Annotated in this window: 110 protein-coding genes, 1 tRNA gene, 2 pseudogenes and 1 riboswitch (1 of these 114 cut by a window edge); of the genes and pseudogenes, 37 read left to right on the forward strand and 76 right to left on the reverse strand. The window is 67.8% G+C overall.

Annotated features, from left to right (window positions below):
* From N5K27_RS12730 to N5K27_RS12785, 12 genes are all read right to left on the reverse strand, one after another.
* The coding region (locus N5K27_RS12730) for a sulfite exporter TauE/SafE family protein (protein WP_279816847.1) at positions 1–282 on the reverse strand (282 nt) is incomplete at its 3' end.
* Positions 283–307: 25 nt separating this feature from the next.
* Positions 308–568: a hypothetical protein gene (locus N5K27_RS12735; RefSeq protein ID WP_130356125.1), complete on the reverse strand. Its 261-nt coding sequence runs from the start codon at positions 566–568 to the stop codon at positions 308–310.
* Entirely contained in the window at positions 565–747 is a 183-nt protein-coding gene (locus tag N5K27_RS12740; protein ID WP_279816854.1) for a FixH family protein, read from the reverse strand. The genes N5K27_RS12735 and N5K27_RS12740 overlap by 4 nt, the downstream gene beginning before the upstream one ends.
* Positions 748–768: 21 nt before the next feature.
* On the reverse strand, positions 769–2,202 hold the full coding sequence (ccoG, locus tag N5K27_RS12745) for a cytochrome c oxidase accessory protein CcoG (protein WP_279816857.1): 1,434 nt from the start codon (positions 2,200–2,202) through the stop codon (positions 769–771).
* Entirely contained in the window at positions 2,199–3,128 is a 930-nt protein-coding gene (ccoP, locus tag N5K27_RS12750) for a cytochrome-c oxidase, cbb3-type subunit III (protein WP_130356128.1), read from the reverse strand. Before ccoP ends, ccoG begins: the two co-directional genes overlap by 4 nt.
* Positions 3,125–3,301, reverse strand: coding sequence for a CcoQ/FixQ family Cbb3-type cytochrome c oxidase assembly chaperone (locus tag N5K27_RS12755; protein ID WP_087836548.1), 177 nt, complete (start codon positions 3,299–3,301; stop codon positions 3,125–3,127). Before N5K27_RS12755 ends, ccoP begins: the two co-directional genes overlap by 4 nt.
* A 5-nt stretch (positions 3,302–3,306) precedes the next feature.
* On the reverse strand, positions 3,307–3,942 hold the full coding sequence (ccoO, locus tag N5K27_RS12760; RefSeq protein WP_279816862.1) for a cytochrome-c oxidase, cbb3-type subunit II: 636 nt from the start codon (positions 3,940–3,942) through the stop codon (positions 3,307–3,309).
* Between the two features lie 13 nt (positions 3,943–3,955).
* Positions 3,956–5,425: a cytochrome-c oxidase, cbb3-type subunit I gene (ccoN, locus tag N5K27_RS12765; protein WP_279816863.1), complete on the reverse strand. Its 1,470-nt coding sequence runs from the start codon at positions 5,423–5,425 to the stop codon at positions 3,956–3,958.
* Between the two features lie 71 nt (positions 5,426–5,496).
* Positions 5,497–5,691, reverse strand: a complete 195-nt coding sequence (gene ccoS / locus N5K27_RS12770) for a cbb3-type cytochrome oxidase assembly protein CcoS (RefSeq protein WP_176400611.1) — start codon at positions 5,689–5,691, stop codon at positions 5,497–5,499.
* Positions 5,691–8,189: a heavy metal translocating P-type ATPase gene (locus N5K27_RS12775; RefSeq protein WP_279816868.1), complete on the reverse strand. Its 2,499-nt coding sequence runs from the start codon at positions 8,187–8,189 to the stop codon at positions 5,691–5,693. The genes ccoS and N5K27_RS12775 overlap by 1 nt, the downstream gene beginning before the upstream one ends.
* 50 nt (positions 8,190–8,239) lie before the next feature.
* Complete coding sequence (locus N5K27_RS12780; RefSeq protein ID WP_087836538.1) at positions 8,240–8,497, reverse strand: YkgJ family cysteine cluster protein; 258 nt, start codon at positions 8,495–8,497, stop codon at positions 8,240–8,242.
* A gap of 4 nt (positions 8,498–8,501) precedes the next feature.
* Positions 8,502–9,053 carry a hypothetical protein gene (locus N5K27_RS12785; protein ID WP_087836537.1) on the reverse strand — a complete coding sequence of 184 codons (552 nt, stop codon included), beginning with the start codon at positions 9,051–9,053 and terminating at the stop codon, positions 8,502–8,504.
* A 162-nt stretch (positions 9,054–9,215) separates the two neighbouring features.
* Here N5K27_RS12785 and N5K27_RS12790 point away from each other — a divergent pair, with 162 nt between their 5' ends.
* From N5K27_RS12790 to N5K27_RS12805, 4 genes are all read left to right on the forward strand, one after another.
* Complete coding sequence (locus N5K27_RS12790; protein ID WP_087836547.1) at positions 9,216–10,043, forward strand: alpha/beta hydrolase; 828 nt, start codon at positions 9,216–9,218, stop codon at positions 10,041–10,043.
* A gap of 273 nt (positions 10,044–10,316) precedes the next feature.
* Complete coding sequence (gene rnk / locus N5K27_RS12795) at positions 10,317–10,730, forward strand: nucleoside diphosphate kinase regulator (protein WP_087836536.1); 414 nt, start codon at positions 10,317–10,319, stop codon at positions 10,728–10,730.
* 70 nt (positions 10,731–10,800) lie between these two features.
* A riboswitch (cobalamin riboswitch) is annotated at positions 10,801–11,042 on the forward strand.
* Positions 11,043–11,121: 79 nt separating this feature from the next.
* On the forward strand, positions 11,122–12,972 hold the full coding sequence (locus tag N5K27_RS12800; protein ID WP_279816875.1) for a TonB-dependent receptor: 1,851 nt from the start codon (positions 11,122–11,124) through the stop codon (positions 12,970–12,972).
* 28 nt (positions 12,973–13,000) lie between these two features.
* A complete protein-coding gene (locus N5K27_RS12805) occupies positions 13,001–13,879 on the forward strand; it encodes a cobalamin-binding protein (protein ID WP_254914526.1) in 879 nt (292 codons plus the stop codon).
* A 59-nt stretch (positions 13,880–13,938) separates the two neighbouring features.
* Here the strand turns inward: N5K27_RS12805 and N5K27_RS12810 are convergent.
* A tRNA-Arg gene (locus tag N5K27_RS12810) sits at positions 13,939–14,014 on the reverse strand.
* Positions 14,015–14,266: 252 nt separating this feature from the next.
* On the opposite strand from N5K27_RS12810, the gene N5K27_RS12815 reads away from it, so the two are divergent.
* From N5K27_RS12815 to N5K27_RS12825, 3 genes and pseudogenes are all read left to right on the forward strand, one after another.
* Complete coding sequence (locus tag N5K27_RS12815; protein ID WP_279816880.1) at positions 14,267–15,172, forward strand: c-type cytochrome; 906 nt, start codon at positions 14,267–14,269, stop codon at positions 15,170–15,172.
* Positions 15,173–15,293: 121 nt separating this feature from the next.
* Positions 15,294–15,590 (forward strand): annotated as a pseudogene (locus N5K27_RS12820) (type II toxin-antitoxin system RelE/ParE family toxin); the annotation flags it as partial.
* Positions 15,591–15,788: pseudogene (locus N5K27_RS12825) on the forward strand (helix-turn-helix domain-containing protein); the annotation flags it as partial.
* A gap of 1 nt (position 15,789) precedes the next feature.
* Here the strand turns inward: N5K27_RS12825 and N5K27_RS12830 are convergent.
* Complete coding sequence (locus N5K27_RS12830; protein ID WP_087840305.1) at positions 15,790–17,019, reverse strand: CaiB/BaiF CoA-transferase family protein; 1,230 nt, start codon at positions 17,017–17,019, stop codon at positions 15,790–15,792.
* A 262-nt stretch (positions 17,020–17,281) separates the two neighbouring features.
* On the opposite strand from N5K27_RS12830, the gene N5K27_RS12835 reads away from it, so the two are divergent.
* A complete protein-coding gene (locus tag N5K27_RS12835) occupies positions 17,282–18,259 on the forward strand; it encodes a tripartite tricarboxylate transporter substrate binding protein (protein WP_279816882.1) in 978 nt (325 codons plus the stop codon).
* Positions 18,260–18,431: 172 nt separating this feature from the next.
* Positions 18,432–19,406 (forward strand): tripartite tricarboxylate transporter substrate binding protein, encoded by a 975-nt coding sequence (locus tag N5K27_RS12840; protein ID WP_279816884.1) that lies wholly within the window; start codon positions 18,432–18,434, stop codon positions 19,404–19,406.
* A 35-nt stretch (positions 19,407–19,441) separates the two neighbouring features.
* Here the strand turns inward: N5K27_RS12840 and N5K27_RS12845 are convergent, their stop codons facing one another.
* Positions 19,442–20,215: a GntR family transcriptional regulator gene (locus N5K27_RS12845; protein WP_087840309.1), complete on the reverse strand. Its 774-nt coding sequence runs from the start codon at positions 20,213–20,215 to the stop codon at positions 19,442–19,444.
* Positions 20,216–20,332: 117 nt separating this feature from the next.
* On the opposite strand from N5K27_RS12845, the gene N5K27_RS12850 reads away from it, so the two are divergent.
* Positions 20,333–20,800, forward strand: a complete 468-nt coding sequence (locus tag N5K27_RS12850; protein WP_087840310.1) for a YbaK/EbsC family protein — start codon at positions 20,333–20,335, stop codon at positions 20,798–20,800.
* Between the two features lie 25 nt (positions 20,801–20,825).
* Here the strand turns inward: N5K27_RS12850 and N5K27_RS12855 are convergent, their stop codons facing one another.
* From N5K27_RS12855 to N5K27_RS12915, 13 genes are all read right to left on the reverse strand, one after another.
* Positions 20,826–21,599, reverse strand: coding sequence for a GntR family transcriptional regulator (locus N5K27_RS12855; protein WP_165963235.1), 774 nt, complete (start codon positions 21,597–21,599; stop codon positions 20,826–20,828).
* 98 nt (positions 21,600–21,697) lie between these two features.
* Positions 21,698–22,093, reverse strand: coding sequence for a RidA family protein (locus N5K27_RS12860; RefSeq protein ID WP_279816889.1), 396 nt, complete (start codon positions 22,091–22,093; stop codon positions 21,698–21,700).
* The gene (locus N5K27_RS12865; RefSeq protein WP_087840313.1) at positions 22,086–22,949 is read right to left on the reverse strand and encodes an alpha/beta hydrolase; all 864 of its coding nucleotides are present in this window, start codon (positions 22,947–22,949) and stop codon (positions 22,086–22,088) included. The genes N5K27_RS12860 and N5K27_RS12865 overlap by 8 nt, the downstream gene beginning before the upstream one ends.
* A 54-nt stretch (positions 22,950–23,003) precedes the next feature.
* Complete coding sequence (locus N5K27_RS12870) at positions 23,004–24,143, reverse strand: hypothetical protein (protein WP_279816893.1); 1,140 nt, start codon at positions 24,141–24,143, stop codon at positions 23,004–23,006.
* On the reverse strand, positions 24,143–24,904 hold the full coding sequence (locus tag N5K27_RS12875) for a dienelactone hydrolase family protein (protein WP_279816895.1): 762 nt from the start codon (positions 24,902–24,904) through the stop codon (positions 24,143–24,145). Before N5K27_RS12875 ends, N5K27_RS12870 begins: the two co-directional genes overlap by 1 nt.
* An 11-nt stretch (positions 24,905–24,915) precedes the next feature.
* Positions 24,916–27,102: a hydantoinase B/oxoprolinase family protein gene (locus tag N5K27_RS12880; RefSeq protein WP_279816899.1), complete on the reverse strand. Its 2,187-nt coding sequence runs from the start codon at positions 27,100–27,102 to the stop codon at positions 24,916–24,918.
* Positions 27,103–27,118: 16 nt separating this feature from the next.
* Positions 27,119–29,212 carry a hydantoinase/oxoprolinase family protein gene (locus N5K27_RS12885; RefSeq protein WP_279816902.1) on the reverse strand — a complete coding sequence of 698 codons (2,094 nt, stop codon included), beginning with the start codon at positions 29,210–29,212 and terminating at the stop codon, positions 27,119–27,121.
* Between the two features lie 189 nt (positions 29,213–29,401).
* On the reverse strand, positions 29,402–31,426 hold the full coding sequence (locus N5K27_RS12890) for a UvrD-helicase domain-containing protein (protein ID WP_132980258.1): 2,025 nt from the start codon (positions 31,424–31,426) through the stop codon (positions 29,402–29,404).
* Positions 31,427–31,625: 199 nt separating this feature from the next.
* Positions 31,626–33,836 carry a primosomal protein N' gene (locus N5K27_RS12895; RefSeq protein ID WP_279817140.1) on the reverse strand — a complete coding sequence of 737 codons (2,211 nt, stop codon included), beginning with the start codon at positions 33,834–33,836 and terminating at the stop codon, positions 31,626–31,628.
* Positions 33,837–34,240: 404 nt separating this feature from the next.
* Entirely contained in the window at positions 34,241–35,314 is a 1,074-nt protein-coding gene (gene hemE, locus N5K27_RS12900; RefSeq protein WP_087840320.1) for a uroporphyrinogen decarboxylase, read from the reverse strand.
* A gap of 53 nt (positions 35,315–35,367) precedes the next feature.
* On the reverse strand, positions 35,368–35,700 hold the full coding sequence (mdtI, locus tag N5K27_RS12905; RefSeq protein ID WP_087840321.1) for a multidrug/spermidine efflux SMR transporter subunit MdtI: 333 nt from the start codon (positions 35,698–35,700) through the stop codon (positions 35,368–35,370).
* A 9-nt stretch (positions 35,701–35,709) separates the two neighbouring features.
* Positions 35,710–36,075 carry an SMR family transporter gene (locus N5K27_RS12910; protein ID WP_279816905.1) on the reverse strand — a complete coding sequence of 122 codons (366 nt, stop codon included), beginning with the start codon at positions 36,073–36,075 and terminating at the stop codon, positions 35,710–35,712.
* Positions 36,076–36,111: 36 nt separating this feature from the next.
* Positions 36,112–36,267 (reverse strand): hypothetical protein, encoded by a 156-nt coding sequence (locus N5K27_RS12915; RefSeq protein WP_165963236.1) that lies wholly within the window; start codon positions 36,265–36,267, stop codon positions 36,112–36,114.
* Positions 36,268–36,663: 396 nt separating this feature from the next.
* Here N5K27_RS12915 and N5K27_RS12920 point away from each other — a divergent pair, with 396 nt between their 5' ends.
* Positions 36,664–37,563 (forward strand): LysR family transcriptional regulator, encoded by a 900-nt coding sequence (locus N5K27_RS12920; RefSeq protein ID WP_279816910.1) that lies wholly within the window; start codon positions 36,664–36,666, stop codon positions 37,561–37,563.
* 19 nt (positions 37,564–37,582) lie between these two features.
* Here N5K27_RS12920 and N5K27_RS12925 read toward each other — a convergent pair whose 3' ends face one another.
* The 3 genes from N5K27_RS12925 to N5K27_RS12935 form a co-directional block, all read right to left on the reverse strand.
* Positions 37,583–38,563 (reverse strand): tripartite tricarboxylate transporter substrate binding protein, encoded by a 981-nt coding sequence (locus N5K27_RS12925; RefSeq protein ID WP_087840325.1) that lies wholly within the window; start codon positions 38,561–38,563, stop codon positions 37,583–37,585.
* Positions 38,564–38,729: 166 nt separating this feature from the next.
* A complete protein-coding gene (locus tag N5K27_RS12930; protein WP_087840327.1) occupies positions 38,730–39,473 on the reverse strand; it encodes an IclR family transcriptional regulator C-terminal domain-containing protein in 744 nt (247 codons plus the stop codon).
* A gap of 36 nt (positions 39,474–39,509) precedes the next feature.
* Positions 39,510–40,475, reverse strand: a complete 966-nt coding sequence (locus tag N5K27_RS12935) for a VOC family protein (RefSeq protein ID WP_087840328.1) — start codon at positions 40,473–40,475, stop codon at positions 39,510–39,512.
* 124 nt (positions 40,476–40,599) lie between these two features.
* Here N5K27_RS12935 and N5K27_RS12940 point away from each other — a divergent pair, with 124 nt between their 5' ends.
* Genes N5K27_RS12940 through N5K27_RS12975 form a run of 8 tightly spaced genes read left to right on the forward strand, consistent with a single transcriptional unit; the run spans position 40,600 to position 46,884 of the window.
* Entirely contained in the window at positions 40,600–41,445 is an 846-nt protein-coding gene (locus N5K27_RS12940; RefSeq protein WP_087840330.1) for an alpha/beta hydrolase, read from the forward strand.
* Positions 41,446–41,456: 11 nt separating this feature from the next.
* Positions 41,457–41,897, forward strand: coding sequence for a lipocalin-like domain-containing protein (locus tag N5K27_RS12945; protein WP_087840331.1), 441 nt, complete (start codon positions 41,457–41,459; stop codon positions 41,895–41,897).
* Between the two features lie 10 nt (positions 41,898–41,907).
* Positions 41,908–43,155, forward strand: coding sequence for an aromatic ring-hydroxylating dioxygenase subunit alpha (locus N5K27_RS12950; RefSeq protein ID WP_087840332.1), 1,248 nt, complete (start codon positions 41,908–41,910; stop codon positions 43,153–43,155).
* Between the two features lie 11 nt (positions 43,156–43,166).
* A complete protein-coding gene (locus tag N5K27_RS12955) occupies positions 43,167–43,673 on the forward strand; it encodes an aromatic-ring-hydroxylating dioxygenase subunit beta (RefSeq protein ID WP_087840334.1) in 507 nt (168 codons plus the stop codon).
* Positions 43,674–43,675: 2 nt separating this feature from the next.
* Positions 43,676–44,851 (forward strand): hypothetical protein, encoded by a 1,176-nt coding sequence (locus N5K27_RS12960; RefSeq protein WP_279816916.1) that lies wholly within the window; start codon positions 43,676–43,678, stop codon positions 44,849–44,851.
* A gap of 8 nt (positions 44,852–44,859) precedes the next feature.
* Entirely contained in the window at positions 44,860–45,243 is a 384-nt protein-coding gene (locus N5K27_RS12965) for an OB-fold domain-containing protein (protein ID WP_279816919.1), read from the forward strand.
* Positions 45,244–45,269: 26 nt separating this feature from the next.
* Entirely contained in the window at positions 45,270–46,517 is a 1,248-nt protein-coding gene (locus N5K27_RS12970; RefSeq protein ID WP_087840479.1) for a CoA transferase, read from the forward strand.
* A 22-nt stretch (positions 46,518–46,539) separates the two neighbouring features.
* Positions 46,540–46,884, forward strand: a complete 345-nt coding sequence (locus tag N5K27_RS12975) for a non-heme iron oxygenase ferredoxin subunit (RefSeq protein WP_165963237.1) — start codon at positions 46,540–46,542, stop codon at positions 46,882–46,884.
* Positions 46,885–46,891: 7 nt separating this feature from the next.
* Here N5K27_RS12975 and N5K27_RS12980 read toward each other — a convergent pair whose 3' ends face one another.
* From N5K27_RS12980 to N5K27_RS12995, 4 genes are all read right to left on the reverse strand, one after another.
* Positions 46,892–47,620: a hypothetical protein gene (locus tag N5K27_RS12980; RefSeq protein ID WP_132980130.1), complete on the reverse strand. Its 729-nt coding sequence runs from the start codon at positions 47,618–47,620 to the stop codon at positions 46,892–46,894.
* 128 nt (positions 47,621–47,748) lie between these two features.
* Positions 47,749–50,022 carry a penicillin acylase family protein gene (locus tag N5K27_RS12985; protein ID WP_279816926.1) on the reverse strand — a complete coding sequence of 758 codons (2,274 nt, stop codon included), beginning with the start codon at positions 50,020–50,022 and terminating at the stop codon, positions 47,749–47,751.
* Positions 50,019–50,399: a RidA family protein gene (locus N5K27_RS12990; protein ID WP_087840344.1), complete on the reverse strand. Its 381-nt coding sequence runs from the start codon at positions 50,397–50,399 to the stop codon at positions 50,019–50,021. The genes N5K27_RS12985 and N5K27_RS12990 overlap by 4 nt, the downstream gene beginning before the upstream one ends.
* Positions 50,400–50,429: 30 nt before the next feature.
* Positions 50,430–51,416 (reverse strand): tripartite tricarboxylate transporter substrate binding protein, encoded by a 987-nt coding sequence (locus N5K27_RS12995; RefSeq protein WP_279816929.1) that lies wholly within the window; start codon positions 51,414–51,416, stop codon positions 50,430–50,432.
* Between the two features lie 53 nt (positions 51,417–51,469).
* Between N5K27_RS12995 and N5K27_RS13000 the strand changes: the two genes are divergently transcribed.
* Both N5K27_RS13000 and N5K27_RS13005 read left to right on the forward strand, forming a co-directional pair.
* The gene (locus N5K27_RS13000) at positions 51,470–52,528 is read left to right on the forward strand and encodes an AraC family transcriptional regulator (protein ID WP_279816931.1); all 1,059 of its coding nucleotides are present in this window, start codon (positions 51,470–51,472) and stop codon (positions 52,526–52,528) included.
* Positions 52,529–52,634: 106 nt separating this feature from the next.
* Entirely contained in the window at positions 52,635–52,952 is a 318-nt protein-coding gene (locus tag N5K27_RS13005) for a hypothetical protein (protein ID WP_132980134.1), read from the forward strand.
* A 22-nt stretch (positions 52,953–52,974) separates the two neighbouring features.
* Here N5K27_RS13005 and N5K27_RS13010 read toward each other — a convergent pair whose 3' ends face one another.
* The 3 genes from N5K27_RS13010 to N5K27_RS13020 form a co-directional block, all read right to left on the reverse strand.
* Positions 52,975–53,955, reverse strand: coding sequence for a fumarylacetoacetate hydrolase family protein (locus tag N5K27_RS13010; RefSeq protein WP_087840349.1), 981 nt, complete (start codon positions 53,953–53,955; stop codon positions 52,975–52,977).
* Positions 53,956–54,016: 61 nt separating this feature from the next.
* A complete protein-coding gene (gene hmgA / locus N5K27_RS13015) occupies positions 54,017–55,321 on the reverse strand; it encodes a homogentisate 1,2-dioxygenase (protein WP_132980135.1) in 1,305 nt (434 codons plus the stop codon).
* A gap of 17 nt (positions 55,322–55,338) precedes the next feature.
* Positions 55,339–56,292 (reverse strand): tripartite tricarboxylate transporter substrate binding protein, encoded by a 954-nt coding sequence (locus tag N5K27_RS13020; RefSeq protein ID WP_279816937.1) that lies wholly within the window; start codon positions 56,290–56,292, stop codon positions 55,339–55,341.
* A gap of 127 nt (positions 56,293–56,419) precedes the next feature.
* On the opposite strand from N5K27_RS13020, the gene N5K27_RS13025 reads away from it, so the two are divergent.
* Positions 56,420–57,202, forward strand: coding sequence for an IclR family transcriptional regulator (locus tag N5K27_RS13025; RefSeq protein WP_087840353.1), 783 nt, complete (start codon positions 56,420–56,422; stop codon positions 57,200–57,202).
* 18 nt (positions 57,203–57,220) lie between these two features.
* Here N5K27_RS13025 and N5K27_RS13030 read toward each other — a convergent pair whose 3' ends face one another.
* Positions 57,221–58,321 carry a mechanosensitive ion channel domain-containing protein gene (locus N5K27_RS13030; protein WP_087840354.1) on the reverse strand — a complete coding sequence of 367 codons (1,101 nt, stop codon included), beginning with the start codon at positions 58,319–58,321 and terminating at the stop codon, positions 57,221–57,223.
* Positions 58,322–58,412: 91 nt separating this feature from the next.
* Positions 58,413–59,654 carry an MFS transporter gene (locus N5K27_RS13035; protein ID WP_087840355.1) on the reverse strand — a complete coding sequence of 414 codons (1,242 nt, stop codon included), beginning with the start codon at positions 59,652–59,654 and terminating at the stop codon, positions 58,413–58,415.
* Positions 59,655–59,742: 88 nt separating this feature from the next.
* Between N5K27_RS13035 and N5K27_RS13040 the strand changes: the two genes are divergently transcribed.
* The gene (locus N5K27_RS13040; RefSeq protein WP_132980137.1) at positions 59,743–60,339 is read left to right on the forward strand and encodes a TetR/AcrR family transcriptional regulator; all 597 of its coding nucleotides are present in this window, start codon (positions 59,743–59,745) and stop codon (positions 60,337–60,339) included.
* A 144-nt stretch (positions 60,340–60,483) separates the two neighbouring features.
* On the opposite strand, the gene N5K27_RS13045 is transcribed toward N5K27_RS13040, so the two are convergent.
* The 13 genes from N5K27_RS13045 to N5K27_RS13105 all read right to left on the reverse strand — a co-directional run bounded on the left by N5K27_RS13045 (position 60,484) and on the right by N5K27_RS13105 (position 71,756).
* Complete coding sequence (locus N5K27_RS13045; RefSeq protein WP_087840362.1) at positions 60,484–60,906, reverse strand: F0F1 ATP synthase subunit epsilon; 423 nt, start codon at positions 60,904–60,906, stop codon at positions 60,484–60,486.
* A gap of 143 nt (positions 60,907–61,049) precedes the next feature.
* Positions 61,050–62,468, reverse strand: coding sequence for a F0F1 ATP synthase subunit beta (gene atpD, locus N5K27_RS13050; RefSeq protein WP_087840363.1), 1,419 nt, complete (start codon positions 62,466–62,468; stop codon positions 61,050–61,052).
* A gap of 42 nt (positions 62,469–62,510) precedes the next feature.
* Positions 62,511–63,389 (reverse strand): F0F1 ATP synthase subunit gamma, encoded by an 879-nt coding sequence (gene atpG, locus N5K27_RS13055; protein WP_087840365.1) that lies wholly within the window; start codon positions 63,387–63,389, stop codon positions 62,511–62,513.
* Between the two features lie 59 nt (positions 63,390–63,448).
* A complete protein-coding gene (gene atpA / locus N5K27_RS13060) occupies positions 63,449–64,990 on the reverse strand; it encodes a F0F1 ATP synthase subunit alpha (protein WP_279816946.1) in 1,542 nt (513 codons plus the stop codon).
* A 53-nt stretch (positions 64,991–65,043) separates the two neighbouring features.
* Complete coding sequence (locus tag N5K27_RS13065) at positions 65,044–65,583, reverse strand: F0F1 ATP synthase subunit delta (RefSeq protein WP_087840369.1); 540 nt, start codon at positions 65,581–65,583, stop codon at positions 65,044–65,046.
* A 90-nt stretch (positions 65,584–65,673) separates the two neighbouring features.
* Positions 65,674–66,144: a F0F1 ATP synthase subunit B gene (locus N5K27_RS13070; RefSeq protein WP_087840371.1), complete on the reverse strand. Its 471-nt coding sequence runs from the start codon at positions 66,142–66,144 to the stop codon at positions 65,674–65,676.
* 82 nt (positions 66,145–66,226) lie between these two features.
* Complete coding sequence (atpE, locus tag N5K27_RS13075) at positions 66,227–66,469, reverse strand: F0F1 ATP synthase subunit C (RefSeq protein WP_087782618.1); 243 nt, start codon at positions 66,467–66,469, stop codon at positions 66,227–66,229.
* Positions 66,470–66,593: 124 nt separating this feature from the next.
* Positions 66,594–67,460: a F0F1 ATP synthase subunit A gene (atpB, locus tag N5K27_RS13080; protein ID WP_087840373.1), complete on the reverse strand. Its 867-nt coding sequence runs from the start codon at positions 67,458–67,460 to the stop codon at positions 66,594–66,596.
* A gap of 78 nt (positions 67,461–67,538) precedes the next feature.
* Positions 67,539–68,138, reverse strand: coding sequence for an ATP synthase subunit I (locus N5K27_RS13085; RefSeq protein WP_279816955.1), 600 nt, complete (start codon positions 68,136–68,138; stop codon positions 67,539–67,541).
* Positions 68,139–68,299: 161 nt separating this feature from the next.
* Positions 68,300–69,061 (reverse strand): class II aldolase/adducin family protein, encoded by a 762-nt coding sequence (locus N5K27_RS13090; protein ID WP_279816958.1) that lies wholly within the window; start codon positions 69,059–69,061, stop codon positions 68,300–68,302.
* A 43-nt stretch (positions 69,062–69,104) separates the two neighbouring features.
* Positions 69,105–70,079, reverse strand: a complete 975-nt coding sequence (locus tag N5K27_RS13095) for a tripartite tricarboxylate transporter substrate binding protein (RefSeq protein ID WP_279816960.1) — start codon at positions 70,077–70,079, stop codon at positions 69,105–69,107.
* A 44-nt stretch (positions 70,080–70,123) separates the two neighbouring features.
* The gene (locus N5K27_RS13100; protein WP_165963239.1) at positions 70,124–70,687 is read right to left on the reverse strand and encodes a cupin domain-containing protein; all 564 of its coding nucleotides are present in this window, start codon (positions 70,685–70,687) and stop codon (positions 70,124–70,126) included.
* Between the two features lie 121 nt (positions 70,688–70,808).
* Positions 70,809–71,756 carry a LysR family transcriptional regulator gene (locus N5K27_RS13105; RefSeq protein WP_279816964.1) on the reverse strand — a complete coding sequence of 316 codons (948 nt, stop codon included), beginning with the start codon at positions 71,754–71,756 and terminating at the stop codon, positions 70,809–70,811.
* Between N5K27_RS13105 and N5K27_RS13110 the strand changes: the two genes are divergently transcribed.
* From N5K27_RS13110 to N5K27_RS13125, 4 genes are all read left to right on the forward strand, one after another.
* On the forward strand, positions 71,755–72,834 hold the full coding sequence (locus N5K27_RS13110; RefSeq protein WP_279816965.1) for an alpha/beta hydrolase: 1,080 nt from the start codon (positions 71,755–71,757) through the stop codon (positions 72,832–72,834). The genes N5K27_RS13105 and N5K27_RS13110 overlap by 2 nt on opposite strands.
* 67 nt (positions 72,835–72,901) lie before the next feature.
* The gene (locus N5K27_RS13115; RefSeq protein ID WP_132980143.1) at positions 72,902–73,813 is read left to right on the forward strand and encodes a LysR family transcriptional regulator; all 912 of its coding nucleotides are present in this window, start codon (positions 72,902–72,904) and stop codon (positions 73,811–73,813) included.
* 240 nt (positions 73,814–74,053) lie between these two features.
* The gene (locus tag N5K27_RS13120; protein WP_279816968.1) at positions 74,054–75,028 is read left to right on the forward strand and encodes a tripartite tricarboxylate transporter substrate binding protein; all 975 of its coding nucleotides are present in this window, start codon (positions 74,054–74,056) and stop codon (positions 75,026–75,028) included.
* A gap of 31 nt (positions 75,029–75,059) precedes the next feature.
* Positions 75,060–76,052 carry a 4,5-dihydroxyphthalate decarboxylase gene (locus N5K27_RS13125; protein ID WP_087840384.1) on the forward strand — a complete coding sequence of 331 codons (993 nt, stop codon included), beginning with the start codon at positions 75,060–75,062 and terminating at the stop codon, positions 76,050–76,052.
* A 45-nt stretch (positions 76,053–76,097) separates the two neighbouring features.
* Here the strand turns inward: N5K27_RS13125 and N5K27_RS13130 are convergent, their stop codons facing one another.
* Entirely contained in the window at positions 76,098–77,147 is a 1,050-nt protein-coding gene (locus N5K27_RS13130; RefSeq protein WP_087840386.1) for an NADP(H)-dependent aldo-keto reductase, read from the reverse strand.
* Positions 77,148–77,273: 126 nt separating this feature from the next.
* On the opposite strand from N5K27_RS13130, the gene N5K27_RS13135 reads away from it, so the two are divergent.
* Together N5K27_RS13135 and N5K27_RS13140 are read left to right on the forward strand one after the other, a co-directional pair.
* Entirely contained in the window at positions 77,274–77,615 is a 342-nt protein-coding gene (locus N5K27_RS13135; protein ID WP_087840387.1) for a DUF202 domain-containing protein, read from the forward strand.
* Positions 77,612–77,920 (forward strand): DUF202 domain-containing protein, encoded by a 309-nt coding sequence (locus N5K27_RS13140; protein ID WP_087840388.1) that lies wholly within the window; start codon positions 77,612–77,614, stop codon positions 77,918–77,920. Before N5K27_RS13135 ends, N5K27_RS13140 begins: the two co-directional genes overlap by 4 nt.
* A gap of 1 nt (position 77,921) precedes the next feature.
* On the opposite strand, the gene N5K27_RS13145 is transcribed toward N5K27_RS13140, so the two are convergent.
* Complete coding sequence (locus tag N5K27_RS13145; RefSeq protein WP_087840389.1) at positions 77,922–78,566, reverse strand: isochorismatase family cysteine hydrolase; 645 nt, start codon at positions 78,564–78,566, stop codon at positions 77,922–77,924.
* Positions 78,567–78,665: 99 nt separating this feature from the next.
* On the opposite strand from N5K27_RS13145, the gene N5K27_RS13150 reads away from it, so the two are divergent.
* On the forward strand, positions 78,666–79,160 hold the full coding sequence (locus tag N5K27_RS13150) for a MarR family winged helix-turn-helix transcriptional regulator (RefSeq protein ID WP_087840391.1): 495 nt from the start codon (positions 78,666–78,668) through the stop codon (positions 79,158–79,160).
* A 12-nt stretch (positions 79,161–79,172) separates the two neighbouring features.
* Here N5K27_RS13150 and N5K27_RS13155 read toward each other — a convergent pair whose 3' ends face one another.
* The 4 genes from N5K27_RS13155 to N5K27_RS13170 all read right to left on the reverse strand — a co-directional run bounded on the left by N5K27_RS13155 (position 79,173) and on the right by N5K27_RS13170 (position 84,099).
* Positions 79,173–80,150: a tripartite tricarboxylate transporter substrate binding protein gene (locus tag N5K27_RS13155; protein ID WP_165963242.1), complete on the reverse strand. Its 978-nt coding sequence runs from the start codon at positions 80,148–80,150 to the stop codon at positions 79,173–79,175.
* 20 nt (positions 80,151–80,170) lie between these two features.
* Positions 80,171–81,454 (reverse strand): Rieske 2Fe-2S domain-containing protein, encoded by a 1,284-nt coding sequence (locus tag N5K27_RS13160; protein WP_279816976.1) that lies wholly within the window; start codon positions 81,452–81,454, stop codon positions 80,171–80,173.
* Between the two features lie 231 nt (positions 81,455–81,685).
* On the reverse strand, positions 81,686–82,795 hold the full coding sequence (locus tag N5K27_RS13165; RefSeq protein ID WP_132980147.1) for a zinc-binding dehydrogenase: 1,110 nt from the start codon (positions 82,793–82,795) through the stop codon (positions 81,686–81,688).
* A gap of 5 nt (positions 82,796–82,800) precedes the next feature.
* A complete protein-coding gene (locus tag N5K27_RS13170; RefSeq protein ID WP_087840399.1) occupies positions 82,801–84,099 on the reverse strand; it encodes a Rieske 2Fe-2S domain-containing protein in 1,299 nt (432 codons plus the stop codon).
* Between the two features lie 143 nt (positions 84,100–84,242).
* On the opposite strand from N5K27_RS13170, the gene N5K27_RS13175 reads away from it, so the two are divergent.
* The 3 genes from N5K27_RS13175 to N5K27_RS13185 all read left to right on the forward strand — a co-directional run bounded on the left by N5K27_RS13175 (position 84,243) and on the right by N5K27_RS13185 (position 87,237).
* Positions 84,243–85,220: a tripartite tricarboxylate transporter substrate binding protein gene (locus N5K27_RS13175; protein ID WP_087840401.1), complete on the forward strand. Its 978-nt coding sequence runs from the start codon at positions 84,243–84,245 to the stop codon at positions 85,218–85,220.
* A 189-nt stretch (positions 85,221–85,409) separates the two neighbouring features.
* Positions 85,410–86,189 (forward strand): IclR family transcriptional regulator, encoded by a 780-nt coding sequence (locus N5K27_RS13180; RefSeq protein WP_087840482.1) that lies wholly within the window; start codon positions 85,410–85,412, stop codon positions 86,187–86,189.
* Positions 86,190–86,202: 13 nt separating this feature from the next.
* Complete coding sequence (locus tag N5K27_RS13185) at positions 86,203–87,237, forward strand: GTP-binding protein (RefSeq protein ID WP_132980148.1); 1,035 nt, start codon at positions 86,203–86,205, stop codon at positions 87,235–87,237.
* Between the two features lie 20 nt (positions 87,238–87,257).
* Here the strand turns inward: N5K27_RS13185 and N5K27_RS13190 are convergent, their stop codons facing one another.
* The 7 genes from N5K27_RS13190 to N5K27_RS13220 form a co-directional block, all read right to left on the reverse strand.
* A complete protein-coding gene (locus tag N5K27_RS13190) occupies positions 87,258–88,118 on the reverse strand; it encodes a ParB/RepB/Spo0J family partition protein (RefSeq protein WP_254914648.1) in 861 nt (286 codons plus the stop codon).
* A 98-nt stretch (positions 88,119–88,216) separates the two neighbouring features.
* The gene (locus tag N5K27_RS13195; RefSeq protein ID WP_279816985.1) at positions 88,217–89,086 is read right to left on the reverse strand and encodes an AAA family ATPase; all 870 of its coding nucleotides are present in this window, start codon (positions 89,084–89,086) and stop codon (positions 88,217–88,219) included.
* A 57-nt stretch (positions 89,087–89,143) separates the two neighbouring features.
* The gene (gene rsmG, locus N5K27_RS13200; RefSeq protein WP_087840407.1) at positions 89,144–89,830 is read right to left on the reverse strand and encodes a 16S rRNA (guanine(527)-N(7))-methyltransferase RsmG; all 687 of its coding nucleotides are present in this window, start codon (positions 89,828–89,830) and stop codon (positions 89,144–89,146) included.
* Positions 89,831–90,014: 184 nt separating this feature from the next.
* Complete coding sequence (mnmG, locus tag N5K27_RS13205; protein ID WP_279816989.1) at positions 90,015–91,955, reverse strand: tRNA uridine-5-carboxymethylaminomethyl(34) synthesis enzyme MnmG; 1,941 nt, start codon at positions 91,953–91,955, stop codon at positions 90,015–90,017.
* A gap of 655 nt (positions 91,956–92,610) precedes the next feature.
* On the reverse strand, positions 92,611–93,144 hold the full coding sequence (locus N5K27_RS13210) for a MarR family transcriptional regulator (RefSeq protein WP_279816991.1): 534 nt from the start codon (positions 93,142–93,144) through the stop codon (positions 92,611–92,613).
* 177 nt (positions 93,145–93,321) lie between these two features.
* Complete coding sequence (locus tag N5K27_RS13215) at positions 93,322–93,792, reverse strand: fasciclin domain-containing protein (protein WP_087840412.1); 471 nt, start codon at positions 93,790–93,792, stop codon at positions 93,322–93,324.
* Between the two features lie 225 nt (positions 93,793–94,017).
* Complete coding sequence (locus N5K27_RS13220) at positions 94,018–95,883, reverse strand: phosphoenolpyruvate carboxykinase (GTP) (protein ID WP_087840414.1); 1,866 nt, start codon at positions 95,881–95,883, stop codon at positions 94,018–94,020.
* A 202-nt stretch (positions 95,884–96,085) separates the two neighbouring features.
* Between N5K27_RS13220 and N5K27_RS13225 the strand changes: the two genes are divergently transcribed.
* Positions 96,086–97,072 carry a D-2-hydroxyacid dehydrogenase family protein gene (locus N5K27_RS13225; protein ID WP_087840416.1) on the forward strand — a complete coding sequence of 329 codons (987 nt, stop codon included), beginning with the start codon at positions 96,086–96,088 and terminating at the stop codon, positions 97,070–97,072.
* 331 nt (positions 97,073–97,403) lie between these two features.
* Here the strand turns inward: N5K27_RS13225 and N5K27_RS13230 are convergent, their stop codons facing one another.
* A complete protein-coding gene (locus N5K27_RS13230) occupies positions 97,404–97,610 on the reverse strand; it encodes a cold-shock protein (RefSeq protein ID WP_087840420.1) in 207 nt (68 codons plus the stop codon).
* Between the two features lie 240 nt (positions 97,611–97,850).
* Positions 97,851–98,888 carry an AbrB family transcriptional regulator gene (locus N5K27_RS13235; protein WP_087840421.1) on the reverse strand — a complete coding sequence of 346 codons (1,038 nt, stop codon included), beginning with the start codon at positions 98,886–98,888 and terminating at the stop codon, positions 97,851–97,853.
* Between the two features lie 96 nt (positions 98,889–98,984).
* On the opposite strand from N5K27_RS13235, the gene N5K27_RS13240 reads away from it, so the two are divergent.
* Positions 98,985–100,151, forward strand: coding sequence for a methionine aminotransferase (locus N5K27_RS13240; protein ID WP_132980152.1), 1,167 nt, complete (start codon positions 98,985–98,987; stop codon positions 100,149–100,151).
* A gap of 38 nt (positions 100,152–100,189) precedes the next feature.
* Here the strand turns inward: N5K27_RS13240 and N5K27_RS13245 are convergent, their stop codons facing one another.
* The 5 genes from N5K27_RS13245 to N5K27_RS13265 form a co-directional block, all read right to left on the reverse strand.
* Positions 100,190–101,725, reverse strand: a complete 1,536-nt coding sequence (locus N5K27_RS13245; RefSeq protein WP_087840423.1) for a tripartite tricarboxylate transporter permease — start codon at positions 101,723–101,725, stop codon at positions 100,190–100,192.
* Positions 101,722–102,159, reverse strand: coding sequence for a tripartite tricarboxylate transporter TctB family protein (locus N5K27_RS13250; RefSeq protein ID WP_087840488.1), 438 nt, complete (start codon positions 102,157–102,159; stop codon positions 101,722–101,724). The genes N5K27_RS13245 and N5K27_RS13250 overlap by 4 nt, the downstream gene beginning before the upstream one ends.
* A gap of 17 nt (positions 102,160–102,176) precedes the next feature.
* The gene (locus tag N5K27_RS13255) at positions 102,177–103,172 is read right to left on the reverse strand and encodes a tripartite tricarboxylate transporter substrate binding protein (protein ID WP_087840425.1); all 996 of its coding nucleotides are present in this window, start codon (positions 103,170–103,172) and stop codon (positions 102,177–102,179) included.
* A gap of 119 nt (positions 103,173–103,291) precedes the next feature.
* The gene (locus tag N5K27_RS13260; RefSeq protein ID WP_243724607.1) at positions 103,292–104,665 is read right to left on the reverse strand and encodes a sensor histidine kinase; all 1,374 of its coding nucleotides are present in this window, start codon (positions 104,663–104,665) and stop codon (positions 103,292–103,294) included.
* 74 nt (positions 104,666–104,739) lie between these two features.
* Positions 104,740–105,408: a response regulator gene (locus tag N5K27_RS13265; RefSeq protein ID WP_132980153.1), complete on the reverse strand. Its 669-nt coding sequence runs from the start codon at positions 105,406–105,408 to the stop codon at positions 104,740–104,742.
* A gap of 432 nt (positions 105,409–105,840) precedes the next feature.
* On the opposite strand from N5K27_RS13265, the gene N5K27_RS13270 reads away from it, so the two are divergent.
* Positions 105,841–106,677 carry an NAD-dependent protein deacetylase gene (locus N5K27_RS13270; protein WP_087840429.1) on the forward strand — a complete coding sequence of 279 codons (837 nt, stop codon included), beginning with the start codon at positions 105,841–105,843 and terminating at the stop codon, positions 106,675–106,677.
* Between the two features lie 13 nt (positions 106,678–106,690).
* Here N5K27_RS13270 and alr read toward each other — a convergent pair whose 3' ends face one another.
* Together alr and N5K27_RS13280 are read right to left on the reverse strand one after the other, a co-directional pair.
* The gene (gene alr / locus N5K27_RS13275; RefSeq protein ID WP_132980154.1) at positions 106,691–107,758 is read right to left on the reverse strand and encodes an alanine racemase; all 1,068 of its coding nucleotides are present in this window, start codon (positions 107,756–107,758) and stop codon (positions 106,691–106,693) included.
* Entirely contained in the window at positions 107,755–109,059 is a 1,305-nt protein-coding gene (locus tag N5K27_RS13280; protein WP_087840432.1) for a D-amino acid dehydrogenase, read from the reverse strand. The genes alr and N5K27_RS13280 overlap by 4 nt, the downstream gene beginning before the upstream one ends.
* Positions 109,060–109,191: 132 nt before the next feature.
* On the opposite strand from N5K27_RS13280, the gene N5K27_RS13285 reads away from it, so the two are divergent.
* Positions 109,192–109,659, forward strand: coding sequence for a winged helix-turn-helix transcriptional regulator (locus tag N5K27_RS13285; RefSeq protein WP_087840433.1), 468 nt, complete (start codon positions 109,192–109,194; stop codon positions 109,657–109,659).
* 11 nt (positions 109,660–109,670) lie between these two features.
* On the opposite strand, the gene N5K27_RS13290 is transcribed toward N5K27_RS13285, so the two are convergent.
* Positions 109,671–110,590, reverse strand: the 3' portion of a protein-coding gene (locus N5K27_RS13290; protein WP_087840435.1) for a LysR family transcriptional regulator. Its footprint extends 16 nt past the window's final position; 920 of the gene's 936 nt are visible here — the last part of the coding sequence; its start codon lies off the right edge, out of view; the stop codon is at positions 109,671–109,673.

A 110,590-nucleotide genomic window follows, 5' to 3' on the forward strand; every position in this document is an offset into this window, starting at 1 on the left:
GGCCAGCGCGCCGCGCTGAAGCGGCAGCCAGTCCCGGCTCCAGATGTTGCCCCCCAGGCCACCCGCCACCGCGCCCAGCAGCGCATACGAGGCGATGCGCCCGGCATGCATGACCAGGGCCTCCAATCCCAGCCGCCACGGCGCCGCGCGCCGCAGCACCGCCAGGCGTTCGCCGTGCCGGTGCTCGACCGCCATCACCAGTCCGCCGCACATGGCGGCGCAGTGCACGCCGCCCAGCAGGCCGAGCAGGAGCACGCTGGCCAGCGCCGGCCAGCCGCTCACGCCACGCCCCCACGGCCGATCCGCGTCATGGCAGGTCGTCCACGTCGTTGCCGTCCGGACCCGCGCCGCCACCCGCCAGGTACAGCGTGATGGCGCTGGATACCCCGGCGATCGCCCACAGAAGGAAGAAGGCCGCGGTATAGAACGCCTGGCGCGACATCTCGACCGGGCGCCCGACGATGGTCAGGCCGCGCGGATCGAGCAGGGTGAAGACGACCAGCGCGGCGCCGGCGCTGGCCAGGAAGGCCGGCCACAGCACCCACATGCCGACGCGCCGCCATTTCATGGCGCGCGCTCCACCACCAGCCCGCGCTTGACCACCTTATCGACGACCGGGGGATCGTCATGCGCGACCGCCAGCACGATGGTCACGATGCAGCCCAGCATCGCCACGGCCGGCCCCGCCATCAACAGCCAGGGCCAGGGTTCCATCCACCAGGGTCCGGCATCTTTCTGTTCCTGCATCCCGCACCTCGCTTTGTCCATTCAAGGAACGATGAAACTCGACGTCTCGCGCAGCCCGTCCGCATCGCGGCCGTCGCGCACGATGAACTCGATCCGGTGCGTGCCCGATCGCGCCCCGTCCACGGGCAGCGACACCCGCACCGGCCACAGGCGGTTCGAGGCCGGCGCCAGTTCAATGTCGGTGCCGCCGTCGGCCCCCTGCACGCGCAGTTGCGGCAGGCCCTGCACGTCCAGCCGCACGCGCATGGCGCGCTCGGTCGCGTTCATGAGCTGCAGCTGGTAGACGTTCTCGATCATGCCGCCCTCGACCTCGCGCGCCAGCACCGAACGGTCGCGTATCACGTCCACGCGCAGCGGCTGCCGCGCCGCCAGGAGGCCGACGAACACCGCCGCCAGCGCCAGCCAGATCGCGCCGTACACCAGCACGCGCGGGCGCAGCACGCGGCGCCGCGCCTGTCTGGCATCCAGCCGCAGCTCGATGGCGCGTTCGGACGCATAGCGGATCAGGCCGCGCGGATACTGCATCTTGTCCATGACCTGGTCGCAGGCGTCGATACAGGCGCCGCAGCCTATGCACTCGTATTGCAGGCCATCGCGGATGTCGATGCCGGTTGGGCACACCTGCACGCAGATGCTGCAATTGACGCAATCGCCCAGGCCCGCCTCGCGTGGATCTATCCTGCGCGACCGGCTGCCCCGCGGGTCGCCCCGCACCGAGTCGTAGGTGACCACGTAGGTGTCGGAGTCCACCATCACGCTCTGGAACCGCGCGTAGGGGCACATGTATTTGCAGACCTGTTCTCGCATGAAGCCTGCGTTGCCCCAGGTGGCGAAGCTGTAGAACACCAGCCAGAACCATTGCCAGGGGCCCAGTGCACCCTGCCACGCCAGGCCCGCCAGCTCGCGGATGGGGCTGAAATAGCCGATGAAGGTGAACCCGGTCCAGGTCGCCACCGCCAGCCACAACGCGTGCTTGGCGCCCTTGCGCCCGAGCTTGCGCCAGGACCACGGCGCCGCGTCCAGCCGGATGCGCGCGAACCGGTCGCCTTCGGTCAGGCGCTCGATCCACATGAAGATCTCGGTGTAGACCGTCTGCGGGCACGCATAGCCGCAGAACAGCCGGCCCGCCACCGCGGTGAACAGGAACAGCGCCAGCGCGCTCAGGATCAGCAGCAGCGTCAGGTAGATGATGTCCTGCGGCCACAACACCATCCCGAACAGGTAGAACTTGCGCGCGCCCAGGTCGAACAGCACGGCCTGCCTGCCGTTCCAGGTCAGCCACGGCAGGCCGTAGAACACCGCCTGCGTCAGGAACACCAGCGCCACGCGCCAGTGCGCGAAGACGCCGCTGACCGAACGCGGATAGATCTTGCGCCGGACCTCGTACAGCGCCTGCTCCGAACCTTCCTCGTCGCCGCCGGCGGCCGGGCAGGCGCGCTCGCGCGGGGAACTCATTTCGCCTCTTCGGCGGGCCGGGTCAGGCCCCAGACGTAGGCGGTCAGCAAGCGGATCTGCTGCGGCGTGAACACGTCCTCGTGTGCCGGCATCTGGTTGTTGCGGCCCTTGGTGATGGTCTCGGCGATGACGGCGGCCGAGCTGCCGTACAGCCAGACCTTGTCGGTCAGGTTGGGCGCGCCCAGCAGCGGGTTGCCCTTGCCCTCGACGCCGTGGCAGGCCGCGCAGTTCGCGCGGAAATCGGCCCGGCCGCGAGCGGCCTTGATGGGGTCGGCGGCCAGGCCCGACAGCGAGCGCACGTACTGGGTCACGTCGCCCACCGCGCGCGAGTCCAGTTGTTCGCCGAACGGGGGCATGATGCCGTGCCGCCCCTTCGCGATGGATTCGCGGATGATGTCGGGCGAAGAACCGTACAGCCAGTCGCCGTCGGCCAGATTGGGAAAGCCCTTGCTGCCGCGCGCATCCGACCCATGGCACTGCGCGCAGTTGTTCAGGAACAGCCGCTGCCCGATCTCCCGCGCCTGGGCATCGTCGGCGATGGCCGGGATCTCCATGTCCTCGAAGCGCGCGTACAACGGCTGGACCTGTTCGCGCAACTGGTCCTGCTGCGCGGCCAGCGCGCCCGTGCTGGACCAGCCCAGCCAGCCCTGGACCTTGCCCAGGCCGGGATACAGGACCAGGTAGCCCAGCGCGAAGACACAGGACAGCAGATACATCCACATCCACCAGCGCGGCAGCGGATTGTTCAGCTCGCGCAGATCGCCGTCCCAGACATGGCCGGTATCGTCGACCTGGCCGCCTGGGGCGGCCTTGGAGGATTTCAGGAAGGCCCGCTGCGAGAACAGCAGCCAGACGCACCAGACGATGCCCGCCAGCGCGATCGCGCCGATGTAATAGCCCCAGAAGTCGGTAGTGAAATCGCTCATTGCCCGGCATCCTTGCCTTGCGCCGCGACGGCGCTTTCGTCGGGGAGCGCGAACGGCAGCATGGCCGATTCGCGGTTGGCCTCGACGCGGGCGCGCGACCACGCCCACGCCACGATGGCCAGGAAGGTCGACAGCGCCAGCGCCGTCGCGATCGATGTCATCCAAGCGATCATGTCCATCATCGCCCCTGCTTCTTCATCGCCAGCCCCAGGCCCTGGAGGTAGGCCACCAGGGCATCCTCTTCGGTCTTGCCGGCCAGCTCACCGGCCGCCGCCGCGATCTGTTCGTCGGTATAGGGCACGCCCAGCGTGCGCAGCGCGCGCATGCCCGCCTCGACCTGGTCGCTCGCGACCGGCGTCTGGCGCAGCCATGGATAGGCCGGCATGTTGGACTCGGGCACGACGTCGCGCGGATTGTTCAGGTGGACGCGGTGCCAGTCGTCGCTGTAGCGGCCGCCCACGCGCGCCAGGTCGGGCCCGGTGCGCTTGGAGCCCCAGAGGAAGGGCCGGTCGTACACGCCTTCGCCCGCCTCGGAGTAATGGCCGTAGCGCTGCACCTCGGCCGCCAGCGTGCGGACCTGCTGCGAATGGCAGCCCACGCAGCCTTCGCGGATGTAGACGTCCCGGCCGGCCAGGCGCAGGGCGGTATAGGGCTCCACGCCCTGGACGGGGGTAGTGGTGGAGTGCTGGAAGAACAGGGGCACGATCTGCACCAGTCCCGCGATGCTGACCACCGCGATGGTGGCCAGGATCAGCCAGCCCACGTTCTTTTCCAGCGTCTCGTGGCTGAAGAAGGGAGCGCGCTTCGATTTCATGGCGATGCGCTCCTCAGGCCAGCCGCGGCTGGGCCGCCGCGGACACCGGGACCGGCGCCGGCACCGGCGCGTCGAACGGCCGCCGGCCGCGCGCCGTCATGACGAAGTTCCACGCCATCAGCAGCATGCCGCCCAGGAAGCACACCCCGCCCAGCAGGCGCACGAGGTAGAACGGATACGTGGCCTTGACCGATTCGACGAAGGTGTAGGTCAGGGTGCCGTCGGGTTCCACGGCGCGCCACATCAGGCCCTGCATGACGCCGGCGATCCACATCGCGGCGATATAGAGCACCACGCCCAGCGTGGCGATCCAGAAATGGAGTTCTATCATCCTGGTGCTGTACATCTGCTTCTGCCCGAACAGACGCGGGAACAGGTAATAAAGCGAGCCGATCGTGATCATCGCGACCCAGCCCAGCGCGCCGGAATGCACGTGGCCGATGGTCCAGTCCGTGTAGTGCGACAGCGAGTTGACGGTCTTGATGGACATCATCGAGCCCTCGAACGTGGACATGCCGTAGAACGACAGCGCCACCACGAGGAACTTCAGGATGGGATCGGTGCGCAGCTTGTGCCAGGCGCCCGACAGGGTCATGATGCCGTTCAGCATGCCGCCCCACGACGGCGCCAGCAGGATCAGCGAGAACACCATGCCCAGCGATTGCGCCCAGTCGGGCAGCGCCGTGTATTGCAGGTGGTGCGGGCCGGCCCACATGTAGGTGAAGCTCAGCGCCCAGAAGTGGACGATGGACAGCCGGTACGAATAGATGGGGCGCTCGGCCTGCTTGGGCACGAAGTAGTACATCATGCCCAGAAAGCTGGTGGTCAGGAAGAAGCCCACCGCATTGTGCCCGTACCACCACTGCACCATCGCGTCCTGCACGCCGGCATAGGCCGAGTACGACTTCCACATCGTGGCCGGCCATTCCAGGTTGTTGACGATGTGCAGCAGCGCGATCGTCAGGATGTAGGCGCCGAAGAACCAGTTCGCCACGTAGATGTGGCGGGTCCTGCGTTTGACGATGGTGCCGAAGAACACGACGGCGTAGGCCACCCATACCAGCGTGATCAGGATGTCGATGGGCCACTCGAGTTCGGCGTATTCCTTGCTGCTGGTGTAGCCCATCGGCAGCGTGATCGCCGCCGCGACGATGACGGCCTGCCAGCCCCAGAAGGTGAAGGCCGCCAGCGGCGCCGAGAACAGCCGCGCCTGACAGGTACGCTGCACCACGTAGTACGAGGTGGCGAACAGCGCGCTGCCGCCGAACGCGAAGATGACCGCGTTGGTGTGCAGCGGCCGCAGCCGCCCGTAGGTCAGCCACGGCACGTCGAAGTTCAGCGCCGGCCAGATCAATTGCGCGGCAAGCAGCACGCCCACCGCCATGCCCACGATCCCCCACACGACCGTCATGACGGCGAATTGGCGGACGATCTTGTAGTTGAATGTTTCGCCTGAAAGCGCGCCGCTAGCGCTGTCGCCCATGGCTGGTTCCCCTGATTCTGAATTCCCGCGCCCATCATGCGCATGTACAGGGGAACCCGCCTTGATGCAGATCAAGCCTCGCGAGAGGAGCGCGCGGACGGCGGCATTTCATCCACACCGGACGGCCTGTCGTCGTCCATCAGGATGGCGTAGTCGGCGCCTTCCATGTCTTCGAACTGGCCGTCCTGCACCGCCCACCACAGCACGACGACCACCGCCAGCACCAGCATCAGGCTGAGCGGAACCAGGAGATAGAGCGTTTCCATCAGCGGCGCAGCCTCCATGCGTTGCCCACTACCAGCAGCGAGGACAGCGACATGCCCAGCGCCGCCATCCACGCGGTGATCCAGCCCGACGCGGCCAGCGGGATGAAAGACAGGTTGTAGGCCAGGGCCCAGCCCAGGTTCTGGCGCATCACGCGACGCGCACGGCGCGCGGTGCGCAAGGCGTGCGCCACGCCCAGAATGCCGTGGCCGTTCAGGATCACGTCGGCGCTGGCGCGGGCCAGCGGGGTGCCGGCCGCGACGGCCATGGACACCTGGGCCAGGCCGAGCTGCGGCGCATCGTTGATGCCGTCGCCCACCGCCAGCACCACCGCGCCACCGGCCTGCAGGCGGGCGACGTAGTCCTTCTTGCCCTCGGGGCTGACGCCGCCCGCGTGGCTGCCGATGCCGAACTCGGTGGCCCAGGCCGCGACCGTGCGCGCATCGTCCCCCGACACCAGATGCACGCGTTTGCCCATGGCTTGCAGCGCCCGCACCATCTCGTGGCTGCCCTCGCGCGGCGCATCCCGCAGCACGAAGCGCGCGAGCGGCCCGGCATTGCCGGCCAGCCAGACCTGCGTGGCGATGGCGCCGGGCGCCGCATCCCGGCCATCGGCCACCGGCGGCAACGGCGCCGTGTCGCGCGCACCCGCCGCGAAACATTGGCTGCCCAGGCGTATCGCAACCCCGCCGAAGCAGGCTTGCACACCCTGCCCCGGCACATGGCGGACGTCCTGGACGTCCGGCGCGGGCAGGCCCGCCTCGCGCGCCGCCGCGATCAGCGCCAGGCCCGCCGGGTGCGTGCTGCCTTCCTCCATGGCCGCCGCCAGCGCCAGGCACTGTCCCGCGCCCAACGCGCCGAATATCTCCACGCTGGCCACCGTGAACCGGCCCTGGGTCAGCGTCCCGGTCTTGTCCAGCACCACGTCGGTGACCTGCGCCAGCGTTTCCAGCGCATGCCCCTTCACCACCAGCACGCCCTTGCGGGCCAGGGCCGCCGTGGCGGCCGCCAGCGCGGCCGGCGTCGCCAACGACAGCGCGCAGGGGCAGCTGACCACCAGCACCGCGATCATGACGGGCAGCGCACGCGAGGGATCGATCCACCACCAGACCGCGCCGGTGGCCAGTGCCAGCGCGATCAGGGCCAGCACGAATACCACCGCGATGCGGTCGGCCAGCACGGCGATGCGCGGCTTTTCCTCCAGCGCCCGATCCAGGGCCTGGGTGATCCGCGCCAGCCGGGTCTCGACGCCGGCCTGCTCGACCCGCATCCATACCGGACTGCCGCTGTTGTGGCTGCCGGCGACCAGGCCATCGCCCACCGCCTTGGCGATGGGCCGGCTTTCCCCGGTCAGCATGGCCTCGTCGACCTGCGTGGCGCCTTCCAGCACCCGACCGTCGGCCGGCACGGCCTCGCCCGGGCCGATGCGCAGCACGTCGCCGGGGCGCACCTGTTGCAGGGCGATGATGTCGGCCTCGCGGCTGGCCGGATAGTTCCGCAGCCGCACGCAGGTGGCGGGCAATTGCGCGGCCAGCGCGCGGCCGCCGTCCTGCGCCTCGTGGCGCACCACCAGTTCCAGATAGCGCGCCGCCAGCAGCAGGGCCACGAACATTGTGACCGAATCGAAATAGACCTCGCCCCGGTTGGCCACCGTGGCGGCCACGCTGGCGCCGAAGGCGGCCAGGATGCCGATCACCACCGGCAGGTCCATGCCCGGCCGGCCGTGGCGCAACCCGCGCCAGGCGCCCCGCATCAGCGGCCAGGCGCTGTACGCCACCACCGGCAGGGTCAACGCCAGGCTGGCCCAGCGCAGCAACTGCCACTGGTCGGGGGCGATCGAGGCCTCGTGCCGGTACAGCGGCCACGCATACATCATGACCTGCATCATGCACAGCAGCGCCACCGCCATGCGCAGCAGCAGGCCGCGCTTCTCGCGGCGCAGGCCGTGGTTCGTGGCCCCCGGCTGGAAGGGCACCGCGCGATAGCCGATGGCGGCGAACGCCTCCAGCACGCGGCCCAGCCCGGCCTGCGCCGTCTTCCAGCGTACCCGCGCCCGTCCGGTGGCATGGTTGACGTGCGCCGCCACGACGCCGGGCTGGCGCTCCAGGTGCTGCTCGCACAGCCAGACGCAGGCGGCGCAGCGCAGGCCGTCTATCGTCAGCCAGGCCTCGGCCGTGCCGGCGTCCACGGCGCGCACGTACAGCGACTCGATGTCGGCCCGCCCGAACGCCGCGCGCAGGCCGGCCTGCCCCTCGGCATCGTCCAGCGGCCGGCCCAGGCCGCTGCGGAAACGGTAGAAGCTCTCCAGGCCCGCGCCGTGGATGGTCTGCGCGGCCGCCAGGCAGCCGGCGCAGCAGAACCAGCGCGGGGCGCCGGCAAGGGACGCGCGCAAACCGCCGCCCGCGGGCTGGCCGCAGTGATAGCAGTCCGCGGCGGGGGCGCCGGCGTCCGGCGCGCCCGGGGTGGCGCAAGGCAGCGAAGTCGTGTTCACGCCGCGCATTCTGGCCGCAAGACCGGCCGCGCGCGTTGATCCAGGTCAAGCGGAAGGGTTCAGGCGGGCCGGGTCAGGTCTTCCAGGCGGCCCAGCCAGCGCATGGCATGCTCCCGGCCGTCCCCGCACATGTCGGGCGCGGGCATGAGCGAGGCACAGACGGCGGGGCGCCCGGGCCGGCCGAACAGTCTGCAGCGCTCGTGTTCGTCCAGCTGGACGCAGCGCACGCCGGCCGGCTTGCCGCCGGGCATGCCCGGGATCGGCGTGGTGATGGACGGCGCCGTGCAACAGGCGCCGCAGCCGGGGCGGCACTCCATGCCGTCAATCCGCCCGTACCGACTGCACGAAGGTCTGGGCCGAATCGCGGTCCAGTTCGTCCTCCCGGCCCAGGGCCACGACCTCGATCAACTGGTTGCCCAGCAGGTAGACCCGCCCCAGCAGCCAGGACGGCGTGTTCGCCACCATGCCGTGCACCTCCAGCTCCACCGCCCGGCCGAGCTTGCGCGTGTCGGCCGGCGCCTGCCGCAGCGTGATGTCCTTGCGGTAGGTCAGCGTGCCGCGCAGATTGGCCAGCAACACCTGTTCGAAGGCGTCCGCGACCTTGGCCAGTTCAGCCGGATCGGCCAGGATGGCCTCCGGCAGCGTCACCCGGCCGACGGCGAAGATGGAGGTGTCCACCGGCGCGATGTCGAAGGCCAGCGGCAGCGTATGGCCGGCGATGTCGACGTCGCGCTGGTCCGGCTTGGGACGGGCGGGGAAGGTGACGCGTATCGCGCCGTCGGCCGCCGGCATCTCGCGCCAGTTGTACTTGGGCGAGCAGGCGGCCAGCAGGGCCAGGAGCAGGACGAGGCAGGCGCGGATGGGTGAAGACATGGGCATTCCAGCGGCAGTGTGCGGCATCGTCGCCCGCCAGTCCGCGACAAAACGGTACAAGCTGTTACACGAGCCAGCCGGCCCGCTGGAAGTGGCTGAGCGACAATCCGCCTTTGAATCCATACACGATCGATACGGGACAACGAATTGTCGCTGATTTCCATGACGACCGCTCCGGACGGCACGCAGCTCGCGGCGTACCGCTGGGACGTGCCGCCCCGCCCGGAAGGCTACCGGCCGGCCTACCTGCTGCACGGCCTGGGAGAGCACGCCGGTCGCTACGAAGGGCTGGTGCGCTGGTTCGCCGCCCGCGGCTGGTCGCTGGCGGCGCACGATCACCGGGGCCACGGTCGTTCCAGCGGCAAGCGGGGCGCCCTGCGCACCAGCGACGACCTGGTGGTGGATGCCGAGCACCGGCTGTCCGAATACGCACGCGAGACGGGTGCGCCGCCGCTGCTGATCGGCCATAGCCTGGGCGGCCTGGTGGCCGCGCGCGTGGCGCTGCGCGGCAACGTGCCGCTGGCGGGCCTGGTGCTGTCATCGCCCGCCTTCAGCGTGGAATTGTCCGCCCGCCAGCGCTGGCTGCTGGACATGCTGGGCGGCATCGCCCCCGATCTGCGGGTAGGCAGCGGCCTGAAGATCTCCCGGCTCTCGCACGAACAATCCGTCATCGACGCCTATGCCAACGACCCGCTGGTGCACGACCGGATCAGCGCGCGGCTGATGCGCTTCATCGCCGATGCCGGCGCGCAGTCGATCGCCGAAGCTTCCACCCTGAAGCCGCGCACGCTGTTGATGGTGGCCGGGGACGACGCCATCGTCTCGCCCTCGGGCAGCCGGCGTTTCGCCGACTCGGGCGCGCCCGGCAAGCTGGCGCTGCGCTGGTACCACCAGGCCTATCACGAGATCCTGAACGAGACGCCGGCCCTGGCCGCCCCGGTCTACGCCGACATGGAGACCTGGCTGGCCACCCTGACCGCCCCGGTTTGAACCGGTCGCCCAGAATGGGCTATCCTAGTCCCATGGAAACCATACGGCGTGCCCTCTTGGCACCCGCCTCCTCGCTCCGATCCCGGTCGACGCGCGCCGTTGCGCGTCGCGCGTCGTCGCGCCCGTCCATCCTGTTTCCGCTCATCCCGGCCTTCCACTCCTGAGCCCGGCGATCCCCCTCCCCTCTACCGCTTTCTCGCAATCGATCGCCGGGCTTCCCGAACAAACGTCTTGAACGCCGTTTTCCCGGCACCGTTTCTTCAGGAGACAGGCATGCAAACCAGCAGCCCCCCTTACATTACCGTCAGCGAACTCGACTACGTTCGCCTTACCAGCCTTCTCGGCGACCGCGAGCCCGCGGCCGGCACGGCGCAGGCAGTCCTGGCCGAGGCCCTGGACCAGGCGGATCAGGCCGAGCCGCGCGAGATCCCCGCCGACATCGTCACCATGCATACCCGCGTGGAAGTCGAGGACGAAAGCGGCGTGCGGCTGATCACCCTGTGCTATCCCAAGGAAGCCGATGCCGCCAAGGGCATGGTGTCGGTGTTCTCGCCCATGGGCGCGGCCCTGCTGGGCGCGCGGGTGCCCGGGAAGATCGGCTGGACCCCTCCCGACGGCGAACCGCGCCAGATGCGCGTCGTTCGCATCGACTACCAGCCCGAAGCCAACGGCGACTACACCGCCTGATCCCCTCCTGCCACGCGGCGGCCGGACAACATCCCCGCCCCGTTTCCCGACTTCCGCCACCAGGCCGTGCTAGAGTAGCCGCCGAGTCGGTGCTTCACAGTTAAACGGGAAACAGGAGGGCCCCTTCGGGACCTAACCTGTGCTGCCCCCGCAACGGTAAGCATCCCGTCCCGCGTGGCCACGCCGCGCGCGACACGCCGCATCGAACCCACTGTGCCACGTCCCGCCGCATCCTCCGGCGCCGGCGCGCATGGGAAGGGGATGCGGCCACGGATGCCAGCCCGGATACCGGCCGGCTCGAAGGTCCCCAGGACCGAAAGGGGGAAGCGCAACGCTTCCCGATTCGCAAGCCGACGTGCGGGGATGCGCGTCACCGAAACCGCAGGTATCCATGTCATCCAGTTCCACCTCCTGGCGCCTGGCCGGCGCCACCGGCGCGCTGCTTTGCGCCGCCAACGTGCAGGCCCAGGCTCCTGCCGCCACCACCCTAGATCCGGTCACCGTCACGGCCTCGCGCGTCGAGCAGCCCCTGTCGCGCGCGCTGGGCGATGTCACCGTCATCGACGCCGAGACCATCCAGCGCGCCGGGCAGACCAGCCTGGCCGAGCTGCTGCAGCGCGAACACGCCATCGACATCGGCACCAACGGCGGCCCGCAGACCACGACCAGCGTCTTCATCCGCGGCGCCAACAGCCGCCATACCCTGGTACTGATCGATGGCCTGCGCGTGGGATCGGCCACCTCCGGCACCATGAGCCTGAACGGCATCGACCCGGCCAGCGTCGAACGCATCGAGATCCTGCGCGGCGCGGCCAGCAGCATCCATGGCGCGGACGCCATCGGCGGCGTCATCAACATCATCACCAAGCGCCAGGCCGACCGGCCGCTGGCCATCAGCGGATCGGTGGGCGCGGGCAGCCACGACACCTACAAGGCCCAGGTCAACCTGGACGGCGCGCAGGGCATGTGGACCTACGGCCTGCAGTACGGCAAATCCAAAAGCCGCGGCTTCAACGCCACCCTGCCCGGCAGCTTCGCCTACTACGGCGACCGCGACGGCTACGAGCAGGAAAACGCCGCCGCCCGCCTGGGCCTGGCCTGGGCCGCCGGCCACCGCGTCGAGGCCAGCATCTACAACTCCCGCGTCAACGGCCAGTACGACAACAACGGCATCGCCTACGACTCGCGCGCCGTCACGCGCGTGCAGGCCTACTCGCTGTCCAGCGTGGACCGCATCACCGACGCCTGGACCAGCACGCTGCGCTTCGGGCGCACCGTGGACGACTACCGCGACTACGCCAGCGCCACGGCCCCGCGGGCGCAGGCGCGCACGCGCCAGGACCTGTTCACCTGGCAGAACGACCTGGCGCTGGCCGCCGGGCAGAACCTGTCGCTGATCGCCGAGCACCTGCGCGAAGACGTGCTGAGCACCTCGCTGACCGGCAGCTTCCCGACCCGGCGCCGGACCAACTCGGTGGCCGCGATCTACCGCGGCGACTTCGATCGGCACCACGTCCAGCTGAACCTGCGCCACGACAATAACTCCCAGTACGGCGGCAACACCTCTGGCGCGGTGTCATACGCCTACGACTTCGCGCCCGGATGGCAGGCCACGGCCGGCGCCGGCACCGGCTTCCGCTCCCCCACCTACAGCGACCTGTACGGCTTCGGCGGCAACCCCGACCTGAAGGCCGAGAAGTCGCGCAACGTGGAAGCGGGCCTGCGCTATCGCCAGGGCGGCACCACGGCCTCGATCACGGCCTTCCGCAACCGCGTCTCGAACCTGATCGTCTGGGTCGACGACGGCACCGGCAACTGGACCGGCAGCAACGCCAACGTCGACAAGGCCATCCTGAAGGGCGTGAACGTCAGCGTCGCCCAGCAGCTGGGCGCGACCACGCTGCGCGCCAGCGCCGACTGGCAGGACCCGCGCGATGCCCGGACCAGCGAACAACTGGCCCGGCGCGCCCGCGGCAGCCTGAAGCTGGCGGCCGACCACCGCCTGGGCCCCTGGCTGCTGGGCGCCGAGTGGCTGGCGACCACCCCGCGCGTGGACTACGCTGGCGCAGTGGGACGCCTGGGCGGCTACAGCCTGATGAACCTGATGGCGTCCTACGACATCAATCGCAACACGCAGGTGCAGGTACGCTGGAACAATGCGTTCAACAAGCACTATGAGCTGGCGGGCGGCTATGCGACCCCGGGTTCGACGGTCTTCGTCAACCTCAGCTATCGCCCCTGAGCGACGCCGCCCATGGGCGGCCGTGGCCGTGGCGCTGGTCCTGGCCCCGGCGGCCGCGTTGGCCCAGGCCATCCACGCGCGCGACGACGCGGGCCGCGACATCACCCTGCCCGCGCTCGCGCGGCGGGTGGTGTCGCTGGCGCCCCATGCCACCGAGCTGCTGTACGCGGCCGGCGCGGGCTCGGCCATCGTGGGCGTGGACCGCTACAGCAACTACCCGCCCGAGGCCGTGAAGCTGCCCCGCGTGGGCGACGGACTGCACCCGAACGCCGAGCGCATCGTGGCGCTGGCGCCCGACCTGGTCGTGCTGTGGGCCTACGGCGACGGGCCGGCGCACGCCGGGCTGCCCGAATCCCTGCTGGCGCGGCTGGGCATCCGGCTTTACTACAGCAATCCCCGCAAGCTGGCAGACATTCCCGACGCGATCGAACGATTGGGCGAACTGACGGGCACCCTGACCACGGCCCGGGCCCATGCGGCGGACCTGCGGCGGCGCCTGGCCGCCCTGGCCGCGCGCCATGCGGGCCAACGGCCCGTGCGCGTGTTCTATCAGGTGGGTTCCCAGCCCATGTACACCGTGAACGATCGCGGCATCATCGGCGATGCCCTGCGAACCTGCGGCGCCGTCAACGTCTTCGGCGGCCTGCCCGCCGCCGCGCCCATGGTGGGCACGGAAGGGGTCCTGAAGGAGAATCCGCAGGCCATCATCGTGGGCCAGGCCGGCCCGGGCGCCGATGCCGCGCTGGCGGCCTGGAAGGCCTTCGGGCCGGCGCTGGCCGCGGCGCCGGACAACCTGTGGGCCATCGACCCCGATGCCATGCACCGGCCCACGCCGCGCATGATCGACGCCACGGAGCGCCTGTGCGGGATGATCGATGCCGCACGGCGGCGGGCGGCCGGACGGTAAGCAGTACGGGGAGGAATGACGTGGCAGCGGCTGGCGGCTGCACGGGGGAAGGCAGGAAATGGCGCGCCCGGCTGGGATCGAACCAGCAACCCCTGCCTTCGGAGAGCAGTACTCTATCCATTGAGCTACGGGCGCGTAGCCGCCAATTGTACCCTGCCTGGAAGATTTCGTCTTTTGCCCCGCGCGCGGCCCCCAAAAACACCGATTGAGCCGAGCGGCGGGCCTGCCGCTATAATCAGGCGTTTATGTGCGGGAAAGCAGCCGGCCGGGAGGAGAAAGGCGGCAGCCCATCCGGCGCAATACAAGTATCAAAGCAAGCAGTCAGCAAAATCCCATAAACCGTCACGTGTCGGGCGTGCCCGGCCCATAGACTTGCAGGACTTGGCAATGAGCAACGCGCAGCATAATCACGAAGAAGCCCATGAATCGCCGATCAGGACGCCCCGCCAGCTGATCACGGTGGTCATACTGGCTTTCCTCGTCCCCATCATCACCATCCTGCTGCTCGTGAACTTCGTCGCCAGCGGCAACAAGTCCAACGCGGGCTCCGACGCGCAGACGCCCGAGGCCATCGAGGCCCGCATCAAGCCGGTGGCCGGCTTCGAACTGCGCGACGCCAACGCCCCGCGCGTGTTCCAGACCGGCGAAGCAGTCTACAAGGCGGTCTGCGCCACCTGTCACGCCGCCGGCGTGGCCGGCGCGCCCAAGTTCGGCGACAGCGGCTCGTGGGCCAAGTACGTCTCGACCGGCTTCGACGCCATGCTGCAGGTCGCCCTGCACGGCAAGGGCGCCATGCCGGCCAAGGGCGGCAACCCCGACCTGGACGACTTCGAAGTCGCGCGCGCTGTGGTCTACATGGCCAACAACAGCGGCGCCAGCTTCAAGGAACCGGCCGAACCCGCGCCCGCCGCCCCGGCTGCCACCGCGGAAGCTCCGGCTGCCGCACCCGCCGCGCCTGCTGCCCCTGCCGCCGCGGCGCCGGCCGCGCCCGCGCCCGCGCCCCAGGCCGCCGCGCCGGCCCCGCAAGCCGCGGCACCCGCGGCCGCTTCCACCGCCGACGGCAAGAAGCTGTACGACTCCACCTGTTTCGCCTGCCACGGCGCCGGCATCGCCGGCGCGCCCAAGTTCGGCGACAAGGCCGCCTGGGCGAAGTACATCGCCACCGGCGTGGATACGATGGTATCGGTTGCCATGCAGGGCAAGGGCGCGATGCCCCCGAAGGGCGGCGCCGCGAATGCGACCGAGGCCGACATCCGCGCGGCGGTGCAATACATGGTCGACGCGGCCAAGTAAGCCACCTCGCCCGTTTCGATCTAAAAAAACCCGGCTCACCGAAAGGGGGCTGGGTTTTTTATTCAGGCCGCGCCGCCGCATAGCGGCGCATTTTTGTCCTACGTCCCTCCTCTCCAGCCCGATACCTTGCTGGCCTGCGCCCGGATCAAGCGAGAAGCTGCCTGACGCCAGCCTCTGCGGAGCAGTCAAGGAAATGGAAAGCGGCTTGATCGACGCAGACTTGGGTGGCTTTCTCTACAAGAAACGGGTGGCCCGCCTTGGCAGCGGCAAGAGCGGCGGCTACCGCACACTGTTGTCAGCTCGCCTGGGTAGACGCTATGTGTTCCTGCACGGCTTTCCCAAGAGCGACAAGGCGGACATCACGCAGGGCGAAAAAAAGGCGCTGCAATTCGTCGGCAAGGTGTTTCTGGAACTGTCCCCCGTGCGCGAGTTCGAAGCCGCCGACATCAAACACCTGCGGGAAGCCCTGAAGTTCAGTCAGCCAGTGTTCGCGCTCCACCTGCACACTACCGCCTCGACGGTGCGCAAGTGGGAGCAGGGAGAAACCCGACCTGCCGGTCCGGCGCTCAAGCTGCTCAACATCATCGCCGACAAGGGCTTGCAGGCGATCCTCTGATCTACGCGGCAGGCGGCACGAGGCGCTGGATGGCTTCGTCGCTCAGGCCCAGGTAGTCACGCAGCACGGCTTCCGTGTCCTGCCCCAGCAGCGGCGGCGCGTGGCGGTACTGCACCGGCGTGTCGGACAGGCGCAGCGGGCTGGCGACAGACGGCGCCGTGCCCGCCAGCGGATGCGGCAGGTCCAGGCGCAGGCCGCGAGCCCGGACCTGGGGATCGTCGAAAGCCTGGTCGATGGTGTTGATGGGGCCGCAAGGCACGCCCACGGCCTCGAGCCGCTCCAGCCAGTAGTCGCGCGGCTTCTTTTCCATGATCCCGGCCAGGATAGGCACCAGCCGGTCGCGGTTGATGACGCGGTTGCTGTTGATGCTGTAGTCGGGATGATCGGCCAGTTGCGGCGCCTCGAGCACGCCGCAATAGGCGCGGAACTGACCGTCGTTGCCCACGGCGACGATCAGGTGGCCGTCGGACGCGGCGAACACCTGATAGGGCACGATGTTCTGGTGGGCGTTGCCGGCCCGCCGGGGCGCGATGCCCGAAGTCAGGTAGTTCAGGGCCTGGTTGCCCAGCATGGCCACCACGGTGTCCAGCAGCGCGACGTCCAGGTGCTGTCCCAGGCCGCTGCGCTGGCGTTCCTGCAGCGCGGCCAGGATGCCCACCGTGGCGTACATGCCGGTCAGGATGTCGGCCACGGCCACGCCGGCCTTCTGCGGGCCGGCTCCCGGCAGGCCGTCGCGCTCGCCGGTGATGCTCATGAAGCCGCCCAATCCCTGGATCATGAAGTCGTAGCCGGGGCGGCTGGCGTACGGGCCGGTCTGGCCGAACCCGGTGACCGAGCAATAGATCAGGCGCGGATTCACTTCCTTCATCGAGGCGTAGTCCAGTCCGTACTTCGCCAGCCCGCCGACCTTGAAGTTTTCGATCAGGATGTCGCTTTGCGCGGCCAGCTCGCGCACCAGCCGCGCGCCTTCGGGCGTGGCGATGTCCAGCGCGACCGAGCGCTTGTTGCGGTTGACGCTGAGATAGTAGGCGGCCTCGGCCGTGTCCCGGCCCTGGCTGTCCTTCAGGAACGGCGGCCCCCAGCTGCGCGTGTCGTCGCCCGATCCCGGCCGCTCGATCTTGATCACCTCGGCGCCCAGGTCGGCCAGGTTCTGGGTACACCAGGGTCCGGCCAGGACGCGAGTCAGGTCGAGAACACGGATGCCGGCCAGGGGGGAAGTGCGTGCTGTCATGCTTTGCTCGAATTCGCGTGAAGGAAGAACAAAACCGCGGGACCGGCCGATGCCGGGCAATCCGTAAGCTTACCCCACGGGCCCGGCGGCTCCCCGAGAATCACCGGCCCGGCCGCCGACGCCCCACGCCTGGCGCGCGCGTCCCGTCACAAGTCGTGAAGCCCCCATTCATGTCCGGTGATTACCGGCACCGGCGGGGTGCCCGTATGCTGGCCCGATGCCGGGGACGTCCGATTCCCCGGACAACCAGAACGGAGGAGCCATGCATCGCCACCCGCTCATGCCGGCCGCGTGGATCGCGGCCGCGTTCGCCTGTGTCCTGCCGCCGCTGGCCTCGGCCCAGGACATTCCAAGAAAGTCGATCACCATGGTCGTCGGCTTCGCACCCGGGGGCGGCGCCGACACCGCGGCCCGCCTGATTGCCAGGAAGCTGGCGGACAACCTGGGCCGTCCGGTCGTGGTCGAGAACAAGGCCGGCGCGGGCGGCAACATCGCCCACGACCTGGTCGCGCGGGCCGAACCCGACGGCTCCACCATCCTGCTCGGTTCGATCGGTCCGCTGGCCATCGCGCCCCACCTGATGAAGCTGCCCTACGACCCGGTCAAGGACCTGGCGCCCATCACCATGGGCGTCAACTTCCCGAACGTGCTGGTGGCCTACGCCGGCCTGGGCGTCAAGACGCTGAACGACTACATCGAGATGGCCAGGAAGCATCCCGAGAAGATGAGCTACGCTTCGACCGGCGCCGGCTCCGCCTCGCACCTGGCGGGCGAACTGCTCAACCAGCGCGCCGGCGTGAACGTCGTCCACGTGCCCTACAAGGGCGGGGCGCCGGCCATGGTGGACCTGCTGTCGGGACGAGTCGCCTCGTACTACTCCACGCCGTCTTCGGCCCAGCCCCATATCGAGACCGGCAAGGTGGTCGCCATCGCCACGACGGGCTTGAAGCGCCCGGCCTTCATGCCCGACGTGCCGACCATCGCCGAGTCCGGCATTCCCGGCTTCAATGCCACCAACTGGTACGCCTTCGTCGCGCCGGGCAGGACGCCCGCCGGCATACTCGACCGCTGGAACGAGGAAATCTTGAAGGTGCTGAAGGATCCCGACGTGTCGGCCCAGTTGATCAAGCACGGACTGACGCCCGATCCGATGAGCCGCGAAGAACTCGCCAGGTTCATCGCCGACGAGTCGGCCACTTGGGGCGCGATCATCGAAGAGCGCCACATCACCGCGCAGTAGTCTTTTCCTCCCGCGCCGGCGGCCCCTCGCCTGCGCGGCACTCCCCGCTTGCCGTCGGCCCGCGCTCGGCTCATAATAGCTAGTAGTATAGTTTACTATCACATTGAACCGAGCGACCGGGCAGGCACCCGGACGCCCGCGCGTCCAGCGACGACGCATCGAGGAGACAAGCTTGAAACCCAGTCTATCGTGTGGCCTGGTTGCGGCGAGCCTGGCGCTTGCCGGCATCCAGGCCGCTTATGCCGACGACTTCCCCACGCGCCCCATCCGCCTCGTCACGCCCTACCCGGCCGGCCTGACGCCGGACGTCGCCACCCGCATCATGGCCGAGAAACTGGGCAAGCTGTGGGGCAAGCCCATCGTCATCGAGGCCAAGCCGGGCGCCAACGGCTTCCTGGCGCTGGGCGCCGCCAAGCAGGCCGCGCCCGACGGCTACACCCTGCTGGTCGTGGGCGACGCGCACATGACCACCAATCCCAAGCTGCTGGCCTCGGTCCCCTACGACCCGCAGAAGGACTACACGCCGGTGTCGCTGTTCTTCCGTGCGCCCTTCCTGTTCTACACGTCCGCCTCGGCTCCCTATGCATCGATGCGCGACCTGATCGAGGCGGCCCGCAAGGATCCGAAGAAAATCACCTACGGTACGCCCTACGTCGGCAGTCCCGCCCATTTCGGCGGTGCCATCCTGGCCCAGGCCACGCGCACCGAGATGATGCCGGTCCACTACAAGGAAGGCGCGCAGATCTACACGGCGGTCGCCAACGGCGACATCAGCTTCAGCGTGGCCACCATCGGCTCGGGGCTGCCGCTGGTCAAGGCCGGCAAGCTGAAGATGCTGGCCACCGCCTCGCCGCAGCGCCTGGCCGACTATCCGCAGGTTCCCACCGTCAAGGAATCCGGCGGTCCCGACCTGGCCATCGAGACCTGGGTGGGCCTGGTGGCGCCGGCGGGCACGCCCCCGGCCGTGGTGCAGAAGCTCAACGCCGGCATCGCGCAGGTGCTGAAGGATCCGGAACTGATCGAGAAGTTCGCGGCGCTGGGGATCGAGCCCCAGGGCAGCACGCCGACCGAGCTGTCCACGCGCGTGCGCGACGAACTGGCCGAGGTGGAGACACGCATCAAGCGGCTGGGCATCAGCATCGAATAGCCGGACGCGAGCGGCCGGCACGCCAGGCGCCGGCGCTATTTCAGCCGCATGTGCACCCGCACGAAGTCGCTGCGGAACAGGCCCTGGGATTCGTACACCAGGACTTCGTCCTTGTCGAACACCGAGCGGGTGACCACCATGATGGCGGTGTTCACCGGCACGTCCAGCAACTGGGCCACCTCGAAGTCGGCGTTGCTGGCCTGGATGGTCTGCTCGGCCCGGCCGATGCGGTCGCCCGCGTGATTCTGTATCAGCTGCATGGGCACGGGCGAGTTGAACGCCCGCTTGCCGATGGCGCGAAAGATCGTGCGCTCGACGTACGAATCGCCGACGAAGTACGGGATCTGGTTGTGCTTCTGCAGGCGGCGCAGGTGCTGGTAGCCGTCGGACGACAGCGAGCCGCCGTGGTGGTTGATCGATTGGGGCCGCATGACAGTGCTGCTCTCCAGCCATTCGATCTGGATGTCGGGCACGTGGTTGACCAGCGTATCCCAGCTGGTCGGGATATCGTAGAACACCCCGCTTTGCGGGCGGCGCAGGACGAAGGTGCCACGGCCGCGGTAACGGCCGATCAGGCCTTCGGACTCCAGGAAGCCGATGGCATGGCGGATGGTGGCGCGCGCCACGCCTTCTTCGCGGGCCAGTTCGTCCAGCGACGGGATCTGCTGGTCCACCGCCCACTCGCCCGTCTCGATGCGCTTCCTGAAGGACATGACCAGCTTGACGTAGATGGGCGTCCCCACCTGGGCCAGGTTCGCGATGGCGGTCGACGGTGTCGTGCGGGTGGCGCGGGGCGGAGGCAAAGTCATGAGGCGCGATGTGCTGGTTGACTAGCCTTTCATTCTATCAGTGGCCTGTCCCGCCATCGGCGGCGGCGGACGGTAGGCTATAGTCGGTGCTCTTTCCGCAACACGCGCCGTCTTCGCATGAGCCTCGAATCCGTCCGCCATTTCCTGGCCACCCACGCACCCGACATCGCCATCATCGAACTCGAGCACAGCACCGCCACCGTCGAACTGGCCGCGCAGCACCATGGCGTCGCGCCTGGCCAGATCGCCAAGACGCTGTCGCTGCGGGCGGGCGACCGCGAGGTGCTGGTCGTGACACGCGGCGACGCCAGGCTGGACAACAAGAAGGCCAAGGCCGTGTTCGGCGGCCGCGTGAAAATGCTGCCGGCCGACGAAGTGGTGGCCGTGACCGGACACCCGGTGGGAGGCGTCTGCCCGTTCGGCCTGGCCACGCCGCTGCCCGTGTATTGCGATGTCTCGCTGCGGGCCTACGACGAAGTGCTGCCCGCCGCCGGTTCCACGCACAGCGCGGTGCGCATCGCGCCCCGGCGCCTGGCCGAGCTGGTCGGCGCGCAATGGGTGGATGTCAGCCAGGAAGCGGCCTGAGGCGCGTCTACGGCCTGAGGCGCGTCTATTTCAGGTCGGTGTGGATCTCGACGAAATCGCCGCGGAAGATGCCCAGCGATTCATAGACCAGGACGCCGTCGCGATCCAGCACCGACCGCGTCACCTGGATGACCGGCGCGCCCGAAGTCAGGTCGAGCAGGCGGGCGGTGTCCAGGTCGGCCACGCTGGCGCGCACGGTCTGCTCGGCATGGCCGACGCCGCCCGGCAGGCGAGCGTCCAGGATCTTCAGCGGGATGGGCTTGGCCAGCACGTCGGCGCCGAAGGCGGCGTAGACATTCTTTTCGATGTAGGTATGGCCGATGCCGTAGGGAATGTGGTGGCGCAGCAGGCGCCGCTTGAGGGCCTGATAAGACTCGCCCAGCGCGGCGCCGGCGTGCACCGAGGCGGGCGGCTGCGCGCATTCGTGGCTTTCCAGCCACTCGACCTCGATGTCGGGCTGCGGCCCGGTAAGCTCGTCCCAGTTCATCGGGATGCGATACCAGATGTTGGACTGGGGACGCGCCGTGACGAAGGTGCCGCGGCCGCGGAAGCGGCCGATCAGCCCCTCGGCCTCGAGCATGCCCAGCGCATGCCGCACCGTGACCCGGCCCACGTCGAATTCCTCCATCAGCTCGTCCAGCGACGGAATGCACTCGTTCAGCGGCCAGACGCCGTTCTCGATGCGCTGGCGGAACAGCGCGAAGAGCTGCGCGTACATCGGCAGCCCGCCGCGCGGGCCGGTGTTGCCGGCACGCGCGGAAGTATCGGAAGCGTCGGTCGTGCGTCGTGCGGATGCCATGGAGCGAATCACCTGCGGCGGATGGCCAGTCTCGCGCCCCGGGGCGCAAACGCATATTGTGCCGGGGCGCGGCGGGCGCTGGCAATCGAGCCGGCCGGTCACGGCGCCAGCGCGATCACGTCCAGCGCGTAGTGGGCGTTGCCGCCGGGCGCGCCGTTGGCATCCGCGATGCCCACGGCGATGCGGGCGGGCGGATCCTGCGGAAAGAACTCCATCCATGCCTGGTGGAAGGCCTTGCGCTTGTCCAGGTCGTGCAGATAGAGCGTGACCTTCACCACGTGCCTGAGCGTCGCGCCGGACGCTGCCAGCACCGCCTGGACGTTGCGCAGCGCCTGGCAGGCCTGTTCGTAGGGATCGTCGGGCATGCGGTCGGTGGCCGGGTCGCGGCCGCGTATGGCCGACAGGAACAGGAAGCCCCCGGCCCGCACGCCGGGCACCATGCCCGGCATGCGATCGGGCGCGTCCGGCGACTGCGGCATGCTCGCCCTATCCATGCAGGAACTCCCGGATGATGGCGGCGGCGCGGTCCGGCGCGTCGGTCTGCACCTGGTGGCCGGCCCCGGGCACCCATTCGATGCGCGCGTCGGGCAGCATCTCGGCCAGCGCGCGGCCGGTGGCGGGCACGGCGAAGGTATCTTCCTCGCCCCACAGGATCAGGGTGGGAATGCGGCGCGTCAGCGCGGGCAGCGCTTCCTGCCATTGGGTCTGCAGCTTGAGCACCGGGTCGTTGCGCACGAAGTCTATGCCCTGCGCCATGCGCTGGAAGGCCTCGAACGCGCCGGGCCGCGTGGCGGCGCGCTGGCGATCGTCGATGAGCGCGTCGGTGATGCGCGACTTGTCGATGATCAGGGCCTCCAGCAGGCGCTTCATGCCCGCGCGCGAACCGTCATAGCCCATCAGCGCATGCATGGCCTCGTTCGGCGCCTGCTTGATGCCCATGGAGCCGGCAATGGTGAGCGAAGACACGATGACGAGTTTTTCGACCCGGTCCGGATGCAGCATGGCGTAGTACACGCCCGACCACGCGCCCTGCGAATTGCCCAGCACCGAGAACTTGTCCAGGCACAGCGCGTCGACGAAATCGGCGGTATGGGCTGCGCGGCTGATCAGCCCGTAGGGCGTGGGCGCCTGGGTATCGGTCAATCCGAAGCCGCCGATGGAATCGGGCGCGACCACGCGAAAGTCCTTGCCCAGCAGCGGCAGCACGAGCCCCATGCCCGATGCGCCGGACGAACCCGCGCCGCCGCCGTGCAACGCCACCAGCGTGGGTCCCTGGTCGCCGGCTTCCGCGTAGTGCGTGCGCACGCCGTTGGCCAGTACCCAGCGTGAACGAATTGCCGTGTCATTCATGATCGATGTCTCCAGTCGAAGAGGTGGACCCCGCCGGTCGCGGGGTCCGCTTGCTCAGTTGCCGTGCCGCGGCAGCAGGCCGCGGTCGTGGTAGGCCTGCACGTAGGGCAGTCCCAGGGTGCCGGCGAAATTGCGGATCAACAGCGGATGCACGCCCCACTCGTACAAGGTCGCGAGATCGCGTTCGCGCAGGGCGCGCCGTTCCTCGTCGTCCAGCGCATGGCCATCGAAGGCGTGCTCGGCACCGGCCTTGAGCGCTTCCTGCAGCGCCGGCTCCTTGTCGAAGCGGAACAGGTAGCGCTCCAGCGCGTGCCTGTCGCGGCCCGCCCCGGCGGCCTGCGCAGGCAGGGTTTCACCCGCCTGCCCCGGAGGCAGCAGCAGTTCGGTCACGCCTATCCCGGTCACCCAGGCCTGCACCGGCTCGTAGGCCGCCACGCGCGCGCCCGTGGCCCGGGCCGTGCCGGCGGCCAGCAGCCAGTTGCGGATCTCGGCCGCACCGTTGCCGGCGCTGCGCACCACCTCGGCCGCGTCCCAGCCGGCGATCTCGTCGAACCGGCCGGCGGCGAAGCCTTCCAGGAAGCGTCGGTCGAAGTCGCGGTTGATGTGTCCGGTCTCGGGCATGCCAACCCAGTGGCTCAGGCCGCCGGTGCCCAGCACCGCCACGCGCGGCGCCAGGTCCTGCGCGCGCAGCACGTCGCCCAGCACGCGGCCGAAGGCCAGGCAGCGGTCCAGGCGCGGCAGCGGTTCGATGGTGCAGTTCACGTACACCGGCAGCACCGGCGCGTCCCAGCCGGCCAGCAGCAATTGCAGCGGACACGAGAAGCTGTGGTCCAGCGGCAGGCCGCGCGCGCCGGCCGCGTCGAAGCCGGCGGCCACCATGCCCGCGTGCACCGCTTCGCCCAGGCCCGCCACGCCGGTGTAGTCCCGCCTGGGTACGCCGAACTCCCCATGCCCCGGGAAGGCCGCGCCGGTACCGATGGCGAACACCGGCAGCGCTGCCTGGTCGAAGGTCAGGAAATGGTCGGTGGCGACGACCACGAGCACGTCCGGGCGCGCCTCCTTGAGCGAGACGGACAGGGCCGAGAAGGCCTGGAACACCCGGTCGGCGCGCGCCAGGTCGTCCGGGTCGCCCTTGGGCGCGCGCATCATGGCGCCGGTGTGGGCCGTGGCGGCGGCCCAGACGATCTCGCCCATCAGCTATCCCCGGCGTCCAGATGACGATGCAGGAAGCCCACGAAGCGCTCGTAGGTCAGCGCGGCGGCCTCGGGCGAATAGCGCTCCAGCGTGCTGTCCATGTACGCATGGCGCGCGCCGGGATAGACATGGAAATCGATGGGCGCGGGCGCCCGCGCTTCCAGCGCTTCCTTCAACGCCAGGGTCTGGTCCATGGGAATGGCTTCGTCGGCCTCGCCGAAGTGCAATTGCATGGGCGCCTGGATGCGCGGCGCCAGGGCGATGCGCGAACGGTCCCGGCCGTCGGGCGAATAGGCGGCCGGCACCACCGGCAGCGCGTACAGCACCACCGAGCAGGCCAGGTCGCGCGTGCCGGCCGCCCAGGCCAGCACCGTGCCGCCGCCCAGGCAGTAGCCCAGGGCGCCGACGCACCCCACCCGGGGCTGCGCGCGCAGCCACTCCAGCGCCGCCTGGCAATCGGGCACCACGACCTCGTCGCGCGCGGCGATGAAAGCCTTGCTGCGCCGCTCCTCGGCGGTGGTGTAGTCCTGCGGCGGGCGGCCGCCGATGCGGCTGTACGGATCCACGGTCAGGACGATGAAGCCCTCGGCCGCCAGGCGCCGCGTTTCCTCCTGGCGATGCTCGGTCACCCCCAGGTTCTCGGGCGCGCAGACCACCGCGCCCAGCACGTCGTCGCCGTCGGGCTCGGCCAGGTAGCCCCGCACCTCGTCGGCGCCGCTGGGAAAGGCCACCCAGCGGCCATGGCTGGTTCGCTTGTTCATGGATGCCTCCTTCAGGCCGCGACCTGGATGTCGAACAGGGATGCCTCGCCCTTGCGGCGCACCTCGACGTCGAGCAGCGTGGCGCAATGCGGGCAGGCGTGCTGGACGACCTCGAGGTCGTGGTGGATGCGCACGCGCGGGCCCAGGTCCTCGGGGGTGGCGAGGTGGTGGCGCGCGTAGTCCTTCCAGTTCTCCGCCGCCGGCGCGATGGCCGTGTCGCAACTGTTGCAGACCAGGTAGGGCGTGCCGGACGCGCGCACGATGCGCGCCACGTCGCCGACGATGGCCACCGGCTCGGCCTGCTCCGTGCGCGGTGCGGCGGCCAACGCCTTGCCGGCCGGCCACGCCAGCCTGCGCTGGCGGATCGCGGCGCGCGCGGCGGCGGTGGCGGCTTCGTCCAGGGCGCCGCCCTTCGTCACCACGCCGAAGATGCGTTCGGCCACCTGGGCCGAGAAGGCCCCGGCCGCGACATCGGCGGCCACGCTGCCGGCCGGCCGCCCCAGCGGATCGCCCCAGCCGCCGCCGGCGGTGGGATTGCACTCGTACACGTCATCCTTGCCGAACTCGAACTCGGGCGGCTTGGCGTTGAACTCGACCTCCTCGCCCTGCAGCCCGTCCATGCGGTCGGGGAACACGCCGTCGGCCAGCAACTGGCGGATGTTGCTGTGGCGCAGGAAGCGGCGATGATTGCAGCCGCTGGGATAGCCGCCGAACAGGCCACGCGAGGTGGGCGACTGGTAGCCGTGGCAGGCCACCAGCGATTCGACCTCGTCCACGCCGTGCAGCACGAAGGCCGCCCCGGCGGCCTGGCCGCCCACGTTGCGGCCGGCCCCCGAGCTGTCGGTGATGATGCGGCGATACATGTACAGCACCGGCAGCTTCAGTTCCGTGGTCTCGACGTTGGGCGCGCGGCCCGCGGTGATGTTGCGCTGGCCCGAGACGCTCACGCCGTCGCGGTGCGCATAGGCGCCGCCGCCCGACAGCATCACTTCCAGGATGGGCGCGGTGGCCGGTTCGCCGTACTGGTTGCGGCCGTGGATGTGGAACAGGTCCGGTCCGCTGGCCGGCGACGACTGCGCCTCGGCCAGGTAGTCCGGATGCGTGGCCATCAGCTTGGAGATGACCTCGGTGGTGGTGACCTCGACCAGCCACATCGCGCCCAGCGGTCCCTGGCTGCACGGCGCGGGGAACTTGCACGAGACGATGGAACCTTCGGTGGACAGCACCTCCAGCGGCCGCAGGAGGCCCTCGTTCCACGGCAGGTCGTAGGCGATGACCGGCAGGATGCCGGCGTAGACCCCGGCCAGGAGGCCCGTGCGCGTCGCGTTGACGAAGCCCGGCGCCTGCGGGTCGGACCCGGTGTAGTCGAACACGATGCGGTCGCCCTGCTTGCGCAGTTCGACGTGGATCTTGTAGATCTTGTTGTCGAAACCGTCGTGGTCCAGGAAGGCCTGGGCGCGGAACACGCCGTCGGGCAGCTCCTTCAGGCGCTTGCGCATCTTGGTCTCGGACAGGCTCATCATGCCGTCCATGACCGTCAGCACCGTGTCCACGCCGTACTTGGCGATGGTGTCGAGCAGGCTCTTCACGCCGATGTTGTTGGCCGCCATCAGCCCCTTCAGGTCCAGGCTGATGTTGGTGGGCAGGCGCGACATGCCGGTGATGAAATTCAACACGTCGCTGCGCAGCTCGCCGCGATCGATGATCTTGACCGGCGGGATCAGCATGCCTTCCTGGCGGATGTCCTTGGCCATGGAGGCGAAGCTGCCCGGCACCATGCCGCCCACGTCCAGCTGGTGGGCGCAGGCTCCGGTCCAGCCGATGCGCTTGCCGTCGACGAAGATGGGCGCCAGCACGCCCACGTCCGGGCAGTGCAGCGCGCCCTTGTGCGGGTGGTTGACGATGAACATGTCGCCCGGATTGATGCCGACGGTGTCCTCGCAATCCTCGATCACGTGCTTGACCATCAGCGACAGCGAGGCCGCGTGGAAGGTCACCGTCTTGCCCATGGTGACCACTTCGCCGAAGGCGCGGTAGAGGCCGGTGTTGAAATCGGTCGCCTCGTTCACCAGCGCCGATCCCGACACCGAGGCCAGCGTGGCCGCCTGTTCGTCGGTGATCGACAGCAGCCGGTGGCGGATCACCTCGAAGGTGATCGGGTCGACCTCCTTGGCCGTGTATTCGTAGACCTGATGCATGCTCGTCTCGATAGCGTTATTGGTTGCGCGCGATGGAAATCACGAAGTTGCCGTAGGGCTCCATTTCGACCGACTGGTCCGGGCCGACGACGATGGTGGTGTCGGGCCGCTCGATGATGCAGGGGCCCGCGATGGCACGGCCGGGGCCCACGTCCTCGCTGCGGTAGATGTCGGCGCGGATGAAGCCGTGGCCGTAGAAATAGACCTGCCGGTCGGACACCGGCCGGTTCGAACGGCCGGCGCCGTCGACCTGGCGCGCTGCCGGCTTGATGACCGGGGACGTGCCCTCGACCCGCACCACGGTGAACTCCACGCCCGAGCTGCGCAGCGCGGTGTTCTTGCCGTAGATGCGCTCGTACTGCGCCTCGAAGGCATCCACCAGCGCATCCACGTCGGCGGCCTGGAGCTGGCCGGCCGGCACCTCGACGCCGATCTCGTGTACCTGCTGGCGGAAACGCATGCCGATGTAGCGGTGGATAGTGACGTCGTCGCCCAGCGCCTCGCGCGCGCGGGCCTCGATCTGGCCGAAGCCCTCGTTCAGGGCCGCGATTTCGATGTGCTCGGATGCCCGCTTGAAACGCGCCGGCGCGTGCTGGCCCACCGCCAGCGAGAACGAGCGGTGGCGGTCGCCCGTGACCGTGCCGTAGGCCGAATGCGCCGGCCCGGTGTTGGGTACGACCACCTTGCCGATGCCGGCCACCTCGGCGTACTGGTGCGCATGCGTGGCGCCCGCGCCGCCGTAGGCCATCAGCACGAAGTCGCGCGGATCGTAGCCCGCGCGCAGCGTGACCCGGCGCAGCAGGTCCGCCATCTGGTTGTTGGCGACCTCGCGGATGCCCGCGGCGGCCTCTTCCACGCTCATGCCCAGCGGCTCGGCCACGTACTTGCGCACGGCCTGGCGCGCGGCCTCGACGTCCAGCGCCATGCGACCGCCCAGGAAGTAGCGCGGATCGATGATGCCCAGCACCACGTCGGCGTCGGTGATGGTCGGCTCGACCCCGCCGCGGCCGTAGCACGCCGGCCCCGGCGTGGAGCCCGCGCTTTCCGGGCCCACCGTCAGGTGGCCGTCGCGCACGCGGGCGATCGAGCCCCCGCCCGCACCGATGGCCGTGACCTTGATCGACGGCAGCGCCACGTGGAATCGGCCCACTTCGCGCACCGTTTCCAGCAACGGCTGGCCATCCACGATCAGGCCCACGTCGAAGCTGGTGCCGCCCATGTCGGCCGTCAGCACGTTGCGATAGCCCAGCAGGTCGCCCAGCTTCTGCGAGGCCAGCACGCCGCCGGCCGGGCCCGAGGTCAGCAGGTTGGCCGCCTGGAACGCCGCCTCGGCCGCGGGCAGCACGCCGCCACCCGACTCCATGATGGAGATCGGTCCCTGGAAGCCGAAGCGCCGGATCGCCCCTTCCAGCCCGTTGATGTAGCGATGGATGACCGGGCCGAGGTAGGCGTTGATCGACGTGGTCGACGTGCGCTCGTATTCGCCGATGATGGGCACCAGCAGCGAGGACGTCGTCACGAACAGCCCCGGCGCCTCTTCTTCCACCAGTTCGGCCAGGCGCCGCTCGTGCGCCGGATTGCGGAACGACCACAGCAGGCTGATGGCGATGGCCTCGACGCCCGCGTCGCGCAGCTCGCGTATGGCCTGGCGCGCCGCCGCCTCGTCCAGCGGCACGATGACCTCGCCCTTGTAGTCCACGCGCTCGACCACGCCCTTGATCAGGTCCTGCGGCACGATGGGCTCGGGCACGCGGCGCTTGGAAAAGTGCGAGATCTCGTGCGTGGGCATGCCGATCCAGCCGCCCATGGCGCGCTGGATGCGCAGCGTGTCCTCGAAGCCGCGGGTGGTCAGCAGCCCCGTCTTCGCGCCCTTGCGTTCGATGAACGCGTTGGTCGCGGCGGTGGTGCCGTGCGAGAAGTATTTCAGTTCGGCCACCAGCCGATCGGCCGGGATGCCCAGTTCCTCGGCCGCCAGTTTCATGGCGTCCAGCACGCCGCGCGTGCGGTCGTCGGGCGTCGTCAGCGCCTTGAAGATGCGCACGTCGCCGTCGTCGGACAGAAGAACGAGGTCGGTGAACGTCCCTCCGATATCCGTACCTATGTAAGACACGAGTCTTTCCTCCAGATGCCGCCCCAGCGGGCGATCGTTCCCCGGCACACGGCCGCCGCGCGGCCGCGTCCGAATCTGGCGCTATTAGAACCCGAAAAACATTCTATGTATAGAACTATAGAATGTTAAAAGACTAGGTAATTACCCTTTTAGGGCGGCAAGCTGGCGCCGCTCGACGCCCTCGCCGGCTCAGCCTTTCTTCAGCAGCGACTTCAGCCGGTCCAGCCTTTCCTTGGCGCTGAGCCCGGGCGTGGCATCGGCCACTTCGTCGGTCTCGAGCCCCATTTCCTTGATGAAGCGCGAAGGTTCGCGCGCGATGTCCTCGCGGCCGCGCTTGCGCTTCTTGCACCAGGTGACGGTCAGCGTGCGGCGCGCGCGCGTGATGCCGACATACATCAGCCGACGCTCTTCCTGCACTCGCGCTTCCAGCGATTCGGCCGCCTTGGCGGGGTCCCCTTCCTCGTCGTCCTTGCCCAGGTGGGGCAGCAGCCCTTCCTCGGTGCCGACCAGGAACACATGTGGATACTCCAGGCCCTTGGAAGCATGCAGCGTGGACATGCGCACCAGGTCGGGGTCCTCGTCGTCGCTTTTCTCGAGCATGGTGATGAGCGCGATGTGCTGGACCAGGTCCATCAGGCTCATCTTGTCTTCCTCGGCCTTGCGCTTGAGCCAGCCCAGGAGGTCCAGCACCGTCTGCCAGCGGTTCTGTGCGCCGCGCTCGTCGAAGTGGTCGTACAGGTAACGCTCGTACTGGATGGCGCGCACCAGGTCGTCCAGGATCTCGGAGGCGGTCTCGCCCGACGGGGCGGCATCGCCCTTGGCGGCGCCGGCGCGCCACTGCATGCGGTTGATGAACTCGCAGAACTCGCGCAGCGGGCCGAGCTGGCGCGGTTGCAGGCGCTGCTCCAGGCCGGTCTCGAACACGGCGGCGAACAGCGGGATCTCGCGTTCGCCCGCGTAGGTGCCCAGCACTTCCAGGGTCGACTGGCCCACGCCGCGCTTGGGCGTGGTGATGGCGCGGATGAAGGCCGGATCGTCCTCGTCGTTGGCGATCAGGCGCAGGTAGGCCATGATGTCGCGCACCTCGGCCTTGTCGAAGAAGCTCTGCCCGCCCGAGACCATGTACGGGATCTTCAGGTTGCGCAGGGCCTGCTCGAATATGCGCGCCTGGTGGTTGCTGCGGTAGAGGATGGCGAAGTCGCGCCAGTCGGCCTTCAGCTCGAAACGCGCGGCGGAGATGCGCATGGCCACGGATTCGGCCTCGGCCTCTTCATCGTCCATGGGAATGACGCCGATCGGATCGCCCACGCCCAGGTCCGACCACAGCTTCTTGTCGAACAGCTTGGGGTTGTGCCCGATGACGTTGTTGGCCGCCGCCAGGATGCGCTGCATGGAACGGTAGTTCTGCTCGAGCTTGATGACGCGCAGGTTGGGATAGTCGGTGGTGAGCTTGGCCAGGTTCTCGATGGTCGCGCCCCGCCACGCATAAATGGCCTGGTCGTCGTCGCCCACCGCGGTCAGCATCGCGCGCGGTCCGGTCAGCAACTGCACCAGCCGGTACTGGCAGGCGTTGGTGTCCTGGTACTCGTCCACCAGCAGGTAGCGGATGCGCGACTGCCAGCGCTCGCGCGCCTCGGCGTCGGATTCCAGCAGCCGGGCCGGCAGGCGGATCAGGTCGTCGAAATCGACGGACTGGTAGGAACGCAGGGTGGCGTTGTAGCTGCGGTAGACGCGCGCGGCATCGCGCTCGCTCTCGGTGGTGGCCAGGCGCTCGGCCTGGTCGGGCTCGACCAGCGCGTTCTTCCAGAGCGAGATGGCGGTCTGCACGGCACGGATCAGGCCCTTGTCGGTGGTGGCGACCAGTTCCTGCACGATGCCCATGGCGTCGTCCGCCGCCAGGATGGAGAACTGCGGCTTGAGCCCCACCTGCTTGGCTTCCTCGCGCAGCATCTTCACGCCCAGCGAGTGGAAGGTACTGATGGTCAGGCCTTTGATGGCATTGGGCGGCGCGACCGACCCGACCCGCTCGGCCATCTCGCGCGCGGCCTTGTTGGTGAAGGTGAGCGCGGCCACGTTGCGCGCCGAATAGCCGCAGTCGCGCAGCAGGTAGGCGATCTTCTGCGTGATGACGCGGGTCTTGCCGCTGCCGGCCCCGGCCAGCACCAGGCAGGGGCCGTCCAGGTAGCGGACGGCCTCGCGCTGCGCCGGGTTCATGCCGGCGTCGAGCGGGGGCAGCGCGGCCGATGCGCGTCCGTCGGGCTTGTTCAGCCGCGAGTCGGCGCGGTCCATGGCACGGGTCGCGGCGGAAGAGGAAGAGGCAGTCATACGCTAGCTTGGAAATCGATGGCGCGCGGCGGACGGCCGCGCGGACGGTACTCGGGGGCGGACATGGACGGCGGCCAGGGATCGCGCATCAGATCTCCAGCGGATCGACCTCGAGGTGCCAGCGCACCCGGGCGGCCGCCGCCAGGCCGGGCAGCACGCCGGCCCACGCGCGCAGGAAACCCTGCAATGCGGGACGGCTGTCGCTTTCCACCAGCAACTGGGCGCGTTCGACATTGGCCACGCGAACCACGCGCAGCGGTACAGGATCATAGAGCGTAATGCGCGACATATCCGCGGCCTGGGACGAATCGGTCCCATCGCCCCCCTCCGTCCAGGCCCGGGCCTGCGCCAGGAAGGCCTGGGCTTGCGCCAGTTCGCGCGCCTCGGCGGTCAGCAGGGCCTGGTAGGCGAAGGGCGGCAATCCCGCCGATTCCCGTTCGCGCAGCGCGTAGCGCGCGAAGCCCGCGTAATCGTGGCGCACCAGGGCCTGGTACAGCGGCTGCTCGGGATAGCCGGTCTGGATGTAGACCTCGGCGGGCGTGCCGGCGCGGCCGGCGCGGCCCGCCACCTGCATCAGTTGCGCGAACAGGCGCTCGGGCGCGCGGAAGTCGTGCGAGAACAGCATGGCGTCGGCATTGAGCACGCCGACGAAGCCCAGGTTCTGGAAGTCGTGCCCCTTGGCCACCATCTGCGTGCCGACCAGAATGTCGATGTCGCCCGCATGCATGCGGGCGAACAGCTCCTGGGCGCTGCCCTTGCGGCGCGTGCTGTCGGCGTCGATGCGCGCGATGCGCGCGCCGGGGAACAGCTCGCCCAGGTGTTCCTCCAGCCGCTGCGTGCCGCGGCCCATGGGCTGCAGGTCCTGGTTGCCGCAATCCGGGCAGGCCATCGGCACCCGCTGCTGCCAGCCGCAATGATGGCAGCGCAGCTCGTGGCGTCCCGGACCGCCCGGCACGCGCGGCGGCTGGCGGTGCAGCACCATGTAGGCCGAACAGCGCGGGCAGCCGCTGACCCAGCCGCATGCGTCGCAATGCAGGACGGGCGCATAGCCGCGCCGGTTCAGGAAGATCAGCGATTGCTCGCCTTTCTCCAGCCGCTGCGCCACGGCTTGCAGCAGCGGCGGCGCCAGGCCCTGCTGGAGTTTCACGTTGCGGGTGTCGAGCAGCCGGATGCGCGGCGGTTCGGCCGCCAGGGCCCGCTGCGGCAGGGACAGCAGCAGGTAGCGGCCCGTCTGGGCGTGGTGCCAGGTCTCCAGCGATGGCGTGGCCGACCCCAGGATCACCGGCACGCCGCGGTCGCGGGCGCGCCAGATCGCCAGGTCGCGGGCGGAATAGCGCAGCCCTTCCTGCTGCTTGTAGGACGGGTCGTGTTCTTCGTCGACCACGATCAGGCCCAGATCGGGCAATGGCGTGAACAGCGACAGCCGCGTTCCCAGCAGCACGCGGGCCTGTCCCCGCACCGCCCGCAGCCAGGCCTCCAGCCGCTCGCCGTCGGCCAGCCCGCTGTGCAGCACGGCCACCCCGCCCGGCCCCGCGATGGCCTCCAGGCGCCGGCGGAAGACCTGTTCCAGCTGCGGCGTCAGGTTGATCTCGGGCACCAGCAGCATCACCTGCCTGCCTTCGCGCAGGACGCGTTCGGCCACGCGCAGGTAGACCTCGGTCTTGCCACTGCCGGTCACGCCATGCAGCAGGACGGGCTTGAAGCCCGACAGGCCCGACAAGGCGTCCACCGCCTCCTGTTGAGCGGCGTTCAGGGCAGGCGGGGAAACCGGCGGCGCGCTGGGCGTTGCTTCCGGGCTGTCAGTCGTAGAAACGCTAACGTCGGAAGTAAGCGCCCGCTCTTCATCCTCTGCCTGGCTCTTCTTGCGCCGCGTCCGCTTGGGCTTAGCCGCCCGCGCGGCCTTGGCGTCCAGCCGCGCCACCGGCCCGCCACCGGCCCGCAGCCCCTGGTAGGCCGCCGGCTTGCGCAGCGGCCCGGGCAGCGCGGGCAACATGACCTCGCCTAGCGGCCGCTGGTAATAGTCGGCCGCAAAAGCCGCCAACTTCAGCCAATCTTCGGGAAATGGCGGCAGATCGTCCAGCATCTGCACCACGTCCTTGACCTGCTCGACCGCAATCGCCGGCGCCGCGGGGATCTCGATCACGATACCTACCATCTCGCGGCGGCCGAAGGAAACGATCACGCGCTGCCCCACGCGCGCACCGGCCGGCGCTCGGTAGTCGAACAGCCCCGCCAGCGGCACGTCCAGCGCCACGCGTACCCAGGTCGTCCCTTCCTGCCCGCATGACGGCGAGACCAGAGATAGAGGGACGGACGGGGATGTGGACAACTGGTGAACTCCGCTTGAAGACTGCGGCATCCTGGCCGCGGGAACTTAAAGTAAAACCTCTGAATCTTTGCTAACCCCGCCGCTCGACAGGGAATTTTTAATCGGGCCGGAAGCTGTGGATAACTTTGGGGACAACCGGCGCACAATTAAGGTAATAGGACGTAGACGGAAAGTGCTTGCTTTGGGATCTAATGATACAGATCCACAAAAATCCATAAAAATCAAATGCTTACAGCCTACAACCGTGGCCCCGTCGAGCTTGCAAGATACGTTCCCGACAAAAGCCCGAATGTGCATAAGTTGAATCCGGGCTCTGGGCAATACGGGTTAGCACTGCCATTCGCCCCGCTCGGGGACTCGTCCACAAGGAGCGTCTAGGCGCCGGCGCGCTGCCTGCGGCTGTGCTGGTGAACGGCCTCCACCAGCACGTCGACCGCCTCGGGCGGCGTGAACTGCGAGATGCCATGTCCCAGGTTGAAGACATGGCCCGGTCCCGGGCCGTAGCTGTCCAGCGTGCGCGCCACTTCGGCCCGGATGCGGTCCGGTCCGCCGAACAAGGTCATCGGGTCCAGGTTCCCCTGCAAGGCGACGCGATCCCCTACCGCGGCCCGCGCCTTGCCCAGGTTGACGGTCCAGTCCAGGCCGACCGCATCGCAGCCGGACGCGGCGATCTCTTCCAGCCACAGCCCTCCGCCCTTGGTGAACACGATGGCCGGCACCTGCCGGCCTTCATGCTGGCGGACCAGCCCGGCCAGGACCTGCCTGGTATAGGCCAGCGAGAACTCCTGGAACAGCCCGTCGGCCAGTACGCCCCCCCAGCTGTCGAAGATCATGACCGCCTGCGCGCCCGCCTCGATCTGGGCGTTCAGATAAACCGCGACCGCCTGGGCGTTCACCGCCAGGATCCGATGCATGAGGTCGGGCCGGCTGTACATCATGGTCTTGACCGTGCGGTAATCGCTGGACCCGGCGCCTTCCACCATGTAACAGGCCAGGGTCCACGGACTGCCGGAAAAGCCGATCAACGGCACGCGGCCGTGCAAATCCCGCCGGATCTGCCTGACGGCGGCGAACACATAGTCCAACTCGGCCATGTCGGGTACGGCCAGGTTGGCCACGTCGGCCTCGGTGCGCAGCGGACGCGCGAAGCGCGGTCCCTCGCCCGCGGCGAAGTCCAGGCCCAGTCCCATGGCGTCGGGCACGGTCAGGATGTCGGAAAACAGGATGGCCGCGTCCAGCGGAAAGCGCGCCAGCGGCTGGAGCGTGACTTCGGTCGCGTAGTCGGGGTTCTTGGCCAGCCCCAGGAAGGAACCGGCGCGCGCCCGGGTGGCGTTGTATTCGGGCAGGTAGCGGCCGGCCTGCCGCATCAGCCAGACCGGCGTGTATTCGGTTTCCTGGCGCGCGAGAGCCCGCAAAAAGACGTCATTCTGGAGTTTGGGCTCGGACACGGCAGACCTCGGCAAAGAGAAGCCTGGGATTTTACCTGGGTGGCGCTCGGGGCCTAGGCGAACTTCATCAGCAGCAGCCCCGCCACCAGCAGCCCCATGCCGGCCCAGCCGGCGGGCCGGATGTGCTGGCCGAACAGGGCCCGCCCGGCCAGCGCGGTCGCCAGGATGCCCAGCGCCCCCCAGGCGGCGTAGGCCACCGACAGCTCGATGCCCTGCACCGCCACGTACAGGCAGGCGAAGGCGCCGAAGACCAGGGCGATGGACAGCGCCCCGTACCGCTTGCGGGTGAAGCCCCGCGACAGTTTCAGGAAGATGTTGGCCGCCACTTCCAGGGCAGCCGCGATCAGCAGCATGGCCCCGTGGAACCAGGTGAAGGAATCCAGCATGACGCCCCCTTACCGCGAGGCGGCAAGCGCGGGGACGGCGTCCTCGTCCGGGGCGGGCGTCATGCCACGCTTGATCAGAAGGATGCCGCCCAGCACGGCGACAATGCCGGCCGCCTTGGCGGGGCCGATGCTTTCACCGAACCAGGCCAGGCTGACCAGCGTGATCGCCACCAGCCCCACGCCTTCCCAGACCGCGTAGGCCAGGCCCACCGGCACACGTGTCACGGCCAGCGACAACGCGTAGTACGACGCGCCCAGCAGGACGAACATCGCCGCCAGGCCGCCCAGGTGTCCGTGGACGCTGCTCCATTTCATGAAGCTGGTGCCCGCCACCTCGGCAGCGATGGCGATGGCAAGAAAAAACCAATGTCGCATGATGCGCTCCTCGTTTTCATGGTTGTTGCGGAATTGTTACCTTGCGAGCAACAATATTCCGGCCATGATGACGAAGGGCAACAGCACCTTGGCGGCAGCCACCAGAACCTCGGCCGGGCGGAACGCGAACGCGGGGTCCGGCATCGCCGGCGGGATCGGGTGATGGATTCGGGTGGTAATGGGCGTATTCATGATGCGCTTCCTTTGAGTGACGAGCGCGAGCAGCCATGCGGCTGGCGCGGCAGTCGTGGTAATGGCGAGGTCGGGGTGCGGCCGCCGGAGGCAACGATGGAGTGCGCGGCGGCGCGGGCGTCCGGACGACGCTAACGATCCGGTGCGGGCAGGACCGAGGAAGCGCGGAAGACACGGGCAGGATGACTGCGGGATGCCGGCCGCACGCCATGCGCGGCGTGGGCGGGAATTCCGGAATATCCTGCGGCGAACGTGGCAGGGCGCCTTGCGATCGGTCCGCGAAACAGCGGGCAGAACATGGGGTCGCTCCCTATGAAAAAGGATACTTATTGCGTATTCCAGTATAGGGCGTCATTGCTTCGATGCCTTGACCATATTGTTATCTATACTTGAACAATGGACCGCCTGACTCCCATACGCGCCTTCCTGGCCGTGGCCGACACCGGCAGCTTCACCGGCGCCGCGCGCAAGCTCGGCGTCTCGCGCTCGGCCATCACCGGCCACATCCAGGAACTCGAACGGCACCTGGGCACCCAATTGCTCAATCGCACCACGCGGCGCGTCTGGCTGACCCGCGAAGGCCGGCGCTACGCCGAGCGGGCGGGCATGCTGCTGGAAGGGCTGGCCGAGCTGGATGCGGAAATCCAGACGCGCAGCGGCCGCGCCGAAGGCCACCTGCACGTGGAAATGGCCGAATCGGTGGCCAACGCGCGCGTCATCCCGCGCCTGCCGGAATTCGTCCAGGCCTATCCGGACATCTCGCTGCGCATCTCGCTCAACGAAGGCGTGGTCGACCCCACCGTCTCGGGCGCCGACATCGGCCTGCGCGTGGGCCCGCTGCGCGATTCGCCGCTGCGCTTCAAGCTGCTGGGCCGGGGCAACTACATCATGGCGGCCAGCCCCGCCTACCTGAAGCTCTATCACGCGCCGCGGCATCCGGATGAACTTCGCCGGCACCGGCTGATCGAGTTCTGGGATCCGGACACCGGCCGCCCCTACGACTGGCAACTGGTCAAGGGCAAGCAGACCGTCAGCGTGGCCGCCGAGGGCCGCCTGATCGTGGACAACACGCGCGCGGGCCTGACCTGCGCGCTGGCGGGGCTGGGCATCTACGAAGACCTGGACTTCCTGCTGGCGCAATCGCTGGCGGAGAAGCGCCTGGTGCAGGTACTGCCCGACTGGAAGCGCCCGGGGCCGCCCATCGCGGTGCTGTACACGGCGCGTCGCCCGGTGCCGCCGCACATCAAGGCCTTTGTGGATTTCCTGGTATCGGTGTTCGGGTCGGGGCGCGGCTGAAACGCACCCGCGCCGCGGATCATTCCGGCACCAGGCCGATCTTCTGGGCCACCGCCTGCCACTGGACGAGATCGCTGCGCACCGTGGCGCCGAACTCCGCCGGCCCTTCGGGCAGGATCTCGAAACCGGAGGCCACCAGGCCCGGGCGCACGCCCGGCTTGTCCAACGCGCGCCGGATCGAGGCCGCCAGTTTGTCGATCACGGCCGGCGGCGTGCCGGCGGTGGTCATGACCCCGCCCCAGATGGTGGCCGAGTAGGTGGGGAAGCCCGATTCCTGAACGGTTGGCACGTCCTTGAGCAGGGACAGGCGGCGGCCTTCGGCCGTGGCGATGACGCGCACCCGGCCGCTCTGGATGAACGGCAGCGCCGAGATGATGGACGCGAACATGACCTGCACCTGGCCCGCGATGAGATCCGTCAGCGCCTGGCTGGCGCCCTTGTAGGGCACGTGGACCATCCGGATGCCCGAGACCTGCTTGAACAGTTCGGCCGCCATGTGGTGGGGCGTGCCGCTGCCCGGGGAGGCGTAGTTGAGGCGGTCGGGATGCTCGCCCGCATAGGCCACGAGCTCGCGCATGTTCTTCACCGGCAAGGCGTTGTTGACCACGATGACAATGGGCTGGTTGGCGATGCGCATGACAGGGGCCAGATCGCGGGCCACGTCGAAGGGGATGTTGCGCAGCACGAAGGGATTGATGGTCAGCGTGTTGGTGGCCAGCAGCAGCGTGTAGCCATCCGGCGCGGCCCGGGCCACGAGGTCGGCGCCGATGTTGCCGCCGGCCCCCGGCTTGTTGTCGACGATGATCGGCTGGCCCAGGATGTCCGCCAGCGGCTGCGCGATGTCGCGCGCCAGCACATCGTTGCCCCCGCCCGCCGTGAACGGCACGATGAAGCGCATTTGTCGGGTGGGATACGCGTTGCCCTGGGCGCGGGCACCGCCCGGCATCCCCCATGCCATCGCGGGCAGCGCGGCCAGGAGGGCACGCCTGTTGTGGTTCATAGCTGTCTCCTCTCGGACGGGACGTTCGTTTTATAGTCCCAATATACGAAATATACTGACACTAAAATCAAATTTTTCCTATTTATTTTTTCGTATTCTGGGATTTTTACGAAACAAGAGACGAAAAACGCCGCCACCCTGGATGCGGGCGGGCCCGCCCGAGAGGTCAGTCCGCCCCGGTCCGGGGGTCCGCGATCTGGCGTATGCCGGCTTTCAGGGATTGCAGCAGGCCGTCCTTGTCCAGCACCTCGTACCGCTCGGTGCGGAACACCATGACGAGGCCGGCGGGCATGTTCAGGGGATCCTGTTCGATGGGGGCCGCCACGCCCACGTTGCCCTGGTCGAGTTCGCTGAAGGACACCGCGTGGCCCGCCCGCTTGACGGCGGCCAGCAAGGCCCGAAACGCTTCCCACGACTCGCCCAGGCCGGCCTGGGCGATGGCCTGCGCGTGTGCGCCATAGAGTCGCTTCTGGCGGGCCGGCGGCAGGCAGGCCAGCAACACCTTGGAGCCCGCGCCTCGGAACAGCGGCATCTCCCGGCCCCGGCCGTAACTCATGACGAGTTCCTGGTCGCCGCTTTCGCGGTGCGTGACCACGACCTGGTCCTCGTAGAAGACCGTCAGCAGCACGTCGCACTCGTACCGCTTGCGCAGGGCCTGCATGACCGGCAGGCTGGCCATCAGGATCGGGTCCCTTTGCCGGATGCAGTAGTCGAGCTGGATGATGCGCGGCCCCAGCGCGTACCCGCCCGCCGCGCGCGTCAGGAAACCCGCGTCGCACAGTTCCTTGACGTAGCGATACGCGGTGCCGCGGCTGTAGCCCAGGGTCGACATGATCTCCTCGGCGGTCAGGACGGCATGTTCCGACGAGAAGGCGTCGAAGACGGCGAGCATACGTTTGAGACTGGACATGTCCGCGGATCCGGGGCGGTGGGGGATTGCGGAATGCTACCGCATGCCATCGGCGGCCAGCTGATGATGGCCGGGCAGCACCTGCACCGGCGCGCGCTGCCCCTGGGCCGCCGCGGCCAGGCGCAGGTCCAGCGCCAGCGCGCGCTTGTCGGCGGGCAGCCACTGGCGCTCGTGTCCCCACAGGCTGGCCCCGTGCGTGAGTTCGCACGGTTGCCAGTCCGGATCCACGCTGCGCCCGCCCCAGCCGTATTCGATCATCAGCGGAGACGGCGTGCGGACGTAGAACGAAGTCATGAAGTCGTTGATGTGCCGGCCGAGCGTCACCGCCACGCGGTCCTGCTCGCACGAGGCGATGTCGTAGCCCTGCCCCACGTCGTCCAGTGAACACAGCTCCACCATCAGGTGGTGGATGCCGTCGGTGTCGGCCTCGATCAGCGCCAGGCTGTGATGACGTGAATTCAGGTGGAAGAAGTAGGCCTTGAAGGGCTCGCGCATGTAGTCGCTCAGGCGGAATCCCAGCAGGTCGCGATAAAACGGCACCAATGCGTCGACATGGCGCGCGTTCAACACCACGTGCCCCAGGCCCAGGGGGCCGGTGCGAAAACCCGATATCGCGCGGCCCGGGCGGAACGGTTCACCGCCCCGGGCGGCGCCATGGAAGACCTCCAGCCGATTGCCCGCGGGGTCGGACAGGGACAGCAGCCCCGTAACCTCCCTGCGCCGCGCCAGCGCTTCCGGTGCACGGACGAACGGCACCCGCGCGTGCTCCAGCCGGGCGCCCAACGCGTCCAGCGCCCCGGCATTGGCGACTTCCCAGCCGAAGAAATGCGGCTGGGCGGCGTCCGCGTCGAGCAGCAGGCGCTGGCGCCAGTCGTCCATGCGCAGCGCCAGGGTGTGTCGGCTCCTGTCGCCGATCTGCATGCCCAGCAGCCGTTGAGCGAAATCTTCCCACTCCGCCAGCCGGGAAGTGCCCAGGCCCACGTATCCCAAAGATTGCAGCATTGCGCCGCTCCGTATCTTTAAAATCCCATAATACGTGAAAAACAAATCAATAAATCGGAAATTTTTTGCTCAGATTAACATCTGTACTGTATATTGAGAAAAAATACGAAACCAGGAGCAACCGATGGAGACACCTTCCGCCCCGGACGCGCGGCCGCCTGAAGTCGGCAGCAGCCTGCCGACCTGCGGCTTCAAGACCAACTATCACGACGCCGGCAACGGGCCTGGCGTCCTGCTGATACACGGATCGGGCCCCGGCGTGACGGCCTGGGCCAACTGGCGCCTGACCATCCCCGTCCTGGCCCGGCAGGCGCGCGTCGTCGCCCCCGACATGGTCGGCTTCGGCTATACGGAATCGCCGCCCGGGGTCCGCTACCACTGGTCCACCTGGGTGGACCAGCTCACCGCGCTGCTGGACGCGCTGCAGCTGGAACGGGTCTCGGTGGTGGGCAACTCGTTCGGCGGCGCACTGGCGCTCAAGCTGGCCGCCCGGCATCCCGGCCGCGTCGACCGCCTGGTGCTGATGGGACCGGTGGGCCTGCGGTTTCCCATCACCGACGGACTGGAGAAGGTGTGGGGGTATCAACCCTCGCCCGCCGCGATGCGCGAACTGCTGGACGTCTTCGTCCACGATCCGTCCTTCATCGACGACGAGCTGGCGGCCATGCGCTACCGGGCCAGCATCCGCGACGACGTGCAGGCCCGGTTCGGCAGCATGTTCCCGCCTCCCCGGCAGCGGATCCTGGACGACATGGCCACGGACGAGGCCGTCCTGCGCACCATCCCGCACGAGACGCTCATCGTCCACGGGCGCGGCGACAAGGTGATCCCGATCGAGGCCTCGCGCCGACTGGCCCAGGCCATGCCGCGCGCGCGCCTGGCCGAGATCGACCGCTGCGGCCACTGGGTGCAGATCGAACAGCCGGCGGCGTTCACCGCGCTGGTCGGGGAATTCCTGGCGCCACGCTGAAAGGAGACACCATGCGCAAACAGGATCTGCTGGGCCGCTGGACCCTCAGACAATGGACGCAGGCCTATGACGACGGCCGCGTGACCCACCCCATGGGGCAGGCGCCCCGGGGCTTCATCCAATATGACGACGACCGCATGTTCTGCATGATCGAGCGGGCGGACCGCCGGGCTTTCGCCACCGGCGGGCAGTGGAACGCCAGCGCCGAGGAAAAGGCGCGGGCCTACGAGAGCTTCATGAGTTATGCCGGCACCTACGAACTGGCCGGGGACGAAGTCCGGCAGCACGTCGACATGAGCCTGTTCCCGAACTGGGAGGGCGGCGTGCAGCGCCGCAAGGCGGCGATCGTCGACGGCCTGCTGCACCTGTCCGCGCGGCTGGAGGACGGCACGCCCGAGGCCCGCACCGCCAGCCTGGTGTGGGAACGCGCCAGCCGCGCCATCACTTCCTGAGGGATGCTTCATGAAAGACATTGCCAGCCTGATCCGCGACGCCTCGGTCCACAGCAGCCTGTACGCCGACCCGGCCATCTTCGACCGAGAGATGGAGACCATCTTCGGCCAGGGATGGGTCTATGTCGGCCACGCCTCCGAGATTCCGCGGCGGGGCGACTATGTACGGCGCACCATGGGACTCGAACCCGTGCTGTTGATCCGCGGCGCCGACGGCATCCACGTCGTGGCCAACCGCTGCGCCCATCGCGGCAACCTGCTCTGCCAGCCCGAGCGCGGCAACCGCCGCACGCTGGCCTGCCAGTACCACGGCTGGATCTTCTCGCCCGACGGCGCGCTGCTCGACATGCCGCTGTCCAGTATCGAGCCGGACGAATCGCTGCACCTGAAGCGCGCGCGCGTCGACAGCTACAACGGCTTCGTCTTCGCGACCTTCAACCCTTCGCCCATCCCCCTGCTGGAGCATCTCGGCCACGCCGCGCGCGCGCTGGACCGGCAGGTGAACCTGTCGCCCGAAGGCGAGATCGAACTGCGCGGCCCGTGGATCAAGCACCTGTTCCGCGCCAACTGGAAGATGCTGTCCGAAAACGAGGCCGACGGCTATCACGTGGGCTTCGTGCACGACTCCTTCACCAAAAGCGTGGGTACCCCCGGCAAGTACGGCAACATCCTGTCCGGCGAAGAGGACCGCATCACGGCGGTGGTCCGCTACCTGGGCAACGGCCACACCGAGCTCGACTACGGCCCGACCTACGACCGGCCCATGACCTGGCTGGGCGTGGACGAGACGCGCTATCCGGACTACACGCGCGACATGGTCGGCCGGCACGGCGAATCGGCCGCGCGGGAAATCATGCGGGCCGGGCCGCCCCACACCTTCATCTTCCCCAACCTGTTCCTGGCCGAAACCTGTCTGGTCATGATCCAGCCCCTGGGCGTGGGCGAGACCGTCAACTGGCACACCCCGCTCTACCTGAAGGGCGCGCCCGAGGAACTGAACCGACGCATCATGCGCCAGGGCGAAGTCGCGTTGGGGCCGTCATCGTTCCTGACGGCCGACGACGCCATCATCGCGGAACGCCAGTGGCGCGCGCTGAAAGGTTCGCCGGCCTGGCTGGACCTGAGCCGCGGCCAGTCCCGCGAAACGACAACCGACGGCGGCGTAGTGGTGTCCCACTACACCGACGAGACTCCCAACCGGGGCTTCTGGCGATGCTACCGGGACACCATGGCGCAAACCGCCCAGCCCACGCTCTAGAAGGACATGCCATGCAGACCCCCTTGTTGCCGATCGACGAACACCGGATGCTGGAGCGCTTCGTCCACGAGGAAGCCCGGTTAGCGGACGAATCGCGCTTCGACGAATGGGAGGCGCTCTGGGACGAGAACGTCCGCTACTGGGTGCCCGTCGTCATCGACGGCGAGGAGCCGGATCCGGACCGCGACGTCTCCATCATCAACGACAACCGCTCCCGGCTGGCGACCCGCCTGCGGCAACTGCGCACCGGCACCCGGCACAGCCAGGCGCCGCGCTCCATCCTGCGCAGGATGCTGTCCAACCTGACGGCCGACAAGGACGGGAACGGCGACTATCGCGTCGCGGCCAACTTCGCCATCTACGAGTACCAGGTGCAGTCAGTCAACCAGTTGAACGTCTGGCCGGGCCGAGTCGAATATGGTCTGCGGCAGGTCGACGGCCAGCTCAGGATGTTCCTGAAGAAGGTATCCCTGGTCCACGCTTCGGGCCCGCTGCCCAGCCTTTCCTTCCTGGTCTGACCATGGCCCGCGCTCCGCTCTCGGCCATCATCGGCCTGGGCTTCAGCCCCCTTTCGCGCGAACCCGTCGGTTCCGTGCGCGCCCTGGCCGCCGCAGCCGTGCGGGCCGCCATGGCCGACGCCGGCGTCGGCCCCGACCTGGTGGACGGTCTGCTGCTCAATCCCAGCGCCCTTGCCGATCCCGGGGTCCTTCCGCCCAAAGTGCAGGACGACATGGGTCTGCGCACGCTGGGAATGCTGACCACCATCGAAGCCAAGGGCTCATCCGTCCTCCAGATGGTGCAATACGCCACGGCCGCCATCCGCGCCGGCATGGCGTCGGTGGTCGCCTGCGTGTTCGCCGATGCGCCCATCGGCCCGGCGCGCGGCGGCGGCGCCTCCTTCAGCAACGAAGGCTCGCTGACCGGCATCGCGGGTTGGGACGCATCGTACGGCCTGTTCGGTCCGGTCGGGTCCTACGCGCTGGCCGCAAGCCGGTACATGGCCCTGCATGGCGCCGGCCCGGATCACCTGGGTGCCTACGTCCTGGCCTGCCGCCAGTGGGCTGCAGGCAATCCGCTCGCCTTCCAGCGCGCGCCGCTCACGCTGGCCCAATACCATGCCTCGCGCATGATCGTCGAACCCTTCCACGTGCTGGATTGCGCCTATCCAGTCAACGGCGCGGTGGCCGTGATCGTGGCCGGTGCCGATCGCGCCGCCAACACCGGCCAGCGGCCGGTGTACGTCCATGGCATGGGACAGGGCCATGCCAGCGCCGACACGCCGCAGGGGCCGCACGACCTGGTCACCGCCGGACGGCTTGCCGGTCGCAAGGCCTATGCGATGGCCGGGGTCGGGCCGAAGGACGTCTCGATGTGCCAGTTCTACGATGCGTTCTCATACTGCGCCCTGGCCGCGCTCGAAGACTACGGACTGTGCGGCCGGGGCGAAGCTGCCGGAATGGTGCAGGAAGGCGCGACCGCGCCCGGCGGCACGCTGCCGGTCAACACCGGCGGCGGCCAGCTGTCGAGCTACTACCTGCAAGGCATGACCCCGCTCAGCGAGGCCGTCATCCAGTGCCGCGGCGACGGCGGCGAGCGGCAGTGCGCGGCCAACGATATCGTTCTGGTCAACGGCTCGGGCGGCCGGCTGGAGTATCACGCCGCGCTGATACTGAGCCCTCATCGCTTGCTCGCCTAGGACCCGCCATGCTGCTTGCTTCCGATCACTTCGAACGCCGCTTCCTCGACTTCGTCGCCAAGCGCGAGCTGCGCGTACCGCGCCTGCGCGCCAGCGGCGAGATCCTGGGCTACGCATCGCACAGCTACGGGGCGAACCCGGACGACATCGAATGGATACCCGCCAGCGGCAAGGCGACGCTCCATGCCTATGCCGTCTACCGGCAGCAGTACCACCCGGACTTTCCGCCTCCCTACAACGTGGCGCAGGTCGCGCTCGTCGAAGGCCCACGCCTGGTCAGCCGGATCGTCGCGGACGACGGCATCGCCATCGCGATCGGCATGCCGCTGCGCGCGCGCTTCGACCCGGCCGGAAGCCTGGTGTTCGTCCCCGACTCTCTCCCAGCGGCATGACCGCCCCTTTTCCGGAACCCCTGCTCATGACCGAGCCTGCATCCCACGCCTGCCCGCCTCCTACTCCCCCTACCGGCGCGCTGGACGGCGTGCGCATCCTGGACCTGAGCCGAGTGCTGGGCGGCCCCTACTGCACGATGATCCTGGGCGACCACGGCGCGGAGATCATCAAGGTGGAACCGCCGCAGGGCGACGACACGCGCGGCTGGGGCCCGCCCTTCGCCGGCACGGACGCCGAACGCGGGGACGCCAGCTATTTCATCGGCGTCAACCGCAACAAACGGTCGATGGTGCTGGACCTGTCGCGCGAATCGGGGCGGGCCGTGCTGCTGCGCCTGCTGGAGGAAGCCGACGTCCTGGTCGAGAACTTCAAGCCCGGCACCATGGAAGCATGGGGCCTGGGCTATGAACGGGATCTCGCTCCGCGCTTTCCGCGCCTGATCCATTGCAGGGTGTCCGGCTTCGGCGGCCATGGCCCCCTGGGCAACCTGCCGGGCTACGACGCGGTGCTGCAGGCCATGAGCGGATTGATGAGCGTGAACGGCACGCCCGAGACCGGCCCGCTGCGTATAGGCACGCCCATCGTCGACCTCGCCACCGGCCTCTACGCGACGATAGGCATCCTGATGGCCTTGCACGAACGCCGCCGCTCGGGCCTGGGCCAGTACGTGGACATGGCGCTGTACGACTGCGCCATGTCGCTGCTCCATCCCCACGCGGCCAACTATTTCCTGGACGGCAGCCGCCCGCGCCTGACGGGCAACACGCATCCGAACGTCACGCCCTGCGACAAATTCGCCACCCGCAGCGGCGAGATCTTCGTGGTCATCGGCACCGACCGGCAATTCCGCCGCCTGGTGGAGCTGCTGGGCATCCCGAACCTCGCAGCCGACCCGCGGTTCGCCACCAACAGCGACCGGTCGCGCAACCGTGCCGCGCTCTACCCCCTGCTTGCCGAGGCCTTGTCCCAGCATGACGGCGTGGCTTTGAGCCGGACGCTGCTGGCCGAGGGCCTGCCCATCGGCCCCGTCATGAGCATGGACGAAGCCCTGGGCGCGGACCACACGCACGCCCGCTCCATGGTCTACGAACACCACGGCTACAAGGGCCTGGGCACGCCCATCAAGCTGTCGCGCACGCCCGGCGGCCTGCGCCGAACGCCTCCCAGGCTGGCCGAACATGCGCGGGATATCCTGCGCGAAGCTGGCTTCACGGACGCCGACATGGACGAATTGGAACACATCGGGGCGACGGCGCCCCGGCGCGCGCGCTGAACCCTTTTCCCTGGAGCATCGCATGACCTTACCGGACGACTGGCGCGAGGCCTGTCTTTCCAACGATCTTCCCGAAGCCGGCACGCTGGCCGTGACCCTGGACGGGCAGGTCTTCTGCCTGTACCGGGTCGAAGGCGCTACCTACGCCACCGCCGACCGTTGCAGCCACGGCCGCGGTAGCCTGTCCGAAGGCGTCCTGGAAGCGCACACCATCGAATGCCCGTTCCATCAGGGCTGCTTCGATATCCGCACCGGCGCTCCCACGGCGCTGCCCTGCAACCGGCCCGTCAAGACCTACGCGACCCGCGAGACCGACGGCATCGTCTGGGTGAACACCCGTCCGCGCGACATGGCCGGCCAGCACTAGCACCGCTTCACCGCGCCGGCGGCTGGCATGGCGCCGCACGGTGCCTGCGGCGGTACGGATCCGCCGCGATCTCGTGCTTGCGCATCAACTGCCAGAACGCGCGGCGGTTCTTGTGCGCCGCGCGGGCCGCCTGCGAGATGTTGCCGTGGTAGCGCAGCAGCATGTCGGAAATGTAGTGGCGCTCGAACTCCGTCACGATCCTGGCCTTGGCGGACTGGAACGGTTCGCGCGACACGAAGCCGGAATTGCCGTCCCGGCATCCGGATTCGGCTTCATGCTCGTCTTCCGGCTCGGCCTCGGCCGGCGGCGCGTCGCTGGATGCGCAGGCCTCCTGGGGCTTGCCCGGCCCCGCGAGCAATACCAGGCGTGTCTTGAATTCTTCCCCGCACATCGGGTAGCGCATGAAATCGTCCAGCCCGAGCGACAGCAAATCCTGCAGCCCGGCGGCGCTCATTTCGCGCGCGAGCGCCAGGACGGGCGTCTGCAACGCCTCGCCGGCCACGGCCATCGCGGTGCGTGTCCATCCCAGGGTGGACAGGGTGACCGGCAGCAGGCAGACGTCGTAGCGCTTGAGCGCCAGCGCCTGGCGCCGCAGCGCGTCGGCCGATGGCGCGTCCAGCTGCACGCCATGCAATGCGATGCGTTCGCGCGCATCCTTCCAATCTTCCATCAGTTCGCGCATCCAGCCCGCATGCTCGGGCACCATCAATACGCCGCAATCGATCATTCCCCTCATGTCACTGCCCTCAGGTTGTCCGAGCCGCCAGACTAGGGGCGTGTGGCGAAGGCCTCAATCAGAGAAACCAACAAGCGCGATTTTGCGTATCCAGTTATCACGAGTGCGGTCGTTAATGACCGGCCGGACTACTCCGCCAGGCGCAGGCTCTCGACCGTCGCGGCCGCGATCTGCTGGTCGGTGAAGGGCGCATCGACCAGTTGCTTGCGCGAAAACAAACCGACCTGGTCGTCATGATGGGGCGAGGCGGCGTCGGCCGACTGCCCATTGGCCGCCATCACCTTGGCCACGAGCTTGCCGCTCGTCCAGGTCACCGCATGCATGTAGGCCGTTCCCGCGACGATGTCGCCGTAGCCTTCGGCACCGAGCGGCGCGCCTTCCAGCGCATTCAGTATCCCCTGATCTCCCGATCCGCCATGGAGCGGAACGCGGCCGGCGGCGGTGGGGCGCGCCAGCATCCGTCCCCATGCTTCGTCGCCCTTCAGACCATGGGTGCCGAGGTCGGCAATGGTGGCGGCCAGCGCAGCGCGCACGGCGGCCTGGACCGGCGCGCTGCCGGAAAGCATGCGCACGCGCAGCGGGTGGGCCGGATCGTACGGCTGGGCGTACAGGTTCTCGACGGCGGCGAGCCGGGGCCAGAGCTCGCCGAACAGCAAGGCGCCACGGCTGTCGGCATTGTTGCGGCGGTCCCAGCGCGACAGTACGCCGCAGGCCGTGGCAGCCCCGCCCGTGGCCGAGGCGCACGCGTCCTGGATACCGTCCATGAGGGTTTCGGCTGCGTAGTTGCGGTTGCCGAAGACCACGTCCACGGCCTTGTCCACCGTCACCTTGCCCGCTGCCAGCATTTCGGCCACCAGCCGGTGGGACATCCTGGTCCGGGCATTGGGCTCGGCATCCGGGCTGCCGAACAGGATCGAGTAGCGATCGTGCCGCTCGCCATGGATGGACAGGCTGTAGCTGTCGTTGGCGTTGTAGGCGACCCCGCGCGTGGACAGGGCGGGAATCCGGTCCGCCGGCGCCAGCCGGGGGCGGCCCTGTTCGTCGCGCAGCAGGCATGCGCCGCGTGATCCGTCCAGCGCGGCGGGCACGCGGCCCGATGGCGTGGCCTCGACGGCACAGGCGGCCAGGCCGGCATCGTCGATGTCCAGGATGGGCCCCGCTTCGATGAACAAGGCATTGCCCGCGCTGTCGCCCGCCACGAGGTGGGCGGCGATGCCGCGTTGTCCGGCCACGGCACGCTGGAAGTCGGCCACGTCACGCGCCTTCGCGGCGTCCAGCATCTGGTCCAGGCCCCTCGCGTCGCCCGCGGCGGCATCGGTGACGGCGTACCAGCCGGCCGGCCTGCCGGGCGCGGCGGGCAACCGGTACAGCGGGCCCAGCGCGGTGTACGGCACCGCGTAGGCTTGGGTGCGCGTGGATCCGTCGGCCTGGCGGACCCCGATTTCCACCACGCGCCGCTCGATGGCCCGAGACACGCCGTCGACCACATAGGCGGGGGTCGCGCCGGCGCGCAGGTCGAGCCGCAGCGGCAGTCCGTAGGTCACCGTGGACGGCGCCTCGATGCTCCATGCGACGGAATCGTTGAAGCCCGACAGCGGCAGCGGCACGCCCAGGAAATCCGCCCCCATGACGTCCAATTCACCGGGAATGGTCAGGTGCATCTGGTGCATCAACAGCCAGTGGTCCTGCCAGTACGTATGGGGATTGGCCACCACGATGGCGGCGCCCGTACCGGTGGCATCGGCGCCATAGGCCCAGGTGTTGCTGGCCATGCCCAGGCGGGGCGGAGCAGGCGCCGCGGCGGCCCGCTCCGGCTGGTCCAGGTCGTCCCACAGCGAAGCCGACGCGAAGGGCGCCGCCAGGAAGGTCCGGTTCAAGGTGCCGATCTGCATGACGGCGCGCAGCACGTCGGTGGCGGCCATCGTCGGCGGACGCAACCCGCCGCACGCGGCCGGCGCCGCGTGGTCGCGGACGTAGCGGTTGAAGCCCGCGGCATAGCCCTCGGCCAGCGCGCGGGCCTGCGGCGACAGCGCCTTCCACGCCGCGTCCACGTCGTCCGCCGACAACTGCATGCGGTAGAAAAGGTCGCTGTCCAGGTTGGGCAGCGGCAAGAAGCCGACCAGCGCCTTGCCATCCGGGCCGAAGTGGGCCGACCGCTCGCCGCGCAGGGTGATGATGCGATCGGCCAGCGCGCATAGCTGGTCGCGCGCCACGGCATAGCCGTAGCCATACCCCAGCCCGCCGTGGTCGCTCGCCCTGACGTGCGGCACGCCGTACGTCGTCCAGCGCACGTGCGCGTCGAAACGCGCCGCCGGTTGCGACGGCGGCGGATCGTCGCCGCCTCCGCATCCGGCGACCAGGCATGCCGCCACCCCGGCCCGCACCCACCGTGCCGGGGTCATGGCCGCCTTTCCTGCTTGCGGGCGATGACCTGCATCTCGACGTGCGCCCCGGGATAGGCGATGCCGGCGATCATGGCCGTGCCCGTGGGCTTGCAGGGCAGATGGTCGGCCAGCACACCGATGACCGGCTGCACGTGCTCCATGGCATCGATGATCAGCGTGTAATTGACGATGTCCTCGAGCCGCGCGCCCGCCGCCTTCAGATAGGAAGCGATGTTGCGCAGCATCAGGCGCGTCTGTTCCTCGACCGTCGGCGCCAGCTTCTGCGCGGTGTAGTCCATGCCTATGGTGCCCGACACGAAGACCCAGTCGTGGTCGAACATGGCGCGGCTATAGGGTGCGCGCGGGAAAGGCAGGGGAAAGTCCGCGATCTGCATGGTGGCTTGCTCCGTGGATGCCGTGATTGTTCAGTCGAGCTTGAAGCCCAACTTGCGAATGATGGGACCGTAGCGGTCCAGGTCGGTCGAGATCTGCCGGCGCAAGGTCTCGGGATCGTTGCGCGGGGCCGGCTCGAAGCCGAACGCCAGCAGCTTGTCGACCACGTCGGGCTGCCTGACCGCCCACTCCACCGCGCCGGCCACGCGCTGCGCGATGCCGGCCGGCAGGCCCGAGGGCCCGACGATGGCGAACCAGACCGACATATCGATGCCCTTGAACCCCAGTTCATCCAGGGTGGGCACATCGGGCAGTCCCGAGAAGCGCCGCGCCGAACTCACCGCAAGGAAACGCGCGCGCCCGGATTTCACGAACTGCGCGTAGGGCGCGATCCCGTCGAAGGCCGCGTCGACGGTGCCCGCCATGAGCGCCTGAGCCACTTCCGCGCTGCCCTTGAACGGCACGCGCCGGGCCTGCGTGCCGGCCGCGTCGTTGAACGTGTCCACCAGGATCTGCGAGACGATGGCCGCGGCGCCGATGTTCAGGCCGGCGCCGCCCGACTTGCCTCGCTCGACCAGGTCCGCCACGCTGGCCGGGTCCTTGGGCTGGCTGCGCGCCACCACAGCGTTGGGACCGACCACGGCCAGCGAGATCGGCGTGAAATCCTTCTTCGGATCGTAGGGAAGCTTTTCGTACAGCGCCGGATTGAGCACGAAGGTCTGGTCGATGGACCACAGCAGCGTGTAGCCGTCGGGCGGCGCGCGCAGCACTTCCTGCACGCCGATCAGCGTATTGCCGCCCGCCTTGTTCTCGACGATGATGGGCTGCCCCAGCCGTTCCTGCACCTTGAGCGCGATCAGGCGGGCCGCGACGTCCGCGCCGCCGCCGGCCACGAAGGGCACCACCAGCCGCACCGGACGGACCGGCCAATCGGCCGCCGCGGCGGCCGATGCCGCCAGTGCGCACCCCAGCGCGAAGCAGGCCCGCAGCAGGCGGCTGACATGCCGGACGTTCATCATTACACTCCGTCGGAAAGTTGCAGTGATGCTAACGTTCCGGCTCGAGGCCATGTATGCAGATCGAATCGCAAACTGTGCCGATCCCCATCGCGGGGCCGGTGATGCGGGAAGACGACCTCAACGCCATCCTGGCCCCCTCGGCGCCGGAGCCGGCCGGCCTGACCCTGACCGATATCCTGAGCGAATCGCGCCGCAACGTTCCCTGGCCCAGCGGCGGCCACGTCACGCGGCTGCATACGCTGCCGTGGGAAGGCGCCAGCGCCCGGTATTTCGACTTCAGCCTGAACGACCGCCTGCGGGTGCGGCTGGACCCCGACCGGGAGCTGCTGCTGACCTTCTTCCTGGAGGGCCATGTCAGCGGACACGTCGGCGACGAACACGGCCCCGAACTCGACTTCCGCCTGAACCGCATGCTGCTGCGCACGCCCAATCGCAACGGCGGCTACCTCATCGACATCCCCGGGGCCCGCACCCACCGCTTCGTGCAGTTCCGGCTACGCCGCGACCTCTTGCCGCGCTGGCTCAAGGCCCTGGGCGTGCGCCTCCCCGCCGCCCAGCTCGACGAGATGGTCGACCGCGACGATGGCCGCATTCTGTGCAACGCCGCCATCACGCCGCAATTGCAGGGCTGCCTGGAACGCATACGCGGCGAACGCAGCGACCAGCCCGCCTTCGTGCCCCTCTTCCACGCGCGCGCCACCGAGCTGCTGCTGTGCGCGCTACAGGGATTCGACGACCTGCTGCGCCCTGCCCGCTCGCCCGGCGCCGATGCCGCCGCCGTCCTGGCACGATTGCGCGAAACCATCGCCGAGGCGCCGGCCCATCCATGGACGATCACCGAACTGGCGCGCCGCGTCGGCTGCACGAGCGCGCGCCTGCAGCAGCACGTGCGCGATGCCACCGGCCTTTCGGTCTACAACCTGCTGGTCGCCCAGCGGCTGGAGCTTGCCGCCACGCTGCTGCGCGAGACCCGCCTGGGGGTGCAGGCGATCGCGGCCGAAGCGGGCTGGCAATGCCACTCGCGCTTCGCGGCCGTGTTCCGGGCGCACTACGGCAGCACGCCGCGGGCTTACCGGCTGCGCCACCGCAACTCGGCGACCAGGCTTTCATAGCCGCCCGCCGGCTCATATCCTGCTACAAATTCGTTGTTACTTGGCCGGTCCTGGACCCGATTCTGCGGCAAACTGCATGACCAGCAGTCTGGAGTTGGAGTCCAGCATGACCAAGCCAAGCCTACGTTCCACCGCATCGCTGATCCTCGTGACCACCGCCCTGTCATGGGGGCTTCCGGTGCGCGCCGACGATCTGCGCGAATCCGGCGGCCGCGAGAGTTCCATCGATACGTCGTCCCGCTCCTATGGCGGCAACGGCCTGCGCCTGGGCTCGCGCACGCCGGCGTCCATGGGCCTGGGGGGCAGCGGCCTGCATGCCTCGCTGGATGCGTCGGCCGCGAGCGGCCCGCAGGCCGAGGCCGGCAAGGCCGCCACGCCGCAACCGGCCGCCGGCACCCGCTTGAAGAAGAAGGACGGGCGCTGACCGGCGCCCGCCCGCGGCAGGACTAGACCCGCGGCGCGACGCGCTGCTCGATCGCGCCGAAGACGCTGTTGCCGGAGCGGTCGAAGTGCTCGATGCGCACCATGTCGCCGAATTTCAGGAACGGGGTCCGGGCCGCACCGTGCCGGATGGTCTCCAGCGCGCGGCGTTCACCCAGGCACCCCACGCCCACGGATTCATCCTCGTTCGATACCGTACCCAGGCCCACCAGCGTTCCCGCCTCGAAGGCACGCGTCTGCGCCACGTGGGCGATCAGGTCCCCATAGTGGAAGGCGACGTCGATGCCGGTCTCGATGCTGCCCAGCTCCTCGCCGCGCACCCAGCATTTCATGGTGCCCGACACCAGGCCGCCCTGCCATAGCTCGCCCAGCTCGTCCGGCGTCACCGCGATGGGGCCCAGGCTGGACGCGGGCTTGCCGACCAGGAAGCCGAAGGTGCGCTTGAGTTCGCCGGGAATGATGGCGCGCAGCGATATGTCGTTGAGCAGCACGAACAAGCGGATGTGCTCGCACGCGCGTCCGGCGTCCACGCCCAGCGGCACGTCGCCGGTAATGGCGGCGATCTCGGCCTCGAAATCGATGCCGTCGTCTTCCGAAGGCAGGCGCACGTCCTCGTTCCAGGCCATGAAACCGTGCGAGATACCCTGGTACATCAACGGCTTCTGGAAGAAATCGTCGGGCACCGATTCCCCGCGCGCCTGCCGATTGCGCTGGATGTGGCTGGGATACGCCGCGCCGTCCAGGTACTGGTAGGCGCGCGGCAGCGGCGCGGCCAGCGTGCCCAGGTCCAGCGCGAAGGCGCCGGCGGCGCGGCCGGCGTTCAGGTCGTCGTACAGGGCCTGCAGGCGTGGGCGGGCGCGCTCCCAGTCGTCCAGCGCCGATTGCAGCGTGGGCGCGATGCCGGCCGCGCTCACCGCCGTGGCGAGATCGCGGCTGACCACGAGCAATGCGCCGTCGCGCCCCGCGCGTTGCGATGCCAATTTCATTCCAGCTTCTCCAAGAGTGCGGCGCGCGGCCCCTTGCCGGCGCCAAGATGATGAACAGGCGCTAGGCGGGATTGCCGGACTGGAATCCGCGCCAGACCTCGTCATAGTCCGGTTGCAGGTTGGGCGCGGCCAGCGCCTGCGCCGTCGGGCGGAACACGTGGCGGCTCTCGAACATGAAAGCCATGGTGTCTTCCAGACGACGCGGCGCCAGCGCTTCCGTGCTGGCCCGTTCGAAGGTGGCGGCATCGGGGCCGTGCGGCAGCATGCAGTTGTGCAGGCTGATCCCGCCCGGCACGAAGCCCTCGGCCTTGGCATCGTAGACGCCGCGTACCAGTCCCATCAGCTCGCTCATCACGTTGCGGTGGAACCAGGGTGGGCGAAAGGTGTCCTCCATGACCAGCCAGCGCGGCGGAAAGATCACGAAGTCGCAATTGGCGGTGCCGCCGATTTCCGACGGCGAGGTCAGCACGGTATTGATGGACGGATCGGGGTGGTCGAAAGTGATGCTGCCCATGGCCATGAAATGCGCCAGGTCGTACTTGTAGGGCGCCAGGTTGCCGTGCCAGGCCACCACGTCCAGCGGCGACGAAGCGCGCTCCAGCTCCCAGAAGCCGCCCAGGAACTTGCGCAGGATGCGCACCGGCCCTGTCGCGGATTCGCAGGCGGCGACCGGCGCCAGAAAATCGCGCGGATTGGCCAGGCCGTTGGAACCCAGGGGCCCCAGTTCGGGCAGCCTGAACGGCGCGCCGTAGTTCTCGCACAGGTAGCCGCGCGCGGCGCCGTCGGGCACGTCGATGCGGCAATGCACGCCGCGCGGCAGCAGCAGGATCTCGCCGGGCGCCACCCGCAGGCGGCCCATTTCGGTATGGACGTCGAGCGCACCCGACTGCGGAACCACCAGCATTTCGCCATCGGCGTTCATCAGGTAGCGGTCGCGCATGGACGCATTGGCGCGATAGACGTGGACGGCGGTGCCGCTCTGGGTCTCGGCGCTGCCGTTGCCCGCCACGGTCACGATGCCGTCGACGAAGTCCGTGCCGGGCGCCGGCTCCGGCCAGGCGTTCCACCGCAGCCGGTTGGCTGGCGCGGCCACCTCGGTGAAGGGAGCGGTCAGCCAGCACGGATGCGCTACCGCATGGGCCTTGCCGTGCGCGGCGGAGGGCCGCAGCCGGTAGGTCCAGGTACGCAGGTTCACGGCGCGCGGCGCCGTGAAAGCCGTGCCCGAGATCAGTTCCGCGTACAGGCCATGCGCCACCCGTTGCGGCGAGTTGCGGCCCACGGGCAGCACGCCCGGGCTGGCCTCGGTCGCGAACTCATTGCCGAATCCGCTCTGGTACTGCGGCTCCGCCGCGGCTGCCCTGTCCATCCTTGCCTGCTCCCTGTTCAATTCGCGGCGATGTTCGCTTGCTGGACGACCTTCTTCCAGCGCGTGATTTCCGACTCGATCATGGTCCGCATCTGGGCCGGGCTGCTGCCGCTGGGCTCGCTGCCTATGTCGTTGACGGCCTTGCGGAACGCGGGGTCCTGCAGCATGGCCGCCAGCGCGGCGTGCAGCCGGTCGACGACGGGTCCGGGGGTCCTGGCCGGCGCCGCGATGCCCAGCCACGAATACACCTGGAACCCCGGCACGGTGTCGGCCGCGACGGGCACGCCAGGCAGCAACGGCCACGGCCTGGAGCTGGTGATGGCCAGCGCGCGCATCGTGCCCGCCTTGAGCTGCGGCGCGGCCACCGTGGCGGTATCCACCAGCACGTCCACGTCGCCGGCCAGCACGGCTTGCACGGGCGCCGCGCCGCCGCGATACGGCACGTGCAGCATCTGCACGCCCGCCGTGGCGGCCAGCAATTCGCCGGTCAGGTGCTGGGTCGAGCCCACGCCCACCGAGGAGAAAGACACCGTGCCCGGCTTGGCGCGTGCCGTCCCCAGCAGGTCGGCCAGCGTGCGCGCCGGGTTGTCGGCCTTGACGCTGACCACGAACGGAAACGCGGTCACGGTGGAAATCGGCTGGAAATCCGCGACCGGATCGTAGGGCAGCGACTTGTTCACCGCGGCCGAAACCGTATGGCCGCCGGTCAGCATTACCAGCGTGTAGCCGTCGGGTTCGGCCTTGGCCACGTAGCTGGACGCGACCACGCCGCCGGCGCCGCTCTTGATTTCCACCACCACCGGCTGGCCCAGCGCCGCCTGCAGGTGGCGAGCCACCAGCCGCGACACGGTGTCGGCATTGCCGCCCGCGCCGAAGCCGTGAATGAGTTGTATGGGCCGCTCCGGATAGGCCGCGCCCGCCGCGCCGGCCAATGCGGCCGCGCAAACCGCGCCGATGATCCGTCCGTACATGATGGGGTCTCCTCCTTGTTCTTGCAGTGCTTTCCGTTGGCCGGAAAATCCCGGTTGCACCGTGAAGGGCAATATATGATTGGCCAGATCGGCGGGTACCCGCATTTCCACTGAATGGACACGACTTATGGCCAGCGGCAGCACCACGGCGGAACCCGGCGGCATCGAACGCGCAGTGCAGTTGTTGAAGCTGCTGGCCACGGCCGGCAAGCGGGGCCGGGCCCTCACGCAACTGGCCGAAGCCACGGCCCTGCCGCATTCCACCGTGCATCGCTTGCTGCGCCGCCTCATGCACGAGCGCCTGGTCGTCCAGAAGGAATCCGACAAGTGGTACGCGCTGGGCCCGCTGGCCTTCGAGCTGGGACTCGCCGCCATGGCCGCCTACGACCTGCGCGAGCATTGCCGCGCCAGCCTGTCCAGGCTGGCCGAAGAAGTCGGCGACACGGTCTATCTGTCGGTGCGCAGCGGCAGCGAATCCGTGTGCGAGGCGCGGCATGAAGGACCGTCGCCGATCCGGGTCAACACCCTGTCCATAGGCAGCCGCCGGCCGCTGGGGCTGGGCGCGGGCGGACTGGCCATCCTGGCTTTCCTGCCCGACGCCGAGCGCGAGGACATCATCGCCACCGATGGCCGCCGCATCTGCGAGGAAGGCCGCTTGACCGAGGCCGACCTGCGTGCCGCCATCGACGCGTGCCGGCGCCAGGGCCACTCGCTGATCCGCAACCGCGTCACCCTGGGCGTCACCGCGGCCGGCGTGCCCATACGCGACACGCTCGGCCGGCCCATCGCCGCCATCAGCGTGGCCGCCATCGACGACCGCATGCGGGAAGAACGCGTGGCCTCGCTGGCCCGCAGCCTGCACGAGCACGCGCGGGAAATCGAAGGCTCGCTGCGGGGCCGGCCGGCCTGAAACCGGGCGAGCCGGGCGTCAGACCGGCACCACGCGCGGGGGCGGCGGATCCGTGGTTTCGCCCTCGACGTTCGCGCGTATGCGCGGCAAACCCTCCGCATGATGCGCGGCGATGAAGGCGATCAGGCCTTCGCGCACCAGGCAGCGCAGCTCGAACGCATTGCCCGAGTTGGCGGCGCTGACCAGGAAGCGGACCTGCATGGCGCGATCACTGGTATCGGTGACCTGCACCGCCGCCACCCGCGTATCCCACAGCGGCGAAGCCTTGCACAGCCGCTCGAACTCCTTGCGTATCGGCTCCAGCGGCACCGAGAAATCCAGCCACAGGAACACCGTGCCCAGCAGCGACGCGGTACGGTGTGTCCAGTTCTCGAAGGGATTCTCGATGAACCATTGCAGGGGCACGATCATGCGCCGCTCGTCCCAGATGCGCACCACGACGAAAGTGCCGGTGATCTCCTCGACCCGGCCCCATTCGCCATTGACGATCAGCACGTCGTCGATGCGTATCGGCTGGGTGAAGGCGATCTGCAGGCCGGCAATGAAATTGCCCAGCACCGGCCGCGCCGCGATACCGGCGACCAGGCCGGCCACCCCGGCCGAGGCCAGCAGGCTCGCGCCCAACTGGCGCGCGCCCGGCAGCGTCAGCAGCACGAACGAGAGCCCCAGCAGCAACACGATGGCGTGGGCGCTGCGGGCCAGCACGCGGGTCTGCGTCAGCTTGCGGCGCGCGAGCAGGTTGTCGGCCACGTCATAGGGATTGAGGCGAATGGCCGTGTCGCTCAGCGACTTGATGCAGCTGTTGGCCAGCCAGGTCACGCATACGATCAGCATGACGGTGACGACGTAGGAAATGCCTCGGGTATAGGGCATGTCCTCCGGAGTCCCGGTCAGCACCACCCGCAGCGCCAGCAGCGCCGCCACGAACTGGCTGGCGGTGCACGCACCGACCACCATCGCGTGAAGATAGGGACGCGGCGCGGTGATGCGCCGCAGGATCAGGAAGCCTATCCGGTGGATGACCAGCGCGACGGCGACGGCCAGCACCATCGCGACCGTCAGCACGAACCAGGGGCGCAGCGCTTCGGGCAGGAAGTCCAGGGGTAGGGATGCCAGCATGGAGGCCTCTTCTTGGTCGAGTCGGGCGCCATGCCAGCAAGTAGTGTGCCGTGCGTCGCTTCTCGGCACGCAGCGAATGCGTGCCGATTTTTCATGCCCTTGCGCGCGCAGGCTGCGCCTTCCCTGTACCCAGCCAGGCCAGCGCCGCCAGCAGCAGGACGGCCGCGCCGAACTCGCGCGAGGTGGAGACGATGTCTCCGCGCAGCGCCACGTCGTAGCCGGCCAGGATGGCGGGTACGCCCATGGCCAGATACGACACCACGAACAGGACCGACAGCACGCCCGCGCGGCCGGTGGGCGGCAGCGGCGCGATCACGTTGCGCAGTGCGCCCTGGAAACCCGTGCCGAAGCCCATGCCGGCGATCGCGGTGCCCACCATGAACAGCGCCACCGAATGCAGCGACAGCGCGGCCAGCACGAGGGCCATGCCGGCCATCAGGGCCAGCGCGCCCAGGCGCGACAGGAAGCGGGCGGAGCGATCGCGCAGCAGGACCACCGCGACGACGCCGCCACCGGCCATGATGAACAGGGCCAGCCCACCCAGCAGGCTGGATCCCGAACCCACCAGGCTGCGCAACAGCGTGGGCCCGAGCGACGCATAGAAGCCGCCCAGGCCCCACACGGCCACCACGGCGGGCGCCGCCAGCAGCAGCGGCATCCGCACTTCCGGCGGCAGCGCGAAACTGGGCTTGAGCGAGGCCCAGGCGCCCGGCCGCCGCCGCGCGGTCTCGGCAATGAAGTAGACGCCCACGCCCTGCAGCACGAAGATCACACCCAGGACCACATAGACGAGATGGGTGGGGGCGGGCAGGTACTGCACCATCAGCCCGGCGACTATGCCCCCCGTACCCGTGCCCAGCATGGGCGCCAGCGCATTGGCCAATGCGCCGCGCGTCTTGTCGATGTCCAGCATGCCGGCGCCCACGGCCGCGATGGCGGCACCGGCCGAGAGCCCCTGGACGATGCGGCCCGCCAGCAGGTCGGACAGCCCGCCGGCGGTGGCGAAGACCACCATGGCCGCGGCCTGCGCGACGGCGGCGGCCATGAGCACGGGCCGCCGGCCGATGTGGTCCGACAGGCGTCCCGCCACCAGCAGCGCCGCCAGCACGGCCAGGGCGTAGCTGCCGAACACCACGGTCAGCATGGTGGTGGAGAAGCCCCATTGCTGCTGATAGATCGCGTATAGCGGGGTCGGCGCCGCCGACCCCGCCAGGAACGCCAATGTGATCGATGCCAGCAGATGGAAACTGAAGCGCGGCGACAGGCGCCCGGCAACCTGGGGGCAGGCGGAAACAGGGGCGGGGACGGCCTTGGCGGGGGAAGCGCAGGTCATGGGGCGGGATCCGGGGAACATTAAACAGACAGGTCTGTCTGATTTGCTTGAAGTGTACAGACCTGTCTGGTAATGTCAAGACATGACCATGAATACGACAAAAAGCCCCGAAGCGCGCCGTTCCGCGCGTCAACGCCTGCTCGACGCCGCGGACGAGCTGTTCTATGAAGGGAGCATCCACACGGTCGGCATCGACCGGGTCATCGAGCGCGCCGGCGTGGCCAAGGCCTCGCTGTACGACACCTTCGGCAGCAAGGAGGCCCTGATCCAGGCCTACCTGCTGGCCCGCCACGAGGCGCGCAAGCTGCGTATCGCCGACCGCCTGGCCACCTATGCCGGCCCGCGCGAGCGCCTGTTGGGCGTCTTCGACATCATGCGGGAAGCCGCGTCGGGCCCCCGCTTCCGGGGCTGTCCGTTCAGCCGCGCGGCCGCCGAAGCGGCGCCCAGCGCCGGCATCCGGGAAGCCTGTGACACCGCTCGAAGCTGGCTGCGCGACCTGTTTGTCAGCCTGGCCCGCGAAGCCGGCGCAGCCGATCCCGAAGCGCTGGCCTGTCAGTTGATGCTGCTTTACGACGGCGCCACGGTCTCGAGCCACGTCGACGCGAACGTCAAAGCGGCCGACGCCGCCCGCGCCACCGCCGAACAACTGCTGAACGCCGCCCTGCCCGCCAACGCCCGCCCATAAAAAAATCGCGGTGCCCTCAGGACACCGCGACTCACATCCAACACCACACCCTGGCCTAGACCCAGGATGCGGCGGATCCGGCTTCGCCGGTCCACCCGCATCGCCCCCTTGCGGGGCGCGCGTCAGCGCGCAGGGGGGACCCGTTTAACTCCGGCCACCCCGCAGCTTGCGGATGGCGGCCAGCTGCGCCGCCAGCATCGCCAGTTCGGCCTCGACCACGGCCACTTCGGCCTTGTCCTTGGCATTGCGCAGCGCTTCTTCCGCCGCCTTGCGCGCCTGCTCGGCCTTGGCCTCGTCCAGGTCGTGGCTGCGGATGGCCGTATCGGCCAGCACCGTCACGGTACCCGGCTGGATCTCGAGCAGACCGCCGGCCACGAAGATGTGCTCTTCCTCGCCGTTGTCCGCGCGCGAGATCTTCACCGTACCCGGACGGATACGCGAGATCAGCGGCGTGTGCCCGGGCAGTATGCCCAGCTCGCCCGACTCGCCAGGCAGCGCAACGAACTTCGCCTCACCGGCGAAGATCGACGCCTCAGCACTGACGACATCCACATGAATAGTTGCCATACTCAATTCTCCTGTGCTGCGCTTCGCGCAGCCCCAGCGCCCCTACCCAAGAAACCCCGACCAGACCCAGGGTGCCGCGGATCCGGCTCCGCCGGTCCGCCAGCACCGCCCCCTGGGGGGCGCCCGTCAGGGCGTAGGGGGGGTCACAACTTTTTTGCTTTCTCGAACGCTTCGTCGATCGTGCCGACCATGTAGAAGGCCTGCTCGGGCAGCGCGTCGCACTCGCCTTCGACGATCATCTTGAAGCCACGGATGGTTTCCTTCAGCGGCACGTACTTGCCGGGCGAACCCGTGAACACTTCGGCCACGTGGAAGGGCTGCGACAGGAAGCGCTGGATCTTGCGGGCGCGGCCCACGGCCTGCTTGTCTTCCGGCGACAGTTCGTCCATGCCCAGGATCGCGATGATGTCGCGCAGTTCCTTGTAGCGCTGCAGCGTCTGCTGCACGCCACGGGCGACGGCGTAGTGCTCTTCGCCCACGATCTGCGGGTCGAGCTGGCGGCTGGTGGAGTCGAGCGGGTCGACGGCGGGGTAGATACCCAGCGCGGCGATGTCACGCGACAGCACGACGGTCGAGTCCAGGTGCAGGAAGGTCGTGGCGGGCGACGGGTCGGTCAAGTCATCCGCAGGCACGTACACGGCCTGGATCGACGTGATCGAGCCGGTCTTGGTCGAGGTGATGCGCTCTTGCAGCTTGCCCATTTCCTCGGCCAGCGTCGGCTGGTAGCCCACGGCGGAGGGCATGCGGCCCAGCAGCGCGGACACTTCGGTACCGGCCAGCGTGTAGCGGTAGATGTTGTCGACGAAGAACAGGATGTCGCGGCCTTCGTCGCGGAACTTCTCGGCCATCGTCAGGCCCGACAGCGCCACGCGCAGACGGTTGCCCGGGGGCTCGTTCATCTGGCCGAACACCATCGCCACCTTGGACTCTTCGATCTTGTCCAGGTTGATGACGCCCGCTTCCGCCATTTCGTGGTAGAAGTCGTTGCCTTCGCGAGTCCGCTCGCCCACGCCCGCGAACACCGACAGGCCGCTGTGCTGCTTGGCGATGTTGTTGATGAGCTCGAGCATGTTCACGGTCTTGCCCACGCCGGCGCCGCCGAACAGGCCGACCTTGCCGCCCTTGGCGAACGGGCACACCAGGTCGATAACCTTGATGCCGGTCTCGAGCAGTTCCACGGAGGGCGACAGCTCGTCGAACTTGGGCGCGTCCTGGTGGATGGCGCGGCGCTCTTCCGACTTGATCGGGCCGGCTTCGTCGATGGGACGACCCAGCACGTCCATGATGCGGCCCAGGGTGCCGGTGCCCACGGGCACCGAGATGGGCGCGCCGCTGGCGGCCACGGCCATGCCGCGGCGCAGGCCGTCGGACGAGCCCATGGCGATGGTACGGACGACGCCGTCACCGAGCTGCTGCTGCACTTCGAACGTCAGGCCCTTCTCGGCAAAAGCCGAGCTCTCGTCGGCCAGCGTAAGGGCCTCGTAGATCTTGGGCATGCTGTCGCGGGGGAACTGGATGTCCACCACGGCACCGATGCACTGAACGATGGTTCCGTTGCTCATATCGATTCCTCGATTCCTGATTCTTTAAGGCGTCGCGCCGGCTTACACCGCCGCCGCACCGCCCACGATTTCCGAAATTTCCTTGGTGATGGCCGCCTGGCGGGTCTTGTTGTAGACCAGCTGCAGATCGCCGATCACCTTCTTGGCGTTGTCCGATGCAGCCTTCATGGCCACCATCCGGGCGGACTGCTCGGACGCCATGTTTTCGGCAACGGCTTGGTACACCAGCGCTTCGACGTAGCGCAGCAGGAGTTCATCGACGACCGACTTGGCATCGGGTTCGTAGATGTAGTCCCACGAGTAGGCCTTCTTCTCTTCCTCGGTCTGCGCGAAACGCTCGGCCGACAGCGGCAGCAACTGCTCGATCACGGGCTCCTGCTTCATCGTGTTGATGAAGCGGTTGTACGCGAGGTACACCACGTCGACCTTGCCTTCGGCATACGCGTCCAGCTGAACCTTGATCGCGCCGATCAGGCGTTCGAGGTTGGGCGCGTCGCCCAGTTGCACCGCCTGGGACACGACGTTGGCATCCAGACGGGTCAGGAAGCCCAGACCCTTGTTGCCAATGGCCGTGGTCTGGACCTTGATGCCCTTCGCTTCCGAGTCCTTCAGGCGATTGAGCACCGCGCGCAGGATGTTGGTGTTCAGCGCGCCGCACAGGCCCTTGTCGGTCGTGACCACGATCAAGCCGGCGGCCTTGATGTCGTCGCGCTTGGCCAGGTAGGCGTGTTCGTAGTCGGGATTGGCTTGCGCCATGTGCGCGGCAATGTTGCGCACCTTGTCGGCATACGGACGGGCCGTGCGCATCCGGTCCTGCGCCTTGCGCATCTTGGACGCGGCGACCATTTCCATCGCCTTGGTGATCTTGCGCGTGTTTTGCACGCTCTTGATCTTGGTTCGGATTTCCTTGATTCCGGGCATCTATCTTCCCCTGTCAGTGTTCACAGAGAGGCGCCGAGCGGCGCCCCGTGTACCCTGCTTCAGAAGGCTCCGTTCTTCTTGAAATCCTTCACTGCTTCGTGCAGCGCGGCTTCGTCGTCCTTGGACAGTTCCTTGGTGTCCTCGATACGGCCGACCAGCGCGTCGTACTTGGACTTCAGGTATTCCTTCAGCGCCTTTTCGAACGCCAGGACGTCCTTGACCTCGACGTCGTCGATGTAGCCGTTGTTGGCGGCGAACAGCGAGACGGCCAGTTCCCAGACCTGCAGCGGCTGGTACTGGGGCTGCTTGAGCAGTTCCACCACGCGGCGGCCGCGCTCGAGCTGGCGACGGGTCGATTCGTCCAGGTCGGAAGCGAACTGCGCGAAGGCAGCCAGTTCACGGTACTGGGCCAGGTCGGTACGGATACCGCCGGACAGCTTCTTGATGACCTTGGTCTGGGCGGCGCCACCCACGCGCGACACCGAGATACCGGCGTTGATGGCGGGGCGGATACCGGCGTTGAACAGGTCCGATTCCAGGAAGATCTGGCCGTCGGTGATCGAGATCACGTTGGTCGGAACGAAGGCGGACACGTCGCCGGCCTGCGTTTCGATGATGGGCAGCGCGGTCAGCGAACCGGTCTTGCCCTTCACGGCGCCGTCGGTGAACTTCTCGACGTACTCTTCGTTGACGCGAGCGGCACGTTCCAGCAGGCGCGAGTGCAGGTAGAACACGTCGCCGGGGTAGGCTTCGCGGCCGGGCGGGCGGCGCAGCAGCAGCGAGACCTGGCGATAGGCCCAGGCTTGCTTGGTCAGGTCGTCATAGATGATCAGGGCGTCTTCGCCGCGATCACGGAAGTATTCGCCCATCGTGCAGCCGGAGTAGGCGGCGATGTACTGCATCGCGGCCGATTCCGAGGCCGAGGCGGCCACGACGATGGTGTACTCCAGCGCGCCGTGCTCTTCGAGCTTGCGGACCACGTTGTTGATGGTCGAGGCCTTCTGGCCGATCGCCACGTACACGCAGGTCAGGCCCTTGCCCTTCTGGCTGATGATGGTATCGACGGCGACGGCGGTCTTGCCGGTCTGGCGGTCGCCGATGATCAGCTCGCGCTGACCGCGGCCGATGGGCACCATGGCGTCGATGGCCTTCAGGCCGGTCTGCACCGGCTGCGACACCGACTTGCGCGCGATCACGCCCGGGGCGACCTTCTCGATCACGTCGGTGGCCTTGGCGTTGACCGGACCCTTGCCGTCGATCGGCTGGCCCAGCGCGTCGACCACGCGGCCCTTCAGTTCCGGACCGACCGGCACTTCCAGGATGCGGCCGGTCGACTTGACCGTATCGCCTTCCGAGATGTGGGTGTAGTCGCCGAGAATCACGGCGCCGACGGAGTCGCGCTCGAGGTTGAGCGCCATGCCGAAGGTGTTGTTGGGAAACTCGAGCATTTCGCCCTGCATCACGTCCGACAGGCCGTGGATGCGGGTGATACCGTCGGTCACGGACACGACCGTGCCTTGGGTACGGATGTCAGCAGAGTTGCTCAGGCCTTCGATGCGGCTCTTGAGCAATTCGCTGATCTCAGACGGATTGAGTTGCATGGTTGACTCCTGGAATCCTTTCTCTCGGTGCCGATGTGTGCGCAGCGACCGAACTATGCGACGAGCGCGTCGCGCATGCGATCAAGCTGCGCACGCACGGAGGTATCGAGCACCTGATCCCCGACGGCCACTCGCACGCCGCCGATCAGCGAAGCGTCGACCCGGACGGTGGGCTTGATCTTCACGCCGAATTTCTTTTCCAGCCCGGCGACCAGGTCGGCAACCTGGGCATCGGTCAACGCGAAGGCGCTGGCGATATCGGCATCGGCGCTACCTTCGTGGCGGTTCTTGAGCCACAGGAATTGCGATGCGATCTCGGGCAGCAGCAGCAGACGGCCGTTTTCGACCAACAGCGTCACGAAATTGCGCGCGGCGGACGAAAGCGGCGTCTTCAGCGTGGCCGTGAACAATTCGACTCGCTGTGCGTTGTCGAGCTTGGGATCGGCGATGGCGCTGCGCACCTCGGGGTGCGCGGCCGCCTGCGCCATTTCGGCGACAAGCTCGGCCCAGGCGGCAAGGCCTGCGCTATCTGCACGGGCGACGCCGAACAGCGCTTCAGCGTATGGCCGGGCGATGGTGGACAGTTCAGCCATGGTGGCTCTCGATGCCTGATACGGTTGGCGAGGTGATTCGCAAACGCGTGAGCGGCACGCGTTGCTCGTGCCACCCGCGCGGGTTCTTCATTACAACTGCGCCTTGAGCTGGCCGAGCAGCTCGGCATGCACCTGGGCGTTGACTTCGCGCTTGAGGATTTCCTCGGCGCCCTTCACGGCCAGTTGCGCCACGGCGTCGCGCAAACCTTCACGGGCGCGCTGGGCTTCCTGCTGCGCTTCCTGGCGGGCTTGCTCGAGAATGCGGGCGCGTTCGGCCTCGGCGTCCTTGCGGGCTTGCTCGATCAAGGCAGCGGCCTGCTTCTCGGCCTGAGCCAGGCGAGCCTGGTTCTCGGACTTGGCAGCGGCTTCGATCTGACCGATGCGGGCCTCGGCCTGCACCAGTTCTGCCTTGCCTTTCTCGGCCGAGGCAAGGCCTTCGGCGATCTTCAGACGGCGCTCTTCGATGGACTTCATCAGAGGCGGCCACACGAACTTCATCGTGAACCACGCCAGAATGAAGAACACGAGCATCTGGAAGACGAGTGTCGCGTTCAGATTCACGGTGTTTCCTTATTCGGAAAAGAACATCATCCGTGACGAGGGCTGTGGCCGCGTCACGGAGCGGTCATGTCGAATAGAGGTCTTAGCCGACGAACGGGTTCGCGAAGGCGAACAGCATGGCGATACCCACGCCGATCAGGAAGGCCGCGTCGATCAGGCCGGCCAGCAGGAACAGCTTGGTTTGCAGGGGGTTCATCAGCTCGGGCTGGCGAGCCGAGGCTTCGATGTACTTGCCACCGACGATCGCGATTCCCAGGCAAGCGCCGATGGCACCCAGACCGATGATCAGACCGCAAGCGAGAGCGACGAGAGCGACGTTGGTCATGACAACTCCTTGATATGAATCGTAAAACGACTAGTTATGTTGATAATTGAACGACGGATACTGCAAACCTGCTACGGATCGCGGCAGTACCGACCGCGCCCGGTATTCCCAAGAACCCTCGAGATCAGTGGCCTTCGTGGGCCTGGCCGATGTACACCAGGGTCAGCATCATGAAGATGAAAGCCTGGAGCACGACGATCAGGATGTGGAAGATGGCCCAGACCGATCCGGCAAGGATGTGGCCGACACCCAGCGCCACGCTGGTGGCGTTCAGGCCGGCCCACGCGCCGCCCAGCATGGCGATCAGCATGAAGATCAGTTCGCCGGCGAACATGTTGCCGAACAGCCGCATGCCCAGCGAAACCATCTTGGCGGCGTATTCGATGATGTTCAGCAGGAAGTTGAAGGGGGCCAGCAGCAGCGCGCCGATGCCATGGGCATGGAAAGGCGCGGTGAACAGTTCCTTGACGAAACCGCCGGGCGACTTGATCTTGATGCCGTAGTAGAACATCAGCAGCAGCACGCCCATGGACATGCCGATAGGCGCGTTCAGGTCGGCCGTGGGCACGATGCGGTGGTAGTGGATGACGTCGTCCAGCCCGACCAGGCTGAACAGGTAATGGGGCAGGTCGACCGGCAGCAGGTCGAGGGCGTTCATGAAGACGATCCACATGAACACGGTCAGCGCCAGCGGCGCGACGAACAGGCGGGACTTGGCGTTGTGGACGATGCCCTTGGCTTCCTCGTCCACCCACTCGACCAGGATCTCGACGAAGGCCTGCATCTTGCCCGGCACGCCGGCGGTGGCGCGGCGGGCGCCCAGCCACATCAGGAACACGACCACGAGGCCCATGGAGATGGACCAGAAAAGCGTGTCGTAGTTGACGACCGAGAAGTCGGCGATGAGGGACTGCTTGTGTCCGGTGTTGTTCAGGTGTCCCAGGTGATGGACGATGTACTCGGACGCGGTCGGCGCTGTGGTGGAAGCCATATCGGGGGTTTCTATCCTACGACCTGATTTTGAAATTCTCGCGATGCCGGCCGGGGTTTCCCGCACGCGCCGCCATCTTCAATCCATTTTCTTGCCGAAAGCCAGTACCAGCCACTGGCTTTTGAGCGCACACACCAAGCCCGCCAGGAAGGCGGGCCACACGAGCCATTCACGACCGAACTTCGCCGCTGCGACGATGAACACGACAGCGACGGCGATCTTGAAGAACTCGCCGAAGAAAAACGTTGCGGGGTTTGCTCCCCCCGGCTTCTGCACACTCAGAATCAGCCTGAATGCGAACAAGGCGTTGGGAATGACGTATGCCGCGGCACCGGCCAGCGCCGACAGCCCTGCGGCGCTCCCTGACACCACATAGGCCAGCACGGCGACCACGATGCTGACAGCAACCTGAACAATTATCGCATGCAGCAAGTCCCGCACGGCCTGCCGACGCAATATCGTCCGTTCTGCCTCGGTAAGCCGAAGCGGTTCTACCTGTTCATTGGAACGCAGACGCTCGGCGTCGCGGGCTTCCCAACCCCATGGATCGGGTTCGCCGGCCTCCCTGTGGCCGCGCGCGCTGGATGTCTCCTGCTGCGCAGTCCCCTTGGCTCCGCTTTTGCTGGCCGCTTTTCCGTATGCATCTGAAGGGCGCGAATCGTCTTCGACCGTCTTCATCGGACGACTTGCACCTTTTCAAGACCTGCTTTCCGACAAAGCATACGAGTATAGCGGGTTTACCCGAAAGGTTCAAACTTGCCTTGATCCAGGGCACCGCGGATCCGGCTTCGCCGGTCCGCCAGGCCGCCCCCTGGGGCGCCCGTAAGGGCTTAGGGGGTCTACAACCGATAGGAATCGTCGCGGCGGTCCAACAGGCGCAGCAGGGCGGGCCATTCGAGCAGGCCGAAGGGGCGGCGGGTGGTGGGTTTGTAGAGGTGGTTGGTCAGCTCGACCACGGCCGGGGCGGGCAGGTGCAGCGGGGCGTTGCAGGCCATGGCCATCGCCTGGGCCTGGCAGGCGCGTTCCAGCCAGTACATGGCGGTGAAGGCCTCGGCGATGGACGGTCCGACGGTCAGGAGGCCGTGGTTGCGCAGGATCATCGCCTGGCTGTCGCCCAGGTCGGCGACCAGGCGCTGCTGTTCGCCCAGGTCCACCACCACGCCCTCGTATTCGTGCATGGCCACCCTGCCGAAGAACATCGCGGTCTGGGACAGTGGCAGGAGGCCGCATTCCAGCGCCGAGACGGCCATGCCGGCGGGCGTGTGGGTATGGATCACGCAATCGACCTCGGGCCGGGCGCGGTGCACGGCCGAATGGATCACGAAGCCGGCATGGTTCACGCCGTAGTCCTGGCCGCCGTCGTCCACCACGTTGCCGTCCAGGTCGATCTTGATCAGGCTGGACGCCGTGATCTCCTCGTAGGCCATGCCATAGGGATTGATCAGGAAATGCCCGTGCGCGCCCGGCACGCGGGCCGAGATGTGGTTGTAGATCAGGTCGTCCATTCTGAAGTGCGCCACCAGCCGGTAGCACGCGGCCAGGTCCACCCGCGTCGCCCATTCGGCCTCGTCCATGCCGGCACGTCCCGCCGCCTTCGCCATATCCGCTCCATCCTGGTGAAAAGTCCCCTGCGCGCGCAGAGGGTCAATCGATGCCGGCGCGGCGGATGACGCCGCCCCACTTGTCGATATCGGCGGCGATGATCCGCCCCATCTCCGCCGGCGTGGTGGGCCAGGCCTGGATGCCCAGCGCGTCGAACCGGCCCGCGGTCTCGGGCAGCGCCAGCACCGCCGCGATCTCCTTGTTCAGGCGCTCGATCACCGCGGGCGGCGTGCCCGCCGGCGCCTCCACGCCTTGCCAGCCGTCGGCCTCGAAGCCGGGCACCACCTCGGCGATGGCCGGCGTGTCGGGCAGCGCCGGCAGGCGCTTCTTGCCGGTCGTGCCCAGCGGGATCACCGTCCCGGCCTTGACCTGCTCGATCGCGGTGGTGGTGGGCTGGAAGATCAGCGGCACCTGCCCGCCGATCACGTCGACCAGCGCGCCGCTCTTGTAGGGCACGTGCGTCAGCCGCACCCCCGCCAGCGAGGTCATCAGTTCCATGATGACGTGGCCGGCGCCGCCCACACCCATCGAGGCGTAATTGATGGACGCGGGCCTGGCGCGCGCCGCCGCGATCAGGTCGGCCAGCGTGCGCTGCGGGAAGTCCTTGTTGGCGATGAGCACGTAGGGCACGGCCGCGACGATGCTGACCGGCGCGAAATCCTTGACCGGGTCGTAAGGCAGCTTCTTGTAGATGAACTGGTTCATGGTCACGATGGAATTGACCATGAAGAAAATGGTGTGGCCGTCGGGCGCGGCCTTGGCCACGGCCTCGGCGCCCAGCATGCCGCCCGCGCCCGCGCGGTTGTCCACCACGAAGGGCTGGCCCATGCGCTCGGCCAGCTTGCCCGACAGGTAGCGCGCCACGATGTCGGGCGAACTGCCGGCCGGGAACGGCACGATGACGCGCACCGGCTTGGACGGATAGCTTTCCGCCGCGCCGGCGGCCATCGAGGCACAGGCCAGCAGGACGGCGGCGGGCCAGGTCGCGGCCGCAACGAACAGCGCTTTCTTTTTCATGATCGTCTCCCCTCTCCCGCCTCGCGGCGGACATGGCGGCGATGTCAGAGCACGGAGCCTTCCACGTCCTCGGGCATCTTGAAATTGGGCAGCCGCTTCAGGTTGCCTTGCTCGTCCACCGCCAGGCCCGACTCGGCCGCCGCCCGGCTCAGCACCTCGTCGTGCCAGGTGACCGAACCGCCGCCGGTATGGCCGCCCACCAGCGCGAGCATGGTCAGTTCGCGCTCGCCGTAGTTGCGAAAGCCGCGCATCACGCCGGTCGGCACCGAGATCACGTCCAGCGGCTGCAGCACCAGCTCTTCCTTGTCGTCGCCGATCAGCACGTGCACGGGCCCGGAGATGGGGATGAATACCTCGGCGGTCTTGTGCGCGTGCAGGCCCGCGCCGCCGCCGGGCGGCACGACGATGTAGGAGATGGTGAAGCCGTGGTCCTCGGTGATGGGCGGCTGCATGTCGGCGTTCTCGACCACGCCGCGGCCGATCACCTTGAGATTCTTCTTGCGCCCTTCGGGCAGCAGCGAATCGACGAACGCCAGGCTGAATGGCTTGAGCTCGGAGAAGCGCGCGACTCGCGTACGGGCAATGGTTTCTAACAATGGGCTGGCCATGGATGCTCCTTCACGGTCGTGGCCGGAAGGCCGCGATGCCCACATCATGGCCGCGCCCGCGGCGGCGATAAATTATCGATTTGCTATGCCCGCCATGCCGGCGCGGCATGGCGGATCCGGTTCAGCCGCGCGGCCGCCTGCGGCCCACGGCCCGGGCGCCCTGCCATTGCCCTTGTTCGACTTGCGCCATGATCAGCTCGCGCACCATGGGCAGCACTTCGCTGGCCACGCGCGACAACGGGCGCGAGACCGGCCAGGCCAGGCTGCGCTGCAGCCATAGCCCGGCGATGGGCACCGCCGCCAGGCCGGACTCGAGCGCGACGCTGGACGGCAGGTAGACGGTGTAGCCCATGCCGCGGCGCACCAGTTGCGCGGCCAGCGCGAACGCGCCGACTTCCGCCTCGATGCGCAGCGGCACGCGCTGGCGCGCGGCCAGCGCCTCGATCTCGTTGCGTATGCCGGCGCGCGACACGCCCGTCAGGATCAGCGGCAGGCCGCGCAACTGGCGCACCGGGATCTCGCTGCGCGCGAGCAGCGGGTCCCCCGCGCGCCCCACCAGGCACAGGCGGTCCTCGAACAGGGGCTCGACCGCCAACATGTGCGCCGGCGGCGGGGCCGGCGTGGCGCCGCTCAGCAGCGCGATGTCGACCGCGTTGTCGCGCAGCATGTCGTGCATGGCCGGGCTGAAGGCCTGCACGATGTGCGGCTGCGCATCGGGAAAGCGCTGCTTGATCGCGATCGTGAGCGCGGCGCCGATCACGGTCACGTAGTTGGGCGTCATGCCTATGATGACCGGGCCGGACGGCGCCCCCTGCGTGTCGTGCACGTCGCTCTTGAGCTGGTCGAAGCTGCGCAGCAGGTATTGCGCGCGGTCCAGCAGGCGGCGTCCCTCGGGCGTAAGCGTGGCGCCGCGCAGGTGGCGCTCGAACAGCCGCACGCCCAGTTCGTCCTCCAGCATGCGTATGCGCCGGCTCAGGGCCGGCTGGGCGATGAAGAGCTGCTGCGCCGCCTTGGAGAAATTCTCGTGCGCGGCGACGGTCACGAAGTACTTCAGTTGACGAATGTCCATGGCCCCGCCGTTCCCCCCTGTCGTGCGCCATACCCTGGCGGCATGGCCCCTGGACCGCGGAAATATGGCGCGGCCGAGCGAGACCGGCCCTATCATAGCTACGCTGCCCACCCCCGTCACCGCCGCCTTGCCCATGAAGCCCGACGACGCCCTGCTTGCCCGGCTGGACCCCGACATCGCGCCCCGCGTGCTGCGCCTGGCCGAGGCCGACACCACGCCCTCGCACCTGCTGGAGCCGGCCCAGGTGCGCGCCGCCTTCCTGCGCGCGCGCCAGCCGCTGCGGCGCCCGCCGGTGCCGCTGGACATCGAGGACGCCGGCATCGCCGTCGACGGGGCGCCGCTGGCGCTGCGCCTGTACCGCCCGCACCGACCGCGGCCGCCCGCCCTGCTCTACCTGCACGGCGGCGCCTTCACCAACGGCGACCTCGACAGCCACGACGCCACCTGCTGCCTGCTGGCGATGGAGGCCGGCGTGATGGTGGCCAGCGTCGACTATCGCGTGCTGCCCGAGCATCGCTTCCCCGCCGCGTTCAATGACACCGTGGGCGCGCTGCGATGGCTGCACGAACGGGCCGCGGCGCTGGGCGCCGACCCCGCGCGCCTGGCCGTGGGCGGCGACAGCTCCGGCGCGAACCTGGCCCTGGCGGCGGCGCTGGAGACGCGCGGCCAGGTCCCGCTGCGGGCCATGTGGCTGGCCTACCCTATCATCGGCATCGATTTCGACACCCCCTCGTACCGCGAGAACGCCAACGCCCCGCTGCTGACCCGCGCCCGCTGCCGGCGGATCCTGCGCGACTACCTGGGGCGCGAACCGGGCCCGGGCGACAGCCGGGTGGCGCCGCTGCTGGCGCCGGACTTCGCCGGCCTGCCGCCGGCGGTGGCCGTGGCCGCCGAACTGGACCCGCTGCGCAGCGACGCCGAGATCCTGGCCGACCGCCTGCGGGAAGCCGGCGCGGCCTGCGAACTGGTACGCGCGGCCGGCATGCCGCACGGGTTCCTGCGCTGGGTGGCCGACAGCGCCGCGAGCCGGCGCATCGCCGTCCGGAGCGCGCAGGCGCTGGCCGCGCTGCTGGCCTGACGCGGGCGGCCCTTCCGGGGCGCCGGTACCGATAAAATCGGACATACCGCAGCCCGGGACCACCGCCGTGGAACTTCGCCAGATCCAGTACTTCATCTGCCTTTTCGAGGAAGGCACCGTCACGGGCGCGGCGCGCCGGGTGAACGTCGTGCAGCCGGCCCTGAGCGCGCAGATCGTCAAGCTGGAAGAGGAACTGGGCCAGAAGCTGTTCATCCGCAGCGCGCGGGGCATGGAGCCTACCGAGGCGGGGCGGCGCATGTACCAGCTGTACCTGCCCATCCTGCGGGACCTGTCGCAGGCGCGCGAGCAGATGACGCTGCGCAGCGGCGAAGTCGGCGGCGAGGTGGTGGTCGGCATGATCTCGTCGCTGGCCGAGAGCGTGCTGAGCGAGGCGCTGACCGATTTCGCCCGCGCCTATCCCAAGGTGAACGTTACCGTCACCAACGGACCGCTGCTCGACTGGGTGGCGTCCGGCAAGATCGACGCCGCGATCGTGGACAAGCCGCGCCGGCCATTCTCGCTCAACGTCGAACCCATCATCGACGACGAACTCGTGCTGGTCGGCCCCGACGACGGCACGATACCCGCGTCCCTGCCGCTGTCGGCCGCGGCCGCCCTGCCGCTGCTGTTCACCCCGCGCGAGCACAACCTGCGCGAAATCCTGGAAGACTACGCGCGCCAGGAAAACGTGGTGTTCAAGCCCGTGTTCGAGATCTATTCGATGACCGCACTGCTGAGCCTGGCCGAGGACGCGGCCCTCTACGCCATCCTGCCCCGCACCGTGGTGCGCCGCCATGCGCGCCGCTCGCCGCTGCGCGTACGCACCATCGAGTCGCCCGCCATGGCGCGGCAGATCATCTGCGTCACGCATCCGCGCCGGCCGTTGACCACCGCCTCCGCGCTGTTCCTGGACGTGCTGCGCACGCACATACGCGGGCTGACGGACGGCGCCCCGCCTGCCGCCGATACCGATCGATGATGGCTGCGATCAGTATTAATCATGGCCCGCAACCGGTTCCCGCCGCCCTTCCCGACTTAGAATTTCCGCAGCGCCGCGAGCCGCCCCGGCGGGGCCGCTAGCAACACCCGGCGCCTCCAGGACGCGCCGGGCGTGGTGACCCACGCGCCGGCGCGCACATTCCCCATCCCGCAAGCGACCGTTCCGGCGTGGCATGGGGATCGGTACGAATCATTGAAAAAGCACAAGATGGAGAACTGCATGAAAACCTCGGCACGCGCCCTGTTCGCCGCCCTGGCGGTGGCCGCGGCCGCCGCTTCGCCCCTGGCGATGGCGGACAACTACCCCTCCAAGCCCGTGCGCGTCATCGTGCCCGTGACCGCCGGCGGCGGCGTGGACACGGCCGCGCGCCTGATCGCCACGCACCTGCGCGCCGAGCTGGGCCAGACCTTCGTGGTCGAGAACAAGCCCGGGGCCGGCGGCAACATCGGGCTGGACCTGCTGGCCAAGGCGGCGGCCGACGGCTACACGCTGGCCATCATTCCCAACACGATGACCATCAACCACACGTTGATGAACAAGCTGCCCTTCGACACGCTCAAGAGCTTCGCGCCGGTGGTGCAGATCGGCACCACGCCGGCGGTGCTGGGCGCGCGCGCCGATCTCGCGCCCAAGTCGCTCAAGGACCTCGTGGCCTACGCCAAGGGCAACCCGGGCAAGCTGTCCTACGCCGGCTGCGACACCGGCTCGGCGCTGCACCTGGCCGGCGAGATGTTCAAGCAGCAGGCCGACGTGGACATCACGCACGTGCCGTACAAGGGCTGCTCGGACTCGGTGCCCAACGTGCTGGGTGGGCAGGTGGACCTGATCTTCATCACGCTGACCAACATCGCGGGCTACCTCAAGGACGGCCGCATGCGCGTCTACGCCGTCGCGGCGGACCAGCGCACGCCCTATGCACCCGACCTGCCCACCGGCGCCGAACAAGGCTTCCCCGGTTTCAACATCGACATCTGGTATGGCATGCTGGCCCCCGCGGGCACGCCGCGCGAGATCGTCGCCAGGCTGAATTCGGCCGTGAACGCCATCCTGAAGAAGCCCGAAGTGCAATCGACGCTGGCCACCAGCTACCTGACGCCGGTGGGCGGCACGCCCGAACAGTTCGGGCAGAAGATCCGTTCCGACATCGACCGCTACGGCGCCGTCATCCGGAAGGCCAACATCCGCATCGAATGACCGTCCAACTTTCTCTTTATCGAGGCCGCTTATGTCCAAACTGAGACTTTCCCTGGGCTGCTGGGACTACGACCGCACCCGCGCGCTGATGGACGGTACCGTCGTTCCCGACGGCATCGACCTGAACTACCTGAACATGCCGGTCGAGGAAACCTTCTTCCGCATGCTGCGGCATCGCGAGTTCGACGTGGCCGAGATGTCGCTGTCGTCCTACACCGTGTCGCTGTTCAAGCCCGAGCGGCCCTTCATCGCGATCCCGATCTTCCCCTCGCGCTTCTTCCGCCACTCGTGCATCTACGTGAACGCGGATGCGGGCATCCGCGAGCCCAAGGACCTGATCGGCAAGCGCATCGGCACGCCCGAGTACCAGATGACCGCGCCGGTGTGGATTCGCGGCATCCTGGACGAACACTACGGCGTGCCCGTCGACAGCGTAACCTACGTCACCGGCGGCGAAGAAGAGCCCGGCCGTCCCGAGAAGCTCAAGATCGACCTGCCCCCCAACATCAAGGTCGAGCAGATCGGCCCCACGCAGACCCTGTCGCAGATGCTGCTGGACGGCGAGATCGACGCCCTGCACACCGCGCGCATGCCGTCCACCTTCCTGACCGGCAAGGGCAAGGTCACGCGGCTGTTCCCCGATTTCGAAGCGGTCGAGCGCGAGTACTTCCGCAACACGGGGATCTTCCCCATCATGCATACGCTGGTCATCCGCCGCGAAATCTACGAGGCCAACCGCTGGGTCGCGCAGTCGCTGTACAAGGCCTTCGTGCAGGCGCAGCAGGTGGCCTACCAGAACCTGCGCGAGACCGCCGCGCTCAAGATCATGCATCCCTGGCTGCTGGGCAACATGGAAGCCGTGATCAAGGAAATGGGCGAAGACTTCTGGGCCTACGGCTTCGAGAACAACCGCAAGACGCTGGAGACCTTCCTGCGCTACCACCACCAGGGTGGGCTGTCGAAGAAGCTGCTGACGCCGGAAGACCTGTTCGCGCCGGAGACCTTCGAGGCGTTCAAGATCTGAACGCCGTAGCCGGGCAGGCCGCGCGCACGCGGCCTGCCCGCCGGCTCAGGGGCAGGGATTGGGCTGGCTGCGATGGATGCGCTCGATGCCCTCCAGCACCTCGGGGGCAAGCGTGACCTGCGCGCTGGCGATGTTCTCCTGCAGTTGCGCCATGGTGGTCGCGCCGATCAGGTTGCTGGCCACGAACGGCCTGCTGTTCACCCAGGCCAGCGCCATCTGCGCCGGCACGAGGCCATGGTCGCGCGCGAGCTCCACGTACTGGCGCGCGGCCGATTCGGCCTGGGGCCCGTCATAGCGGGTGAAGCGCGAGAACAGCGTCAGGCGCGCGCCCTCGGGCCGCGCGCCGCCCAGGTACTTGCCCGACAGCACGCCCATGCCCAGCGGCGAATAGGCCAGCAAGCTGACCTGCTCGAACTGCGTGAACTCGGACAGGCCGATTTCGTACACGCGGTTGAGCAGGCTGTAGGGATTCTGGATGGACGCGATGCGCGGCAGGCCGCGCGTCTCGGACAGTTTCAGGAACTGCGCCACGCCCCACGGCGTTTCATTCGAGACGCCGATGTGCCGCACCTTACCCTCGCGCACGAAGTCCTGCAGCACCGACAGCGTTTCCTCGATGGGCACGGTGTAGTCGTCCTTCACCCAGGGATAGGCGAGCTGGCCGAAGGTGGCCGTGGTGCGGTCAGGCCAGTGCAGCTGGTAGAGATCGAGGTAGTCCGTCTGCAGGCGCTTGAGGCTGTCGTGCAGCGCGGCAGTCAGGTTCTTGCGGTCCAGGAAGGGCTTGCCGTCGCGGATATGGCCGGGACGCTTGGCATCGCGCAAGGGGCCGGCGACCTTGCTGGTCAGCACGATGTCCTGGCGGCGGCCGGTGCGGGCCAGCCAGGTGCCGATGTAGGCCTCGGTGCGACCCTGGGTCTCGGCCTTGGGCGGCACCGGATACATCTCGGCGGCATCCACCAGGTTCACGCCCTGCGCCAGCGCGTAATCCAGTTGCTCGTGGGCCTCGGCTTCGCTGTTCTGCTCCCCCCAGGTCATGGTTCCCAGCCCGATCACGCTGACTTCGAGATCGGTGCGTCCCAGTTTGCGGTATTCCACGTCTGTGCTCCGGTTGCGGGTTGTTCCATCCAAGGTTACTGCATGGCCGCTGTCGACTGCATGAAAGCCCTGCGCGACAGCCTAAAATAGCGGCACCCGAACCAAACCCCGCAGGAGAGCCCCCGCATGCAAGAGGATGACGGCCGCGAACCCGACTATCGCTTCACGCTGGCCAACGAACGCACCTTCCTCGCCTGGATACGCACCGCGCTTGCCGTGCTGGCCGGCGCCATCCTGCTGCACCAGTTCGGCGGCGTGGTCCAGCCGCATTGGCCGCTGCTGGCGCTGAGCGTGGCGATGACCGTCGCCGGCCTGGTCTTCTGCTGCGGCGCCTATTTCCAGTGGAAGGCCAACCAGCAGGCCATGCGGCACTCGCGGCCCCTGCCGCGTTCGACCTTGATTCCGCTGGCCGCGGGCGTGACCCTGCTGGTCGCCGTGGTGGCCGGCCTGTTCGTGCTATTCCGATGAGTTCGCAGCTCGACCCGGGGCTGCAACCCCAGCGCACCGCGCTGTCCTGGGGCCGGACCGGCCTGTCGATGACGGCCGTTGCGCTGCTGGTGCTGCGCGCGGGCGTGCAGGAACACCAGCCGATGTTCCTGATCGTGGGCGCGCTGGACATGCTGTGCGCCATCCTGTTCTTCGCGACCGCGTCGTGGCGCCGGTCGGCCCTGGCCCTGGACAAGATCCACGCCGCCTCGTCGGCGTGGATGGCTGGCATCACCGCGTTGGTGGCCATCACGAGCCTGGCCGGGACCTGGCTCGTGCTGAGCTAGTTCAGCCCCTGCCCTTGGCCACCAGCGACCTGAACTCGTCCACGTTCATCACGTGCGCGGTCGAGAACGCGAGGATGGTCAGCGTCGCCTTGTGCACCTCGGCCGCGCTCATCGCGCCCCAGCCCACGTCGGGATAGTCGAAGGTGCCGGTGGCATCGGCCAGGAACGCCACCTTGTAGTTGTGGAACATCGCGTCGCGCGCCGTGGCGTGGCAGCAGTTCTCGGTGGTGGTGCCCGAGATCACGACGTTCCGTATGCCCCATTCGCGCAGGATGATGTCCAGGTCGGTGCCGTAGAAACCGCTGTAGCGGTGCTTTTTGATGACATGCTCGCCCGGGGCCGGAGCGAGTTCGGGATAGATGTCGGCGCCCTTGGTGCCGTCCACCAGGGACGAGTGGTCGGCGATGGGCCCGTACAGGTCGCGAAACAGCCCCATGTCGCAGCCGTCGTCACGATGCACGTGCGCGGTATAGAGCACCCGTATCCCCTGCTCGCGGCAAAAGCGCAGGGTCTCGGCCAGCTTGCCGACCATGTCCCTGGCCTGCCGGGACTGGAGCTTGGCGCCGTCGGCGACGAAGTCGTTCTGCATGTCCACCACGACCATGGCGGTCTGGCGGGGATCGATGCGGTCGAAGCGGTAGGGCATGGCTGTCTCCTTTGATCATCGACGAGCGGTGACACACTGCATAATATATCCACCTCCGCCGTGCGCCCGGCTACCATCGCCGCAGCGCCTCAATCGACCATGCCGAAGAAGACTCCGCCCGACCCGACCGTCCCGCTCGAGCACCGCATCGCCTATCAGGCGCTGATGATCGCGACACGCATCTCGCAGTTCCTGGCCCCCATGTGGGAAGAAAAGTACGGCCTGACGACCATCACGTGGCGCGTAATGGCAGTGGTCGGACGCTTCGGCCCACTGTCGGCCAAGGAAGTAGCTGAACATACGAGCACGGACGCTTTCTTCGTCTCGCGCGCCATCGTGCAGCTGACCAGGCAGGGCTATATGACCAAGGGCGTCGATCCGCGCGATCGCCGGCGTTCCGTGCTGCAGTTGACCGAGGCAGGCGAGCGGGCGCGCATGGACGTGGAGCGCGTGATGAGCGCACTGGAACATGACGTGCTGGGTGCGATGGGCCAGGGAGAAGAGCGCCACATCCGGGAGACGCTGAGCAAGCTGGCGGCCACGGCTTCGGATCGGCTGAAGTCTCCCCGGACCTGGAAAGACTTCGCCGATTGACCTTACCGCAGGTCAGGAAGCCGACTGTATGCCGGCCTTACGGATGATCGTGCCCCAGCGCGCATATTCCTTGTCCATGTAGCTTTGCAGATCGTCCGGCGTCGAGCCTACGATGTCCAGGCCCATGTCGTGGAAGCGCGTGGCGATGTCGGGCTTGGCCAGGATCTCCTTGACCGTGGCCGAGAGCTTGTCTCGCACCGACTTGGACGTGCCCGCTGGGGCCAGCAAGGCGAACCACGGACCCGCCACGATCTCGGGATAGCCTTTTTCCGCGAAGGTCGGAACCTCGGGCAGCACCGAACTGCGTCGAGGCGAGGCCACTGCAACGGCAGCCAACTGGCCCGTCCGGACTCGCTCACCCACATTCACGGTGTCCGCGATCATCAGATCGACGCGGCCCTGCATGACATCGGTCAATATGGGAGGAAAACCGTTGTAGGGCACATGCGTTAGCGAAATGCCCAGCGCCTGGTCCAGCAGCGCGCCGGTGACGTGGCCCGTGGTGCCCACGCCCTGGGTGGCGTAAGTCAGCGGCGCGCCGCCCGACCGAGCCCGCTGCAGGAAAGCCTCGAACGTCGGCAGTCCTGCCTTGGGCGAGGCCACCAGCACGTTGGGCGCATCGACAACCCGCGACACCGGAGCAAACGCATGCTGCGCATCGTAGGGCAGCTTGGACATGATGAACGGGTTGATCACCAGCGGTCCCTGGGCCGTAAGCAGCAGCGTGTAGCCATCCGCCGCGCTCTTGGCCACGAGATCCGTGCCGATGGTGCCACCGGCGCCTGCCTTGTTTTCCACCACGAACTGTTGGTGATAGCGGGCCGAAAGCTCGGCCGCCAGCGTGCGGGCGACGACGTCGATCGATCCTCCAGCCAGGAAAGGCACAATCACCCGGACGGAACGAGTGGGCCAGGAAGCTCCCTGCGCGAAAACCCCATGCGGGAACAGGCTGGTGGCGCCGAGGGCGGCTGCCAGGGCGAGATGTCTCATGATATTTGTCATCGTAAGCCTCATTTCATCTTCTCCCGGGTCCCCTGGACTGGCGGCAACTGCGCCAGCGCCGCTGCTTCGTCGAAAGTTCGGGTTCGGTTCAGCGTGATGGCGATGGCACGGATGCGGTATTGCGAGGCAGCGAGCGCTTCCGGTGGCATCCGCCCTTCCTCGAGTGCCTGGGCGGCATTGATCAGCCTGCGCCGGGTCTGGGCGATGGCGGTATCGGACGTCCCGAGGTGCTCGATGCTGCGGTCCGCGATTTCGCCCTGGCTTTCCTGCACGGCGATGTCCTGCAATTGGGCGCTGGGGATGCCGGTAAAGGATTCGGCGCGCTGCTTGCCGCGATCGATCAGATAGTCGTTCTCCTTGTTGCCTATCGATTCATAGGTGCCCGGCACGCGGCGCGAATAATCCAGATCGCCGGTGTCGTACTCCTCGATTTCCTCCTGTTCCAGCGGCCGCTCCGGCTGGTAGCGGATCCTGTACCACCAGCAGTTCCGGTCGTCGATCGGGACGAAGAAATTGGCCCGGCACACGCTTCCCGGCGCGGTCGGGACCAGCACGCCGACCGGCATCAGCCACTGCGTGACGCGCCAGTAGTAGGTATCGTCGTCGCCGTCTCGGCGCGCGGAAATGGACATGCCGTAAGGGGTATCCGCACAGAAGAACCGCGGAGCGCCATCGGCGTCGGAGAAGCGCTGAAAGTCCCCCACGCCGAACACGTCCTTGGACATGAGGTTCATCTGGTGCAGAAAGGTCAGATGAGACGTATCCAGGCTGCCTTCCAGCGCCTGCATGAAGTTGCAACGCATCAGCCGCTTCGACGCGTAAACGTGGCTTTTCGGCAGCGACATGAATTCGATGTCGGGCGCGGCGGGGGCCTGGCCAGGGCCCAGATAGGCCCAGACGATGCCACCGGATTCATGCACGGGGTATGCCCGCGCGCGCACCTTGGCCTTCATCGGGCTGGTCGAAGGTTCGCTGGGCATGTCGACGCAGGCGCCGTCCACGCCAAACTTCCAACCGTGGTAGACGCAGCGTAATCCACCCTGTTCATTGCGGCCGAAGAACAGGTCGACCGAGCGATGCGGGCAGCGCGCGTCCAGCAGTCCGACCCTGCCCTCCGAGTCGCGAAACGCCACCAGGCGGTGGCCGAGCAGGCCGACACGCACTGGCGGGCAGTCCGGCTCGGCGATTTCTTCCGACAACAATGCCGGTATCCAGAATCGACCAATGAGATTTCCCATGGGCGCGCCGTTCTCCACCCGGGTAAGCATGCGATTCATTTCGGGGCTGAGCATCGATCCTCCTGTCTCCTGTTCCATGACTGCGCTCCGCCCTCGCGGATGGTCGCGGCCCTGCACTGATCAAATACTAGCGAATCGCTAGCATTTGATCATTATGGGATTCGCATGGCCGGGTGTCAAGAAGGAGAAAACGGCAACAGCCATGGCCCTCTGGCGCGGCGCGACCGCGTCAAAGGGCCATGGCTGCCCGATAAGAAAGGACCGGAAACGACCGGCCGGGTAGGTTCAGCTCCAGGGATCGATGGTCATGTGGATGGCCCCCTGCACGCCCTGGCCCGCCAGGCTGCGCAGCGCGAGGTCGGTATCCTCGAGCCCGAAGGCATGCGTGCTCATCTTCTTCACCCCATGGCGATCGCCCGCGATCAGTTGCAGCGCCAGCTCGACCGATTCGTAGCTGTGGCCGCGCATGCCCTTGACGGTCAGGAAGCGCGCGATGATGCGATCGCTGTCGAATTCGGGAATGCGGCGGCGCTTCTGCCCGCCCAGGATGACCCGTCCGCGCTTGCGCGCAAGCTGGACCGCGGTGACGACCGAATCGGTGCCGCCCGCGGCGCAGTCGATGACCAGGTCCGCCATCAGGCCACCGGTCAGGTCGGCGACGGTCTCGAGCAGGTCCTGCGACTCGATGTCGATGGTGTGGTGCGCGCCCAGTTCGCGCGCCAGTGCCAGGCGGCGCGCATCCGTCTCGTTCGAGAGCCCGGTGATGATGATGCGTTCGGCCCCCGCTTCGCGCGCGGCCACGACGCATGCCAGGCCCTGTTGGCCGGGCCCTTGTATCACCACGGTCTGGCCCGGCCCCGCGCCGCCTTGCAGGTAGGTCCATTCGATGCCGTTGGCCAGGGGCAGCGCCAGCGCCGCATGGCGGGGCGAGACGCCGGCGGGCACGCGATGGAACACCGTGTTCAGGTGCAGGAACTGGTACTGGCTGAACCCGCCCCACAGCCCCGGTTCCACCGACAGCCCGGTGGCGCCGTAGCGCAGTCCGCCCAGGCGCCAGTCGGTGGCGTCGCACAGCCGGAATTCGCCGCTGCGGCAGAACTCGCAATGGCCGCAGGGCAGGTATTCCTCCAGCGCGACCAGGTCGCCTTCCTTCACTCCCCACTTGGCGCGCGCCACGTCGCCCAGTTCGGCCACGTGGCCCACGGTCTCGTGGCCGAGCACGAGCGGGCCGCGGCTGGCCGGCAGTTGCTGGTAGTAGGGCCAGTCGCTGCCGCACACGCCGGTGACGGCGACCTTGAGCAGGCCGCTGGTGGCGGAGGTGGCCGGCGCGGCCAGTTCGCGCAGTTCGGTCCTGCCGGCCTCGACGGCGACCGCGGCTCGTACGTTAAGCGCCATGGCCGCTACACCGACGCGTGCGGCCGGCCGGGCTGCGCCGTGAGCGCCTCGGCGGCGGCATCCTTGAAGTGCTGGTCGCGCGGCAGGATCACCGCGGCCGAGCGGACGTGGTGCGCCGACGGATGCGTCCCCGGAGGCGCCGCGCCTTCCTCGGCCAGCGCCTTCACGGCCTTCATCAACGCGCGGCGCATCTTGACGATGCCGTTGTCGGTGGACGTCAGGTGCTCCTTGGTACGGTCCTGGATCGGGCCCATGCTTTCCTGCAGCGACGCATCCTGCATGCCGATGCCTTCGATGCCGCTGAACGTTCTGCCCGCCTTCTGGGCCTCGCGGTCCATCAGGTAGTCGTTGTCCTTGTTCTGCAGCGGGCGGAACGTGCCCGGCACGTAGCGCACGTGGATGCCCTTGCCGTCTTCCATCGCCTGCACCTCGGCCTCGGTCAGCGCGCGGCCGGCATGGTAGTCGAAGCTCCACGCCCAGCAATTCTCGTCGTCGATCGGAACCCAGAAGTGCCCGTGCACGGGATGATCGCCGCGCGGAGGAACCATGGTGAAGCAGGGCATCAGCCACGGGGTGATGCGCCAGTAGTACGAATCGTCGTCGGCGTTGCGGCGCACGCCCACCAGCAGGCCGGTATCGGTGTCGACCACTTCGAACACCGGGCGCAGGTCCTTGAGGTTGTACTGGTTGCCCGCCGCGCCCTTGAACAGCGGATCGGACTTGAGGCTGTCGCGATGCAGCCACGAGACGTGGCTGGAATCGATGCCGCCCTCCAGCGCCTGCAGCCAGTTGTTTTCCTGGATGCGCTTGGACACGAAGCGCTGCTCGGCGGGCACCATCGCGAACTCGTACTCGGGCAGCGGTGGCTGGTGCTCGGGCGGGCCCATGTAGGTCCACAGGATGCCGCCGCGCTCGACCAGCGGATACGAGGTGAGCTTGATACGGCTGCGAAAACCGCTGTCTTCCGCTTCGGACGGCACGTCCAGGCATTGGCCGTCGGCGGCGTATTTCCAGCCATGGTACGGACAGCGGATGCCGCCGCCCTGGCCCTTCTCGTCGTAGCGGCCGAACCAAAGCGACACGCCGCGATGCGCACAGAACTCGTCGATGAGGCCGATGTTGTCTTCCTCGTCGCGTATGGCCAGCAGCCGCTCGGACAGCAGCTTGACGCGCACCGGCTCGCAGCCGGGCCCGGGCAGCTCGCGGCTCAGCATCACCGGCAGCCAGTAGCGGCGGAACAGCTCGCCCAGGGGCGTTCCCGGCCCCGTCTGGGTAAGCAGGTCGTTCTGTTCCTTCTTCAACATCTTGAGTCCCCTCGCTTGATATACGTTCCGTATAAAGGAACACTGTTCCTCGATAGGAAACAAAGTTATCATTCGCTCGATCCCGATGTCAATGCGGCCCGTGCCGCGGCGACCATCGGAACTTCAAGAAAGGAGACACGCCGATGACGATTCATCGCCATTTCCTCGCGCGCCTTCTGTGCGCGAGCCTTGCAGCCGGCGCCCTTGCGGCGCCTGCCTGTGCGCAGGATCCGTGGCCCAACCGGCCGGTCAAGATCGTGGTGCCCTACGCGCCCGGCGGCAGCGCCGACACGCTGGGCCGGCTGATCGCGCGCCATCTTGCCGAGACGTTCAAGCAGAGCTTCGTGGTGGACAACCGCGGCGGCGCGGGCGGCGTCATCGGTTCGCAAATGGTCGCGCGCGCCGAGCCCGACGGCTACACGCTGGTGGTGTCGGGCATCGGCTCGCACGTCGTCGCCCCGTTGACCAACGCGACCAGCTTCGACCCGATCAAGGACTTCACACACATCGCGCTGCTGGGCGGACCGCCCACCGTGCTGGCGGTCAACGTGGCGCAGCCCATCAAGGACGTGCCCGGCTTCATCAAACAGGTCAAGTCCATGCCCCAGGGCCTGAGCTGGGCCTCGCCCGGGCAGGGCACGCATGGCGCCCTGATCGGCGAAGCCTTCCGCCAGATCACCAAGCTGAACCTGGTGCACATCAGCTACAAGGGCGCGGGTCCGGCCGTGGCCGACGTCGCGGCCAACCAGGTACCGGCCGCCTTCATCACGCTCAGCACCGCCGCCGGCAACATCAAGGCCGGCAAGCTGCGCCCGCTGGCCGTGACCTCGGCGCAGCGCGTGGCCGACTTCCCCGATATCCCGACCTTCAAGGAACTGGGCTATCCGCAGCTGACCGGCACCACCTGGTTCTCGCTGTCGGGCCCCGCCGGCATGGCGCCCGAGCTGGTAACCAAGCTCAACCTCGCGGTGCGCAAGGCCCTGCAATCGTCGGAAGGGCAGGCCGAACTGCGGGCCCAGAACATGGAAACCTTCGACTGGGATGCGCCCACGTTCAACGATTTCGTGAAGAAGGAAATCGTGCACTGGAAACAATATATAGAGCCCCCCCCTACGCGCTGACGCGCGCAAGGAAAGCCCACCCCCTACGCCCTTCGGGCGCCCCCTCAAGGGGGCGAAACCGGCGGACTGGCAAAGCCAGATCCGCGGTTTCCTGGGACCGGTGGGACTTTCCTGGTTTGTCGCTTCCGTGCTTTGCTGGCTGCCAGCACTTGTTATAAAGGTGGGTTGACACAAACATTGTCCATCATCATGCAAGACACTCAGGACGGAGGCGAAGGGCGGCTGTCCTCGGTCGCTTCGGCCATTCGTGTGCTCAAGGCGTTTTCCGAGACGGAAGTCGAGATCGGGATCAGCACGCTTGCCAAGCGGCTGGGGCTGGCCAAGAGCACGGTGCACCGGCTGGCCAGCACGCTGACGGCCGAGGGGCTGTTGGAGCAGAATCCGGAGAACGGCCGGTATCGGCTGGGGCTGGGGCTGTTCGCGCTGGGCGCGCTGGTGCGGCGACGCATGGATATTTCGACGCAGGCCCTGCCCTACCTGCACGAGTTGCGCGAGATCACCGGCGAGACCGTGCATCTGGCCACGCTCGAGCAAAGCAACATCATCTATCTCTTCAACCTCGAAAGCCATCAGGCGATCCGCATGCGTTCGTACGTGGGCGCGCGCAAGCCCGCCTTTTGCACCAGCGAGGGCCGTGCCCTGCTGGCCTTCCAGAGCGCCGAGGTACTGGCGCGCGTGGTCAAGGACGGCCTGGCGCCGCGCACGCCGAACACACAGACCGATCCTGCCCTGTTGCGCGGCACGCTGGAACAGGTGCGCCGCGACGGCTATGCGCAAGACGACGAGGAAAGCGAGGTCGGCATGCGGGGCCTTGCGGCGCCGGTGCGCGACCACACCGGGCAGGTCATCGCCGCGATCGGCATCGCCGGTCCCACCCAGCGACTGACCAAGAAAGCGATGCGCGGGTTCGTCGCGCCCGTGCTCCAGGCCGCCGACGGCGTGTCGGCGCGGCTGGGCTACCAATCATGAGCTGAGTTCGTCCATGGCTGCCTCGTCCCCCATCCCCGTCTATCTGCTGACTGGCTTCCTGGGCAGCGGCAAGACGACGCTGCTTTCGGCCTGGCTGGAACAACCGGGCCTGCAAGGCGCGGCGGTGATCGTCAACGAGCTGGGCGAGGTCGGGCTCGACGGCGCCTTGCTGGGTGTGACCGAACAGGCCTCGCTGGTATCGGGTTCGTGCGTGTGCTGCACGGGCCTGCCGGGCCTGGAACAGGCGCTGGAGGACTTGTTCTGGGCACGGCTGCAACGCCGCATGCCGGCGTTTCCCGCCGTGGCGATCGAGACCACGGGCATGGCCGATCCCGCGCCCATTCTCCAGGCCTTGCACGATCACCCGCTGCTGCGCGAACGCTATCGCCTGCGGGCCGTCGTGACGGTAGCGGGCGCGCCGGCCGGCGCGGCATTGCTCGATCGCCATCCGGAAGCGCGGGCGCAGGTACGCGCGGCGCAGGCGCTGATCATGACCAAGACATCGGATGCGCCGGAGGAATCGACGCAAGCGCTGGCCGGTCGCCTGGCGGCCTTGAATCCCGCGGCGCCCGTGCTGGTCTCCAACCAGGCCGACCTGTCATGGGAGCACGTATGTCAGGCCGTCGCGCCCCGGGCCGCGCAGGCAGGCGATGACGCGGATCGACAGTCGGCGACCGGCGTGGCGCACGACCCTCATGATCCCGCGCATGCCCACGAACACGATGATGAACACGCTCATCATCATCATGACGCGCAGGCGTATTTTCTTCCGTTGCCCGAGGCCATCGCGCGCGATGCGCTGCTGGTCCGTCTGCACGCGCTGGCCGATGCGCTGGGTGACGACCTGCTGCGCCTCAAGGGCATCGTGATGCTGGCCGACGGCCAGCGGCGAGTGGTGCAGTTCGCGCCCGACGACAGGCGCTTCGACGTGCGCCCCCTGCCCGTGGCGGCCGATGCCGCCACGCCCACGGCCGGCTTGACCGTCATCGCCGCGCATGCGAGTGTCGCGCGCATCGCGGCAGCCTTCTTCGGAGGCGCGTCGGCATAGCGGACGCGCGCCGCCGCCGTTCAGCTGTTTTCCAGCACGTCCGCCAGGCCCTGCTTTTCCAGCAGCGACGACAGGTGTTCCCAGCCGTGGAAATCGATGATGATCTGGCCGCGTTCCTTCGCGCCGATCTTGAACGCCACCTGCGTGCCCAGGCGATCGGACAGCGCTTCTTCCAGGCGCAGCACGTCGCGTGACTTGGCCGCGGGCTTGCGGCTGGACTTCTGCGCGGCTTCCTGCAGTGTCTGAGCGACGAGCTTTTCGGCCTCGCGCACCGACAGCCGCTTGGCCACGATCTGCGTGGCGAGCTGGATCTGCGTGGCGGCATCCACCGCCAGCAGCGCGCGCGCATGGCCCATGTCGAGGTCGCCGGCCAACAGCATGGTCTGCACCGGAGCGGCCAGGTTCAACAGGCGCAGCAGGTTGCTCGTGGCCGAACGCGAGCGGCCAATGGCCTGGGCCGCCTGCTCGTGCGTCATGCCGAATTCGCCGATCAATCGCTGCACGCCCTGCGCTTCTTCCAGCGGGTTCAGGTCTTCGCGCTGGATGTTCTCGATCAGCGCCATGACCGCGGCGTTCTCGTCGCTGACCTCGCGCACCAGCACCGGTACCTCGGTCAGGCCGGCCAGTTGTGCGGCACGGAAGCGGCGTTCGCCGGCGATGATCTCGTAGCGGCCGCCTTCGATCGCGCGGACCAGGATGGGCTGCATCACCCCCTGGGTGCGTATCGATTCGGCCAGTTCGCCCAGCGCGCCTTCATCCATGCGCGAGCGCGGCTGGTAGCGGCCGGCCTGCATGCTGGACACCGGCAGCGTATTGGGCGGGCCTTCCTTCTGTTCCGGCTGGGCCGTGGACTTGGTGCCCAGCGTGCTGACCGCCGGCATGTCGGCGCCCAGCAGCGCGTCCAGTCCGCGTCCGAGTCCTTTGGGTTTCTTCACACCCTTAGATCCTGCTTTCATTTCCATGATGTGCTTCCCCAAAGCTATAGCGTCTTCATACGCTCTATCATTTCCGCCCCGAAGGCCACGTAGGCCTGCGCCCCCTTGGACGCGGGGTCGAACACCACGCCCGGCAGGCCATAGCTGGGCGCCTCGGCCAGCCTGACGTTGCGCGGGATGATGCTCTTGAATACCTTGTCGCCGAAGTGGCTCTCGAGCTGCGCCGACACCTGCTGCTGCAAGGTCACGCGCGGATCGAACATCACGCGCAGGAGGCCGATCACGCGCAGGTCGGGATTCAGGTTGGCGTGGACCCGTTTGATGGTGTTGACGAGATCCGACAGCCCTTCCAGCGCGAAGTACTCGCACTGCATGGGAATGATCACGCCATGCGCGGCGGCCAGGCCGTTGAGCGTCAGCAGCGACAAGGTGGGCGGGCAGTCGATCAGCACGAAGTCATAGCGGTCGGCCACGGCGGCGATGGCATGCTTGAGCTGCCGCTCGCGCTCTTCGAGCTCCACCAGGTCGATCTCGGCGCCCGCCAGTTCGCGGTTGGAGGGCAGGACGTCATAGCCGCTCTCGGATGCCTTCGCGGCCTCGGCGATGCTGGCTTCGCCGATCAGGACCTCGTAGAGCGTGGCCTGCAGCTCGCGCTTGTCGATGCCGCTGCCCATGGTGGCGTTGCCCTGCGGATCGAGATCGACCAGCAGCACGCGCTGCTCCTGGGCCACCAGGGCCGCCGCCAGATTGACCGCGGTGGTGGTCTTGCCGACCCCGCCCTTCTGGTTCGCGATGCAGAAGATGCGGGCGGTGCGCTTGGCGGCCAGCGGCTCGGCGCCGCTGATCGCCTCCAGCTCGCCGGCTTCTTCTCCGGACGGTGCCGCCTCGTTGACCATGCTGGAATTGGAAGACATCGAATACAACCTGATTATGGGTGAATCTGACGCGCCGGTGGCCGGCGCCGCGTTCTGCTAACCCTCGTTTGCCCCGCCCTCGACGCGGTCCATCCAGACCAGGCAGCGGCGGGCGGACAATCTTGGCACATAAAGCGTCGTGACGCCTTCCACCTGCCATGCTCCCTGGTCCTTCAGCGCCTGCATCTCGTCTTCGGGCGGATGGCCCTTCATGGCGGCCAACCGTCCTCCAGGCTTGACGTGGCGCCCGGCCAGCGCGGCGAAATCGTGCAGCGACGCGAACGCGCGCGAGACGACGATGTCGCACTCGGCGGGTTCCAGCTCCTCGACCCGGGCGTGCGTCGCCTCCAGGTTGGACAGCCGCAGCACCCCGGCCACGTGCTTGATGAACGCGGTCTTCTTTTCCACCGCGTCCACGCAGCGCACCTGCCACTCCGGACGGCAGATGGCCAGGACCACGCCGGGCAATCCTCCGCCCGAGCCCACATCCAGGATGCTGGCCGGCTGGCCCGCAAGCCGCTGGGCCAGCTCCGGCACCACCGCCAGGCTGTCCGTGATGTGATGCAAAAGCATCTGCTCCGGCTCTCGTATGGCCGTGAGGTTGTAGGTGCGATTCCAGCGCAGCATCTGCGCCAGGTAGTTCAGCAGCAGGTCGATGCGCGCGTGATCGAGCGGCAGGCGCAACGCCGCGCAGTCCGACTCGAGCTGGGCGGCGAATACCGCGCCATTGAAAGGTTCCTGCATCGGGATCGGTTTCCGGGACATGTTCATGGGACGACCCTCCGGCGGCCGGGAGCTCCCCTTGCCGGGGAAGCGGACGCGCTTCCCCGCAAGCCGCGCATCGATGCCGACGAGCCTCCCGTCTCGTCGTGGCGCGGCTTTTCTCCCAGGAGAAGGCGTATGGTTGTCGAATGGCCGTGGGACACGCTCATGCCGCCCGGTTGGCGTCGGCGGCGGAATCGGCATCCAGCCGTCCGTATTGCCGGCGCTTCAGGTGTATCAGCAGGAGCGAGATGGCGGCAGGCGTAATGCCCGAGATACGGGCAGCCTGGCCGATGGTTTGCGGCCGATGAGTCTTGAGCTTCTGGCGGACTTCGAAGGACAGGCTGCGTACCGAGTCGTAGTCGATGTCGTCGGGTATACGCTGGTTCTCGTGCCCGGCCTGCTTGTCGATCTCGTTCTGCTGGCGCGCGATGTAGCCCGCGTATTTGACCTGGATCTCGACCTGTTCGGCAACGATCTGGTCGGTTACGCCCGGACCCGCCAGCAATTCCTCGTCCGCGTTCTTCGCTTGCATAAGCGCATCATAGGAAACGTTGGGGCGCTTGAGCAAGTCGAATAGTGTGTACTCACGCTCGATCGCCTTGCCCAATAGCGGCTCGGCCGCGTGGGCCGGGAAAATCCGGGGATTGATCCACGTGGAACGCAGGCGCTCGACCTCGCTCGCCACCGCGTCCCGCTTGCGGTTGAAAGCATCCCACCGCACATCGTCCACCAGTCCGAGCCGGCGGCCGGTTTCCGTCAGGCGCCAATCGGCGTTGTCCTCGCGCAGGCTCAGGCGATACTCGGCTCGCGACGTAAACATACGATAGGGCTCGGTCACCCCGCGCGTCACCAGGTCGTCGGCCAGCACGCCCAAGTAGGCCTGGTCGCGGCGCGGCACCCAGGCTTCCTCGCCCTTCACCTTCAGGGCGGCATTGATGCCCGCCAGCAGTCCTTGCGCGGCTGCTTCCTCGTAGCCTGTCGTGCCGTTGATCTGTCCGGCGAAGAACAGCCCCGATATGGCGCGGGTCTCCAGCGACGTTTTCAGTCCACGTGGATCGAAATAGTCATACTCGATGGCGTAGCCGGGCCGCAGGATATGGGCATTTTCCAGCCCGGGCAGCGAATGGATCAGGTCCAGCTGCACATCGAAAGGCAGGCTGGTCGACACCCCGTTCGGGTAGAACTCGTGGGTCGTCAGCCCTTCCGGTTCCAGGAAAACCTGGTGCGAGGCCTTGTCGGCGAAGCGGTGGATCTTGTCTTCGATCGACGGGCAATAGCGCGGCCCCACCCCTTCGATAACGCCTGTGTACATGGGCGAACGGTCCAGGCCGCCGCGAATGATCTCGTGCGTGCGCGCATTCGTGTGCGTGATCCAGCACGGCAGTTGGCGCGGATGCATGGAGGCATCGCCCAGATAGGAGAACACCGGTACCGGATCCAGGTCGCCGGGCTGCTCCTCCAGCACGCTGAAGTCGATGGAACGGCCGTCGATACGGGGCGGCGTACCGGTCTTCAGGCGGCCTTGTCCCAGCTTGAGTTCCTGCAGGCGGTTGCCCAGCGAAATGGCGGGCGGATCACCCGCCCGGCCTGCCGAGTAGTTTTGCAGTCCCACGTGAACCAACCCATTCAGGAAGGTGCCAGCGGTCAACACCACCGCCCGCGCACGGAAGCGCAGGCCGATCTGGGTGACCGCGCCAACTACCTTATCCCCTTCCAGCATCAAGTCATCGACTGCCTGCTGAAACAGCCAGAGATTGGGCTGATTTTCCAGGCGATGGCGGATGGCTTTACGGTAGAGCACACGGTCCGCCTGGGCCCGCGTGGCCCGCACCGCAGGCCCTTTGGACGCATTCAGGATGCGGAATTGGATCCCTGCTTCGTCGGTAGCCAGGGCCATGGCCCCGCCCAGCGCATCGACTTCCTTTACCAGATGGCCCTTGCCTATCCCGCCTATGGAGGGGTTGCAGGACATCTGCCCCAGGGTCTCGATGTTATGCGTGAGCAGCAGCGTCTTGCAGCCAGCGCGGGCGGCCGCCAAGGCGGCCTCCGTACCGGCATGGCCGCCGCCTACAACAATTACATCAAATTCGGTTGGATACAGCATGGTGGGATCCGCAAAAAGCCAAGCTTGGCCTGGCGACCTGGCAGCCTTCGTGGCCAGGGAGATGTCCGGGTCTGGAGAGAAAACGCCACGGTAACTTGGGATTATAGGATTCCCGCCCTGCCAACGCGAGCATTACCCTGGACAAGCCGCTCCATAGTGTTTCACGTGAAACACTGGCTACGAGGCAAGCCGTTCATGACGTACATTGTGGCAGCGCGGCGTGGCAACTGATGTGAAGTTATGGCGAGCGGGATGCTCGCGATGAACAGCTCGACGGATTGGGTGTGAACCCACCCGAGCAGCGTGCCGATGTTCCACGTGAAACATTGCAGCGGTTGCTTGTGCATTCTTTGGCTCGGGGGAATACGGCGCCGGCGGAAAACAGCAGTGGTACGGGTAGGTCGTTGCCTGCGACCGCGCCGATATTGCAGGCTGCCCGGCTGTCGATGTTTCTCCAATCCCAGGCCGATACCGATGTATCTCCCTACCCTCCTCGGGAAAAGTCCTATGCGGATCTAGCCACGCGTGCTGTCATGGCTACAAGGAGGCAATACGTGACAGGGCAAAACTGAGGGAATCGCAGCGATGCTGACCCAATGCCGCTAGCGATTGGGACTTCTTTTCCGGCGGCAGTACACCACGTGAATCCTTCCTCTCATTCTTCCCTGCCGGTGCCGGTGCCGTCGCCGCTGTCCGTCTCTTCACGCATGGCCCGAGCGATCAACACATCCAGCATCTCGAACAAACCCGCTATCCGCTCGGGCGAGTACCCACTCAAGAGCCGATCATTGCGCTGGCGAGCCAGGCGCCGCAAGGTCACGGCCACCTCCATTCCCCGCGGGCTCAGCCTCAGTTCGGCCTGCCGGCTATCCCGTTCAGAGACTCCCCTTTCAATCAGCCCCTGACGGGTCAGGACCCCGATGGCCCGGCTGATCTGTGCCGCATCGACCATGGCGATGTAGGCCAGCTTGCGTATCGAGGCAGGCTGGGTCGTGGCAAGCAGCGTAACCACCTGCCACTCCACCTGAGAAAACCCGAACTGCATGCGAGCCTGCACCTGGGAGGCGCGCGCCAGCGACTTGCTGAGCGCAGCGACCTTGGGCGCGAGCAGGCCGTCCTGCCGGTGAATCTCCATGTCGTCGACGGAAGCGGCGGCTTCTTCTTCCTCGGGCGAGGGCTGGATAGTCATGGGTGGAAGCCTGCGGCAAGGCGCTTGTTATGGAAGAGGCGCCATTATCCTCGCAAGGACTATCCATGCACAAATACAAGACAAGTCATGCTATTTGCCACGATATGCAATCATTTACAAGATTCAATCATGTATCTTAATAGCACGACGAATCCGGCCAACGGCCACTACACGGAATCAGGGAAGCAAGACGGCATCCAGCACATTGATATAGCCGTTGTCGACCTCGACGTCCGGCTCCAGCACCTCCGCGTCCGACAACAGCAGGCGGCGATCCTTGCGATGGACCGTCAAGGTCTTGCCGCCTTCGGTCTTGATCTGCGTGCCTTCCTTGGCATCCTTCAGGCGGACCTTGCCGGCCACCATGTGCAGCTTGACCATTTGCACCAGCGTATCCTTGTTCCGCAACGCCTCGCGCTGCGCGGAGGGCAGCTTGGCAAAGGCTTCGTCGGACGGCGCGAACACGGTATAGGGCTGCCCTTTCAAGGTCTGCTCCAATCCCGCCTCGCGTACCGCGTTGATCCACGAACTGAACATCCCGGCCGTCTGGGCCGTATCGATGATGTTGCGCGCCAAGGCACCCGCCGGGCTCATCAAGCCCAGGGCCAAGGCCATGGCGATCAATCTAAGGGTGTACCTGATAGGCATGCGCTTCTCCCGAGCGACGAGTTTCTCCTTGGGACATGGCCGGTCTACGAGCCGTTTTCGATGATCCCCCGCCGCGCTGTAACCAGGGCCGTCGCTTCGCAAGGGACCGCAACAGGAAGCGGAAAGATCATGAAAAATGGCCCCCACGCTTCCGCGTAGCGGCAAGCGTGGGGGCCATTTTCATCGCCGGCCGGGGCGCTCGCGCGCCACGCGGCAAGCGCCGGATCAGCCTTGCAGGCGCTTGCTCAGGCGCTCCTTGACTTCCACCAGTTCGTTCGGCAGCCCATGCTTGAGCAGTTCGAACAATTCATCATGCAGGCGCAATTCCTCCTTCCACGCTTGCGTGTCGATGGCGGTGATGCGATCGAACTGTTCGCGGGTGAAGTTCAGGCCGTCCCAGGTCAGATCGCCGTAGGAAGGCGTCACGCCGAACACGTGGTCCACGCCCTGTGCCTTGCCATCGATGCGCTCGAGCATCCACTTCAGCACGCGCATGTTCTCGCCGAAGCCGGGCCAGACGAATTTGCCGTTCTCGTCCGTACGGAACCAGTTGACGCAGAAGATGGCAGGCAGGCGTACGCCGGCCGATTCGAGCTTGGCACCCAGCTGCAGCCAGTGGCTGAAGTAATCGCTCATGTTGTAGCCGCAGAACGGCAGCATGGCGAAGGGGTCGCGGCGCACCACGCCCTGCTTGCCGGTGGCGGCGGCGGTGGTTTCCGAACCCATGGTGGCGGCCATGTACACGCCTTCGACCCAGTTGCGGGCCTCGGTCACCAGCGGCACCGTGGTGGAGCGGCGGCCGCCGAACACGAAGGCGTCGATGGTCACGCCTGCGGGGTTGTCCCACTCGGAGTCGATGGCCGGGTTCTGGTCGGCGGCGACGGTGAAGCGGGCATTCGGATGCGCCGCCTTGCGGCCCGTGGTCTTGCCGATCTCCGGGGTCCAGTCCTGGCCCTGCCAGTCGATGCAGTGGGCAGGCGGCTCGCTCATGCCTTCCCACCAGATGTCGCCGTCGTCGGTCAGCGCGACATTGGTGAAGATGACGTTCTCGCGCAGCGTCGCCATGCAGTTGAAGTTGGTCTTCTCGTTCGTGCCCGGCGCGACGCCGAAGTAGCCGGCTTCGGGGTTGATGGCGCGCAGCTTGCCATCGGGACCGGGCTTGATCCAGGCGATGTCGTCGCCGATGGTGGTGACCTTCCAGCCCGGCAGCGACGCCGGGGGGATCAGCATCGCGAAGTTGGTCTTGCCGCAGGCCGAGGGGAAGGCCGCGCCGACGTGCATCTTCTTGCCCTCGGGCGAGGTGACGCCCAGGATGAGCATGTGCTCGGCCAGCCAGCCCTGGTCGCGCCCCATCTTGGAGGCGATGCGCAGTGCCAGGCACTTCTTGCCCAGCAGCGCGTTGCCGCCGTAGCCCGAACCGAAGGACCAGATCTCGCGGGTCTCGGGATAGTGCACGATGTACTTGGTTTCGTTGCAGGGCCAGGCCACGTCGGCCTCGCCCTGGGCAAGCGGCTTGCCCACGGTATGGACGCAGGGCACGAACACGCCGTCGGTGCCCAGCACGTCATAGACCTTGCGGCCCATGCGGGTCATGATGCGCATGTTGGCCACGACGTAGGGCGAGTCGGACAGTTCGACGCCGATCTGCGCGATGGGCGAGCCCAGCGGCCCCATCGAGAACGGAATGACGTACATGGTGCGGCCGCGCATGGAGCCGGCGAACAGCCCGTCCAGCGTGGCGCGCATTTCCGCCGGATCCACCCAGTTGTTGGTGGGACCGGCATCTTCCTTGCGCTCGGAACAGATGAAGGTGCGGTCTTCGACACGGGCGACGTCGGACGGATCGGACCAGGCCAGATAGGAATTGGGACGCTTGGCGGGGTTCAAGCGGCGCAGCGTGCCGGCCTGGACCATCTGTTCGCACAGGCGGTCGTATTCTTCCTGCGAACCGTCGCACCATTCGATGCGATCGGGCTGCGCCAGCGCCGCGACTTCGGCCACCCAGGCCTTCAATCGTTCGTGACGTACCCAGTCAGGAGCATCCACCGCCGAAAGTTGTTTGGGAACCGATGTTTTGGGCACGGCGTTCATTGGTGACATTCTCCTCGACGCTGGGGCGCCTGATCATGATGTAAATAATGAGCCGGGCATCGATTGGCCCGGCTGGACTTTAACTTAATATACCCCACCCCTTTCCACCAAAAGTTTCCAGGAAGAAAGGGTCCGTTACCGTTGGCAGCTATCGCTCACAAGACCAATTGGACTACCATCGCGACTGATCGAAGGAAAGCCCATGCGCATAACGATTCTGGACGACTATCAAGACGCGGTACGCAAGCTGGACTGCTTCAGTCTGCTCGATGGCCACGAAGTCAAGGTCTACAACAACACGGTCAAGGGGCTGGGCCAATTGGCCGTCCGGCTGCGCGACACGGAAACACTGGTATTGATCCGTGAACGTACGCCCATCACCCGTGCCCTGCTGGACAAACTGCCTCAGTTGAAGCTGATTTCCCAGACGGGGCGCGTCGGGTCGCACATCGACGTGGAAGCCTGCGCCGAGCGCGGGATCGCCGTCGCCCAGGGAATCGGCTCGCCTGTCGCACCGGCAGAACTGACGTGGGCGCTCATTATGAGCGCGATGAGGCGAATTCCTCAATATGCGGCAAACCTCAAGCATGGGGCTTGGCAGCAATCCGGCATGAAAGCGTCGTCGATGCCGGCCAATTTCGGCCTGGGCCGGACCTTGCACGGAGGCCGATTGGGCCTGTTCGGCTACGGCAAGATCGGCAAGATCGTCGCCGGCTACGGCAAGGCCTTCGGCATGAAGGTCACGGTATGGGGCCGGGAATCGACCCTGGAGCGGGCGCGGGCCGATGGCCTGGAAACGGCGGACAGCAAGGAAGCGCTGTTCGAAGGCAGCGACGTGCTGTGCATGCTGCTGAAACTGAGCGAGGAAACCCGCGGCATCGTCACGCTGGCCGACCTGCAGCGCATGGGGCCCGAGGCGCTGTTCGTGAACACCTCGCGGGCGGAGCTGGTGGAACCCGACGCGCTGGTCCTGGCCCTGAACCGGGGCCGGCCGGGGCTGGCAGCCATCGACGTCTTCGAAAGCGAACCCATCCTGCAGGGACATCCGCTGCTACGGATGGAGAACGTCATCTGCACGCCGCATATCGGTTTCGTGGAGATCAACAGCTACAACCTGTATTTCAAGGTTGCGTTCGAGAACATATTGGCTTGGGCGGCGGGGAAACCCGCTAATCTGGTCACCCCGTAGGAAAGCCCACCCCTGCCCGCTTGCGCGGGCCAGGAAAGCCCACCCCCTACCCGCTTGCGCGGGCCCCCTCAAGGGGGCGGCGCTGGCGGACCGGCAAAGCCGGATCCGCGGCGCCCTGGATCAAAGCAAGCATGCGGTGCTCCGCACCGAGACAACCCGACCAGACCCAGGATGCGGTGGATCCGGCTCCGCCGGTCCACCCGCATCGCCCCCTGGGGGGCGCCCGAAGGGCGTAGGGGGGATCAAATACTTTAGAAAAAATAAGCCCACCCCGCTGGGGAGCGGGATGGGTAAGCGGGGCGGCGCGGCCGCCCCGCGCATGAGCGGCTGATTACAGCGGCTTGATGTCGGAAGCCTGGGGACCCTTGGGGCCGTCCTTGACTTCGTACTCGACTTCCTGCCCTTCGGCCAGGCTGCGGTAGCCGCGGCCGACGATGGCGGAAAAGTGAGCGAACACATCGGGACCACCGGCATCCGGCGTGATGAAGCCGAAACCCTTGTCCGCGTTAAACCATTTGACCTTGCCCTTCTGTGCCATGTTCGGCGTCCTCTAATCAATAAACAATGCAATGGAACCAAGAACGCCGACACGAACTGATATGCGGTAATGGCGGACATCCGCAAATGGCAGACGGGACTTGCGTGCTGCTTGAATTCAACTGCGAATGGCAGCATACCCGCGTGTACTTTGCGAATCAATAACATTTAGCAGGCATATCGCAAATGCGATGTACACGCCACGCAACAGGCTCGAACGGCCCGGGAACGGACGCCGAAATCAGTCGCGCAACGCCGGAAAACGCATGAGCAAACCACGGTAGAGCGGCGGCGTGATCAGCAGCACGAAGGCCAGCCGGAACACCTGGAATGCCGTCACCAGCGGCACCCCCAATTGCAGCACCTTGGCGGTGATGCACATCTCGGCGATGCCGCCGGGCGCCAGCCCGAGAATCAGGGTGGGCAGCGCGATGCCGCTGGGTGGGGCCAGGAGCAGGCTCAGGCCTACCGAAAGCACGATCACGACCAGGGTATAGGCCAGGATCAATCCCATGAAGCGCGGGGCGGTACGGAAGAAATCGGGGGTATAGCGGTCGCCCAGCGACCACCCTATGAGCAGTTGCGCGGCGTTCAGCATGAACGTGGGCATTGCCGACAGGGCCATGTCGTTGGCCGTCAGCAGGATGGTGACCGCCATGGGTCCCAGCACCCAGGCATTGGGTACGTGAAGCCGCTGGGCCAGCAGCGCACCGCCGGCGCCCAGCGCGAACATCGCCGCCAGTCCGGCGGGATCCACCGCGGTCATGGCGGGCGCGAACAGACCGCTGCCGGTCACGCCCGACATGCGGAAAGCCAGCGGCACCAGGACGACGACCAGCAGGATGCGCAGGCTGTGCGCCGACGCGACCAGCGCCACCTTGCCGCCGTAGCGGTCGGACAGGTTGGCCATTTCCGCCGCGCCGCCTATGGTGGAAGAAAAATAGGCCGTGCTGAATTCCACGCCGCCGGCACGCTGCAGGAACCATGCGCCGGCCAACCCCGCGGCGACCGAGAATACGGCTCCCAGCAGCAGCGGCAGCAGATTGCTCGCGATCTCGTCGACCACCATGGGCGTGAAATACAGGCCCAGGCCCACGCCTATCACCCATTGTCCGGCGTAGCGCAGCTCGGTGCGGCTCCGGGACCGCACTCCGGCGATCTTGGTCGCCGCCGTGGCGATCAGCGCGCCCAGCATCCAGGGCAGCGGAGTGTGAAGCGCGACCGCTATCAGCGAGCCGCAAAGCGCGATGGCGAAACCTAGCAGTAGACGGGCAGGCATGGGGAAGGAAGCAAGGCGGGCGTGGCCGCCGATGGACGCGTGGAGGTAGACTGCTTCGATGAAGACGAATGGTACATCCAAGGCCCAAGCAAGCTGATGATTAATTCCAAACTGCCGGACGTCGGCGTCACCATCTTTACGGTCATGAGCCGGCTGGCAACGGAAACCCGCGCCATCAACCTGGGCCAGGGCTTTCCCGATTTCGATCCCGACGCGGGCCTGCTGGCGCAGGTCGACGCCGCCATGGCCGCGGGCCACAACCAGTACGCCCCCATGCCGGGAATCCCGGCGCTGCGCGCCGCCATCGCCGCCAAGACGCGGGCGCTGTACGGCGCGGCCTACGATCCCGAAACGGAAATCACCGTCACCAGCGGTGCCACCCAGGCCCTGATGACCGCCATCCTGGCGGTGGCCGGCGCGGGCGACGAGGTCATCGTGCTGGAGCCCAACTACGACTCCTACGTGCCGGCCATACGCCTGGCGGGGGCCGTACCGGTGGCGGTGCAGTTGCTCGCGCCCACGCCCGAGGTCCCCGGCTACCGGCCTGACTGGGACGCGGTCCGGCGCGCCATCACGCCGCGCACCCGCGCCCTCGTGATCAATTTCCCGCACAACCCCACCGGCGCCGTGCTGGACGAGAGCGACCTGGACGAGCTGGAGCGCATCCTGGCCGACACGGGCGTCGTGCTGATCTCGGACGAGGTCTACGAGCACATCGTGTTCGACGGCCGCCGGCATGCGTCCATCGCGCGCCGGCCGGCGCTGGCGGCCCGCAGCTTCCTGGTCTCGTCGTTCGGCAAGACCTTCCACACCACCGGCTGGAAGATAGGCTATTGCTGCGCGCCCGCCGCCCTGTCCGCGGAATTCCGCAAGATCCACCAGTTCATGGTGTTCGCGGTCTCGACCCCCATGCAGTACGCGCTGTCCACGTTCCTGGAAGACCCCCGGCATTACCTCGAGCTGCCCGCCTTCTACCAGGCCAAGCGCGATCGCCTGGAAGCGGGCCTGAAGCAGACGCGCTTTCGCACCCTGCCCTGCCCGGGCACTTATTTCCTGCTGGCCGACTACAGCGCGATATCGGACGCGCCCGAAAGCGAATTCGCGCGCTGGCTGACCACCGAGCACGGCGTGGCGGTCATCCCCATCGCGGCCTTCCATGCCGATCCGGACGCGCCGGCCTCGAACCGGCAACTGGTGCGCTTCTGCTTCGCCAAGAAGGACAGCACGCTGGACGCGGCGCTGGAGCGCCTCAAGCGGGTCTGAAGCGGCATGCGGGCGCAAGGCCCGCATGCTCGGGCCGCCTAGGCCGACGCGGCGGGTTCGGTTGCGCCCGCGCGGCGCCGCGCCAGCATGCGCATGGTGACCGGCACGACCAGCACGGCCGCCGCGCACAGCCACAGGCCGATGCTGACGGGGCTTTCCCACAGGATGGCCGTGTCGCCGTTGGTGATGGAAAGCGCCCGGCGCAGGTTCTGCTCCATCATGTTGCCCAGCACCAGTCCCAGTATGAGCGGGGCCATCGGCACCGACATCTTGCGCAGCAGATAGCCCACCACGCCCAGCGCCACCATCATCACGAGGTCGAAGGTGGTCGCGTGCACCGAGTACACGCCGATCGCGCTCACGGTCACGATGAACGGCACCAGCGCCCAGGTCGGCACCGACAGCATGCGCGCGAACACGCCCACCATGGGGATGTTCATCGCCAGCAGCATGACGTTGCCGATGAACAGCGACGCGATCAGGCCCCAGACGATCTCGGGACGCTGCTCGAACAGCGCGGGCCCGGGCGTGATGTTGTAGAGCGCCAGCACGCCCATCATCACCGCCGTGGTGCCCGATCCCGGCACGCCCAGCGTCAGCATGGGCACGAACGAACCCGTGGCCGACGCGTTGTTGGCCGCCTCGGGCGATGCCAGGCCGCGGATGTCGCCCTTGCCGAAATGCGCGCCTTCCGGATCGGACTGCTCGACCAGGCGCTTCTCGGTCGAGTAGGCCATGGCCGAGGCCACGGTGGCGCCCGCGCCCGGCAGCACGCCCACCACGAAGCCGATCAGCGAGCCGCGCACCGTGCCCCACCAGGTCATCGCCAGTTCCCGCATGTTGAACAGCGTGCGCCCGGTCGGCTTGACCGCGACGTTGCCCGTGACCGACTGTTCCAGCAGCAACAGCATCTCGCTGACGGAGAACAGGCCGATCACCACCACCACGAACTGGATGCCGTCGCTCAGGTGCAGCGAATCGAAGGTATAGCGATAGATGCCCGAGTTCTCGTCTATGCCCACCGTGGACAGGGCCAGGCCCACCGCTGCCGCCAGCAGCGCCTTGACGGGTTGCTCGCCCATCAGGCCGGCCAGGCAGCAGAAGGCGAACACCATCAGCGCGAAGTACTCCGCCGGCCCGAAGGCCAGCGCCCACCGGGCCAGCAGCGGAGCCGCAATGGCGATGCCGATGGTGGCCACGGCCGATCCGACGAAGGAGCTCCAGGCCGAGATCGACAGGGCCACGCCGGCCTTGCCCTGGCGGGCCATGGGGTAGCCGTCCAGCGCCGTCATGATGGCCGAGGCCTCGCCCGGCACGTTGATCAGGATGGAACTGATGCGCCCGCCGTATTCGCAGCCGATATAGACCGCAGCCAGCAGGATCAGCGAGCTTTCCGGCGGCAGTTGCATCGCGAAGGCCAGCGGCATCAGGATGGCCACGCCGTTGATGGGCCCCAGGCCGGGCAGCACGCCCACGATGGTGCCGATGAAGGAGCCGATGGCCGCGATGAGCAGGTTGAGCGGCGTCAGCGCGACCGAGAAACCGGTGGCCAGGTGGCCGAAGATATCGTTCACAGCAGGCCTCCCAGCAGGCCGGTGGGCAGCACCACGTCCAGCACCTTGTCGAACAGCAGGAACACGGCCACGCCCAGGGCCAGCCCGGTGATGCCCGTCTTGAGCCACGATCCGCCGAACGCGCGGCCCACCGGCAGGCTCATGAGGAAGGTGGCCAGGACGATGCCCAGCCACTGGAACAGGAAGGCGTAGGCGGCCAGCGCCACCGACACGGCGACGACGCGTCCCTTGACGCCGGCCGCCACCGGTTCGACCGGATTGCCACCCCGGGCGGCCAGCCACAGGCCGCACAGGCCGATGACCAGCGACAGCAGCATGGGAAAGGCGCGCGGACCCACCGGCTCGTAGGCGAAAGGCGCCTCGAGCCCGTAGCCCTGCCACACCATCACGGCGGCGAACACCAGCGCCGCCGTTCCCAGCAGCCGGTCGTTCAACACGACACGGCCGCCGCTCATTTGCGCACCAGTCCGAACTCGTCGGCCAGCTTGCGGTACTCGGCAACCTGCTGCTTGATGTAGCCGTCCAGGTCCTTGCCGGTCTTGTTGAAGGGGAACAGGCCGCGTTCCTCGCGCAACTTCGCGAATTCGGGCGTGGCCATCATCTTGTCGAAGGTGCTCACCCACCACTGGTAGTCGGCGTCGGCGACCTTCGGCCCCACGTAGAAACCGCGGATGATGGGCCACTGGATGTCGAAGCCCTGCTCCTTGGCGGTGGGCACGTCGGCCAGCCGGCCCGGCAGGCGCTGCTCCGAGAACACGGCCAGGATGCGGATGGGCACGCCGGCATCCAGCACGGACGCGACTTCGCCGGCATCGCCCGAATACACCTGCACGTGGCCACCCTGCAAGGCGGTCAGGGTCTCGCCACCGCCTTCGAAGGCCACGAAGCGCATGGTCTTGTAGTCGATGCCGGCGGCGCGCGCAGTCAGCGCGGCCTTCATCCAGTCCTGGCTGCCGATGGTGCCGCCGGCGCCGAACACCACCTTGGTGGGATCGGCCTTGATGGCGGCCATCAGGCTCTTGAGATCCTTCCAGGGGGCGTCCTTGCGCACCACGACCGCGCCGTAGTCGGTGCCGATGCCGGCCACCCAGCGCACGTCGGATTCGGTATAGCGCCCGAACTTGCCCTGGGCGATGTTCAGCAGCGAGCCTCCCGAGAAGGCCACGATGGTGCCGGCCTCGGCGGGCCGCTGGGCGATGATGGTGTTATAGGCCACCGCGCCGATGCCGCCCGGCATGTATACGGACCGCATCGCGGCGTTCAGGTACTTGCCTTCCTGCAAGCCGCTCTGGGCGATCTTGCAGGTCAGGTCGAAACCGCCCCCCGGCTTGGCCGGGGCGATGCACTCGGGCCGTTCGGGAGCGGCAGCGGCCGGTTGCGCGGCCAGTCCCGCCAATGCCATGGCCGCGGCACACGCCGCCGCCCGCAGTCGGACTGTGGGTTTCATCGGTCACCTCCTTGTCGTTGTTGTCGATGTCGCGGCTGGGCCGCACCGAGGCGACTGTACGAACGCGTCGCTTTCAACCGGCTTTCAATTCCCCCTCTTTTCGTGCTGCGAAGCAGCATTCAGGCCCCGGTGAAAATCAGGGCAGCACGCAGGCCGGGACCCGGTTCCCGGTTTTCCAATACCAGCCGCCCCTTGTGCAGGCCGGCGATCCGCTGCGCGATGGCCAGCCCCAGCCCGGCTCCGGGCTTGCCCTTGCCCGACTCGCCCCGGCGGAAGCGCACCCCGGCCCGCTCGATGTCGGATACCGGCATGCCCGGACCGCTGTCCTCCACCTTCAGCACGATCTGCCCTGGCTCGCGCAGCAGCGTCAAGGTCACCATGCCCCCCTCCGGGCTGTAGCGGATGGCGTTGTCCAGCAGATTGAGCACGGCCTCGCGCAGCAGGACCGGGGAACCGGCCATCCACAAAGCATCCCCGGGCGCCTCGATTCCGTAGTCCAGGCGCTTGGCGCGCGCGGCCGGCAACAGGCTGCGCACGCATTCCCCGGCCAGTTCGGCCAGATCGGTCTGCACGAAAGGCAGCCCTCCCTCGGCCAGCGAAGCATCATGTACGCGGGCCAGCGCCAGCATCTGGTTCGCCATGCGTATGGAGCGGTCCACGCCGGCGTGCATGGCCTGCAAGACCTGGCGGACCGCCTGCGGATCGGTCTCGCGCAGCGCGAAATCCACCTGGGTCTTGAGCACGGTCAGCGGCGTGCGCAACTGGTGCGAGGCATCGTCCAGGAACTGGCGCTGCGCGCGGGCCTGGGCATCGTGCCGCGCGATGTGCCGGTTGATCGCGGACACCAGCGGCTGGACTTCGGCCGGCACCTGGCTGTCGTCCACCGGCCGCAGGTCGTCCGGGTCGCGCGCATCGATCTCCTCGCTCAGGCGCACCAGCGGCCGCAACGCGATGATCACCCCGCCTGTCAGCAGGATTGCACTCAACAGGATCTGCAGCGTGTCGCGCTCGATCGCGCGCATCAGCACGGTTCGCGTGAAGCCTGCCCGCGATTCGATGCTTTCCGCGACCTGGATGACCACCCGCTGGCGTTCCTTGGCGCCGTACAGGGGCGGATCCAGCCGCCGCGCCAGCACGCCCACGCGCACGGGTTCGCCGAAATATTCGGCGTTGAAGAATTCCGCCCGCCCCGATACCAGCGGATGCTCGGGCATGGGAAGCGCCGGGTTGCCGATCTCGGTCAGGTTGTCCTCGGTGGACACCCGGAAATACACGTTGCCGCTGGCGGTCAGCTCGAAGAATTGCAGCAGCCGGTAGGGCAGTTCCACCGCCAACCCGCCGCTTTCCGTCGATATGTTCAGGTCTATGGCCCGCAGGGCTCCCGCCAGCGAACGGTCGTAGGCCGCATTGGCCAGGTCGTCCAGCAACCGGACGGACAGCCACAGGCCACCGCTTGCCACCACGGCCAGGACGGGAAGCAGCCACCACAGCAGGGTCGACTTGAGGCTGCGCCGCCGTGGGCGCCGCGCCGGGCCATGCGAGATGCCGTCCTTGGACGAAGGCGCCGTCACGCGGGCTCCAGGCTGTACCCCAGTCCGCGCAAGGTCACGATGTGTACGCCGGTATCGCCCAGGCGCTTGCGCAGGCGGTGGACAATGACTTCGATGGCATCCAGCCCGACGTCGTGGTCGTCGTCGAATACCCGGTCCAGGATCTGCTGCTTGGTCATGGGTTCGCCGCTGCGCTGGATCAGGGCCCGCAGCACCGCATGTTCCCGCGGCGACAGGGCCAATGGCTGGTTGTCGAGCAGGAACTTCTGGGCGGCCAGGTCGAAAACCAGCGGTCCGCAGGACAGGCGGGGGTGTTCCCTGCCCCGGCTGCGCCGTATCAGCGCGAGCAGCCTGGCTTCCAGTTCGGCCACGTTGAAGGGCTTGGGCAGGAAATCGTCCGCGCCTTCATGCAGGGTGGTCACGCGTTCCGTCAGTGAATCACGCGCAGTCAATATCAGGACGGGAGTGCGGTCGTCGCGGGCGCGCAGCCTGGCCAGCAATGTGCGGCCATCCAGGCCCGGCAGTCCCAGGTCCAGGACGACGGCGTCGAAGTCCTCTACCTGCAGGCGCTTTTCGGCGACCACCCCATCGTCGGCCCATTCCACGACGAAGCCGGCATGTCTGGCCAGCGTGCCTGACAGCCACCGGGCCAGTTCGGGTTCGTCCTCGACCAACAGGATGCGCATGGCGTATCGGGTGCTCCGTACTTACTTATAGGAATGAGACGCCTGGATGCTAGGTGTTCGCCCTGTTGGGGTCAACCGCGTCCGCGCAGCGGCGCCCCGGGCCGCTTGCGGCCCCTCGTCGCGGTAGGAAAAAAGATGTTTGAGCTTTTATCCCAAAACTATCTATCCAATTCGTAGTAAGTAATAGGAGCCTGTGGATAACTTCGCGTGTACGAAAAAACCTTTTCGATTCAACGGCTTGCCTAATTTTTAGGCATGTGGATAAGCTTGTCCACAGGGTGTACCCGAAAATTGGACAAGTTTTTCGGCGGGCGGCGAAAGCGAAGTTATCCACAAAGGGTCAACATCGTGTGCACACCCCGCTTCCCAGAGCTTATCCACAGGCCCTGGAATGGCCGCATCGGGTATCCTGGTCGCCTGCCTGGAGCCGTTATGGATGTATCCGCCTCTTCTTCCGCCCTGGCCGCGTTCGTGGGCCGCTACGAACGCCTGTTCGTCCTGACCGGCGCCGGATGCAGCACGGATTCGGGCATCCCGGACTATCGCGACGCCGATGGCCAATGGAAACGCACGCCGCCCATCGACTTCCAGGTATTCATGCGCGACGGACTGGCCCGGGCGCGCTACTGGGCGCGCAGCATGATCGGGTGGCGGCGCTTCGGGAAAGCCGGGCCCAACGACACCCATCGCGCGCTGGCCCGGCTGGAGGCCGGTGGAAGCGTGCGGCTGCTGGTCACCCAGAATGTGGATGGCCTGCATCAGGCGGCGGGCAGCCGCGAGGTGGTGGACCTGCATGGCAGGCTGGACGAGGTCCGGTGCATGCATTGCGCGCACCGCGAACCGCGCGCCGTGTTCCAGCAGCGCCTGGAAGCGGTGAATCCCGCCTGGGTCGCGCTGGATGCGGCCGATGCGCCCGATGGCGACGCGGACCTGGAGGCGGTGGATTTCTCCCGTTTCGCCGTGCCCTCCTGCCCGGCCTGCGGCGGCATCCTGAAGCCGGACGTCGTCTTCTTCGGCGAACAGGTGCCCGCGCCGCGCGTGGCGACGGTGCTGCGCGCGCTGGACGAGGCCGACGCCATCCTGGTGGTGGGCTCGTCGCTGATGGTGCATTCCGGCTACCGCTACGTGCGGGCCGGCGCGCAGGCCGGCCTGCCAGTCGCCGCGGTCAACCTGGGGCGCACGCGCGCCGACGACCTGCTGACCCTGAAAGTGGAGCAGTCCTGTGCCCAGGCGCTGGCCTTCCTGCTGGAGGACCGGGCGGCGGCATGAGGCCGCGCCAGGCTCAGCCCGAGTAGTCCAGCGGTACCCGTTTCACGTTGCACAGCAGCTCGTAGGCCACGGTGCCGGCCGCCCGGGCCACGACATTCACGTCCACCTGCCTGCCCCACAGTTCGACCCGGCTGCCCACGCCGGCGCCGGCCAGGTCGGTGATGTCCACCGTCAGCATGTCCATGGAGATCCGGCCGACCAGGCGGCTGGGCCGGCCATCGACCGATACCGGCGTGCCGGATGGAGCCGATCGCGGGTAGCCGTCGGCATAGCCCACGGCCACCAGGCCCACGCGCATGGGGCGGTCCGCGACGTAGCGGCCGCCGTAGCCGATGGCATCGCCCGGCTGCACGCCGCGAACCGCGAAAATGCGGCTCTCGAGCGTCATGACCGGGATCAGTCCGTGGCCGGCGCCGGGCATGGGATCGGCGCCGTACAGCAGGATGCCCGGCCGCGACCAGTCGCCGCGCGCCGCGGGCCAGCCCAGCACGCCGGCGGAATTGCTCAGGCTGCGGTCGCCGGGCAGCCCGCCCGTCAGCGCCTTGAAGGCGGCGATCTGCCGGGTGGTGGCGGTCTGGTCCGGTTCATCCGCGCGCGCCAGATGCGTCATGAGGGTGATGTCCGCGACCTTGTCGCTGGCCGACAGGCGCGCATGGGCATCGGCCAGTTCGGCCTGCGTCGAAAAACCGGCCCGGCGCATGCCGGTGTCGGCCTTGAGCCATGCGTGCAGGCCGCGCAGGTCCGGTTGATATTCGATCATGCGTACCTGATGCTCGTGATGCACCACCATCCAGAGACCATGCCGGTTCGCCAGCCGGAGTTCGTCGGCATCGAAGGCGCCTTCCAGCACCAGGATGGGCCGGATGATGCCCGCCGCCCGCAGCGCCAGGGCTTCATCGGTGAAGGCCACCGCGAACCCGTCGGCCATATCGGCCAGCGCCCGCGCGCAGGGGATGGCGCCGTGGCCGTAGGCATTGGCCTTGAGCACCGCCAGTGCCCGGCCCCCGTGCAGGCGCCGTGCCAGCGCGTAGTTGTGTCGCAGCGCATCCAGGTCGATGCGTGCGCGCGCGGGACGAGTCATGGCCGGGCCGCCAGCGGTTGCTGCCGGGCGATGCGCGCGCCGCGGACGCGGCCGGCGTAGCGGTCGATGGCCAGCCCGTCCAGGCTAATCTCCGGCCGCCGGCCGCTCAGCTGGTCGGCGATGAGGCGGCCCGATCCGCAGGCCATGGTCCAGCCCAGCGTGCCGTGTCCCGTATTGAGGTACAGGTTGGGGTAGCGCGTGGCGCCCACGATGGGCGTGCTGTCGGGCGTCATGGGACGCAGCCCGGTCCAGAAGGTCGCCCGCGCCAGGTCGCCGCCGGGGAACAGGTCGTTCACCACGTGCTCGAGCGTGGCCCGCCGCCGCGGGTCCAGGCGCAGGTCGTAGCCGCCCAGCTCGGCCATGCCCCCGACACGGATGCGATGGTCGAAGCGGGTGATGGCGATCTTGTAGGTCTCGTCCAGCACCGTGGATTGCGGCGCACGGGAAGGATCGACCAGCGGCACCGTCAGCGAATAGCCCTTGACCGGATAGACCGGCAGGTCCAGGCCCAGCGGTTCGAGCATGCCGCGCGAGTAGCTGCCCAGGGCCAGCACGTAGCGGTCGGCCGTCAGGATCCGGCCACCCGCGCGCACGCCGGCGATGCGGCCGCCCTCGACCACGAGCCCGTCCACCGCCTGCCCGTAGCGGAAATCCACGCCCAGCGTGCGGGCGATGTCGGCCAGCGCCCGCGTGAACAGATGGCAGTCGCCGGTCTCGTCCTTGGGCAGGCGCAGGCCGCCCGCCAGCTTGCCGGCGGATACGGCCAGGCCGGGTTCGACGCGGGCCAGTTCGTCCCGGCCCAGCAGCTCGAACGGCACGCCGCATTGTTCCAGCACCGCGATGTCGCGGCCGGCGGCGTCGAGCTGGGCCTGGGTGCGAAAGAGCTGCAGCGTGCCGCCGGTGCGCTGTTCGTACTGGATGCCGGTTTCCGCGCGCAGCTGTTGCAGGCAGCTGCGGCTGTACTCGGCCACCCGCATCATGCGCTCCTTGTTGACCGCGTAGCGTTCGGCCGAGCAGTTGCGCAGCATTTGCGCCATCCAGCGTAGCTGGAACAGGCTGCCGTCCAGGCGGATGGCAAGCGGGGCATGCCGCTGGAACATCCACTTGATCGCCTTCAGCGGGATGCCCGGCGCGGCCCAGGGCGTGGAGTAGCCCGGCGAGACCTGGCCGGCGTTGGCGTAGCTGGTTTCCTGCGCGGGACCGCCCTGTCGATCCAGCACGGTGACTTCCAGTCCCGCGCGGGCCAGGTAATAGGCACTGGCGACCCCGATCACGCCGCCACCGAGAACGAGCACCTTCATGGAAAAATCCTCGCGTCGTATATGTATTCAGCTAGTATAGGAACGATAATCCAGTGAATTTCACTGAAATTCACTTCTTGGACAATGAATTCAACCGGAAGGTCCCCGTCCAAACCGGGGGGACGAAGTGACATGCACGAGCTCGATCGCACCGACAGGAAAATCCTCGACATCCTCCAGCGCGAGGGCCGCATTTCCATGACCGAGCTGGCCGATCGCGTCGGCCTGTCGGCCTCGCCCTGCTCGGAACGGGTACGGCGCATGGAGCGCGAGAAGGTCATCACCGGCTATCACGCGCACCTGTCGCCCACCGCGCTGGGCAAGTCGCTGCTGGTCTTCGTCGAAATCAAGCTGGCCTCGAAATCGGGCGAGATCTTCGACAAGGTCCGCATGGAATTGCTGCACGTGCCCGACGTGCTGGAGTGCCATCTGGTGTCGGGCAATTTCGACTATCTGGTCAAGGCGCGCCTGGGCGGCATGCGCGAGTACCGCCGGCTGCTGGGGGACATCCTGAAGAAGCTGCCGGTGGCGGCCGAGTCGCACAGCTACGTGGTGATGGAAGAGGTCAAGGAAAGCCTGGCCCTGCCCATGGACCGCTAGGTATTCTGGTTCTACCGGTCCGGCAAGGGAAAGCCCTGCGCCAGCGACTCGCGCAGGTATTCGACGAAGCATTGCACCGCGCGCGGCACGCGCGGCGCCCAGGGGCGCAGCGCATACAGCTGGTTGCCGAAGAAGCCTTGCACGCGCCAGCCCGGCAGTACCGGCCTGAGCCGGCGCATGGCGGGTGCCGCGCTGAAATCGGGCAAGAGGCCGATGCCCAGTCCGTCCAGCACCGCGTCGCGCAGCACCTCGCTGTTGTTGGCCTTCAAGGGGCCCTGCACGGGCACCGACATCGTCTCGCCCCGCGCATCGTCGGCCGCGACGAAGGTCCAGGTATCGGCGCCCGGCCCGAGGTACAGCACGCAATCGTGGTCCGCCAGGTCGCGCGGGTGCCGGGGCGCCCCGCGCCGTCGCAGATAGGCGGGGCTGGCGACCAGCAGCGAGCGTGTCTCGCACAGCGGCCAGGCGACATAGCTTTCGGGTGCGGCGGCCGTGTGGCGGATGGCCAGGTCGTAGCCTTCCTGCGCCAGGTTGACGAAGCGGTCGGTCAGGTCGAGGTGGATGCGCACCTGGGGATAGTCGCGGAAGAACGCCGCCAGCCGCGGCGCGACGTGTTGCCTGCCCAGCGCCACCGGCGCGGTGACGCGCACCGTGCCGCGCGGCGTGCCGGACAGGTCCTTTACCGCCGTGAAACCGGCGTCGATGCGCTCGAACGCCGGCGCGGCGTCGGCCACCAGTTCCCGGCCGGCGTCGGTCAGCACGACCGAGCGCGTCGTGCGCTGGACCAGCGGCACGCCGGCCGCGCGCTCCAGCGCGACTATGCGCATGCTGACCGAAGCCTTGGACAGGCCCAGGCGCCGGGCCGCCTGGGTGAAGCTGCGGGTCTCGGCCAGCACGGTCAGCAGGTGGATGTCGGCCACCCAGGGCCCGA

Source organism: Pigmentiphaga sp. GD03639 (assembly GCF_029845405.1).
Lineage (GTDB): Bacteria > Pseudomonadota > Gammaproteobacteria > Burkholderiales > Burkholderiaceae_B > Pigmentiphaga > Pigmentiphaga daeguensis.

Bases quoted from the DNA above. Each gene is read 5' to 3' on its own strand.
- atpE (WP_087782618.1), bottom strand. From the start codon at position 66,469: ATGACCAACGTCGCTCTCGTCGCTCTCGCTTGCGGTCTGATCATCGGT.
- N5K27_RS13135 (WP_087840387.1), top strand. From the start codon at position 77,274: ATGCAAGAGGATGACGGCCGCGAACCCGACTATCGCTTCACGCTGGCC.
- N5K27_RS13225 (WP_087840416.1), top strand. From the start codon at position 96,086: ATGCGCATAACGATTCTGGACGACTATCAAGACGCGGTACGCAAGCTG.
- atpG (WP_087840365.1), bottom strand. From the start codon at position 63,389: ATGCCCGGAATCAAGGAAATCCGAACCAAGATCAAGAGCGTGCAAAAC.
- ccoO (WP_279816862.1), bottom strand. From the start codon at position 3,942: ATGAAATCGAAGCGCGCTCCCTTCTTCAGCCACGAGACGCTGGAAAAG.
- N5K27_RS12950 (WP_087840332.1), top strand. From the start codon at position 41,908: ATGAAAGACATTGCCAGCCTGATCCGCGACGCCTCGGTCCACAGCAGC.
- N5K27_RS12845 (WP_087840309.1), bottom strand. From the start codon at position 20,215: ATGACTTTGCCTCCGCCCCGCGCCACCCGCACGACACCGTCGACCGCC.
- N5K27_RS13195 (WP_279816985.1), bottom strand. From the start codon at position 89,086: ATGTCTTCCAATTCCAGCATGGTCAACGAGGCGGCACCGTCCGGAGAA.
- mdtI (WP_087840321.1), bottom strand. From the start codon at position 35,700: ATGCTGGATTCCTTCACCTGGTTCCACGGGGCCATGCTGCTGATCGCG.
- N5K27_RS13085 (WP_279816955.1), bottom strand. From the start codon at position 68,138: ATGAAGACGGTCGAAGACGATTCGCGCCCTTCAGATGCATACGGAAAA.
- N5K27_RS12910 (WP_279816905.1), bottom strand. From the start codon at position 36,075: ATGCGACATTGGTTTTTTCTTGCCATCGCCATCGCTGCCGAGGTGGCG.
- N5K27_RS12890 (WP_132980258.1), bottom strand. From the start codon at position 31,426: ATGAACCCGGCGCAGCGCGAGGCCGTCCGCTACCTGGACGGCCCCTGC.
- rnk (WP_087836536.1), top strand. From the start codon at position 10,317: ATGCAAACCAGCAGCCCCCCTTACATTACCGTCAGCGAACTCGACTAC.
- N5K27_RS12870 (WP_279816893.1), bottom strand. From the start codon at position 24,143: ATGGGCGAGATCGTCTGGGCCGCCGCCACGGCCCACACCGGCGCCATG.
- N5K27_RS13185 (WP_132980148.1), top strand. From the start codon at position 86,203: ATGGCTGCCTCGTCCCCCATCCCCGTCTATCTGCTGACTGGCTTCCTG.
- N5K27_RS13270 (WP_087840429.1), top strand. From the start codon at position 105,841: ATGGATGTATCCGCCTCTTCTTCCGCCCTGGCCGCGTTCGTGGGCCGC.
- N5K27_RS12975 (WP_165963237.1), top strand. From the start codon at position 46,540: ATGACCTTACCGGACGACTGGCGCGAGGCCTGTCTTTCCAACGATCTT.
- N5K27_RS13180 (WP_087840482.1), top strand. From the start codon at position 85,410: ATGCAAGACACTCAGGACGGAGGCGAAGGGCGGCTGTCCTCGGTCGCT.
- N5K27_RS13235 (WP_087840421.1), bottom strand. From the start codon at position 98,888: ATGCCTGCCCGTCTACTGCTAGGTTTCGCCATCGCGCTTTGCGGCTCG.
- N5K27_RS13150 (WP_087840391.1), top strand. From the start codon at position 78,666: ATGCCGAAGAAGACTCCGCCCGACCCGACCGTCCCGCTCGAGCACCGC.
- N5K27_RS13045 (WP_087840362.1), bottom strand. From the start codon at position 60,906: ATGGCAACTATTCATGTGGATGTCGTCAGTGCTGAGGCGTCGATCTTC.
- N5K27_RS13035 (WP_087840355.1), bottom strand. From the start codon at position 59,654: ATGACCTGCGCTTCCCCCGCCAAGGCCGTCCCCGCCCCTGTTTCCGCC.
- N5K27_RS13140 (WP_087840388.1), top strand. From the start codon at position 77,612: ATGAGTTCGCAGCTCGACCCGGGGCTGCAACCCCAGCGCACCGCGCTG.
- N5K27_RS12830 (WP_087840305.1), bottom strand. From the start codon at position 17,019: ATGACAGCACGCACTTCCCCCCTGGCCGGCATCCGTGTTCTCGACCTG.
- N5K27_RS12915 (WP_165963236.1), bottom strand. From the start codon at position 36,267: ATGAATACGCCCATTACCACCCGAATCCATCACCCGATCCCGCCGGCG.
- N5K27_RS13120 (WP_279816968.1), top strand. From the start codon at position 74,054: ATGAAAACCTCGGCACGCGCCCTGTTCGCCGCCCTGGCGGTGGCCGCG.
- N5K27_RS12785 (WP_087836537.1), bottom strand. From the start codon at position 9,053: ATGTCTTCACCCATCCGCGCCTGCCTCGTCCTGCTCCTGGCCCTGCTG.
- N5K27_RS13005 (WP_132980134.1), top strand. From the start codon at position 52,635: ATGACCAAGCCAAGCCTACGTTCCACCGCATCGCTGATCCTCGTGACC.
- N5K27_RS12780 (WP_087836538.1), bottom strand. From the start codon at position 8,497: ATGGAGTGCCGCCCCGGCTGCGGCGCCTGTTGCACGGCGCCGTCCATC.
- N5K27_RS12775 (WP_279816868.1), bottom strand. From the start codon at position 8,189: ATGCGCGGCGTGAACACGACTTCGCTGCCTTGCGCCACCCCGGGCGCG.
- N5K27_RS12935 (WP_087840328.1), bottom strand. From the start codon at position 40,475: ATGCTGCAATCTTTGGGATACGTGGGCCTGGGCACTTCCCGGCTGGCG.
- N5K27_RS13165 (WP_132980147.1), bottom strand. From the start codon at position 82,795: ATGGCGCTTAACGTACGAGCCGCGGTCGCCGTCGAGGCCGGCAGGACC.
- mnmG (WP_279816989.1), bottom strand. From the start codon at position 91,955: ATGCTGTATCCAACCGAATTTGATGTAATTGTTGTAGGCGGCGGCCAT.
- N5K27_RS12940 (WP_087840330.1), top strand. From the start codon at position 40,600: ATGGAGACACCTTCCGCCCCGGACGCGCGGCCGCCTGAAGTCGGCAGC.
- N5K27_RS13190 (WP_254914648.1), bottom strand. From the start codon at position 88,118: ATGCCGGCGGTCAGCACGCTGGGCACCAAGTCCACGGCCCAGCCGGAA.
- N5K27_RS13065 (WP_087840369.1), bottom strand. From the start codon at position 65,583: ATGGCTGAACTGTCCACCATCGCCCGGCCATACGCTGAAGCGCTGTTC.
- N5K27_RS13230 (WP_087840420.1), bottom strand. From the start codon at position 97,610: ATGGCACAGAAGGGCAAGGTCAAATGGTTTAACGCGGACAAGGGTTTC.
- N5K27_RS12965 (WP_279816919.1), top strand. From the start codon at position 44,860: ATGCTGCTTGCTTCCGATCACTTCGAACGCCGCTTCCTCGACTTCGTC.
- N5K27_RS13240 (WP_132980152.1), top strand. From the start codon at position 98,985: ATGATTAATTCCAAACTGCCGGACGTCGGCGTCACCATCTTTACGGTC.
- N5K27_RS12865 (WP_087840313.1), bottom strand. From the start codon at position 22,949: ATGAATGACACGGCAATTCGTTCACGCTGGGTACTGGCCAACGGCGTG.
- N5K27_RS12985 (WP_279816926.1), bottom strand. From the start codon at position 50,022: ATGACCCCGGCACGGTGGGTGCGGGCCGGGGTGGCGGCATGCCTGGTC.
- N5K27_RS13090 (WP_279816958.1), bottom strand. From the start codon at position 69,061: ATGGCGAAGGCGGCGGGACGTGCCGGCATGGACGAGGCCGAATGGGCG.
- N5K27_RS12850 (WP_087840310.1), top strand. From the start codon at position 20,333: ATGAGCCTCGAATCCGTCCGCCATTTCCTGGCCACCCACGCACCCGAC.
- N5K27_RS13255 (WP_087840425.1), bottom strand. From the start codon at position 103,172: ATGAAACCCACAGTCCGACTGCGGGCGGCGGCGTGTGCCGCGGCCATG.
- N5K27_RS13040 (WP_132980137.1), top strand. From the start codon at position 59,743: ATGAATACGACAAAAAGCCCCGAAGCGCGCCGTTCCGCGCGTCAACGC.
- N5K27_RS12920 (WP_279816910.1), top strand. From the start codon at position 36,664: ATGGACCGCCTGACTCCCATACGCGCCTTCCTGGCCGTGGCCGACACC.
- N5K27_RS12945 (WP_087840331.1), top strand. From the start codon at position 41,457: ATGCGCAAACAGGATCTGCTGGGCCGCTGGACCCTCAGACAATGGACG.
- N5K27_RS13280 (WP_087840432.1), bottom strand. From the start codon at position 109,059: ATGAAGGTGCTCGTTCTCGGTGGCGGCGTGATCGGGGTCGCCAGTGCC.
- atpD (WP_087840363.1), bottom strand. From the start codon at position 62,468: ATGAGCAACGGAACCATCGTTCAGTGCATCGGTGCCGTGGTGGACATC.
- N5K27_RS12860 (WP_279816889.1), bottom strand. From the start codon at position 22,093: ATGGATAGGGCGAGCATGCCGCAGTCGCCGGACGCGCCCGATCGCATG.
- atpA (WP_279816946.1), bottom strand. From the start codon at position 64,990: ATGCAACTCAATCCGTCTGAGATCAGCGAATTGCTCAAGAGCCGCATC.
- N5K27_RS12925 (WP_087840325.1), bottom strand. From the start codon at position 38,563: ATGAACCACAACAGGCGTGCCCTCCTGGCCGCGCTGCCCGCGATGGCA.
- N5K27_RS13285 (WP_087840433.1), top strand. From the start codon at position 109,192: ATGCACGAGCTCGATCGCACCGACAGGAAAATCCTCGACATCCTCCAG.
- N5K27_RS12875 (WP_279816895.1), bottom strand. From the start codon at position 24,904: ATGAACAAGCGAACCAGCCATGGCCGCTGGGTGGCCTTTCCCAGCGGC.
- N5K27_RS13175 (WP_087840401.1), top strand. From the start codon at position 84,243: ATGACGATTCATCGCCATTTCCTCGCGCGCCTTCTGTGCGCGAGCCTT.
- rsmG (WP_087840407.1), bottom strand. From the start codon at position 89,830: ATGCAGGAACCTTTCAATGGCGCGGTATTCGCCGCCCAGCTCGAGTCG.
- ccoG (WP_279816857.1), bottom strand. From the start codon at position 2,202: ATGAGTTCCCCGCGCGAGCGCGCCTGCCCGGCCGCCGGCGGCGACGAG.
- N5K27_RS13265 (WP_132980153.1), bottom strand. From the start codon at position 105,408: ATGCGCATCCTGTTGGTCGAGGACGAACCCGAACTGGCCCGGTGGCTG.
- N5K27_RS12980 (WP_132980130.1), bottom strand. From the start codon at position 47,620: ATGAGGGGAATGATCGATTGCGGCGTATTGATGGTGCCCGAGCATGCG.
- N5K27_RS13110 (WP_279816965.1), top strand. From the start codon at position 71,755: ATGGCCCCGCCGTTCCCCCCTGTCGTGCGCCATACCCTGGCGGCATGG.
- N5K27_RS12800 (WP_279816875.1), top strand. From the start codon at position 11,122: ATGTCATCCAGTTCCACCTCCTGGCGCCTGGCCGGCGCCACCGGCGCG.
- hmgA (WP_132980135.1), bottom strand. From the start codon at position 55,321: ATGGACAGGGCAGCCGCGGCGGAGCCGCAGTACCAGAGCGGATTCGGC.
- N5K27_RS13220 (WP_087840414.1), bottom strand. From the start codon at position 95,883: ATGAACGCCGTGCCCAAAACATCGGTTCCCAAACAACTTTCGGCGGTG.
- N5K27_RS12960 (WP_279816916.1), top strand. From the start codon at position 43,676: ATGGCCCGCGCTCCGCTCTCGGCCATCATCGGCCTGGGCTTCAGCCCC.
- N5K27_RS12735 (WP_130356125.1), bottom strand. From the start codon at position 568: ATGAAATGGCGGCGCGTCGGCATGTGGGTGCTGTGGCCGGCCTTCCTG.
- N5K27_RS12755 (WP_087836548.1), bottom strand. From the start codon at position 3,301: ATGATCGCTTGGATGACATCGATCGCGACGGCGCTGGCGCTGTCGACC.
- N5K27_RS13095 (WP_279816960.1), bottom strand. From the start codon at position 70,079: ATGAAAAAGAAAGCGCTGTTCGTTGCGGCCGCGACCTGGCCCGCCGCC.
- N5K27_RS12955 (WP_087840334.1), top strand. From the start codon at position 43,167: ATGCAGACCCCCTTGTTGCCGATCGACGAACACCGGATGCTGGAGCGC.
- N5K27_RS13160 (WP_279816976.1), bottom strand. From the start codon at position 81,454: ATGCTCAGCCCCGAAATGAATCGCATGCTTACCCGGGTGGAGAACGGC.
- N5K27_RS13210 (WP_279816991.1), bottom strand. From the start codon at position 93,144: ATGACTATCCAGCCCTCGCCCGAGGAAGAAGAAGCCGCCGCTTCCGTC.
- N5K27_RS12815 (WP_279816880.1), top strand. From the start codon at position 14,267: ATGAGCAACGCGCAGCATAATCACGAAGAAGCCCATGAATCGCCGATC.
- N5K27_RS12790 (WP_087836547.1), top strand. From the start codon at position 9,216: ATGACGACCGCTCCGGACGGCACGCAGCTCGCGGCGTACCGCTGGGAC.
- N5K27_RS12990 (WP_087840344.1), bottom strand. From the start codon at position 50,399: ATGCAGATCGCGGACTTTCCCCTGCCTTTCCCGCGCGCACCCTATAGC.
- N5K27_RS13030 (WP_087840354.1), bottom strand. From the start codon at position 58,321: ATGCTGGCATCCCTACCCCTGGACTTCCTGCCCGAAGCGCTGCGCCCC.
- N5K27_RS13025 (WP_087840353.1), top strand. From the start codon at position 56,420: ATGGCCAGCGGCAGCACCACGGCGGAACCCGGCGGCATCGAACGCGCA.
- N5K27_RS13145 (WP_087840389.1), bottom strand. From the start codon at position 78,566: ATGCCCTACCGCTTCGACCGCATCGATCCCCGCCAGACCGCCATGGTC.
- N5K27_RS12855 (WP_165963235.1), bottom strand. From the start codon at position 21,599: ATGGCATCCGCACGACGCACGACCGACGCTTCCGATACTTCCGCGCGT.
- N5K27_RS13010 (WP_087840349.1), bottom strand. From the start codon at position 53,955: ATGAAATTGGCATCGCAACGCGCGGGGCGCGACGGCGCATTGCTCGTG.
- N5K27_RS13000 (WP_279816931.1), top strand. From the start codon at position 51,470: ATGCAGATCGAATCGCAAACTGTGCCGATCCCCATCGCGGGGCCGGTG.
- N5K27_RS12835 (WP_279816882.1), top strand. From the start codon at position 17,282: ATGCATCGCCACCCGCTCATGCCGGCCGCGTGGATCGCGGCCGCGTTC.
- N5K27_RS12740 (WP_279816854.1), bottom strand. From the start codon at position 747: ATGCAGGAACAGAAAGATGCCGGACCCTGGTGGATGGAACCCTGGCCC.
- N5K27_RS12880 (WP_279816899.1), bottom strand. From the start codon at position 27,102: ATGCATCAGGTCTACGAATACACGGCCAAGGAGGTCGACCCGATCACC.
- ccoN (WP_279816863.1), bottom strand. From the start codon at position 5,425: ATGGGCGACAGCGCTAGCGGCGCGCTTTCAGGCGAAACATTCAACTAC.
- N5K27_RS12995 (WP_279816929.1), bottom strand. From the start codon at position 51,416: ATGATGAACGTCCGGCATGTCAGCCGCCTGCTGCGGGCCTGCTTCGCG.
- N5K27_RS13105 (WP_279816964.1), bottom strand. From the start codon at position 71,756: ATGGACATTCGTCAACTGAAGTACTTCGTGACCGTCGCCGCGCACGAG.
- ccoS (WP_176400611.1), bottom strand. From the start codon at position 5,691: ATGGAAACGCTCTATCTCCTGGTTCCGCTCAGCCTGATGCTGGTGCTG.
- atpB (WP_087840373.1), bottom strand. From the start codon at position 67,460: ATGGCTTCCACCACAGCGCCGACCGCGTCCGAGTACATCGTCCATCAC.
- N5K27_RS13125 (WP_087840384.1), top strand. From the start codon at position 75,060: ATGTCCAAACTGAGACTTTCCCTGGGCTGCTGGGACTACGACCGCACC.
- N5K27_RS12930 (WP_087840327.1), bottom strand. From the start codon at position 39,473: ATGTCCAGTCTCAAACGTATGCTCGCCGTCTTCGACGCCTTCTCGTCG.
- N5K27_RS13215 (WP_087840412.1), bottom strand. From the start codon at position 93,792: ATGCCTATCAGGTACACCCTTAGATTGATCGCCATGGCCTTGGCCCTG.
- N5K27_RS13020 (WP_279816937.1), bottom strand. From the start codon at position 56,292: ATGTACGGACGGATCATCGGCGCGGTTTGCGCGGCCGCATTGGCCGGC.
- N5K27_RS13170 (WP_087840399.1), bottom strand. From the start codon at position 84,099: ATGTTGAAGAAGGAACAGAACGACCTGCTTACCCAGACGGGGCCGGGA.
- N5K27_RS13100 (WP_165963239.1), bottom strand. From the start codon at position 70,687: ATGGCCAGCCCATTGTTAGAAACCATTGCCCGTACGCGAGTCGCGCGC.
- alr (WP_132980154.1), bottom strand. From the start codon at position 107,758: ATGACTCGTCCCGCGCGCGCACGCATCGACCTGGATGCGCTGCGACAC.
- N5K27_RS13155 (WP_165963242.1), bottom strand. From the start codon at position 80,150: ATGAGACATCTCGCCCTGGCAGCCGCCCTCGGCGCCACCAGCCTGTTC.
- ccoP (WP_130356128.1), bottom strand. From the start codon at position 3,128: ATGAGCGATTTCACTACCGACTTCTGGGGCTATTACATCGGCGCGATC.
- N5K27_RS12970 (WP_087840479.1), top strand. From the start codon at position 45,270: ATGACCGAGCCTGCATCCCACGCCTGCCCGCCTCCTACTCCCCCTACC.